This is a genomic window from Paenisporosarcina indica (genome assembly GCF_001939075.1).
Classification (GTDB): domain Bacteria; phylum Bacillota; class Bacilli; order Bacillales_A; family Planococcaceae; genus Paenisporosarcina; species Paenisporosarcina indica.
On record NZ_MPTA01000001.1, the window covers coordinates 1 to 115,343 of the forward strand.

The window sequence follows — 115,343 nt, forward strand, 5'->3', positions numbered from 1 at the left end:
TTTAAAGTGAGAGCTGATATAGATACAGCATCGGCTAAATTAGCGAGTGCAACCGCAGTCCTTAACAATGAAACAGCAGTCCTGATCACTAAAATGGCACAAGCAATGGAGTCAGCAAATTTAACAATTGCAAATGCTGATGTAGCCAAAACAGCATATTCAGCAGCTTACGGATTAACGACTGACACAAGCTACGTCGCAGTAAATGCCGCAATTTCAGAATTAGAAACAGCGGTGAACAAATCGTTTAAAGTGAGAGCTGATATAGATACAGCAACGGCTAAATTAGCGAGTGCAACCGCAGTTCTTAACAATGAAACAGCAGTCCTTATTACTAAAATGCAAGCAGCTATCGATTCAGCAAATACTGCGTTTGGCAAAGCAGTTCCAGCGAAAGCGGCTTATAAAGTAGCCTATGGTTTAACGACAGACGCCCCATATGTGGCAGTTAAAACGGCTGAAGCCAAATTGCAAGTTGCCTTGGATGCCTCATTTAAGGTAAGAGCAGATATTGATGCGGCAACCGCAAATTTAATTGACGCAATTACCACTTTAGAATTAGCAACCGCAACATTGATTACTGAAATGCAACAAGCGATTGAGTCTGCAAATGTAGCAATCGCAGATGCGGATTTATCGAAAACTGCATATAGTGCTGCTTACGGATTAACGACAGATGCTAGTTATGTCGCAGTAAAAACTGCTATTTCAGAATTGGAAACAGTGGTGAATGCTTCATTTAAAGTAAGAGCTGATATTGATGCAGCAACGGCTAATTTAGTGAGTGCAGTCTCCATATTGAAAGCAGAAACACAAGTCCTGATTACAAAAATGCAACAAGCGATTGTTTCCGCCAATATAGCAATTCATGAGGCGGATTTAGTGAAAACTGCGTATTTATCCGCATACGGATTTACAACAGATATGAGCTACGTTGCAGTTGAAACAGCTATCTCAGAATTGGAAACAGTGTTGAACGCATCGTTTAAAGTGAGAGCTGATATCGATTTAGCAACCACTAATTTAGTGAGTGCATTCACAGTCCTAAACGAAGAGACAGCAGTCCTGATTACTGAAATGCAAGCCGCACTTGCGAACGCGAATACTGCAATCAATAGTGCCGATATAGCGAAAACTGCGCATATCAAAGCCTATGGGTTTACAATCGACGAGAGCTATATTGCAGTTGAAACCGCTATTGCTGAGTTGAAAACTACGGTAAATGCATCGTTTAAAGTGAAGGCGGACATTGATGAGGCAACTGCTAATCTAGTTAGTGCCGTTACAGTGTTACAAAACGAAACCGCCGTTTTAATTACTGAAATGCAACAAGCAATTGAGTCTGCAAATGTTGCTATTGCAGATGCCGAAGCAGCGAAAACGGCTTACACGAATGCATTTGGCTTAACAACCGATAAAACTTATAAAGAAGTAGTATCAGCAATTGCAGATTTGAAAACAGCATTGAATGCAAGATTTAAAACGAAGACTTATATTGATCTAGCCACTGAAAATTTACTGGATACTATACCTGAGTTAAATAGGAAAACGGCAGTTTTGGTTGCTGAAATGGAAGTTGCAATCGCATCTGCAAATTCGGCAATCGCAGATGCCAATTTAGCTAAAGCTGCATATTCAGCTGCTTTCGGATACACGACAGACGCGAGCTACGTCGCGGTGGAAACGGCTCTTGCAAAATTGGAAACAGCGGTGAATGCTTCGTTTAAAGTGCGAACTGATATTGATACAGCGACAGCTTATTTAGTGAGTGTAATTCCAGCCCTTAATGATGAGACGGCCGTCCTGATCATCGAAATGCAACAAGCAATTGATTCTGCTAATCTAGCAGTAGCGGATGCAGATTTAGCAAAAGCGGCGTATTCAGCAGCTTACGGTTTAACGACAGATGCTAGCTACATTGCTGTAGAAACCGCTAGGTCAGAATTGGATAAAGCGGTGAATGCACCGTTTAAAGTAAGAGCTGATATTGAAACAGCAAGGGCAAATTTAGTGAGTGCAGTCACAATCCTTAAGAATGAGACAGCAATCCTAATCACCGAAATGCAACAAGCCATTGATTCTGCAAATATAGCTATTGATGAGTCAGATTTAGCAAAAGCGGCGTATTCAGCTGCTTATGGATTAACGACAGATGCTAGCTACGTTGCGGTAGAAACAGCAATATCAGAATTGGAAACAGCAGTGAATGCGCCATTTAAAGTAAGAACTGCTATAGATACAGCGACAGCTAATTTATTGAGTAAAGTTTCAGTCCTTAACAATGAGACAGCAGTCCTCATCGTCGAAATGCAACAAGCCATTGAGTCTGCAAATCTAGCAGTAGCAGATGCAGATTTAGCAAAAGCAGCCTATTCAGCTGCCTATGGATTAACGACAGATGCTAGCTACGTCGCGGTGGAAACAGCAATCGCAGAAGTGGAAACAGCGATTAATGCTACGTTTAAAATAAGAGCTGATATTGAAACAGCAATAGCGAATTTAGAGAGTGCGGTTACAGCCCTTACCGATGAAACAGCGGTTTTGAAAATCGAAATGCAACAAGCCATTGATTCTGCAAATCTAACAACTGCAGATGCCAACTTAGCAAAAGTTGCGTATTCAGCAGCTTACGGGTTAACGACTGACGCAAGCTACGCGACAGTGGAAACGGCAATTACAAATTTAGCAACAGCGATAAATGCACCGTTTAAAGTGAGAGCTGATATTGAAACAGCAACGGCTAATTTATCAAGAGCAGTCTCAGTCCTTAACGAGGAAACGGCAGTCCTGATCACTCAAATGGAAGCTGCGATTGCTTCAGCAAATACTGCGTTTGACAATGCAGTTCCAGCTAAAGCTGCTTTTAAAGTAGCCTATGGTTTAACGACAGACGCCCCTTATGTGGCAGTTGAAACGGCTGAAGCAGAGTTACGAGTTGCCTTGGATGCTTCATTTAAAGTAAGAGCAGATATTGATGCAGCAACCGCTAGTCTAACCGCTGCAATTGTAACATTAGAAGCTGCTACCGAAACAATGATCACCGAAATGGCAGCTGCCATCGCAACTGCAAATACTGTAATTGAAAATGCCGATACAGCGAAAACAGCTCATATCAAAGCATATGGGTATACGATAGACGCTAGCTATGTAGCGGTTGAAACCGCAATTGCAGAGTTGGAAACTGCTGTGAATGCTACTTTTAAAGTAAAGGCGGATATTGACTCCGCAACGGCCAATTTAGTTACTGCCGTTACTGTGTTGCAAAATGAAACCGCTGTATTGAAAGCTGATTTGCAACAAGCAATTGAGTCTGCAAATGCAGCAATTGCAGATGCCGAAGCAGCGAAAACGGCTTATACCAATGCATTTGGGTTAACCACCGACAAAACTTACGCTGGAGTAGTATCAGCAATTTCTAATTTAAAAACGGCTTTGAACACAACATTTAAAGTGACAACTTACATTGAGCTGGCTACCGACAATTTAATAGAAGCGATAGCAGACTTGAATGAAAAAACCACTGTTTTGGCTATAGAAAAGCAAGCAATAATTGAAGCAGCAAATATAGCAATCACAAATGCAGCTGCAGCGAAAACAGCCTATACAGTTGCTGGTGGTTTAACAACCGACGCAGCCTATACTACTTTTGAAGCTACTGTAACTGCATTGCAGACAGCACTGAATGCATCGCCAAAAGTAAAGGTTGATATTCAATCAAGAACCATCGCACTGATACAAGAGACACCGATTTTCTATAAGCAAGCATTGAACTTGGAAATTATAAGCGCTACGACATTGGTAAATAGTGCGCCTGTAGGGACTGGGGCAGGTCAAGTTCCTCAAGAAGTGGTAGATGCTTTTACATCCGCGATAACTGATGCTCAAGCTGTGCATGATTCCTCTACTGCTGAGGGAGTCGATGTGGAGATGGCGATTTCCGACTTGAATAACGCAGAAGAGATCTTTATGCAACATGTCGATACAACACCACCAACGATAACGAGCGTAACCTATTCACCATATCGTATAACGCTGACTATCAGTGAGGAAATCAAAACTGATATTAATATTAATCAGAATCCCTCTACTATATGGATGGTCACTCAAGTAATGGAGTCTTACACTATGTCACGGTATTTCTATGCAAATTGGGGAGAAATCGCTGTGAGTCAGCAGGGTGAAAATCAGATTATCATCGAGGTTCTGCAACCAGCCCGTCCTGAATTTGCGAATATGAATATCACACCTGGTACTACGTATACACTCACGATACCTGGCTTTAAAGATATGTGGGGTAATCCGTTGATCATAAAAGAGTTTAGTGTTGATGCTGACCATGAAATGCAGGAAGCCTTTGTAGCTGCGAGTACAGCCATTACACATGCAACAATTGCAAAAACAGCCCATACAGCTAATGGTGGTTCAGCTACTGATGCAGCTTACGTGGAAGTTGAAACAACTTTAGGCCGATTGCAAGCTGCGCTCAATAAGTATCCAAGAGTGAAGGTGGATATTATAAATGCTATAGCCAGCTTGACGCAGGCGGTAGCCGTATTGGAAGCTGAGACAAAGAATCTAGTCAATGCAGAAATGCAAGCTGCAGTTGACGCTGCAAATACAGCAATCACAAATGCAAATACAACCAAAACAGCCTACACGGATGCTGGAGGTATAATAACTGACGCTGCCTATGTTACGGCGGAAACGGCTGTAGCTGAATTGCAAGTTGCACTTAGTGCATCGCCAAAAGTGAAGGTTGACATTAAATCTAAAACAGACGCTTTGAACCAAGCAAAAACTGCTCTGGAAATTCAAGTCTCTAGAATGAACTTAAACCGAGAGATTACCAATGCTACATCTTTATTAGATGCAGCGGTGATTGGAACTGAGGATGGCCAATATTCTCAAGCAGCAGTAGACGCATTAAACGCATCAATTGAAGAGGCGCAAGCCGTGTATGATCTGCTTAAGGCAACAAACATTGAGCTAATTGATACCATCGCTGAAATAAATCAAGCAGTAAAAGTCTTTAAACAATCGGTTGTGAGTCCGTATACCTTTGAGATCATGCCTGCAGCCCAACTTTTTATTAATTCAATTGGAATATCAGATATGAGTGTAGAAATCACGACGGGATTTAATAACTATTACTCGAAAAGAAATATTAAAGATCTTGTTCAAGTTAAACGAGGAAATGAAGTCCAAACTTTATCCTATGATTCAACGACAAATGCATTCAATGTTTTAAACAACAAGAATGAAGTGACTGGAGAATTGACTTTATCATCCACAACGAGTTTAATACAAATCGGTCAAGGAGTTTTTGGGCTTAAGTTGACACCACATGCCGATTTAACTGAATCTACACCTGCTGGATTAATCTATCATCTAAAAATAGATGGGGTAGAAGTGGCTACGCAAACCATGGATTTAGTAGTTGATGAAACACCACCAGAATTTACTAGCGGATCCTATTCAGAAGGCCAAATTACATTGAATGCAAGTGAAAAATTATGGAATGGTGAAGTGCCAAATTATACTGTAGAATTCTCAAGCGATGGAACTTTTGAGGATACACAATATGTATCCAATACAGCGAGTGCACCAGTAGGAAACAAGATGACTATTCAAGTATTAGAAAGCTTAAATATTCAACCTGCAAGCAAATTCAGAATTGTTCCACATTGGGTAAGAGATTATGCAAATAATTATATGAAGCAAAGTTTTGAATTCGTTGTAAATCCAGGTTTACAACAATCAATCATTAACGCTAATGCAGCGATAGCCAATGCCGGCATTGCAAAAGGAGCTTTTGCAGTTGCTAATGGATTAACGACTGACGCGGCATATGTGGCTGTGGAGACTAAGATTACATCTTTGACATCAGCGCTAGCAGCAAAACCGAATGTAAAGGCAAATATTGATACAGCAACAGCTGAATTATCGAATGCAGTCAAAGCATTAGAAGCTGAAACCAAGGCATTGAATGCAAACCTGCAACAAGCCATTAGTAACGCTAATGCAGTCCTTTCTGATGCGGCAGTTGCAAAAGTGGCTTACACGGATGCTAATGGTTTAGCCTCTGAAGCGGTCTATGTGGCAGTGGATACGAAGCGTACTGCATTGGAATCAGCACTTGCTGCAACACCGAAAGTAAAGGCTGATATTGAAGCAGCAACAGTTGAATTATCAACTGCCATCGTAGCATTAGAAACGGAGACAGCTTTGCTTGCAAACCTGCAACAAGCGATTGGTATCGCTAATATGTTAATGATAGAAGCGGCAAATGCACAAGCTGCTTATACCGCTGCTGATGGTTTAACAACTGACCCGATCTATGTAGCTTTGGAAACTAAGTTAGCAACATTAGCATCAGTACTAGCAGAAACACCAAAATCATTAGCAGACATTGAAGCAGCAACAGTTGAATTATCAACTGCCATCGTGACATTAGAAGCTGAGACCGAGAGATTGATTGCAGCACTACAACAAGCAATCGATACCGCTAATACAGTGATCACAGAAGCAGGAGAGGCGATAAAAGACTACACAGCTAGCAAAGGTTTAACGACTGATTTGGCTTATATAGAAGTCGAGACCAAAGTTAATGCATTAGAATCAGCGCTTGCGGCAACCCCGAAAGTAAAGACCGACATTGAAGTGTCCGCTAAAAAGATAAAGCAAGCAGTAAATGACCTAGTCAAATCAGTTCTTACTTTGGAAATCACCCATGCTACAATTCTGAGAGATTTAGCAGTGGCTGGTACATCAACAGGAACCTATTTACAAGAATCAAGCGATGAGTTAACTGCAGCAATAGCAATTGCACAAAAACAAGTTACTAAAACGGATATTTCTATAGATGAAGTACGTGAATCCACTTTGGTTTTAGTGGAAGCGGTATCGGACTTCCAAAAATCATCAATCGTGCCAATCAACTAAACTTAAAAAGATATCAAAACCCCTCCTCAAAATTCAAACTTGAGGAGGGGTTTTTGCTATTACTTTCTACAGCAAAGCATTGGGGGTCATTGAACCAAGGAGTTTCATATACGTAATCTCCATCACCTACCGTTTTGCATGTCTAAATGTGTCGTGTGGTTCTAGTTGTAAACACAACGTTACGTAGTGAAATATATGTAAAAAGGTGTCTATTTGTCGTCTATTCAAATAGTGTAAAATGATTGGGAGGACGTGCAGTTCCTGAAATTATTTTCTGTAAGAGGAGTTTGGATTTTTATGACAGGTAAGACACACATTTTAGGTGGATTGGCCGCTAGTCTAGCGTTAGCGAATGTAACGAATTATGAACCCGTTCTATTGGTGGGAGCGGGTGTGGTTGGTGCATTGATCCCGGATATTTGCCATGGAGGAAGTACGATTGGCCGAACTTTACCTGTGATATCAAAGGTGATCAATATGCTTTTTGGCCATCGATCGTTTACTCACAGTTTGCTGTTTTTATTGCTTATTGGTTTTCTCTTGAAATCGTTTGTGGCGAATGAATCGTTAGGAACCGGGCTGTTGATAGGGATGGTTAGCCATATTGTATTGGACATGGCAACAAAGAATGGCGTTAAGTTGTTTTTTCCGTTTAAAGTTAGAATTCGTTTTCCACTCACCACGAGAACGGGTGGAGCGGTCGAATCTGTGGTATTTGCAGCTTTATCGCTACTTTCGGTCTATTTTGGCTATGGAGCGATTGAGTATTATTTATAACAAGAGGGAGATTAGAACATGACAAGTTTACCGGGAACTTTGGCACAGGGTCAGCTGGATGCCTATAATGCTCAAGATATAGAAGCTTTCCTCGAGGCATATTCAGATGAAGTGGTAGTACGAACATTTCCCGCGAATGAGGTGACATATAAGGGAATTGACAAAATGAGAGAGAGATACACCGCACTTTTCGAACAAAACCCGAATCAGCATGCAGCCCTTTTGTCTCGAGTAATCAAAGGAACGATTGTCATTGATCATGAACATGTGACGGGACGGGCAAATGGTGTGGAAACGGAAGCCATTGCGATGTACGAGGTATCGAATGGGAAAATCAGTAATGTATGGTTTGTTAGCAACTGACAAAATGGAATTTGCATGAATATCAAAAAAGTGACTGAATCCATTTCAGTCGCTATTTTTTTACAGTATTAACATATTATCTACAGTTTCCGACATAAGAAGACAATTCCCAACTGGATTCATGCTATAATGTGAACACTTATTGTAAATTTAGGGGGACTCACTGAACTATGGAAGAAACTATTAGCTTACAGGAATTATTTCAGACGTTAAAGAAACGTGTTGTTCTAATTCTATCTCTGACTATTCTAGCGACACTAATCAGCGGAATCGTTAGTTACTTTTTTATCACACCCATTTATCAAGCATCGACCCAACTTTTAGTCAATCAAGAACGATCTGAGACCCCGACTTTAAATGTTGGTGATATTCAAACGAATCTACAATTGATCAATACATATAATGTCATTATTAAAAGTCCGGCAATTTTGGATATTGTGCGTAATGAACTGGCACTTGATACGCTCACAACAGTAGCTTTAAATTCAAAGATTACAGTTTCGAGTGTGGGAGAATCACAAGTTGTCACAATTACTGCCCAGGATCCAGATCAATTTGTTGCACGTGATATTGCCAATACGACGGCATCAGTGTTCCAACGTGAAATTTCAAAAATCATGAATGTCGACAATGTAAGTATTTTATCGCAAGCAATTGCATCAGATGACCAGGCACCGATCAAACCGAATAAGATGCTAAATATGGCAATTGCCATGGTAGTCGGTCTAATGTTGGGTGTCGGAATAGCGTTCTTGCTTGAGTATTTGGATACGACAATAAAGACCGAAGAACAGATTGAGAAACTTCTTAACATTCCAGTGATTGGTGCAATTTCATCAATGGATCGAAAAGAGCAGGACAAGTTTGATAAGTTCCAACAAACACGCAAGGATGAAACAAATAGGGCATAAGAGAACTTGCTTCCATTGCCAAATCGTGAAAAAGACATCTCCAATCTGCTCGTCGGATTGAAGATGTCTTTTTTGTGAAGGAAATTGGGGAAAACGAAATAAAAAATATCCACGCTTATTTAACAGCAGCGTAGCCAAAACCCAACCAATTAGACCCCACACACCTACGTCTTGAGGGGTGTTTTTATGGGGGATATTGGGTGTGTGGAGATAAATCAAGTGTGAACGGGTAGAAACGGGGAGCGAACGGGTAGAAAGGGTTCATGAACAGGTAGAACTCCCCCCGAATGGGTAGAAATCAAATTGAACGGTTAGAAACAATAAGCCTCACTTATTTAACAGTAGCGTAGCGAAAACAACCAATTAGACTTCTCACACTTCGTTTGGAGAGGTGTTTTGTGGAAGAAATTGGACGGAGTAGTTAAATCAAGTGTGAACGGGTAGAAATGGTGTACGAACGATTAGAAAGTGTTCATGAATGGGTAGAAATCAAAATGAACAGGAGTAAACCGTGAAAACACAATAAGGCCGTTACCCAAGACCATATAATTATGGTTACAGGTAATGGCCATGAGTGGATAGGTTAGTTATTTCTTAGGTAGTTCATTGCGTTTTCTGTGTTCTTTTCACCAACAGAATATAGGATGTCAAAGCGAGGAAACTAGCTGTGAACATGGTGACCCCCATTGGAATTGCTGTATCTTCCCCAGCAATTCCGACTAGTGGTGCTGAGATTGATCCCATGATAAACGGTAGTAGTCCAAGCAACGCGGCTGCACTGCCTGCAATATGACCTTGTGCCTGCATGGCCAGCGAAAATGACGAAGTCGATATGATCCCGATAGATGCAACAAAAAAGAAAATTGGAATGACAACTGAAATGAGCGGTCCATGGAGTAGGACAGCAGTTAAAATAAAGACACTGGCTGTGCTCGAAATCGTCAAGCCTATTTGTAAAAAACGAGTTTCAGATATTCTGTCGGATAAGCGGCCCACCAGCTGAGTACCAATCATAATCCCAATTCCGTTCATCCCAAATAGCAGACTAAATGTTTGAGGTGTAGTCTCATAAATGTTTTGGTAAACGAAGGGTGTACCAGATACATAGGCAAAAATTCCGGCAACCATAAAACTTTGCGTAAGCGCGTAGCCTGCAAAGGTTCTGTTTACAATGAGTGAACGGAAGTTTCTAAAAGTCTGCCCAATATTATTTGGAACTCTTTTTTCTACAGACAATGTTTCCTTCAGTTTGAACGACACAATCAGCAATAGCAGAATGCCAGTGGCACTTAGTACAAAGAATACCCCTGACCAGTCGGTGAATCTAAGTATGCCACTCCCTGCAACGGGTGCCAGAATAGGTGCAAGGTTATTTATGAGCATAATCAATGCGAAAAACTTGGTCAATTCACGTCCACTATATAGATCTCGAACCATTGCTCGCGATAATACCAAACCGGCTGCGGCTGAAAAGCCTTGAATGAACCGAGTTGCGATGAAAATAGAGATGGTTGGGGCAAATGCACAAGCGAGTGATGCAAGGAAATACAGGATCAAAAATATCATGAGCGGTTTTCGTCTACCGATTACATCACTCATTGGACCAATCACTAGTTGTCCTAAGCCTATTCCTAAAAGAGAAGCCGTTAAGCTAATCTGAACGAGCGATGCCGTCGTGTTGTATTCATTTGCGATTGTAGGAAACGCAGGCAAATACATATCGATTGTAAGCGGTCCAAGAGCTGCAAGAGAACCGAGAAGAAGCGCTGTTCGCAAGCGTTTATTTTCACGCAATGTTGTCAAAGTGAGAACACACCTTTCCTTCGGTTTATGAAATATTATGAGTCTTAACGATTATAGGCATTCTTCCATATAAATGCGAGAGAAATTGGATGATTTAGCTGAGATTAATTTTATTAGTGATTGGTCTATTTCATCAAAATCGAATTGGACAATGAGACATTTAATCCATGTCATAGTGTGCATGTGAATAATTTAACGCTCAAAATCATTTCACACCCATGTACCCTTCTTATAATATTTTAATAATCTAAAAATTCATATTGACAAAAAACCTAGTTTTACTATAGGATTAATTTAATTGAATATTTTCTTATTAAGAGAGGTGGAGGGATTTGGCCCTTTGAAGCCCAGCAACCATTGACAATTGTCAGTAAGGTGCTAATTCCAGCAGAGCAATGTGCTCTGAGAGATGAGATGAAGGCTTGTGTAACTTCTTCTTATTGAAGAGGTTTTTTTGCGTTTTAAAAGAGATATGTATAGAGCTGGAGGGAATGTAGATGAAGTATGGATATTGGTTGCCTATTTTTGGTGGATGGTTGCGCAATGTAGAGGATGAAAACATGCCTCCTACTTTCGAATATGCAAAAAAAGTCACGCAAGCCGCTGAGAAGTTGGGCTTTGATACTACACTAATAGCGGAATTATATTTGAATGACATAAAAGGTCCCGAATCTGATTCACTGGAAGCATGGTCTACTGCGGCAGCACTTGCGGCGGTTACGGAGAAAATTGAAATTATGACGGCTGTACGACCTGGATTCCATAATCCTGCGGTTACAGCTAAAATGGCTGCGAATATTGATCAGATTAGCAATGGCCGATTTACATTAAATGTTGTATCTGCTTGGTGGGAAGAAGAAGCGAAACAATATGGCGGGATCTTTACTGAGCATGATGAACGTTACGATCGTACGGAAGAATTTCTGGATGTGTTGAAGGGGCTATGGACCGAAGATGTTTTCAGTTATTCCGGTAAGTATTATAACATTCAAAATGCCCATCTAGAGCCAAAACCAGTTCAGCGCCCGAACCCGATCTTATATGCAGGGGGCGAAAGCAAGCGTGGGAAAGAAGTAATTGCTAATTCCTGCGATGCCTACGTGATGCACGGAGGAACGGTTGAAGAAGTTAAGGAGAAAATCGACGGCATGAAACAGCAACGTCAGGAGGCAGGACGGGAACCGTTCCAATCATTTGGAATGGCTGCTTACATTGTTTGCCGTGATACGGAAGAAGAAGTGCAGGCTGAGCTTGCGAAAATTACCGATGTGAAAGAAAACAGTGGGTATTCGGGATATAACGACTTTGTCGGCAAATCCCAGCTAGAGCAACAAGTAAAGCTGTATGATTATTCCGTGTCCAATCGTGGGCTTCGTCCGAACTTAATCGGCACACCTGGACAGATTGCGAAACGTATTGTTGCATTTGAGGAAGCAGGCGTCGATTTATTACTCCTTCAGTTTTCGCCACAGCTTGAAGAGATGGAACAATTCTCTAAAAAAGTAATGCCTTTAGTAGAAAAGCAAAGGTTACTAGTGAAAAAATAAACGATAATGAGGGATTTTATATGAGTAAAGTGTATATCATACATGAAAATAGTGAATGGACGGTCCATTTGACGAACCGCCTTGAAGAATTGCAGGTACCATATGAAGAGTGGCATTTGGATGAAGGGACAGTCAATTTGTCTGAAGCACCGCCTGAAGGTATTTTTTATAGCCGAATGAGTGCTTCTTCCCATACACGTGATCATCGTTATGCTCCTGAATTGACCTCTGCTGTTTTGGCATGGCTTGAGCACCATGACCGTAAAGTATTTAATGGAAGCAATGCGTTAAGATTGGAACTTAGTAAAGTGCTGCAATATACGGCACTAGAAGCAGCGGGTATTAAAACGCCTAAAACTATTGCAGCGGTTGGGAAGGACCAGATTCTTAAAGCTGCAGCTGTGCTGGGCGAATCTTCGTTTATTACGAAACATAATCGTGCAGGTAAAGGACTTGGCGTACAACTTTTTCATTCCCTTGAAGGTCTTCGCAGTTATGTGGAAGGACCAGATTTTGAAGAACCGATTGATGGCATTACCCTAATTCAACAATATATCCAAGCGCCAGAGCCATATATTACACGCTGTGAGTTTGTGAATGGTAAATTTGTTTATGCAGTTAGAGTGGATACATCGGAAGGTTTCGAACTTTGCCCGGCGGATGCCTGTCAAATTGGCGACCTATTTTGCCCAGTAGGAGAAACTGAAACTGTGACAGCTCAACCGAAGTTCCAGATTCTCGATCATATCGAAGAATCGATTGTTGAGAAATTCGAGTCGTTTTTAACGGCGAATGAAATTAAAGTCGCAGGAATTGAATTTATTCGCAATGCACAAGGCGAAATTTTCACATACGATGTAAATACAAACACGAATTATAATGCCGATGCTGAAAAAATAGCCGGCAAATACGGTATGCTGGAATTGGCAAAAGTACTGAAGTATGCACTTGAAGAAACACAAACTGTGAAAAGTAAGTAATAAACATGTGATAGACCAATACTAATTAAGCCCTCAAACTTCTTTTTGAGGGTTTTTTTGTGGAATCTATTGAGTCGTTAGATTGTTAAATTGTATAGTGGAATTCATTATCGTATATTCGATCCTTATTAAATGTAACGATAGCAAAATAGTCTTTTTTCTCCTATTAAACAATCTTCTTTGCAATTCGGAAACCTATCTTGAATTGGATGATGTTATAGCACAGTATATTAGCTGGAAATATAAAAGGAAGATTTACCGATATGGTTTCCTTCCTAGTTTGAGCGGTAAATACTTTTTACTAATCAAGTAATTGCTAGTCCCGCGCTTGCATAACCAGCAATTGTAGTTGCAATATCTTGTCCTGTTGAGCTTACAGAAAACACCAATAATAAACGTGTTTGTGCCGTTACTGATATTGCTAATCCAGAAGATATACCACGGCTAATTTCTCCAATTGAAACTGTACCATTGAGAGTTGGAGATAAATTTACACTAGCACCCGGAATTGGACTGAAAATGTTATTTGGTGTTGTTGATCTGAATAATCTTGCAGTGATTGTTACATTTGATCCAGTAAGATTCAATCCTACTGTCGTACTGAAGTATGCAGATAACGATGTGATAATTCCACTACGAGGAACAGAGAAAGCAAAGTTGAGAAGTGTACCTCCAGCACCAGTTAGATCGATTGTTCCCCCAGGTAAACTAATCCCATTAGCAGAATTTCCAAAACCAATAAGACTTGACGTATTAAGGACACCACCTAAAACGGTAGTGAGTGTCGAAGGGAGACCAGAAGCAAACGGAATAATTGCACCTGTTCCAGGTATACCTGCAGGTCCAGTAGCGCCAGTAGCCCCAGCAGGTCCAACAGGTCCAATGCCGCCGGTAGCTCCAGTAGGTCCAACAGGTCCATTCGGTCCAATGCCGCCGGTAGCTCCAGTAGGTCCAACAGGTCCAATTGGTCCAGTAGCTCCAGTAGGTCCAACAGGTCCAATTGGTCCAGTAGCCCCAGTAGCTCCAGTAGGTCCAATCGGTCCTATGTCGCCGGTAGCTCCAGTAGGTCCAACAGGTCCAATTGGTCCAGTAGCGCCGGTAGCCCCAGCAGGTCCAATCGGTCCGATGTCGCCGGTAGCTCCAGTAGGTCCTACAGGCCCAATCGGTCCAGTAGCGCCGGTAGCTCCAGCAGGTCCAATCGGTCCAATGTTGCCGGTAGCTCCAGTAGCTCCAGTAGGTCCAATCGGTCCAGTAGCGCCGGTAGCCCCAGCAGGTCCAGTCGGTCCGATGTCGCCGGTAGCTCCAGTAGGTCCAACAGGTCCAATCGATCCAATCGGTCCAATGTCGCCGGTAGCGCCAGTAGGTCCAACAGGTCCAATCGATCCAACAGGTCCAATGTCGCCGGTAGCTCCAGTAGGTCCAACAGGTCCAGTAGCACCAGTAGCTCCAGTAGGTCCAATCGGTCCAGTAGCGCCGGTAGCCCCAGCAGGTCCAATGGATCCAATCGGTCCAGAAGAGCCAGTAGCCCCAGCAGGCCCAACAGGTCCAATGTCGCCAGTCGCGCCGGCAGGTCCAGGAGCTCCCATTGCCCCGTTGTTACCAGAAGGTCCCCTTGGTCCCATCGGTCCAGTGTTACCAGTAGCCCCCGTAGCTCCAGTTAACCCTCTAGATCCCTGATCTCCTTTTGGTCCTTTGCAACACTTACATTTGTGATTGTTGCAAGGTTTTAGTTCATGTTCATCGTTAGCATCATGACACTTATGGTCATAATTTGTGATAGAGTCATCACTTTTATTGATATATTTTTTGTGTTTAGAATGCTTACAATTTTCATTTCTATCTTTCATCTATTTTTTCACCTCCTTTATTTCAAGATTTAGTAGTATATGTGGCGGTATGAATAATAGATAGGCTGACTCTATTAATAAGAGTGATTAATATTTGAGCTTGATGTTAGAAAGATATTTCTTTAACGGGTTGTTACGATAACGGTGTCTTTGTGGAAGTTACTACTATAGTTATTAATATCAATGTTAGAGCTGCTGGACTTGTATTACCGAATTGCTTTTTCTTGCGTTTCCAAACGGGCTTTTTCCTTTCGGTGTAAAGGACCGTTATAATAGAGGGATAAAGTTTAACGATGGGTAATGGGAGAGGTGCTTCAGCATGATGGAGGAAGTTCAAGATCATGAAATGTTGGATGTGATAGGGGAGCTGTTTTCGGATGAGATTTCGATTGCGGTTTCGGATAGGACAAAGTATGTGTATTTTCGTCCAAGTGTGCGAGTGGATTTGAAGATAAAAACGGGTGATCTCGTGAAGGATGGCTCGCTTGCATATAAGGCACTTACTACTGGGCACAAGGTGTCGGAGTTTATTGATCGACATGTGTTTGGTGTAGCGTATCATGGAATGGCGGTTCCGTTTCATCGTGATGGGCAGGTTGTAGGGAGTGTGACGGCTATTTATCCAGCGTTTACTGAGGGTAAATCTGTGGTAACGGTGAAGACACAGGATGGGTGGAAGCCGGTGCCGTTTGCGGAAGTTAAGTATATGGAAGTGCGGGGACGAAAAACGCATGTTGAGGCCAATGGAGTTTCAGGAACGCACCGAAAGTCTTTACAGGAATTTGAATTTGTATTGCCGCATGATTTGTTTGTGCGATGTCATCGTTCGTTCATTGTGAATGTCCAACATATTAGCGAAGTTTATCCGGATTCTCATTCAACATTCTTGCTGTTGATGGATGATGGGGTGAAAATTCCAGTGAGTCAGTCGTATGCGAGCTATTTCCGTAAGTTGCTCGATTTCTGATGTGCTGGCTTATACATGTGGTTGTCTAATTCGCACGAAAAAATCTTGATTTCTACATATATTGTCTAAATTATGACTTTACTTGTTAGAATTATTTAAAATGTTATGAAGATGAGGTTTTACTATGGACTATACTATGGAAACTAAATTACAACGTATTAAACATCCAGCTCTCAAGGAGCGTGTTGTGACACCTGAAGTGGCGGCATCTTGGATTACAGACGGTATGACACTTGGTTTAAGTGGCTTTACGCGTGCAGGTGATGCGAAAGCGGTTCCATTTGCACTTGTGAAGCGAGCGGAAACTGAGACATTTAAGGTGAACATTTTCACAGGGGCTTCTTTAGGGTCCGATATTGACACGGCTTTTGCGGAAGCAGGTATTGTAGGAAAACGATTGCCGTTTCAAGCAGACCCTGTTATGCGAGGGAAAATAAATAATGGGGACATGTTATTTGTTGATCAACATTTGTCACATACGGCTGAACTTGTTCGTTCTGAAGTTATCGGTCCGATTGACTTTGCCGTTTTGGAAGCGGTTTCAATATCGGAAGATGGCATGATTATTCCGTCGACGTCTGTTGGGAATTCTTCTATTTTTGCGGAACACGCGAAGAATGTCATTGTGGAAATTAATATGGCACAATCTGAAATGCTTGAGGGTCTTCATGATATTTACGATACCGGCAAGCAAGGTGAACGCCAACCGATTCCAATGATGCATCCTGACGATCGCATTGGAACAACCGGTATTCGAATCAATCCAGAAAAAGTGAGAGGGATTGTCTTTACAAATCAACTTGACTCGCCGTCTACGATTGTGGCTCCAGATGCGGATACGCAATTGATGGCAGGACATTTACTAGAATTCTTGAGAGAAGAAATCCGTGAAGGACGTCTAACCGATAAGTTGGCTCCACTCCAATCGGGCATAGGCTCTGTGGCAAATGCCGTATTGCATGGAATGATTGATTCGGAATTCACGGACTTGGATGTTTACTCAGAAGTGTTACAGGACGCGGTTTTTGATTTAATTGATGCTGGGAAAGTAAAGTCGGCTTCATGTTGTTCTATCACTTTATCAGAAGAAAAGATGGCGCAGGTGTTTGGAGACTTCGAGAAGTACCGCGACAAATTGATTATGCGTCCGCAAGAAATTTCGAATCATCCAGAAATTATCCGTCGTCTCGGACTTATTTCGATTAATACAGCTCTTGAGTTCGACATTTATGGAAATGTTAACTCGACACATGTGTCTGGGACGAAAATGATGAATGGGATTGGTGGATCAGGAGACTTTGCACGCAATGCACGTCTTTCTATCTTTGTAACCAAATCGATTGCGAAAGATGGTAAGATCTCGAGCATTGTGCCATTCGCTTCACATATTGATCATACTGAACATGACGTGGATATTGTTGTAACGGAGCAAGGATATGCTGATTTACGTGGGCTTGCCCCACGCGAACGAGTGCCATTGATTATCGAAAACTGTGCTCATCCGATGTATCGCGAGCAGTTATGGGCGTATTACCAAGAGGCGTTGACTCGTGGCGGCCAAACTCCGCATATTCTGGAGAAAGCTTTTTCTTGGCATATTAACCTAAAACAGAACGGTACCATGACTCAAAAAGTCGACGAGTTAGTTTAATCTCTTGAGTCACATTTATTGATTTCTAATCATAATTTACATGTATTCACCTTCAATAGGACACTCTCCTGTTGGAGGTTTTTTGTGACTATTCTTGCCTTGTTTGAACCTTCAGAGAGTTTTGTTTTGTCTCTAATGGGTAAAAGATAAATAAACAAACAGTGGGAGATGGAATAATGATAGAAGAAAAAAGAACCTATTATGTTGACATAAACAGTGAAAGTATTTTGCCAGAGCCAGTGGAAAGCACGAGTTTTGTCATTCAAGCAACAGCAAAGGAAGTGCAGGCTTTAGAAGCAGTATTTGAGAAAAAATATGAACATGACTTAGAAACGTATGTACGGTCACATATTCCTTTCCTTGAATATCACCATGATCCCGAAAACGATCGTTATGATGCATCACAGAAAATGATTTATGCAATTCTTTACGTATTGGGTAATAAAGAAGCCAAAGAACATATCGAAGAAATGGGTATCATGACAGACAATAAATCGGAAGATCCTGAAGACATTCGACATCTTCGATAACCAATTAAAGAAGACGGCTGAATTAGCAACTTAAGCCGTCTTCTTTTTTAAAATTGGGTGTATTGTTTTTTTTCTCAAAAAAAGGTCTTCTCCTATTAGTTCTTGTCGAGACTTACCCGAATATGTCTATTTACCTATGAATATTGTAAGGGATAAGGTCAAGGAATAATCGGAAGGAGAGACGTGTTGATTTGTATACATTGCGGGTTGGAAAATGAGCCGGACTCGATGTTTTGTTCAGATTGTGGCACACAAATTAAAGAGAAACATGTAAAAATAAGAAAACCGACTCTGTTGCTGGTAATTGCGATAGTCACCTCCATTTTAGCCATAGGGGGCATTGGATTTGGACTATCGATTGCACTTCATCCGCCTGAAAAGATTGTAAAGGTCGAGACCATCATACAAAAAGAACATGTACCTGTTGTAAAGGAGAAGTCAGAAGAGGCAGCTCAATCAGTCGTGAAAAAAGAGGAAAAGGATAAGACTCAGATAATTAAGGATTCTCAGTCACGTGTTTACACGATTTTTACGGATTCTGGATTCGGATCTGGTTTTTTGTTTGAGGAAAAAGGGACGGTAATTACGAATGCACATGTTGTTGCAGGCTTTACGGAAGTGGTTTTGCGCAATGTGAATGGCCAGCAAACAACGGGTCGAGTGATTGGAATCTCGGATCAGTATGATGTGGCGTTGATCCAAGTGGATGATTATGCAGGGATGCAACCGCTTGAGTTAGAGTTAAGTGAGACGGCCATTGGTACGGAAGTGATTGCTTTGGGCAGTCCTCAAGGGTTAGAAAATTCGGCTTCTATTGGATACCTGACGGGTTTGGACCGATCATTTGAGTCGGATTTCCAATACGAAAATGTTTACCAAATTGATGCACAAATTTCCCCTGGCAGCAGTGGTGGTCCCCTCCTCGATGCGGAAACCGGGAAGGTAATTGGGATTAATTCGGCTATTTTGATTGCGGATCAGTCCATTGGTTTTTCCATTCCAATGTACACAATGGATAGCTTGTTACGATCGTGGTCTACTTCACCGATGGACGCTACTGAAGTGGCAAGTGTATTTTCGTTTTATGATGATGTTGCGTATGATCCAGATTCCTATTATAAAGACAATGAGGAAGGCGATACGTTCTACTTTGAAGAAACGGGTCTGTCTGATTTTATTATTTATTTTAGGGATACCTATGAAGCGGCACTTCTATATGAGGACTATTATTACATTGAAGATATGATTTTATATGATAGCCCAGTATACTGGGAAATGACGGATTATTTTGATGAAATTGCGGGTCAAGGATTTTTCTTTGATTTCATTTCCAATGAAGTCACAGATGTTGTGATTGAATCTGATTACGCAGTGGTCAGCACATTTGAGGTCTTCGATTTTATGGATGCTTCTGGGGGATGGTATAGTTATGAACGGTACAAAGATTATTTCATTGTCATTGATGAGGATGGATATTATCGAATAACAAACATCAATATTTATTAGAATGTTCAAATGGTTTTAATTCAATAGACTATTAATAACACCTTCCTTTCATTTGAATGGGGGGTGTTATTTTATTATGGTGAGGGCGCCTCTGTGTCCGTCACGAATTGGGAAACATTGGTGTATGGATACAAAGGCGTGGAAGGGGATTGAGCAAAGTCTCAGTAGTAAAAATCGAGGGTTACGTAGGAATAAACGACGATGACGTAGGAAATATGGGCGCTCACGTAGGAAAAATCTCGTTCCACGTAGGAATCACCCTTGAAATGGTTGATTTGTCAGTGCAACTGCCACGTTTTCTGTTTAAGGAGTCACTCGCTAGTGGAACACCTTAAAGTAATCGTCCATTTAAGGACAATCAGTTTGTTTGAAATATCGAATTGTCATGTTTTTATTCGGCTTATTTTCATATCGAGTTCAAAAATCAAACAAATTAAAGTGGGGTATTTAACAGATTGTCTGCATACCATTACGTATCAAATAATTTATTCAAAATTTAAACATTGTTTAAAAAATGCATTTACTTTTAGCAATGTCTATCTATACTTAAGAATAAAGAAAGAATTTTCTGATAACTAAACATAATCGACGAAATGGGGTTTCTTAGGATGAAAGTAGCTTTTATGACAGAAGAGCATGATTTGTTTCGTAAGTCTTTACGGAAAATGTTAGATAAAGAAGCGTATCCATATTTTAACCAGTGGGAAGAAGATCGAGAGATTCCGAGAGATTTCTGGCTCAAAATGGGACAGAATGGATTTCTATGTCCATGGGTGGATGAAGCGTATGGCGGATTGGGGCTCGATTTTTCTTATTCGATGATTTTAATTGAAGAGCTCGAACGTGTGGGACAAGGACTTGCTAGTGGTATGTGTTTGCATTCTGATATTGTAAGCCCTTATATTTCGATGTTCGGAACGGATGAACAAAAGCAAAAATGGTTGCCTGGCTGTATTAGTGGAGATTTGATAACTGCAATTGCGATGACTGAACCAGGTGCTGGATCGGATTTAGCTGGCGTCAAAACTACTGCACGTCGCGTGGGAGATTTCTATATTTTAAATGGCGAAAAGACCTTTATTACAAATGGTCTGACGGCTGATTTAGCAGTGGTCGTATGCAAGACAGATCCTCAAGCAAATCCTGCACACAGAGGGATGAGCCTACTTGTTGTGGAAAAAGGGACGGAAGGATTCTCACGTGGTAAAAAACTGGATAAGATCGGTATTCATAGTGGGGATACTGGTGAATTAATCTTTGAAGACGCCAGGGTGCCAGTCGCTAATTTACTCGGAGAAGAAGGAAAAGGGTTTTATTACTTAATGGAAAATCTCCAACAAGAACGTTTGATTGTTGCGATACAGTGCCAAATCGAAGCGGAAGAAATGCTACGCATCACAATGGATTATGTGAAGAACCGAAAAGCATTTGGTCAATCAATCAGCAAGTTTCAAAACACCCAATTCAAGATTGCCGAAATGGCTACCGAAATTGACCTTGGCAGAACCTATGTAAATCAGTTAACGGCTCGTCATTTAACGGAAGAAGACATTGTCAAAGAAGTTTCGATGGCCAAATGGTGGGTCAGTGAAATGGCGAAACGCGTAGCCGCTGAATGTTTGCAGCTTCACGGTGGATATGGCTACATGGAAGAATACGAGATTGCTAGAAGATACCGAGATATTCCGGTAGCAAGTATTTACGCTGGATCGACTGAAATTATGAAGACAATCATCGCCAAGAAACTCGGTTTATAAGAGTTGAGTCAAAGGAGGGGGTTAAGTGAAACTCTCGGAGAAGAAATTATTGAAGAAAAAGGAAGAAATTATCTTATCTGCTGTAAAGATTGTGAACCGCAAAGGCTACCGTAGGGCAACGATGGAAGAAATCGCTGGGGAACTCTTAATGACGAAAGGCTCACTTTACTACTACTTTAAAAATAAAGAAGATTTAGTTTTCCAGTGTCATGAAAAGGTATTATCACAAGCTACAGAAGAACTGGAAAGCCATTTAAATGAATGTATTTCATATGAGGAAAAGTTACGAAGAATGATTGCTACACATATTCAATATGCGATTGAAGAAAAAGAGACGTTTAACATGATTATTAAGCCGGATCAGACATTCTCGACGGAACAATTAAATCCAATCTTGGTGATACGCCACGAATATGCGGGACTGTTTGACCGAGTGATACGAGAAGGAATCGCTCATAGGGAATTCACCATTAAGGAACCAAAAATTGCACGGATGATTTTACTGGGGTCGATGAACTGGATTCAACAGTGGTATAGCCCACAAGGCGGCAAGTCCATGGAAGAGCTACAAGAAATCTATGCTGATTATTTAATAAAGGTCGTTAAGTAAGTGCCATCATTTCAATACAAAGGGGTTTTGAGAGATGTACGTAACTGAAAAATTAGCAGCTATTGCGTTACAACAACCAGATAAAATCATCACATCCTTTCAAGGGCGCGATACAAGCTATTCGGAGTTTTATGAGCAAGCGAAACGATTAGCCGGTTATCTTCAAGGAAAAGGATATCAAAAAGAAGACATTATCGCCGTGTATTTACCAAATTCGGATTATTTTTTAGTATGTTATTACGCATGTCAAATAGGTGGATTTACCGTCATGCCAGTAAACACTAAATTAACGGCAACGGAAGTGAATTATATTTTCACACATTCGGAAGCTAAATTCTTGATTTATGATGTTTGTTTCAATCCATTATTGAATGAAATACAGGACACATTTGAGAATTTCCACGATTATCTTCTGGTCGGTGGTGATGATAGTTTAGTAGCTGTCTTAGGCGATTCATCCATAAAATTTAAGGAAGTTGATGTGAAAGATGATGATACAACGGTTGTTTTCTATACATCAGGTACAACAGGAAAACCGAAAGGCGTTATGCTGACAGCTGGTGCTGTAAGAGCTACTGCTCAAATATGGGGAGAATCGATGAGTCTGACATCTTCAGATCGAATGCAAGTAGTCACCCCTTTATTCCATTGTGCAGCATGTCATGTTTTTTGCATTCCCGTTATTTACGCAGGTGGAACGATGGTAATAGAAGAGGCTTTCTCACCGGAACAAGCACTCAAGACGATGGTACAAGAAGAAATCACGATATTCTTTGGCGTCCCAGCGATGTATAGCATTCTATTAAATACACCTAAAATGGTTGGGTTAGAATTACCGCATCTACGACTCTTTACGTATGGAGCTGCACCAATGCCGTATGAACTGGTTCGAAAAGTGAAAGAGCTTTATCCTGATGTGCAGGTTCAAAATCTATATGGTCAAACAGAAAATTCTCCAGCTGCAACGTCGCTAAAAGACCATCATGCACTTGAGAAAGTAGGCTCAGTGGGTGAACCATTACCGATGACACAAGTACAAGTAGTGGATGAGTTTGGAGATCCACTTCCAATCGGGCAGGTTGGTGAAATCGTGGTGAAAGGTCCTCAAGTAATGAAAGGGTATTTGAAAAATGAAGAGGCGACAAGACAGGCACTTCGAAACGGATGGATGTATAGCGGTGATTTAGGTCGTTTTGATGAAGATGGTCTGCTCTATATCGTTGACCGTAAAAAAGATATGATTATCCGCGGTGGTGAAAATGTGTACCCGGTTGAAGTGGAAGAAGTGCTGTATCAAATTCCCGAACTTTTGGAAGCGGCAGTTGTGGGGGTGCCACATCAAGTTCTTGGCGAGGTACCAAAAGCTTTTGCGGTCTTAAAAGAAGGAAAACAGTTAAGCGAACAAGACATCATCACATTTTGCTCAAAAAAATTAGCCAATTATAAATTACCGGTAGAAGTCATGTTCACTGATAGTCTCCCACGAAATGCCAGTGGAAAAGTGCTGAAGAACTTACTTCGAGAAGCATAGGTGGCATCAATGTGGAAATCCATGCATTTTTATGAACGCCGCAAAGCTGTATTCATAGGGAGTGGAATTGATGAAAATAGGTATACTGGGATCAGGAACCATGGGAAATGGCATTGCTCAAGTAATGGCGTCCGCAGGCTATAAAGTCATCTTACGCGATTTAAGTAACGAAGTATTGGCACAAGCTGAACATAACATCAAAACAAATTTAGGTCGAATATATAAGAAGAAAAACAAGGACATATCAGGAATAGCTGATGTGGTATCAAAGATTACATTCACCACTGATCTAATTGAATTGCGAGAAGTGGATGTAGTAATAGAGGCGATTGTTGAGAATATGGATGTAAAAAAAGGGGTATTTGCCGAACTAGACAATTTATGTGTGGACAAGACGATTTTTGCTACAAACACGTCGGGTTTAAGTGTCACTGAACTTGGTGCGGCCACTCGTCGCTCGGATCGCGTTGTAGGCATGCATTTCTTTAATCCCGTACCTGTCATGAAACTTGTGGAAATCATACGAGGTGCAGATACATCAGATGAAACGTATGAAGTGATATCTCAGTTGACTGAATCAATTGGCAAAGAAGGAATCACCATTTTGGATGCACCGTTGTTTGTAGTGAATCGGATCTTAGTGCCAATGCTTAGTGAAGCCATATTTGTACTCGGCGAAGGCACGGCATCAGCTGAAGATATTGACAAAGGCATGATGCTCGGAGCTAATCATCCAATCGGTCCATTAGCGTTAGCGGACTTAATCGGGCTGGACACCTTAATGTTAGTCCAAGAAACGCTTTTACAAGAAACTGGGGATTCAAAATATCGCATTCCACCTTTGCTAAAAAAACTTGTGAGAGCGGGGCATCTTGGCAGAAAAAGCGGAAAAGGGTTTTATGATTATTGATAGGTAGGCAGGAGCAGCTGGGTTTATACTATCAGCTGTTTTTTGTTCGCCTACATATGTTTTCAGACGTGAAGCTCGAAAAGTCAGAATGAACCTTCTTTGAAAAATAATATGTGAGTGAATTGAAAAACTTTCTGGAATTCCGCATAAGTTTGGGACAAATAGGGTAAAAAATGGGGAGATACATATAAGACACATGGCGTTAATTGATAATTGGAGGGCGAAATAGATGAAAAATATGAATCGAGGAATTATCACGGCATTGGGCGCAATTGGGATTGCCCAAGGTTTGAAAGTATTAACACATAAAAAGTTGACAGGCAAATGGGATTGGAAACAAGCGTTTACGACGGGCGGAATGCCGAGTTCACATTCTGCAGGTGTGGCGGCACTTGCATCCTATGTAGCAGCGAATAAAGGGACACGTCATACGGAAACGGCGGTGGCTGTCGTGTTTGGAACGATTGTTATGTATGATGCGCAAGGAATTAGGCGTCATACGGGGGAAATTGCACAACTTGTAAATGATTTGGAAGATAGTTTTGTGGCCATATCGGGTGATTTCCCAAGTTTTGAATATGTCCAGAGAGAAGTGGAACTCAAGGAACTTCTCGGGCATCAACCCGTTGAAGTTCTTGGTGGGGCTATATTAGGTGTTTTCCTAGGATTGTTGTCTGCCAAAATCGAGAATAAAGAGCGGGAAGTTGAGAAAATCTCACCTACCATGGATTAGTGTATTGATTCTTTGCTTTATCAGTCATCCTGAAAATATTGGTTACAAGGGAATAAAGTGATTGCCAACAGGAATAAACCCAATATAGGAAGGAGCCAGCAACCATATTGTTGCTGGTTTTTAGTTTGACTAGTAATTAACTTAAAGGCTTCAGTAGCTTCAACTGAAAAGGCTTATGATAAAATGAATGAACAACATATATTACTAGCTAGAGAATCATATAAATGTAATTTCACGAAAAAAACAAATCGGCATTGGAGGAGAACTAGTGACCAAATTTGATGGAGAACCAACAAAAGTATTCGGCAATTTAATTAATGGTGAATGGGTCAATAGTGAGGAGACTTTTCTCGTTGAGAACAAATACACCCATGAACCATATGCATATGTTGCGAAAGCAGATGATGCGATTGTTACACAAGCCATTACGAATGCAGTAAAAGTATTTAAGACTGCAAAACTATCAACGACAGATCGCTATACTATTTTAATGAAAGCGGCAAAACTTTTCGAAGAAAGGAAGGAGGAACTTGCTCTAATTATTTGTAGAGAAGCAGGGAAAACGATCACAGATGCTCGAGGTGAAGTGGATCGTGGCATTCAAACATTCATTAACTCTGCAGAAGAAGCCAAACGAATTGCTGGACAAGGGTTACCGATACAAGGTCAGCCTGGAAATGAAGGGAAAATGGCTTTTTCAATCCGTGTTCCCGTCGGTGTTGTATGTGCGATTACACCGTTTAACTTTCCATTTAATTTGACTGCTCACAAAGTAGGCCCAGCTATTGCTGCGGGGAATACAATTGTGTTAAAACCTGCTGAAAAAACACCGGTTTCGGCAATTAAGATGGCAGAGATTTTACTTGAAGCAGGATTACCTGCTGGTTACTTAAATGTAGTAAATGGCTATGGTCATGAAATCGGACCTGTCCTCCTTAAAGACGAACGAATTGCTATGTACACTTTTACAGGGAGTCCGACAGTAGGGAAAGTGATTAAGAGCGAATCGGGTATCCGAAAAGTTACGTTAGAACTCGGAAGTAACTCTCCAAATATTATTCATCATGACGTGTCCGATTTGAAACGTGCAGTCAAACTATGTGTCACAAAAGGCTATGTTAACTCTGGTCAAGCATGTATTTCTGTGCAACGCGTGTATGTTCACTCATCCATTTATGATGAAGTCCTGCGTGATGCAAAAGAAATAGCAGATGCGATTGTAGTAGGAAATCCAGAAAATGATGCAACAGAAGTAGGACCAATGATCAGCATCCAAGAAGCACAACGCGTTGAAAAATGGGTTCAAGAAGCTGTTGAAGCAGGAGCTCGTGTCGTTACCGGTGGTATAAGGGAAGGATCAGTATTTAGACCAACGATTTTATCGGATGTTACTGAAGACATGAAAGTGATGTGTGAAGAAGTATTTGCACCTGTCATCAGCATTGTGCCTTACGATGACATTGACAGAGTCTTTGAATTAGTGAATGCCTCAAGATTTGGGCTGCAAGTTGGATTCTTCACATCAAACTTACATCTTGCCATGAGAGCGGCACAAGAGCTGGAGTTTGGCGGAGTTAATATTAATGATGTGTCAAGTTTCCGTGCAGATATTCTTCCTTACGGAGGGGTAAAGGATAGTGGGGTTGGTAAAGAAGGACCACGAAGCGCAGTCGAAGAAATGACCGATGAAAAAATCATTACGATGCATATTTAATAAGTAGATTAGCCCCCTCAAACTGTGTTTTGAGGGGTATTTTTATGGGGGGAAATAGGTGAACGGGAACAAATGAAGTATGAATGGGTATAAAGTTATTTTGAACGGTTAGAAAGGTTGGATGAACGGGTAAAAATCACACGCGAACGAGTAGAAATCGAAACTAACGGTAAAATAAACGGAAGAGCCAATAACTGGACCGTGTGATAGGTGCATTTTATAAATGTAGGAAAGGTGAAGATTCTAATGAAAGATGATTGGCGATTTGGTTTGTTGATGCCTTATTTTCGTGATGGGCTTTCACTATCATAAAAAAAGGGTGAGAGTATGCCGGTTTAGTTGAAGGGTAATCATAATCAAGTTAGCTGTCATTTTCCTAAGCATAAATTCATAGAGTGGTATGAGGACGTGTATTTTACTTTTTTCAAAATGCTAAGAAGGCTGGTGCAAAGTTATTTCGACAACAAGAATATTAAAATGGGTTAGTGGTGGTCTGGAAGCAATTTTAGGCGTTCCAATTCTTGGAGCAACAATTATTCTAGGTTTATTATGGATTCCGTTAGGTGTGATGTTGGCATTACATATCGTCACATTAGTTTTGACCAAAAAGGATGGTGGCGATACAACAGGCAGCATTTTAGGCATAATCACTTCTTGTGTAGCGTGGATACCTTTTGTCGGAATGGTTATGCATATCATTACTGCTATTTTCCTAATGATTGATGCTTCAAAAGCTGATGATTACGAATCTACTAATTATGTAAAAGCTACATAAGAAATAAAACATAAAGGAATGATTTCATCGGAGATTATTCCTTTTGCAGAAAGACTATTAACCGTTAACAGATCCCTCCTCACATTAAGTGAAGAGGGATCTGTTTTTTTAAGATGGAACTTTCTTTATAGTTCTGTAGTAGTGATAAGTTTATAAAACTTCCATTCTTCACCATCATTTACGAGTAAATGTTCAGTATTGAATGATTTTTGTGCATCTGATTTATCAGGATAAGATATCATGTAAGATTCGAATGTATGGAGAATGATGCCTTCATCAGTCACTTCATAGTCGACAACTTCGCTTTCAATAAGTTGTTCAGTAATGCCTTTTGAATCTAGATAGTCAATATAACTTGCAGATTCCGGACCTGATATACCTCCTGGATGGTAATAGTATTCGACAATCGAGAAATCACGCTCATTGATGGCAGCCACGGCTGCTTGTTGGAAAGCGGCGTATAAATCATCTAACTCCGCTTCTGTTGGCACCGCTACATCATCCACATATTCCGTGTATTCATCTTCCATTACATACTCTTCATCAAACCAAAGTTCGTATTCACCATCTGTGTAGATGTCTTCGGCATATGAAACACGATCATCTAATTCTGCGTGTATGGAGATACTGCCATCCGTTGGCAGGGGACCGATCTCCCCAATATCACGTACTGTTTTTTTAGTACTTTCCCCATTAATGAAGACTATCGCATCTTGTTCATTCGAAAATACGGAAATTGTCGCTGCTTCAATTGGTAGCTCAAGATATACTTCATTGGGTTCTTCTGTTGCACTTGTAAACCATATGGAATCTTCAATGTCACCATACTTACTTTTTACCGAATAGCTAATCTCCTGATCTGAATAAGAAGGGAGGAAACTTCCAATTTTCTGAAAGTCTTCTGAGTTTTTAAGAGCTTTTATTTTTTTGTTAAATGTTACTTTTGTATCTTCGACATATGATGCAACATGTAAGCTGTAGGGGTGAATGATCACTTCATATGTAGGATAAATCCCCAGAAATGATCCGGTTTCTTCAAGAGTGAAGAGACGGTCCCCATCTACACTTTCTATCGCGTCATATCTGTTTCTCTCACGTATTGCAGTTTTTTTCCAATCTTTTACCGTTGTCTCCCAATATGATTCATTTTCAACATAGTCAAGGAACTCTTTCATGACGGACTCTGATGATGACATATTTTGAAGCTGAGGTTTAAATAAGGCTAATGCCTTTCGTTCATCTTTTTGAGTCAGTATTTTTTCGAATTCATATATGGTCGAATACGCACCGGTTTTTTCTTTTATCTGTCCGTGTGTAATAAAGAGTGCAACGGCTAGTAAGGTACCAATGATGATCCATATTAAGCCTTTAGGTTTTTCTTTTGGATGTGATAATTAGATCCGCAATTAGGACAAAAACCACTTCTTTGTTTAACCTGATGATGACAGTTCGGACAAGCATTCATTATGCATTTTCTCCTACATATCGTTTTAAATATCCACCTATACTAATGAAGGCAAGTGCAAATAATGTTGAAATGATAAAGACTGGAATTAAATTTGGTTGGATTTGCATCATGAATTGACCAATGTCGAAAACCTCATCCCCACCAACCTCTGTAGAGATCTCAATACTTGAGAAAATTCTAGTAAATGTCATGACAATCCCATAAATAGCACTGAATTTAAGTAATTCAATCAAATGCAAGCCATGAGTTCTATATAGGAAGAATCCGGCAAGTATGAGAATTAAGACTGGAATAAGTATGCTAGCTTTTAATAATAATGGAAGACCATCTTCAATGAAAAATAAAGTACTGACCATTTCATAAATACTCAAATCTTCTAATTCACTTAAACTCTTAACTGAGCTAAATAAATGTAGTGAGAAATACTCATTCCCATTATCAAATGATGTGAAGTTCAATGGTATTAAATGACTTAAATTCCACCCCCACAAACCCATTGGACCTGCAAATAAAGTACCCAAGCTCGTTGTTTGCTCAGTCATTAGTTCTCCTTCAAAGTATTTTCCGGATATACTAAAATAAATGCCTGTAAAAATGGTAATACCAACCAAAGAAATCAACGTCGAATACACTAAATATTGCACATAAGTTGCTTTGGTTTGTACATAAGCGACTACGTCTTTACCGTAAACCATAACTAATGCTGCTAAACCTGCGATACTTGCAGCAAGAATGGCACCAACTATAAATGATTCAATAAGGGGGAAGGACCCTTTCATTTTAAGGTCCACTTCAGTGTAAAATACATCAATTTGCTTTTTAAATGTAAAACTTGCAATTAAAGATGAAATTAGTAAGAATATGCCATACAAAACACTGAATCCAAGGACAGACTCACCCAGTGATAGGCCATTTCTTTTAACTAAATAACCAAGGAATAATCCGCCAATGATTAAGATAATACCTATGATAAATAAGAATGATAGCGTAATATTTTGTACATTCAGTTCAGCATCTGCTTTATAAAATTCTCCATCTTCTTCAGCACTTACTTCACCGCTTAATTCAAAATCAACACCATGCAAGAGGGAAACATACGTAAACATGTTGTATATATTAGGGAAGTCAATTTCCATGCCAGTTGCATCATTGATCATCTCACTCAAGAATTCTACTTGCTTTATATCAGATTTTGATATTTCACCATCTGAATTTTCAATGATAAAATTCTCTGCTTGCGATTTGATGATAAACGCTGCTACCAAAGTCAAAAGAATCGATAATCCAACTGCCATCAAGATTGAAGTCAGTGATTTTTTTGAAGTCATGCCACTAGATAATGTAGGCATTTTGAAAGGTTGTTGTTGCACTTGTGCAATAGGACTTTTCTTAACATTCCCCAATTTCATCGTACTATGGGATTCACCGCAGTGACGACAGTACTGTGCAGCAATTTCAACTGTGTTACCACAACTTGCGCAAAATCCTGCAGTTCGATGTTCTACTGGAGAAGGAATGACTTGTTGCATATCCTGTCCATCGTTTGGACAATAGTTCGTGTATGTAGGATGTTTCATTCCGCATTCTTTACAAAACATAGTACCCCTCCTATAATGCAGCCGTTGCGTGGCCACAACAAGGGCAATACACAGCGGAACTTGGGATATTTTCTTCGCATGAATGACAAGGTGTTGTCGATTCTTCCATTTTTTCTGGAATGACTACTGGTGTACCACATGATCCACAAAACTTATCTGATGGTTTTACTTCCGTTCCACATGACGCACACATATATGCCTCTTGAGAAGATGATCTTAGCGCTTCCATCGTGATTGATTGATTGTAAATTTCTTTATCAATTGCTTCAATATCAGTAGTAATCCCTTGGAAATCCGAATCATTCATTTCATTGAGACGCAATTTTTTATACAACTTACTGCCCATTTGAACGATTAATTCTTGGCGTTTTTGTCGAAGTATGTAGACAGATTGCTGAATTTGACTTATCTCTTGTGCTACTTGCAGTTTTTGTTTCCCTTGTTGGATCGAACCTTGAATTTTGTTCAAGCCCCCACCGATTTTATTCTGGAAATCACTCATTATTTTATTCCTCCGTTAGTATATTTGATGTTGATAGTTAAATAATATCATAAGATTATCCACTTTATGAGTCATATTCACTAAATTTACAAGTATATTACATACAATTCCAATCTTGTTCATGGTATATTTACTACATTAAGGAAGATATTTGGAGGTTTAAGCCTATGAAAAATTGCTCGAATTGCGGTGTCGAAAAAAAAGGTTCAGAAAAATTTTGTATTAACTGCGGGAATAAATTTGAGGTAGTGGTAGAGCAACCCAAAGCTCGTGCGGCAGCACCAAATCAACCGAAAAGAAGTACAATAACCCCGAAACAACGAAAATTAAGAATCGCAGGAATCGTTTCAGTGACGGTCTTTCTACTGGGATTATTAGGGGGGCACCTCTTCTTAAAATCAAAATACGATGTATCGAAAACCATTAACGAAATGAATCAGGCATACATAAAGAATGAACAAGCACTGTTTTTATCGTTTTTTAGTGTGGCGGACAACGTAGTAAAAGATGAAGAAGGGTTTTATTCATTTGTAGAAGATCAAGATTGGGAAGATATTCGGGATCAAATGAAATCAGAAGTGAAACAACTGGAAACAGAAAGTTTGTCCAATATTATTAAAGATTCAGAGGGGAATAAATTTATCTCCGTAGTAAATGATCCTATTCTCTTTGGTCTGTATGATCGTATTTCTTTCTTGGTCCATCCAGTAAAAGTGGAAACTGAGATACCAATGGATAATGCAACCATAGTCATGAACGATAAAACTGTTACTGGGGCAACGGGAGAAAACGTCGTTGTCGGGAATTTCTTACCAGGTAGTTATTCATGGAGTGCATCTGTCCCAAGCGAATTTTCTCCAATAGAAGCAAAAGGGTCTATTGAGGTAAGTGGCGATGGACGTAATGTCTTTGTTTTTACGCCATCATTTGAAGCTGGCATGATCACAGTTACTTCTGACATATCAGATGCTGTTTTGTGGGTTAATGGGAAGTCTACAGGGAAAACAGTAAAAGAAATGAATTCAATTGGTCCTGTCCCTTTTAATGGCAAAGTCGAAATAACAGCTCAAGCAAAAAATGAAAATAACGCTGTTGTTAAAGGGGATATAGTAAAGGTTGAATCTGACACAGCTCATATTAAATTTGCCCATATTCAAGAAAAAGTTGCTACGGATCGTGCCAAACAGCAGGAAGCAGAGGAATTGCAACAATTGGAAGAAGAACATGAAATCCCTCTGACGGATTTCATTGATTCTTTCCGTTATGTATTTGAGGATGCATTGAATTATCAAGACTTCTCTTACATTGCAGATTATTTTCCAACTGGAAGTCAAATACAAACGGATTACTTTGACGATATAGAACGTCACGCCGCTTTAGAAGTGTCCTACTATTATGACTTTCAATCAAATACTATCACCAGTGTTAAAGCTATTGATACTAACACATTTGTCGTGAACACGGCCGAAATGTTCTTCTTCACTTCTAATGAACAAGAGTTTAAGTATGACAAAACAAAGGCTTATACCATTAAAGTTCAAGGCGATGAATACTTGATTCATAGTATCGAAGTTTTGAAAAGTGAATTTGTGGAAATTTAATGAAGAAATTCACTATAGTATTGGTTATCGTAGCTCCTGCGCAAGATCGTCGCTGAAAAGCTGTGCTAGGCGCAAATACATTCTTTCGTTTTGTATTCAAAATAACGGCATTATGTAACATAGTTAAATAATAAAAAGCGGCTGAGATATTAAATCTTCAGCCGCTTTTATTAATGATTTTCCTAGTGAATGACTTCTTCCAACTCTTCGATATCTACTTCTGATCGTTCTTCATTTGCATTTCTTAAATGCACCGTGGCCATTCTTCCGTTTTCGTGTACTTGGTCAATCCATACAGACACCCCGTTGTAGATGACTTCAGTTTCTGAAGGCGAATTCACAATTTGTTTGATTCGAGTTAATTCCAAATTTATACCTCCTTAAGGGTTAATGTTTCGGGTATCTCACTTTTGTGAGATATTGAGTAGATTTGTTTAATCCTTTTAAGGCTTTGTCACCAATTTCAGCAAATTCACTCGCCAATTCTTCCTTCACTCGACCTGGTTCAATTTTAAGGTTTTTCGGCGTTTGCGGTAATGTGTTTTTGCCATTGCTTTGCTTATTATGATCGTCTCTACCCAAGATCCATCATCCCTTTCTTTTATAAGGTTCGTTTTAGTTTGTCTTGTGACGGCCCTTTCATGTGAACTAAATTTATTTGTTTGTTTAACTGCTTTATATGTTTTTTGGATATGCTAATTGGGGCACATTTTAATTTTTATGTTATAACTGACCGTATTTTGTGCATTTGCACTAGTGCACATAGGCACAATCTCGTTTTTTGTTCAATATTCACAGCATTTTTTAAAGGGGTTATTTATTTTGGTTGTTTATCCACTGTTTACGTTTTTGTGGGCTGTGTTTATTTTTGTGGCGACGTGTACTTCGGACGCACATGCTTTTTTGTATGACCAGGAAATTCAGTTTACTTTTGAGTTTGCTCCGAATTTTATGGATTTATTAATCACCAGTGATGTTCATTTGATGAATGAGTTTTATTTGATTCAAAAAACAGGGCATGTGTTTACTTTTGGGATCTTGTATATTCTCCATTTATTATGGGTGAGAAATTTTGGAAAGGCTTTCGCATTGACGGGAATCTTTGCAGCATTTTCTGAAGTACTTCAATTGTATTTTAACCGTAATGGGAGACTCTTTGATGTCGGTGTTGATTTTGTTGGCATTTTTGTAGCATATTTATTCTGTAAGTCATTTATAGTGAATTTGATAAGCGCAAGGCATTCACATTCGTAACTAGTGGCCGTATAAAACGGCCATTTTTTTATTTAATGTTCATGCATTCAAGCATTTGAAATTGTAACTAAAAAACAATTCATGAAACGATGTGATTTGGAGAAAACTAAGTAACGTATCAATAAAGGAGGTATTTTGTTTGTTTTCATGGTTTCGATACCCGCTTTCCTTCGCTGTGATTTACATGGTTTTTACTACTGTGGGTTCTGCTGAAGCCGACCCGACAACAGAGGAACTTCTGAAGCAACGCATGGGTTACTATCAAAATTATTCAAACTTGGATTTACCATGGTATTATTTGGCAGCTGTGGACAAATTTGAACGAAATATTCAACAAGTGCGTAACGATCTTCCGACGCGGGAAGGTCCAATCGCGATTCAGTTTTCCGATGAGTTTTGGGCAGGTGATTTAAATCCGTATAAGGAAGATACGATTCCCGCAGCCATTGATTTTTTTGGGGGGAATGGCGAAGATGGCAATGGAGATGGGTTAGCAGATCCAGCTAATAATGACGATGTAATGTTGACGATGGCAAATTATTTGAGTAAATATGGGGCAACTGAAAAAGATTTTAAAAAGGCAATTATGGATTACTACAAAAAAGATGAAACGGTCAAACAAATACTGGTTATTGCAAGAATCTATGAGCATTTTGAGACCATTAATCTCGATCAGCATGCTTTTCCTCTTCCTGTAGGAAACAACTACAGTTATCGGAGTACATGGGGAGACACTAGAGGTTGGGGTGGTCGCCGTATGCACGAAGGTACGGATATATTTGCCTCATATGGTGTTCCTGTGAGATCGACGACATACGGTGTTATCGAGATTATGGGATGGAATGAATTTGGTGGATGGCGAGTAGGGATCCGTGATATTCATAATACGTATCATTATTATGCTCATCTATCCAGTTTCAATAAAGAGGTCAAAGAAGGAGACATTGTGAAGCCTGGGGTTATCGTTGGGTATGTAGGCAGTTCTGGTTATGGGAAAAAGGGAACTTCAGGAAGATTTCCTCCACATCTTCACTACGGTATGTATAAGTATAATGGGCGGATTGAATGGGCTTATGACCCGACTCCATCACTAAGACATTGGGAACAAGAAGACAAAAAAGCGCGTTAAACTATGATTTTCATCTCCATAAAACAAAATATTTAAACTGAGTGTATGGAATTCTTTGAATGACACATTCTATTCTCACAAGGAGGTGAGCAACATGGCAAACAACAATTCAAGTAACAAATTAGCTGTACCAGGTGCAAAACAAGCATTAGATCAAATGAAGTACGAAATTGCACAAGAATTTGGTGTACAACTAGGCGAAAATGCTACATCGCGTGCTAACGGTTCCGTTGGCGGGGAAATTACGAAGCGATTAGTAGCACAAGCCCAACAACAATTAAAAGGAAATCAAAATTCATAAAATATGGCCGGTAGCGATTGCTGCCGGCTTTTGTATGGGACCGTATTTTAACAACCGTACTTTTTCCTATTGCGTTGAATATCGTACATTGCAGCTAGCAAGGCGCAAAATTTCCGGAATCAATAGCACTCTTTAACATATCGCCCTAAAGAAAAAAGAAACGCCACTTGTTAGCGTTTCTTGAGGGTATTAGTAGTCGGCTTATCGTCGATGTGGTGTACATCTTTTTTCATTAAGAAGAAAGAAATAATGCCGGAAACAAGAGTACCACCAATTACGATGAGAATACGTGAGGAAAAGGGTACATCAGTGTACTCTTTGTTAAGATACCACATAGCCATTACTGCGACGATCACCATTATAGGAATGACAAATATAAAACGTTTCATTTAAAACTTCCTTTTTTTCTTTAGTTTATCATATGGATTCTTGATGTGGCTTAGTAGGTGTTACTTTCTTGTGTCCAAATTTGTCATTCTGACATTTTGAGGGATGGGTTTTTAACTTCTGGGTAAGCTATTTTTTGTGAGATTTTATTATAATGAAGGAGGAATCATGATGGCACGGAACACTCCAAATCCGGATGATCGATCTGATAATGTTGAAAAGCCGAAAGAAATGAAGAAGAATACGATGGGGAAAGTGGAAGTTGCAGAGGAGATGATGCTCTTTGCGGGGGGAACGGAACGTGATGCAATTAGACGCCGAAATGCTCATCGTCAAGAAGCGATTGATGGTTTTAGAAAAGAAATATTAGATGAAGCCGCAGCACGAAGAAAAGGGTTTATGGAAGAATAACTAATTATGTGTAGTTTTACCCTTCAAACATTGCGTTTGAAGGGTGTTTTTGTGCAGGGAAGTATGCGGGAACGTAGGGTTGAAATTGGAATTCCTACGTGGATCATGATTTTTACTACGTGACCTCGCTTTTTTCCTACGTGAATGTCTTTATTTCCTACGTTAAGCCCGCTTTTTACAACTGAGCAACTGCTCGGTTATGTTCAACTCGGATAAATAAAAAGAAACGACCTATGAAAGGTCGCTTCCTAAATGTACTACCAAATGATTTCCCATTTACGTTCTTCTGCCACCGCTTTAAGGCGTGATTCTGGGCGGACTGCTACGGGGTTTCCGACCAGCTCTAAGACGGTAATATCTGAAATGCTATCACCGTATGCAGAGCTATTTTCCCAGTCAATGTCAAGACCTTGGAGTGCTTTTTCGATCATTTCATTTTTGCGTTCACCTTGTATGTGATAAATCTCCGTGTTGGTATCAATTTTGCCGTTGCGGATTGGAATTTCTGTTCCAATCACCTCATGAATGGCAAAGTCACGCGTTACTTCGTTAAGCATTGGTGAAAATGCTCCAGAGACGAGTAGGACATGGTCCCCTTCTATTAAATGCTTTTCCAAACGATCGACGACTTTCGAGTTGAGGTCATTACGCATTCCTTGTGACATATCTTCAAAATACTGCTCGATTTCTCGTTGGTGCATGCCTTTAAAAACATTTAAATACAGTTGCATCGATTTTGCTTTCATTTTGTTTTCAGGATACATTTTCATTTTATAGGCTAAGTATGGTTTCATTAACGCTCGGTAAAATGATTGATATTTTGATGAATGGACAGGGTGCTTCTTCAAATAATTCATCATTAATGTGAATGTTTCTTGCGGATACAGTGTTCCGTCAAAGTCGAAAATGGCTACGCGCATGTGGTGATCACTCCTGTTCTGTTAGTACTAGTTTATCATGAAAGATTGTCAGGAGCGTTTTATAGTCAGTTTTCTATAAATTAAATCTTAACGGTTATTTATAGAGGATCACAAGAATTTCAACATGGAAATTAAGTAGTCAAACATTCCTGTATATAGTATTCTCTATAAGCACTTTTCTATTGACTAATTGCTCTGATTTAAGGTTAGATAGATTAAGCGTTTAAAAAGAGAGTAGGATTGTGAATGTTACCTGAACAAAGAAAGAAAATAATTGTCTTAATGATAAATATGTTTATCGCGATTGGGAGTTTTGGGATTATTATTCCAATTTTACCTGCTTATTTGGTATCAATCGGTGAAGGTGGGATGGCTGCGGGATTAATGATTGCGATATTTGCGGGAGCCCAGTTTGTAATGTCACCCATTGCAGGGAAGTGGGCGGATCAAATTGGTCGCCGCAAAATGATTATCGCTGGTCTTAGCGGGCTGACAATATCAATGTTTGTGTTTTACTTTTCTGATTCGATTTGGGTTCTCTACACGTCCCGAGTAATTGGTGGAGTGGGTGCTGCATTATTGATTCCCGCGATTTTTGCTTATGTGGCGGATATTACAACCATGGATCAACGCGCGAAAGGGAATAGTTATATTTCTGCAGCAATGTCTTTAGGAATTGTAATTGGACCAGGGATTGGTGGATTTTTAGCGGACTTTGACTTAAAACTTCCATTATTGGTATCGGCATTGGTATCGTTAGTATCGGTTATTTTCTCGGTGATTGTATTGAAGGAAAGCCGAGAGATAAGTAGTGCAGATATGGTAGTCGATCAAGAACCGATGATGAAGAAATTAGCGCAATCTGTTCATAAGCCTTATTTTATTCCACTTGTCATCACACTCGTCATGAGCTTCGGATTGATGGCATATGAATCGGTGTTGGGACTGTTTGTAGATAATCAATTTAATGCCACGCCAAAAGAAATTGCGTTAATGATTACGTCAACGGGAATCGTCAGTGTAGTGATGCAGTTGTTGGTTGTTGATCGCTTGGTTAGACGTTTCGGTGAAGGCGTTATCTTAAATGTTTTTATTGCTTTAACTGCCGTGTGTTTCTTCCTTTCATTATTTGCTTCAACGTATGTGTTTTTCTTTATGATCACCTTGGTCGTGTTCCTCGCAACATCGATTCTTCGACCGGTATTGAATACGTTAATTTCGAAACTTGCTGGTAACGAGCAAGGCTTTGCGATGGGGATGAATAATGCGTATATGAGTATCGGAAACGTAGTAGGACCACTGCTTGCAGGGGTATTATATGATGTGAATATCTTATATCCGTTCATGTTAGGTTTTGTTGTACTCGGTGTCACTATGTTGGTCAGTATTCTGTGGCAAAGAAAGAAAAAACTGCAATTTTAGCAGAAAGTTTAATTTAATCGTGAACTAAAAGGGCTGTCGTTTATCAAAAACGACAGCCCTTTTTTATCATATGAAGTATGAAATTTGGTCTTGAACCCAGTTGTTAAAGCTTTTCCTACCCTAGATAGATGTCACTGAAAAAGTACACCATAATAGATTGGACTCAGTATTCCTTTTAATACTCGCTTCTGCGCTTTGTGGATGATTCCTGCTTCACTCACGATAAAGGATCTGGTCTCCTTTTTTTAGGTCTTTCTTAATGAGGGAGAAGCTAATTATGTAAAAACCCTGCCATCACGATGATGGCAGGGAAATTGATTATGAAGCTTGTTCTACTTCGTTTGGTGTTGCACCCCAGATTGATTTTACCCATTCAGGGTGATCAATGTAAGGGTTTCGATTGCCTTGGATGTCATGGATGACATTGTTACGGTTCGCCTCAAATGCATCGACTGGGTCTTGTTCATGCCATTTTAGCAATACAGACAGTTTACCATGGTATGGATTTGTGCCGTTGTTAAGTTTTTCATTAAGTTCTAGGTCTACTCGATCGCCTTTTTCATAGCGTGTAGCCATGTAGAAAAGCATACGAGCAACGTCGCCTTTAACGCTGTCAGGTGGTTCGAATGAACTACCTGTTTTTAAGCAACCGTTACAGCCTGGTACTGGAGTGCCGCCGTTGTCAAAGTCTAGATTGCCACGGTAGCTATTTACTTGAACATTCGTTGGACGTAAGTGGTGAATGTCCGTTCCTGGACCATTTGACGTTCCAAAGTTACCGTGAGATTTTGCCCAAACATGTTCACGGTTCCAGTTAGTTACGCCTCCGCCGTTATTGCTTTTTGGACTAGATACTTTAGAGTAGAACAATATTACATTGTTCGAGTTGTTTGGATCCGCATCCGTTTGTTTTAGTGCATCCCATACTTGTGTGTAAGATAACACTTTTTGAGTGCTGATGATGTCATGCAATGCAGTTTTTAATGCTTGTCCTTGTTGGCCTTGAGCACCCTGGTAATAGTTACCATCTGATGGAGGGATTTCTGTATTAGAAACCTTTAATGAGAAGGTACCTGTAACTTCAAATTCTCCATCAGTTGCTGTCACAGCGACAATATAACTGCCTTCAGCTTCAGTTAGTGTTAATACGTCGTTTGTAATTTTGCCAAATGTTGACGTGTATGTTAACACATCTCCATCAGCATCAGTGAAGTGGTTTGCTAGGTTAATTGTGACAGTTTCACCGATTTTCACCGATTTGTTCGGGAATGATGCAGATAAGACTGGTGCTTTATTTGCATTCGGATCAACAGGGTAATCGATAGGTTGACCTGAAACATTCGTGTAGTCGATTGCTTCAGAATCTGCACCGTTGATAAAGTTGATTGCCTGGATGTTTTCTGCACCACGGATTTCTGAAACATTCGGTCCGTCTACAGTCACTTGCCCAGAAGTTGTTCCTTTAAAATCAAAAATTGCATCAGATGCTGCTGGTTTTAACGTTAGTTTGTTAGTCTTGAAGCCTTGTCCATGGAATTCAGCATATGAGCCTGTTACAAAGAAGCCTTCCGTAATTACAGAAGTATTGTCCACTGTAACAGATACACTTGGTTTTCCAATCGTGATTTTGTTTGTTTTTACATTTTTGAAATTCATTGCTTTTTCAGGTGTTATAGGTGTTACTTCAATTGGCGCTTCAGGAGTTGAGAAAGCGAATGAATTCGTATCTTTTAATCCGGGTTTAGTAAAGTAAGCTGTTAAATTACCGGAAACATCTACTTGTTTCCCAATATGAGTCGGGTTTGATTTTAATCCCCATGCATCGCGGAAACTTGCAGTTACTGCCACAAACAACATTTTATTAACATTTGTTTCGTTCGCATTATCCGCAATTGCAAAGTTGAAATCGTCTTTTAAATTAGTCTTAGAAACTGTAGTAGTATCATTAATATGTCCTACAATATATCCGCGAACCGTAGCTGTACCGCTGTTATTGGCAATGGCATCAGCAACAGTTTTGACTTCAGCGGCATTTGCAACATTCACTGAGTACGGAATGATGATACTAAGCAATAGGATGAAGACTAGCCCAATCAGGCCAGTCTTTTTTTGTTTTAGAAACGTCATATATTACTCTCCAATCATTTAGGTTTTGTTTTTTAGAATAAGATGTTTCCATCAACTTGAATGCCATCCAGGTTCACTTTATCCGAATCAATGTTTGATAAATCAAGATCGCCCTCAACATGAATGTTCAAGAATGAAATTTCAGTAGTTGCTGTTGTTCCTTCGAATACCAGATTGCCTTTAACAATTGCGTTTTGAAGTAATGCAGTGTTATCAAGTGTCACGATAACATCTCGATCATAAGTGATTGGAGTTGCTTCAGTTCCTGAGAAATTCACAGCATTCACTTCAATTGGGCCGGTTGGGTCAACAGGAGCTTTTGCGTCGTCAAGAATGCGTCCTTCAATTTGTGGATTTACTGTAACTAATTCTTGTACATAGTCCCGTAAGTTTTCCCAGTCCGCTGCACCAAGATCTGTTACACGACCTGCTTCATATGCTTTTTTGAAGATATCAAATCCATCTCCGCCTTTAGCAGTGAATGCATTTGTTGCGATTACATAATTTGTATTTAAATTGATTTCAGTGAAAGAACCGTCTTCATTTTCAACTTTCATAGATTTAACACGTCCTCCAGCAGGTAAACGGCTGTCGAATGTGAATTTCATGCCAGAGATGTGTAAGAATCCACCACTTTCTTTTGGTGATTGGCTTACACTGTGCTCTAGAGCAGTTTTAATTTCAGCACCTGAAAGTGTCATTGTTGCCAATGTGTTACCGAATGGCAATGTTGTTAACACGTCACCAAGTGTAATTGGACCAGCATCGATTGGAGCACGAATCCCGCCACCATTTTGCATGGCAATTACAACGTTTTCGTTAAACTGTTTCGCTTTCCATAGCATTCCATCAGCGATTAAGTTACCCAGTCTTGTTTCGTTTGCACGCACATTGTCAGTACTTGAACGTGGGTTGTCCAATGCTGTTACAGCTGTAGCACCAGTTTCAGTGTTTTTTACTGTTGCAATTTGTTCAGAATATGGAGCGAGTAAAGCTGCTGCTTCTGCGTCCGCTACTTTATCTGCCACTTTAATCAATGAACCTGCATTACCAGTTACTACACCATCCTTATTAAATGTAACGTCCAATGTACCTAGGAAATCACTGTATTGGTATCCTTGAACGATTATTGTTGGATCTTTCGCTACACCGTTTTCATCCTTGTTGCTTACAACTGGGGCGTTTAATTGTGTATGGCTGTGGCCACCAACAATGACGTCAATTCCATCAACATTTGCAGCAAGAAGTTGGTCGTTATCAAATGCTGGATTGTCGTCAAATCCAAGGTGGGTAATCGCAACGATTTTGTTGACACCTTGAGCTTCTAATGCGTCAACTGCTGCATTTGCTGAAGCGATGTAATCTTCAAAAGTTACATCATTCGCACTTGAAATTTCCGCAGTTTCTTCAGTAGTTAAACCGAAGAATCCGATACGCTGACCATCAACGTATTTAATCACTGTGTTATATATTTCACCGCCAGCTGGATTGATACCAGTTGAATCATTATAAAGACCGTTTAAGTTTGCATCGTCTGAGAAGTTCACGTTTGAGCTGACGATTGGGAAGTCGGCACCTTCGATGAATTCTGCAAGTGCTTGATGTCCTTCAGGAGTAGAACCAAGATCGAACTCATGGTTACCCAATGTCATCATGTCGTATTTTGCAAGGTTCATGAACTCTAGGTCAGCTTGTCCCTTGAATTCATTGAAATATAATGTTCCAGAGAATACGTCGCCGGCATCTAAAAGAAGTGCATCCGGTTTTGCTGCACGGACTTCTTTAATTGCCGTGATGCGTTTAGCTACATTGTCTAAATGCGCATGTGTATCATTTGTATGCATTAAAGATAGGGTAAATGGAGTTCCATTCACTTGAACGATACGTCCTTCGATTTGAGGATCCACTGTTCCCAATTCTTTCACATAGTCACGTAGATTTTCCCAGTCAGCTGCACCAAGATCCGTTACCCGACCTGCTTCATAAGCGTTTTTGAAAACATCGAAACCGTCTCCACCTTTAGCCGTGAAAGCATTTGTCGCGACTACATAGTTCGCATCTAATTTGATATCAGTGAATGATCCGTCCGTATTTTTGACTTTCATCGAAGTAACGCGTTTACCAGCTGCTAAGCTATTGTCATATTTAAATTTCATACCAGAGATGTGTAAGAAGCCACCGCTCTCCTTAGGTGATTGGCTTACACTGTGCTCTAGAGCAGCTTTAATTTCAGCACCTGAAAGTGTCATTGTTGCCAATGTGTTACCGAATGGCAATGTTGTTAACACGTCACCAAGTGTGATTGGACCAGCATCGATTGGAGCACGAATCCCACCGCCATTTTGCATGGCAATTACTGCATTTTCGTTAAACTGTTTCGCTTTCCATAGCATCCCGTCAGCGATTAAGTTACCCAGTCTTGTTTCGTTCGCACGCACATTGTCAGTAGTTGAACGAGGGTTGTCCAAAACTGTTACTGCAGTTGCACCAGTTTCAGTGTTTTTCACTGTAGCAATTTGTTCAGAATATGGAGCTAGTAAAGCTGCTGCTGCTTCGTCCTCTACTTTATCAGCAACTTTGATTAATGAACCTGCATTACCAGTTACTACACCGTCTTTATTAAAAGTAACATCCAATGTGCCAAGGAAATCACCATATTGGTATCCTTGAACGATGATTGTTGGATCTTTCGCTTTACCGTTTTCATCCTTGTTACTTATAACTGGAGCGTTTAATTGTGTATGGCTGTGACCACCAACAATTACGTCGATTCCATCAACATTAGCAGCAAGAAGTTGGTCGTTATCAAATGCTGGGTTGTCGTCAAATCCAAGGTGGGATAATGCTACGATTTTGTTAACACCTTGAGCTTCTAACGCATCAACTGCTGCATTTGCAGAATCGATGTAATTTTTAAATGTAACATCATTTGCGCTAGAGATTTCAGCTGTTTCTTCAGTCGTCAAACCAATAAATCCAACTTTTTGACCGCCTACGTTTTTAATCACCGCGTTGTGAATTGCTCCACCTTTAGGGTCTACAGCTACACCGCTTTTATATAAATCTTTTAAATTGTCATCAGCTGAAAAGTTCACGTTAGAGCTGACGATAGGGAAGTCGGCACCTTCGATGAATTCAGCAAGTGCTTGATGTCCTTCAGGAGTAGATCCTAGATCAAACTCATGGTTACCAAGAGTCATCAAGTCGTATTTTGCAAGGTTCATGAACTCTAGATCAGCTTGTCCCTTGAATTCATTGAAATACAATGTTCCAGAGAATACATCGCCGGCATCTAAAAGAAGTGCATCCGGTTTTACTGCACGGACTTCTTTAATCGCAGTGATCCGTTTTGCCACGTTATCCAAATGGGCATGTGTATCATTTGTGTGCATTAAAGAAAGTGTGAATGGTTTCGGATCAACCGGCGGATTAACAGGAGGATCAACAGGTGGAACAACAACCTGAGATGCTACAGTTACTGTGATTACTAGATTAGTAGCTTTATTTCCAGCCTTATCTTGCGCACTATATGTAATAGTGTATTTTCCTGATTTTGTTGTATCGATTTCGGTAATTACTACACCGTTGCTGTTGCGAATGGTTGTTGTTACTGCCACGTTGGCATCTTTATTATCTTTTGCAGTTACGACTGGCAGTGTAAATTTGGAACTATATGCGACTTCAATGTTAGTTGAACCTGTATACGTAAGTGTTGGAGCTTCTTTGTCAGAAGTGACAAGATCTTTTGCACGGTAGATGAATAACGCCATATCGCCACGTGTCAATTCAACATTTGCTCCGAATGTCGTAGCTGTTTTCCCTTTAGTTAAACCTGATTTGAGAAGTGCATTAACATAAGAGTCCCAATGATCATTCACGTCTGTGAATGTGTTTTTAACACCCGCTCCGTCTAATTTGTAAGCGTTTGCTAAAATCTTCGCCATCTCTGCACGTGTAATCAATTCATCAGGTGCAAAAGTAGTCTTTGTTTTCCCATTAATAATTCCTGCTGCGTATAACGCGTTAACTGCTCCTTCGACACGTGAATTTAAATCTTTGAAAGGAGATTTTGGTGCAGTTGAACTATTCAAACCAACTGCAGTTGCAATCATTTTCGCAGCATCGCCACGTTTGATTGAATCGCTGACACCGAAGGTTGAATCGTTATACCCTTGTGCAATTCCTTGTGCTGTTAAATAATCTACAGCTTTTTTCAAACTACTTGGAACATCGCTATATGCTGCAGAAGCAGCAATTGGCATAGCAGATGCAACTAGAGTTGCAGCAGCTGCTGTTGCGACGAACTTTTGATACCTTTTTGATTGATTAGACATGCGTCAATCCTCCATTTTTTAGGTTATGGTATTAGAAATATATGAATATTCATATATAACTAATAGTTTACCATTAGTATGTGGGTAATATCTACGTTTAATAGATAGGTATTTTGACTTAATGTATGACCTCGAACTTATTTGTAAATTTACTAATGTTCTTAAAAATGTTGATTTAACAACATTTAAAGACTAATTATCATCTAGTAAATTTGGAATATACGGATTTGTAAAGTTTCTGTAAAACTCATATTAATAAAAGAGAGAAGTAGATGATTAAGAATGTGAATATGTATGTTAGAAATATTACTTTTAGGGAAAAATGAATATGAGTAGCAAAATGAGGGAGGTGAATGTGATGAAAAACGAGTCGAAAGATGAAAAAGAATCATTAAACTTAAAAGATCAACCGGAACAGGGAGAGTTAAATAAGTTAAGTGAGCAAGAGAAGGAAAAACTTAAAGTGAAAGATGGTCAAAACAATCATCATGTAAATGAGAGTGGTGGGAGATAAGTTACTAACGGCAACCGTGATTCCATTTGGATTCACGGTTTTTTACTGAAAACATAAATGAGTGCTTTTAGGAAATAGTAAAGTCATTGCATCACAAAAATAGTAAAGGAGGTCTTTTTCAAATGAAGGAAAGCTCTTCGACGGAAAGATTTATTCCATTGACTACAGTTGAAAGTGGGATCGGGAAAGAAGTCGTTCATGACATTTATAGTTTGACTGTTCAATTTGCCAATATATGTTTTATCGGTTCCCCTCAAACGGCAGAAGGCTGGGTATTAGTCGACGCAGGTACACCCAAATCGGCTGATATGATTATTAAAGCGGCAACTTCTAGATTTGGAGAAGCCAAACCTAAGGCCATCATATTGACGCATGGCCATTTTGACCATATAGGTGCACTGATTGAACTGTTAAAAGTTTGGGATGTCCCGGTTTATGCTCATTCATTGGAACTTCCTTATTTGACGGGTAAAAAGGATTATCCTGACCCAGATCCGACCGTAGATGGGGGAATACTTGCGAAAATATCTTCTATGTATCCAATTGAAGCAATTGATTTAGGAGACCGAGTGCAGGCTCTTCCTGGTGATGGACAAATTCCATATTTACCGAAATGGAGATGGATTCATACACCTGGACATACAGAAGGCCATATTGCGCTTTTTCGTGAAGACGACAGGGCTTTAATCGCTGGAGATGCTTTCATAACAGTGAAACAAGAATCACTTTTCAATGTAATGACTCAACATTTGGAAATCCATGGTCCTCCACGATATTTAACTCCAGATTGGCAAGCAGCATGGGAGTCTGTTCGAAAGCTGGCACAATTAAAACCGAGTTGTGCTGTTACAGGGCATGGTGTTCCTGTTCAAGAAGAGTGGTTAAATGAAAATTTGCCTAAACTTGCGAAAGATTTTGATACAATCGCGATTCCTAAGACCGGGAAGTATGTAAACTAACAACTTACCTTGGCAACTCAGAAAAAACCCTTCTATAGAAAAATCTAATAGAAGGGTTTTCGTGTTGTCATAAAATCACATTTATTTAGTTTGGGGAATTTCGATCCGTGTTTTCCTGTTTAGCAGGTGAATCCTTATTGTCTTCATACAATGATTCATCGGTTTTCGGCATTTTCTGTTTTTGAGATTTTGGAAAAGCCTGTTTTGCACCAGACTGCGGAGTTTTGTTTTGTACAGCATCATTATAATACTGAACACTATACATGGAACCTTCTTCCACCATGCGGTTGTCATCCGGGTCATTTGGATCCGAGTGTCCGGCTTTGGTTTCCATTGTTGGTTTGACATTTCTTGAATCCAAAAATGAAGATACTTTGGTTTTTGTGTTTTTTATCGACGTTTTTGCTTTGTCTCTGTTTGCGGATTTTGTGAAGTACACATAAGCTAGGGTGGCAAGACCTCCGATAAGTAATGAACGACCACTTCCTTTTAACATCTTCATCCCTCCATGTAGGTAGCAATTTTGTTTATATAGTAGTGATACCCACTTTAAACAAGTATCACACATCTTCAAATTGAATATGTTACATATGACTAAATGGTAAATTAGTAAATAGTGCTTTTTGCTAGAAAGAAAGGGTTACTCAATCAAGAAAAAAGGAGCTTCCCTAAATGAGAGGCTCCAGGTTCTATGCTCTATTTCTTCTCCATGCAATGTAAAGGAGAGAAATGAATTGAGATTGGGAAGATTGCAAGATGCAGGTTCGTGATTTTAGAGTCCTTCTTCCGTAAAAATGAGATGCTTTTAATGGAAGCATGAAAATTAATTCTCCTTGCGAAAATAGTCGTGAATGCTCACAAGGAGAAATTATAAGGGGAATTAGGCTTATTGGTCAATAAAAAACCGCTAAATACAATAAAATTATGTTATCTAAATAGTGCTTGTAGCATAAATATTTAGATAATTATATTCTCGGAAATTGTTCAGTTAGATTGGACGATCTATAAAATTGGTTTCTATTTCGATTAATATTTTTATCTAAGTTACAATAAAGTAACCATGGGGAGGTTAATCAATTGAAGACTTTATTGCTAACAGGTTTTGAACCATTTTTATCTTTTACGCTCAATCCAACAATGAAGATTGTGGAAGAATTAAACGGACAACATATTGGGGATTTTCAAATTGTCGGGAAGACGATGACTGTCGATTTCAAATCTTCGGGTGAACAATTGATATCATTCATTAAAGAGGTGAAACCCGATGCAATCATTTCATTAGGTCTCGCAGGGGGACGTTCTAAAATCACGCTCGAGCGAATTGCGATAAATATTAAAGATGGTGCGGCAGATAATGAAGGGAATATTCCTGTAGACGAAATGATTCAACTGGACGGTCCAGCGGGATATATGTCAACATTACCCATTCGATTGATGGTAGAGAAACTACGGGAGTTAGGATATCCTGCATCGATTTCAAACACTGCCGGAACTTATCTATGCAACAACGTAATGTATGAGGGACTTCATTACGTGCAAACGAATGACATGGATATCCCATCCGGTTTTATCCACATTCCTGCTTCACACGCACTGGCAATTGAACATGGAGATGTCCCGAGTTGGTCTCATGACGACTTGAAATCAAGTATTTCAGGATGTATATCGGTTTTATCCGATTCTCTTTAAAACAATGAAATAGAGATCGAAGGACTACCACTATCAAAATTGGTGGTAGATTCGGTTTTGTTCAAAGTTTTTATCCCACATCTGCAATTTGTCAATTCGCTCCGTTAAACACACCAATTCTCGTAGTTCTTGCATTAATTCTATCTTGATTGTTCACTAGTACTAGTCTATTTTTTTCGGAGATTATTAATTGAATATTCCGAATGGAGCAATAAATATGTATAATAGAATGTATGTAATAGATTGCTGTTGATATTGAATGGAAAATGAGTGAGTGCATTTGCGCCTAGCGCAATTGTACGATCAACAACAGGTTAGTTTAGCAATGCTAATAGAAAAATAACTTAAAGGAAGTGGCACCCATTACAACTAAGACCGTTTCTGTGAAGGATTATCTTAAAAGCAATAAAGAGCGTTTTGAAGAGATTAGCAAGTTTATCTGGAACCATCCGGAAACCAGGTTTGAAGAATTTGAGTCAGCGCAATATATGGCGGATGTCTTGGAACAAGAAGGGTTTCAAGTTGAGAGAAATGTTGCAGGAATTGAAACGGCATTTGTTGCAACATTTGGGAAAGGAAACCCGACGATTGGATTTTTAGGTGAATTCGATGCGTTATCCGGATTAAGTCAAGAGGCAAATGTAGCCAAGGCAATCCCGCTTGTTCCAAACGGCATCGGTCACGGTTGTGGTCATAATTTACTCGGAACGGGTGCGTTGGCCGCAGCTTTTGCAGTAAAAGCTTATATGCAAGACCAACTAATCAAAGGAACTGTTAAATTCTATGGATGCCCAGGTGAAGAAGGCGGATCTGGTAAGACATTCATGGTTCGTGAAGGTGTTTTCAATGGACTAGATGCTGCATTTTCTTGGCATCCTTCACCGGTAAACAGCATTATGAGTTTGTCATCACTTGCTAACTATCAAGTATTTTTCCGTTTTAAAGGCATCTCATCCCATGCTGCGAACTCTCCACATTTAGGCCGAAGTGCTCTGGATGCAGTCGAGTTAATGAATGTTGGGGTCAATTACTTGCGAGAGCATGTGATTCCTGAAGCGCGTATGCACTATGCGGTTACAAATACGGGAGGCTTTTCACCGAATGTGGTGCAAGCAGATGCTGAAGTTTTGTATCTGATCCGTGCACCTAAAGTAAATCAAGTGGATGAAATATATAAGAGGGTATGCAAGATTGCTGAAGGAGCGGCACTAATGACAGGGACGGAGATGACAATCGAGTTTGATAAAGCCTGTTCAAATTATCGACCGAACCGTTCACTCGAACAAGTTCTTGATCGACAATTACATCTAGTAGGAACGGAACCTGAAACTGCCGAAGAGCAGTCCTTTGCCAAATGCATCTGGGAATCTTTAAATGAAGGGGAAAAGAAGAATTCTTACGACTTGAATAAAGGATTCGGGTATAGAGGTGACGGAAGTGAATTCGAAGGAAAATATTTAGCTGATTCCATTTCGGAATATGTCGCTTCAGACGAAATCATGGCAGGTTCAACAGATGTATCTGATGTTAGCTGGATTGTGCCAACTGCTCAACTTTCAGCGGCAACTTCAGCATTGGGAACACCACTGCATACATGGCAAATGACCGCTCAAGGAATCAGCACATTTGCACACAAGGGGATGTTGCGTGCAGCCGAAGCTATGGCAGGGGCTGCAATCGAACTTTATCAAAACTCCTCTGCTCTTGAAGCGGTTCAAAAAGAGCATCAACAGTTAATTGCAAAAGAGCCCTATGTTTGTCCGATCCCTGCGAATGTTAGACCTGGGTCCTTGAAGTAAAAACAAAAGAGACGGGAATTACTAACTACAGGTACTCTTCTGAGGTGCAAAAACTAAAATCATAACACAAAAGGACTATCAATTCGCACTCAAATTGGTAGTTCTTTTGTTTATTGATATTTCTGCTTTCTTACTTTAAAAGTTTCATTACTAGGTGTATAGTTTTTGGTCAAATTGGTCGTTTTACAATAAAAGTTGTAAGGCGGCCAAAATTCCTGTTAATTAATAGCTATTTGGAGTACTAATAATGTACTAAAACAAGCAGAAGAACTAAAAAAACTAAGAGAAGATTTGCATAAAAATAATAATGAAAATTAGTTATTCTTGTTTCACTCACCAGTACTTTAGGTGAAGATAACATGGCTGCTTAGGCAAAGTTAGTTTTATTGAACTAACGCAGCAGGTTAGTAATAAGGAAAAAATTACATATATGTTGAGAAGTCAAGTATTCTGGGGAAAAAATAGTTTTAAGAAACGTGAGGTATAAGGATGCTTTGGAAAATTTATTTTTGGATAATGTTCGTTTTGTTGATAGTGTCAATGTTTTTAGAAAATGAATATGGTTGGGTAGAAACTGTATTAAGAATTGCGAGCACGATTATTGCTTTTATTAACACAGTTGGATTTTATGGTTATGTATATAAAAAACAATTCTTTTCGCAATCTTTTTGGAAAATCATATTCATAATTACTGTAATAGATGTAATTGTATCTACACTTTACTATGGGTTTCAAGATGCTGAACTAGGAAAAGGAGGAATTATTTTTGTTTCTGTTTTTACAATTATTATCATGTTTCCTCTTTTGCTTGGTTTATATAGGTATGGATTCCAAAAACAAAATTAGTAATTTCTTACCACTGATTTCGCGTTAAGTGTAAATGGTCAAAGCAATTACGTGAGTTAGAGTTGGAATTTCTTATTCAACTAACGGAGTGCTTTACTTCATGAAGGAGTAAAGCCTTTTTTCTTATTTAACTAACGGGGCAGTTTAGTTGAGTATGTACATAAGCAGTCATGGAGCTATCGGAATAATTCCTGTAATAAAAAAAGCACCTAAAAAGGTGCATCAGTTAAAAATCTTCTTAAAGTAATGGATGAACAACAGGTTATAAACAAACTCAACTACAATTGAAATACTTAAATCCATTAAATTTGTTTCTTCTAGAGAATAATAAGGTAAGAACGGAAAAATAAAAGTATATCCAATTACTGTTAAAATGATAAAAAGTAATATGTATCTTAGGAAAATAGGGATAGTTAAACTAATAAACGGGAGAAAAAACTCTTTTTTATTTCCATTTTTATAGATACGAAATAGTACAAATAAACCGATAGCATTGATGACAACAAAACAAATCAAATCAATAATATCATATTTATTCATTGAAAAAGGATTATTAACTATCGGTGAAGATAATACAGTAATAGCTAGTATGAACCAAAAGGTTACTCGATAACTTTTCTTCTTTTTTTCAGTAAAGGAATCTTCCTTTAAAGCTGTAACAAGTGCATTAATATCCCAAATATACATAATTGACTCCTTTTATGGATTTAAATATAAGTATAGAGATAAAATATTTTCCTAGCTATTATTATTTTTGGGGAAAACTAAATTCATTCTACATATTGTTTGTTTTACAATTCGGTTAAACTGACTGATCCTGAGATATGAAGAAATAATTAGAAAGGTTTTAAATTAATTTACACATCAAGGCCTGCTAATGGAGGTGATTTTTAAACTTTATGAGATTGTGAAGGATTACACTTAAACTAATGCGGCAGTTTAGTTCAATAAAGGAAATTCGTCAAGGACAAAAAGAAGGAGAGGTTATATGAAAAGAAAAGTAAAACTGTTTAGTATTACATTAGTTTTTGGCATAAGCGCTATTGTTTCGATAATTTTTGATTTAGTTTGGGTTGAATTTGTTAATCCGTTATTAATGTTTAATCCCGTATTAGATATACTGTTTCATAACGGCTTTAGCTCTATTATCGACATTGAATTACAACGTCAAGAAACAAATAGTGCTATATTTCATTATACAAAATGGGCGTTTTTTATTCATTTAGTAAGTTATATTTTAGTAGGAAGACTTATAGATTTAATCAAAAATAAGTTTTTTTTCGGAAAAGTTTCGGAGTTAAACTGAAATTTCTTATTGAACTAACGGAGCAGGTTAGTTGAAGAAGGAATTGTTTAATAAATATAGAATATTGTCAAATAGAGAAAAAAGTTTGATTAAGATTGAAAATAGGTGAAGATTATGACTGAAACAATAAACGAATTGAGACAAAGAGAGTCTCGCGACCTTGAAACAATTAATGCATTAAAAAAGGAAGGTTCAAATTTTGAAAAAGAACATTATTTGGAACATTATTTTTTCTTAAAATCTGAGTCCTCAATTAATAAAATTGCCAGAAGACTTAGTAATAAGGGATATGATTTGTATGAACCACAATTGGTTGAAGACGAAGAAAATCAACAAGAACTGTTTCTGTTTAAAGTAGGGAAAAAATGTTATATCCTGCCTGATAAAATTTTCGAAACAACTAAGTATCTAACAGAGTTAGCAATTAAATTTGGGGGAAATTCCTCCTGTTATGATGGTTGGGAGACACAAGTAATAGAATAAAGTATTTGTTTTCATTGTCATTCAATATGAATGTCCTTCTTGTTCAACTAACGGGTGCTTTACTTCAAGAAGGAGTAAAGCCTTTTTTCTTATTGAACTAAAGGTGCAGATTAGTTTATAAGTACGAATTAGTAACCTAAAGGTGTTTATTAACAAAGGAGGAAGATTTATTGGGAATTTTACTCGAACTGATAGGTTCAATTGGAACACTTATTTTTTCTTCTATGAAAGATGTTACAGAAGAAGAAATTAACAAAAACATTGAGTTTCTTAAACAATACAAATGGTTTCAAGCATATATTGATGATGTACAACGCAATAAGTTAATCAACGAAAATGACAAAGTGCGACATATCATTAGTAAAATAAATATTGAAAAAATGTGGAGAAATACCTATCAGAATAAGTATAGAAAAAAATTAGAATTGATGTTACAAAAACAGACAAATAATCTTTGGTAACTTCTCAAGCTAACGGGTGCTTTAGTTGAAAATCAGTGAGTTGCTATGGTAGCTCATTTTTCTTATTGAACTAACAAATTGGAGGAATTTAGATGGATGCATTAACTTGGTTACAAAAATGGTTTGTTAATCAATGTGATGGTGATTGGGAACATTATAATAATATAAAGATTGAAACACTTGATAACCCCGGTTGGATGGTATGGATCAGAGTAGAAAATACGGATGTCGAGGGAAAAAAATTTGAAAAAGTGTTTATTGATCGAAATGAAACGGACTGGATTCATGGTGAAATTAAAGATGACGAAGAAGGGCGCTATGGATTACACTTTGCGGGTTATGGTGGACCAGAAAACTAGGTGAAATTTTAGATATATTTAAAGCATGGGTTGATAGTTAATAACAAAGTGCTTCTTCACTAACGGGTGGTTTAATTGAAGAACATCGAGCTGCTAAATTTGCTCTTTTCTTATTCAACTAACGGAGCAGTTTAGTTGAAGAAGAAAACTATTAAAATGAATGGTGGTTTGTACAAATGGGTGTATTTATTGAAAAATTGCATGTTACAGACGCAGAAGATTTATTTAATTTTGAACTTGAAAACAGAACTTTTTTCGAGGAAACGGTACCGACGCGTGGAGATGAATACTATAACCCTGAGACTTTTAAAAAAAGACATGAAACTTTACTTGAAGAACAAGTTCTTGGAGGTTCATGTTTCTATTTAATTAAAGATAAAGAAAGCTCAATTCTAGGAAGAATAAATTTAGTGGATATTGATGAATCGGATAAAATCGGTTACCTCGGTTATAGGGTGGGACAAGCACATACTGGCAAAGGAATTGCTAATAAAGCATTGAAAATATTAGTAGAAACAGTAACTGACGAAAACCTAAAACAAATTAAAGCCAAAACAACAACTAATAACATAGCATCCCAAAGAGTTTTAGAGAAAAATGGATTTGAGAGAATAGGAACTAGTAGTGAAGAATTCGAAATGAATGGTCAGAGGGTAAGTTTCGTTTATTATGCTTTGAATATTTCGTCTTGTTGAACTAACGGGTGCTTTAGTTAAAGATCATCTAGCTGATTGCAGCCATATTCTTATGGAACTAAAAGGGCAGGTTAGTTCCATAAGAATATGTAATTTGGAAAGATTATCAGCAGTCAAATAAATTGAAAGGGGACGTATAAGTTTGATTGATTATTTTGAACGTAAATTTAGATTAAGGGACTTTGAAGTGTGGGATGTTCGAGTTAGTGACCAACATTATACTTTAGCCATTTTAGATGAATTTCGACCTGCCACATTTGATGATTTTGAAATTCCATATTTAATTTATAAGAAGATGACCAGCGTGCAAACTATGTCTCTGCTACATATTTCTCTGATGAATCTGTTAAAGATGAACATAGAGAAATACTCGGTGAATTTGCACGAATGCTTACAGAACACTTAGCATTGGCACATTGTGAAGTGATTTTAAAGTTTTATCAAGAAAACCCTGAAAAAGCGATAGAACTAATAATGTTAACGAAATATGGTTTCAAAGAATCAGATATACCATTAGATAAGTTATTGCACTTTAATCAAGAGTAGAGACCATTAGTTCTTCTTCAACTAACGGGTGCTTTACTTGAAGATCGTTGAGCTGCTTAGATGGCTCTTTTTCTGTTCAACTAAAGCAGCAGTTTAGTTGAAGAAACATGTTCTAGCTTTGTTCAACAATTGGAACATTTAACGGAAGAAAGCTGGAGAATTCAAAAGAGCACCGTAAAAGAAAAGATATAATTAAAAGGGAGTGTGACTAATATGTCCCATGCTAAAGATGTTTTGGTCGATCAGTTGTTAGCAAATGCGAACGACCCTAGCTTTTACGCTCCGTTTTCGGAATCGGTAGCAAACTTGTCAGAGGAAGAAGCGTTTTGGAAACCCAACGATGAAAGTAACAGTATCGCTGAAATTGTACAACATCTACTTTACTGGAATGAGACATGGCAAAAGAGGTACGAAAAATCTCATGTGAATGCTGTTGGGCCAATAGATGATAATAATAAAAGCTTTATTGTTCCGGAAAATAAAAGATTTGCTGACTTAAAAGAGTGCCTCCTAAAGGTTCTGCTTCAGTGGCAATATCTACTAACTGAAGAAAAGGTAGAAAGTGAAGTGAATGGTTTCCCAGAGACTGCAAAGTGGTGGGGGTTACTAGGAAATATGTCCACGCATAACGCTTACCATATTGGACAAATTGTTTACATCCGAAAACAACTACAAAAAGGCTGGAAAACTAATATTAAATGAGAAAGTGAGAAATCTTACATTTTTTGTTCGACAATCGGGCGCGATTGTTGTATAAGCGTCTCTGACCCAATTTTCATACTCTGTGGTGGTTTTTTGCTGCATGGATGGCTAACGGGGCAGGTTAGTGCAATATCAGTTCGTGTTAAATTGAGACAAAATAAAAAAATCTAAGCTATATTGCTGTTTAGCAAACAGCAGTGATGATTATTGATTATTGAAATAGACGGTTATTTTCATCAAGCTTTACTCACAGGTAAAAAATGTTCTAAAAAGCAATTAAGACAAAAGTATCTTCAAGCAAAAGTACTAACTTATGAAACAAGAGACTTTCTTGATGTGTTTTGTAGGATTCATAATTTTGATCAAGTTATTTATGATAACGAAATAGAAGTTGAATTTGTTATAGACACTGACACCGATAGAATTTATACACCCTCTTATTAAACTAACGAGGCAGGTTAGTTGAACAAGGCTAGATGCGAAATTATGATAAGAATAGAAATAAAATAGGGGGATTTCTAATGCATACAGACAATAAAACAGTATTAGCATTAGTGGAATTTGATAAAAATGATGTCTTAGGTTTAATAGAACTTTCTGCATCAGTTGGCTGGGATTATGATGAACATGAAATTAGAACTGTTATGTCATCTGGTAAAATAGCGGACATAAAAATGCTGTGGGCAAAGTTGTTTCAAGTGCTGCAATAATTCCTTATGACACTGATTTAGCTTCAATTGGAATGTTTATTGTTAATGAAGAATATAGAGGTTTAGGCTTAGGAAAAATGGCTACTCAGAAATGTATAGACAGTGTTTCTCAAGATACCTCAATAATGTTAATTTCAACTGAAGATGGGAAACCCTTATATGAAAACTTGGGTTTTAATACTGTAGACTATGTACATAAGTATTTAAATGATAATTATATTTCAACTAAATTATTTAATAATCGAGAAATTACTATAGAGAAGTACAGTGAGAATGATATTAATGAAATTATTGAATTAGATTCGGCTGCTTTTGGTGATAAGAGAAGAAAATTACTTCTTAACAGGATAAATCAATCAAAACATTGTTTAGTTGTTAGAAATCTGAAGGGGAGGATTATTGGATTTGGATTATCCATATTAGGACCAGTAAATCTATTAATAGGACCTATTGTAGCACCAGATTCACATACAGCAGCTTTAATAATCGATAGGTTAGTTCTTAATCATCAAGGAAAGTTAAGAATTGATGTGCCATCCAATAAAGACGAGTTAATGTTATTATTGGAGAAAAGCGGATTTGTAAAAGTTAGTAATCCCCCGATAATGATAAAGAACTCTATTAATATGCCATATAGGAATAAAGAGTTATGTGCTATTACTGCACAAATCTTTGGTTAAGGATAATAATATCCTAATTCAACTAACGGGTGCTTTAGTTAAAGATCATGGGGCTGCGTAGACAGCTCTTTTTCTTATTGAACGAACGGGGGAGTTTAGTTGAAAATAAAATCCATATAAGTTTTGTTAAATTAAACATCAATAAAGTTATCAAATCGAGGTGATACTATTGGGCAGGAAAAGAAAGGACAATTATCTAGGCAGTTGGACAGAATCAAAATTTATTAAAATTGATTTAGCGTTTAGTGAAGAAAACCTAATTGAACTGATAAAGTCTGATCGCTGAGCTGCTTAGACGGCTCTTTTTTCTTGTTCAACTAAAGGGGCAGTTTAGTTGAACACGGAATTATTTGAAACCTTGATAATAAAATAAAAGTCTATGTGGTTGAGGGGGAAAAATGAAGAAAATAGTTTCTAGTATGATTGTCTTACTGATTTTTATTGTAAGTGGTTGTAATAGTGCAGAATTAAAAGTATCAGAAGAACAGGCGAAATCCAGTGTTATCGAACAACACACTGGACACATCGGCAGGGTCAAAATACTTTCAATAGAACTTTAAAAAAATAACTATATAGTTGAGTGGAAAAATGAAGAAAATTGTGAACAGGGTACTGATTCTGTTGACGGAGAAAATGGGGAAATTGAAATGATTAAGGCTTCAATCTGTTAATGATTGGCGTCGGGAATTTTATGCTTATCCAACTAACGCGTGCTTTAGTTAAAGAAGGGAATAGAAAACACAGCTGACTAAAAATTATAACGAAAAAAACACTGAGTATATAATCTCAGTGCTTTTTTATATCTTTTTCTATCAGAAAATGACAAAAATGCAAAGCTACAGCTTATTGCGATGCTAATCCCATTTCTTTTTAAATAGCTATTTACAGGGATATTTGAAATTTTGCACCTCTCAAGAGAACCTGTTAAATTACTAACCCGTCTCTTTTTAATCATGCAGTATAGATATTTGAGCAGTTATTTGGGAGATATTTGTGTTCTCATGCTGCCAGCCGCTTACTTTTGCGGGGATTTCCAGGTGTTCCGCTAGAGTGTTATGTATCAGTGACTTGGGACACAATTTGGGGAACAATTGTGGCTCTGAACCTGAAAGAATCATACCCGCAGGAGATTGGCAAGGACTTGCTTTATGAATTCAGTTCAACAGCAACACGATATAAGGCATCTACACCAATTCGTAATGATGATTCATCGATATCGAAGCGTTCGTTGTGATGACCTGCAGCAATGTCACATCCAACAACACAATAGGTTGCCTGACCACCTAGCTCCATGACGCGGTTCATGAAGTATGTTGCGTCTTCTGATCCAGCAGCTCCTCTTGACCAATCGATTACTTCCGTAAATGCCGGATTGGATTTGGCGCAAGTTGCTACGCGTTCCACAAGCTCTTCACTCGGCACGCTGTTTAATGCTCCGCCGACAACATCCACGTTAACTTCTACTTGATACATCTTAGCAGCGCCTTCCAAAACTGCGAGTGCTTGGCCCTGGATAAATTCATTAATTTCTGTCGTTTCACCACGAGTTTCTAGTTTCAGGAAAGCTGATGAGGCGATAATGTTTCGACCACTGCCAGCTTGCAGGACACCAACATTGATGCGTGACGCACCGGCTGAGTGGCGGGGAATACCATAAATTCCGAGTACCGCAGCAGCTGCCGCAGCCAAGGCATTTCGACCTGCCTCTGGTTTGCCACCTGCATGGGAAGCAAATCCTTTGAATGTCACATCCATTTTCGTTGTTGCTAAATATCCTGCCTTGCCGGCAACAAAACTACCTGAAGGGATCCCGGTTCCCAGATGGGTGGCGATAAAGTAATCGACATCGTCGACTACGCCTGCTTCAACCATTGATTTTGCTCCGCGAGTGCCTTCTTCTGCAGGTTGGAAAATCAGTTTGATTGTACCGACTAACGATTCTTTATTTTCCATAATTAAAGTTGCCAAACCTAAACCAATGGCTGTATGTCCATCATGTCCGCAAGCATGCATCATATTGGCATTTACGGAAGCGTATCCGTCTTTAAAAGGAATGTGTTCTACAGATAGGTCTTCCTGGATATCTAGCGCATCCATATCAACGCGGAATGCAGTGGTAGGACCCGGCTTCCCGGTTTCGAGAGTCGCCACGATGCCAGTCATCCCACCTGCAAACTTCGGTAACCAATCCAAGTTTGCCCCGTTTTCCTGCGCCCACTTATAGTGATTATCCAAAACTTCTTTTGAAGGTACGCCCATTCGAGCGTCTTCTTTCATTACTTCCGAAGCCACCTTTAATGGATAGCCAAGTTGAGTCAAATAGGCAGCCACAATGGAAGCTGTGCGCATCTCCAAAAAACCTGATTCAGCATGTTGGTGGAAATCACGACGCCACAGAATGAGTTGTTTATCTAAATTCGTTTCGGTGAGAGTGCTTGTCATATTTTCTAAACTCCTTTTCCGATTTTGAATGTGAAACTTTACGATGTTTGAGGGGTCTTCTTTTCCAATTGTTCAACGGATAGATTTTGTGCATAGGTGATACATAGTTCTGCAACCAAAGCACAACGTTGCGCAAATAAATCAAAACGGATATGTTCATGTCTCGCATGGGGACCATCCCCTGGAATGCCCAAGCCATCAATAGTAGGGATACCAAGAGCAGACGTGAAGTTCCCGTCACTTCCTCCACCGACACTGGATTCCTTGAGATCAATATTCAACTTTTTACCTGCTATTTTGGCAAGTTCGTATAATTTTCGGTTTGCTTCGTTTCTTTCGAGAGGCGGTCGATTTAGTTCGCCCGTAATCGTCAATTGGGCAAGCGGATTCTTCGGATTCAATTGATCAATTGTTTGCATGAGCCGACTCGCTTCTTCAAGGGATGTCATGCGGAAGTCTACTTCGATAGACGCATGTTCAGGAACCACATTGCTAGTTGTTCCACCTTTAATGGTTCCAACGCTAACAGTAGTTCCTTTTGAATAATCGGTCAGTTCGTGCAGTTGCTGAATGAGATAAGTCATTTCCAAGATGGCATTAACTCCATCTTCATGATTATTCCCGGCATGGGCGCTGACACCTTGTACATCCAACTGATACATGCCAATTCCTTTACGTGCCGTTTTCAGTGCGTGCGTATGGGCTTCTGCAGGTTCCATGACAAAAACGGCATCACATGTTTTCGCCACTTGTTCAATTAAGTCGCGGGAAGACAAACTACCAGTCTCTTCATCGGAGGTAAATAGGAATACGGGTGAAATAGGTAAAGTATCGAGCGTTTTTTCCAATGAAGTAACTGCCCAAATAGATGAGAGTAACCCAGCTTTCATGTCAAATACACCAGGTCCATACAATAATTGTTCATCGAAGCGGATAGGGAGTTCACCTTCTTGCCATACCGTATCAAAATGACTAAGGAATAATACACGCGGTTTGGAGGATTCCGATTCTTTTTTTTCAAACTGCAGATGATCGCCATAGTATTCCTGTGGATGTACGGTACAAATGTAATTGCTACCAAGTCTATTTTGGACAATATCCTTTAACAAATTTCCTGTTTTATCTACCAGTTCTTTCTGTAGGCTGGGTGACTCCGCTTTTACAATGGAAATCAAATCTTCTTGAATTTGTTGTATATGCGCGGATAAAAATTCATACGTTTCTGACATTACCTATTCATCTCCCTATTTTCATTTAATAGTAATAAGATAACCACAATAAGTCTGATAAATCAATATGTTTAAAATAGTAAAATAATACATTGACAAAATATTTAGAATTAAGTAGTGTTAAAGAAATTAATTAAGGTATTTTTCCTAAAAGGAGGACTAAGTTATTGGACAAACAAATTTTTGCATTTATTGAAGAACAACGTGGCGAATATATCAAATGGTTAACTGATTTTTGCCGGATTCCAAGTGTAGCTGCACAAAATCGCGGGATGAAGGAAAGTACAGATTTCATTGAAGACCTGTTTGACAAAGCACTTCAAACTAAACCGGAATTATTACCTACAAGAGGATATCCAGTTGTTTACTCACATTTAAAGGGTACGAAGCCAACTACTTTAAGTTTCTATAATCATTACGATGTACAACCAGAAGATCCCATTGAACTGTGGGATACTCCTCCTTTTGAACCAACATTCAAGGATGGAAAAATTTATGCCCGTGGAGTCGCGGACAATAAAGGAAACCTTATCGCTCGCGTGGCTGCAATCCATGCCATCAAGCAAGTAACTGGTGGACTTCCAATTGATATCAAGTTTATTTTTGAAGGCGAAGAAGAGATTGGAAGTATTCATTTAGCTGATTTTGCAGATAAGCATCAAGATAAAATTCAATCGGATGGATGCGTTTGGGAATTTGGGTATCGTGATGCGGATGATCGCTTGCAAGTATCACTTGGCGTAAAAGGCATGTTATATGTAGAACTTTTCATCAAAGGAGCAAACACCGATCTACATTCAGCGCAAGCTTCAATTATTGAAAGTCCCATTTGGAGATTGATTTGGGCATTGAATTTATTGAAAGATCCGAATGATCGAGTTCTCATCCCAGGTTTCTATGATTCCATCACTCCCATTACGGAAGAAGAACAAGAGTTGCTTTCTCACTATCTTTTGGAAGAAAAATCAACATTGGATCACTTGGGAATCGAAAAATTTGTAAATGGGTTGACCGGTGAAGAATTGAAAGCGAAACACATATACGAACCGACATGTAATATTTGTGGCATTCAATCGGGTTATACAGGAGAAGGGTCTAAGACGGTATTGCCATCTGAAGCATTTGCCAAGATTGATTTCCGATTAGTTCCTGGTCAAAACCCTCATCAATTATTGGAGGATTTACGCACTTATCTAAATACTCACGGTTATGATGACATCGGAATCCGTGTTTTTGGATCGGAAGAAGCTGCACGTACCCATCCTTCCGAAAAACTGGCTCAAGCGGTTATTGAAACGATTGGCACCTATTGCGACCTGCCTCCCAATGTAATTCCAAATACACCAGGGACAGGACCCATGTTTGATTTATGCCAACGATTCGGTATACCTTCTGTATCCTTCGGCGTTGGACATTTTGCTTCTTATACACACGCACCAAATGAAAATATACGGGTTGATGATTTTATCGAAAACATCAAACTGATGGCTGCGCTAGTATTTAAATTTGAAGAAAAGATGAATGAGAATGGAGCTGACCTGAGTGAACCTGTTACAAACGCAACAACCGTTTGACCGAGTGAAAGAGTTGCATCCTGCTTTAGTCGAAGCGGTTGACGCTGTATTTGATGAAATGGTCGTCATACGACGGGATTTGCGACAAAATCCAGAGCTTGCTTTTCAGGAAACACGTACGGCTTCTATCGTCGCAGCGTATTTGCGTGAATGGGGTTACGAGGTAACAGAGGGTGTTGGTGGAACGGGAGTCATCGGAGTGCTGAAAGGGACAATTCCTGGTCCGGTCATTGGATTACGTGCTGATATGGATGCATTGCCAATGCCTGACGAAATTAATGAAGACTACAAAAGTATCAATGCCAATGTAGCGCATACATGTGGTCATGATGTCCATACGACCAATTTACTCGGAGTTGCAAAAGTCTACTCGATGATCGGACTTAAGCGAGGGACATTGAAATTGATTTTCCAACCAGCTGAAGAAGTCGGTGCCGGGGCAAAAGCGATGATTGATGCTGGTGCACTGCAAAACCCACCGATGGACCTAATGGCAGGACTTCATGTCGCTCCAGCCCTGAAAGTTGGTGAGTTCGGTACATCCAATGCGGTATTCAGTGGCGCGGCGGTTGATATTTTCGAACTTGAAGTGACAGGGAAAGGTGGTCATGCCGCTCATCCACATTTAGCGATTGATGCCGTTATGATTACGGCACAAGTGCTTGTTGCACTTCAACAAATCGTGAGTCGCCAAATTGATCCACTCGATTCTGTTGTATTAAGTGTTGGACAAATCCAAGGTGGAACGAAAGCTACAATCTTACCAAATACGGTGACGGTAAACGGGACGGTACGAACTTTACTTCCCGCTACACGAGAGGAAATGCCAAAACGAATTGAGCAAATTGCCTCCAATGTAGCAGCCGCTTTTGGTGCAACGGTTCGATTAACTTATGACCGTGTTACTCCTTCTGTTCAAAATGATGAATCTGCTAAAGTCCTTCTTCATGAAGTGATATCCGAGTTATTTGGCGAAGAGGCATTGATATATAGAAACCCATCCATGGGTGGGGAAGATTTTGCTTACTTTTCACAAGAAGTGCCATCGGTGTTCTTCAATCTTGGAACGAAAACCGGGGAATCGACATCATTAGGACTTCATACAACCAAATTCAATGTCGATGAAGAAGCAATGCGTTATGGGATGACGGTTTTAAGCTATTTAACTCATAAATATTTACAAGGGGAAGAGGGGGAACGTACATGAAGAAAAAATTAAGTGCATTGTTTTTAATTCTTACGCTGTTGGTAGCGGGTTGTTCAGATGGCGAAAAAGAAGGAGCTAAGGGTGATAAACCTGTTGAATCAAGTGAATCAAAAACATTGGTCATCGCAAATGGAACAGATCTTTCTTCTTTTGATATCCATAACCACAACACAACAAGCACAGAAGCTGTTCACGTCAATATGTTCAATTACTTAGTGAAAAATGGCGGGGAAGAAGGATTCTTGCCTGACTTAGCGGAAAGCTGGGAAAACGTAGATGAAAAAACATGGTCTTTCAAATTGAAAGAAGGCGTTAAATTCCACAACGGTGAAGAGTTGACTGCTGATGATGTTAAATTCACGCTTGAACGCGTTGCAAAAGATGATACTTTATTGGAACACGGTTCTTACAAGCAAATTCAGGAAGTTGTTGTGAAAGGCGATTACGAATTTGATATTGTGACTGAAAATTCCGAACCTGCTCTTTTAAACCGATTATCTCGAATTGGTTCTGGTATCCTACCAAAAGATTATATCGAAAGTGAAGGTTGGGAAGTGTTCATGGAAGCACCAATTGGATCTGGCCCTTATAAATTTAAAGAGTGGAAGAAAGATGATCGTTTGACTCTTGAAGCTTATGCGGACTATTTTGGCGAGCCAGCTAAATGGGAAGAAGTTGTGTTCCGAAGCATTCCTGAGGATTCAACACGTGTTTCCGAGTTATTGACTGGCGGTGTTGATATTGCCGTAAACATCCCACCAACTGACTTGGAACGGATTGATGCCACGGATGGAGTATCCATCATGAAATCCCCAACTCAACGAGTCATGATGCTTGTTGCCCGTACTGGAGGAGAAGGTCCAACTGCCGATCCACTTGTTCGTGAAGCGATTGATTTAGCGATTGATAAGCAAGCAATTGTAGATTCATTGCTTGAAGGAGCAGGCAAAGTAACACGTACACGAGTAACACCAGGTAACGTAGGTGCAAATGAAGACTTATTTGGTAAAACTTTATATGACCCTGAAAAAGCAAAAGAATTGCTGGCACAAGCAGGTTATGCAGATGGTCTTGAACTTTCATTAAGTTCACCGAATGGTCGTTATTTAAAAGATAAAGAAACTGCTGAGTTAATGGCAGCAATGTTACAGGAAGTCGGGATTAAGGTTAACCTTGAATTCCTAGAATGGAGTTCATTCAATGCAAAATACCAGGAAAAAGGATTCGGAGATTTATTCTTTATCGGTTACGGAAACTCAATGTTTGATGCTTCTTTGGCACTTGATCGTTTGAAGAAGGATAAAGCAGTTGGTGAAACAGACTACGATAACCCAGAAACTGAAGTGTTGTTGCAAACTGCTGAATCAAACATGAATTTGGAAGAACGTAATGAGCAATACAAACAAGCGCAGGAATTAATTGCTGAGGATCGACCACAGATTTATCTATACCAATTGGAGTCCATTTATGGTGTTAACGATAGAGTTTCATTTGAGCCCCGTTTGGATGAAATGTTCTACGTGGACAATATTACATTGAAATAACTAGAGGGGACTAATCCCCTCTTTTTTTATCATATCCGGAACCTGAGAAGAGGAGGCGCAAACGTATGAAATATTTATTTCAAAACCTGTTAAAAACCATACCCGTATTACTCCTCATTACACTGATTGTATTCTTGTTGGTAAGAGTAACCGGGGATCCCGTTTCTTTGATGCTTCCTGAAACAGCAACAGAAGAAGAACGTGAATCATTAAGAGAAGCACTAGGATTCAATGAGCCCTTGCCTGTTCAATATTTTACATATTTAGGGGATTTAGTAAGAGGTGATTTTGGAGACTCCTTCCGATACAATACGGATGCCATGGCACTTGTGTTGGAACGATTACCTGCAACGTTTGAATTGGCATTTGCCTCGATGATTGTAGCCATCCTCATATCTGTGCCACTAGGAATATTATCCGCAGTAAAGCGAAATAGCTTTTTTGATTTATTTATTACAGGTGGTGCGGTTTTAGGGAAAGCGATGCCAAGCTTCTGGCTGGGAATCATGCTCATATTATTCCTGGCCGTCAATGTTCAGATTTTCCCGGTTTCCGGGAGAGATGGATTTCAGCATCTCATCCTGCCGGCACTTACTCTGGGAACTGGTATTGCAGCTGAGATGACGCGTCTTATTCGCTCGAGCATGCTTGAAATTTTAGGCCAGGACTTTATTAGAACCGCTCGCAGTAAAGGATTGAAAGAAGGCATTGTCGTCAACAAGCATGCATTTCGAAATGCCTTGATACCAGTTGTGACGATAATGGCATTGCAAACTTCCACATTGATCGGTGGAACCCTTATTACAGAAACCGTTTTTGCATGGCCAGGATTGGGTCAGCTTCTGGTTCAAGCCGTAAATTTACGCGATATGTCAGTTGTCCAGGCAGCGACATTCCTCATTGCTATATTTGTTATTATGAGTAACCTAATTGCAGATTTAATGTATCGAATGTTAGATCCGCGAATCAAATACGATTAAGGAGGCTATGAAATGACTTCGATTTCAGAACAGACAGTTGTTATTACAAATGCCAGTTACGGCAAGCGAATGAGAAAACTGGGAATCCGATTATTGAAAAGTAAAACAGGTCTTGTGGGACTGTTGATCGTTCTTGCAGTCAGTCTTATGGCTATTTTGGCACCATTCATAGCCATGTACGACCCAGCCAAAACAGATGTTGTTCACCGTTTGCTCCCTCCATTCTGGGTTGATGGAGGAAGCATGGATTATCCACTTGGGACTGATAACTTAGGTCGTGACGTGTTGAGCCGCATTATCTATGGTTCCCGCATTTCCTTGTTGGTTGGAATCAGCTCAGTCATTCTGGCAGGCATTATCGGAATGTTTTTTGGATTGGTAGCGGGATTCTACGGGAAAGTATGGGATTTCATTATCATGAGAACGGTCGATTCCTTCCTGGCCATTCCAAATATTTTATTCATGTTAATTATCCTTGCCGTTTTGGGACCAAGTCTAAGCACTTTGATATTAGTCCTTGGGGGAACATCATGGGTGGTTTATGCGCGCATGGTGAGAAGTGAGACACTCAGCGTCAAAGAAAGAGATTTTGTGAGATCAGCGAGAGCTATTGGAGCTAAAGATTATCGAATCATTACAAAATATATATTACCGAATGTCATATCGTCATTTATCGTCATTGCTACATTGAATGTGGCATCGACCATCATCCTGGAAGCAAGTTTGAGCTTTTTGGGATTAGGCATTCAGTCACCAGATGTTTCATGGGGTCTAATGTTGAGTGATGGTAGACAATACATTGCGACTAGCTGGTGGGTAGCCACTTTCCCTGGTGTAGCGATAACGATTACAGTGCTTGGCGTTATTTTCCTTGGTGACTGGTTAAGAGACATACTGGATCCGAAAATTAAAGACTAATCGGGAGGTGATATCATGGCTGAGAAATTGATGGACATTAAAGATTTAAAAGTCCGCTTTAAAACTGAAGATGGCTTTATTTCAACTGTAAATGGTGTGACCTTCAATATGAACGAAGGCGAAACATTGGCGATTGTAGGGGAGTCCGGTAGTGGTAAAAGTGTTACATCTCTAGCTTTGATGGGGATTTTACCACCAAATGGTGAAGTATATGAAGGGGAAATGTCATTCCGAGACAAAAACTTGCGCACATTAAGCAAAAAAGATTATCGGGCATTACGTGGAAATGAAATCTCGATGATATTCCAGGAACCAATGACAGCACTTAACCCTGTATTTACAGTTGGTTATCAACTACGGGAAACACTGATTGTTCACTTTAAAATGACAAAGCAACAAGCAAATATTCGTGGAATTCAAATGCTGGAACTGGTTGGAATTCCGGATGCAGAAAAAGCAATGGGGCGTTTCCCACACCAATTATCAGGTGGGATGCGACAACGGGTTATGATTGCAATGGCATTGTCTTGTAACCCTCGGCTATTGATTGCGGATGAGCCAACCACCGCATTGGATGTAACCATTCAAGCGCAAATCCTGACGTTAATGCGCAACCTGAAAGAAAAATCCAATACGAGTATCATGATCATTACACATGACTTAGGTGTGGTGGCAGAACTTGCGGATCGAGTAATTGTTATGTATGCAGGAGAAGTGGTTGAAGAAGCACCGATTTATGAACTTTTCGAGAATCCTCTTCATCCCTATACAAAAGGACTGATGGCATCGATTCCAAAAGTACACGACGTGGTGGATGATTTGTATTCAATAGAAGGTACTGTCCCGAATCCGGCAAATATGCCGTCTGGTTGTAAGTTCCATCCGCGATGCCCCCTAGCTGATATTGAATGTACCAAAATTCATCCAGCTCTTGAATACGTAAATGAAGGACACGCAAAACGCTGCATCAAAGTTTAGGAGGTGAAATGACATGCTGATTATGAACGAAAAGGAAGTTGCTGAAAGTAAAGCTGTAGAAGATAAAGTAATATTGAAAGTTCAAAACTTAAAAAAACACTTTGATATGACGAAAGGTCTCATAAAAAAGACGACTTCAAAAGTCCGTGCCGTCGATGGACTGAATTTTCAAGTATATGAAGGAGAAACACTCGGTATTGTTGGGGAATCAGGTTGTGGGAAATCCACTACAGGACAACTGATTCTAGGTTTACTCGATGCTACGGAAGGTCATATCTATTTTAGAGACCAAGATATCGCAGGGATGTCCCAGCAAGAATTAAGAAAAGCCAGACGTGACTTACAAGTAATCTTCCAAGATCCGTATTCTTCATTAAATCCAAGAATGACTGTCGAAGAAATTATTGGTGAGCCCCTTGTGGTTCATGGATTGGCCAAGGGTAAGTCATTACGACAAGAAGTCGTGAATTTAATGAAACTTGTAGGATTGGGTGAACATCAATTAAAACGATATCCTCATGAGTTCAGTGGTGGACAACGTCAACGAATAGGCATCGCACGAGCGCTAGCCTTAAAGCCGAAAGTAATCGTCTGTGATGAAGCTGTATCCGCTCTGGACGTCTCGATTCAAGCACAGATTTTAAATTTATTGAAGAAACTTCAGAGAGAACTAGGTTTGACTTATATTTTTATTGCTCATGGGTTACCGGCTGTCCGTCACATCAGCAACCGTATAGGGGTTATGTACTTGGGGCGAATGGTGGAACTTGCTGGGCGCGATGAAATTTTCGAGAGACCATTGCATCCATATACACATGCACTGCTTGATTCGGTCCCGATACCCGATCCGCGTTTTCGGAAAGAGCATCTGTTGATCGAAGGGGAAATTCCGAATCCAAGCAATCCTCCTTCTGGCTGCCATTTCCATCCGCGTTGCCCATATGCAACTGATTTGTGTAAACAAAAAGATCCAGCATACGAAGAAATTTTACCGAATCATTTTGTTGCGTGCCATTATCCATTACTCAATAAAAATACGAATGTCTTGCCTAGTTAGAAGATGTAGGAAAGGAAAGCATTTGTATGAAAGTGAAAATAGGTGCTATAGGACCCAATGACTCATTACAGCAGATGAGAAAAGTAGCGGAAAAAGATTCACGCATTGAATTGATCGAGTTTGAATACTCACATCCCGATCAGCTTCAATCCATATTGAACAAAAATCGATACGACGTGACGCAATGGATATTTTCTGGCCAAAATCCTTATTATTATGCACTCAATCATGGCTGGATTACCGAAGAAGAGGCAAGTTATCCACCACTACATGGCATAAGCCTGCTCGGCACTTGTATGCAGGTAGTGCATGATAAAGGAAAATTGGTTAAACGAATGAGTCTGGATACCGTGGATATAAAAACGGTCGAGCTCATAATGAATGAATTTTCACTGCAAGATTTATCGCTCGAATTATGTCCATATAAACATTACAAACCTTACGATGAATTAATTGATTTTCATGTGAAGCACTTTGAAAGTGGAAATACTGAAGTCGCATTGACCTGTTTATTGAATGTGTACAACGCATTGGTTGAGTTAGGTGTCCCTTGTTACCGTCTTGTTCCTTCCCAGCTGGCGATTCAGACGATTCTCAATTTTTTGGTTTCCCGTGCAAATACCCAAATATATGAAAAGCTAAAAGTCGCCATTATTGGCATTGAATTAAAAGGTTCAGAAGCTAGTATTGGGACATTGCATAAATATGACGAGCGAAGAAGAAATCTTCAATTGGGATTGCATCTCGTCCATGTCTCCGAACTGCTAAACGGCAACTTAATCGATCAACAGGATGGACGTTTTCATATTTATACGACGTATGGGGATATAGAATTGCTTCAATCAACACAATCATTTGTTGATGTAGTAAAAGAGGTTGAATTACAAATGTCACAGAAATTAATGGTTGGAATTGGTTCGGGCTATACCGTATACGAGGCTGGGAGGCATGTTGATATTGCTTTCTTACAAGATTCAGCCGAAAATGACACAAGCATCATTTTTGTCGACGAAGACAAGAAAGTCCTCGACTATTCCAAAGAGCATACGAGTTATTATACCGTAGAAAATCTACCTGACCATTGGAAGCAAACACTTCAGGAGAATGACTACACACCGATCATTCCAGCAAAAATCTATCATTTTCTGAACTTAAAACGCATTACCCAATTCAGTAGTGAACTGATAACCAGCCTTTTGAAAAACACAGATCGCAACACTCGCCGAATCTTGAACGAACTTGAACAAATGGGCTTACTCGAGGTCGTTGGAGAAGAATCATCCGGCCGTCCAGGAAGACCCAAAAAGACTTACGTAATCGTCAACGATGCATTTGTCTTATAAAGAAAAGGCGATCATTCGTTCAATTTTGAACGAATGGCCGCCTTTAAATATATTACTACATTTACAAATTTAAAAACGTACGTTTATCATAAAGGGTTCTCTTCAGAGGTGTGTAACGTAACTAATTGACCTGTGAATAGCGATACTATGCGAAGTTCACAATATAAATTGCATAAAAAGCGCTTGGAACTCAAGCGTTTTTTGTTTATATATTTAACTGTTCACTTCGTACAAGAAAAAGCTAGTACGACCGGAATTCTTAGTCTTCTTTCGAACTCTTCGTCATTGGTGAAATGTTCACGTTTTGGTGTTCCTTCACGTAAATCAACTACTGAAAAACCAGATTTAGTAAGGGCTTTAAAGTAAAGTTCAATTGTTCGATGGTATTTTATAACTATTTTTTCAATCCAAGGTTCTTTTCTTTCTCCTTCGAGAAAATAGTCATCAACTATCCAGTTACTACGTATATCCCCTGTTTGTTTGCTTAAAAAGGAAGAAGTAGTGAGAGGATGTTGAACACTAAACACAAACTGACCATTATCTTTTAAGGTTTTATACACATTATGAAACAGTAAATGAATATCTGAAACATAGTGTATTGCGAAACGAGAAGTTACGAGTTCAAATTTATCTGTTGGGTAATTATAAGATTCCATTGTATCGTTACGAATTGTCCCATTTGCTCCAGACAAATTCATATTTGCGGAGGCAACCATTTGTTCAGAACCTTCTATTCCAGTATAAGACCCTGCACCTAGATTCAGTAATTCCTTGCCAAATGAGGCATCTCCACAACCTAAGTCTAAAATATTTTTATTTTTGAAATTACCAATGAGTTCATATATGATTGGGCTTTCGATAGCATTGTTTGGACTATTCTCTCTTTCTCTTCTCTTCATATAATTTTTTAAAAAATCTTCTTGGTCGTAAACACTTGCACCTCTAAACTCCATCTGCCCATTTCCCCTTTTATACTTTTTTTATATTTTTTGTAATATTCATTAAATATCTTGCCTTTGATATATTAACATATAAATTGTAAAATATTAGAACTATTTCATTACCAGCTTCACTTTTATTTTGTTCATCTACAAAATTTAAATAATCACACAAAAATTAGCACCGCTAAATGCGATGCATATTTGCTTTCTTTTTTAATTACTGTTAGTGGCTCGCTTTCGAGTTTTGCACTTCAGAAGAGTTTATCATTGACCTCTTTGGTAGGGTGGATTTTATCCTGACATAACACGAGATTCTGATATATTTCCACTTCATATACATAAATTAGGAATGAAATGGCTTACAAAAATTTAATAGTAAGAAATGTCTAATATCTTATTTACAAACAATTAAATTAGTGAGTATTCTAGTAAATAATCAGATAGAGGAAGGGGAATGAAATTTTGACACAGTCATTTGATTTGGCATATACATTGCTTGCGGATTATGATTCTACATGGTCTAGAGATGGGATATCAGGGGAACGGATTGCACAAAGGCTAGGAAAGTTATCGACTATCGGACTAACTGCTCAAAACGGTGTGACTCGAGTTGGGTTCTCACCATTGGAGCAAAGAGCAAAAGAACTTGTGATGGAATGGATGAAGGAAGCAGGAATGACGGTTATGCAAGACGGTGCTGGAAACGTGGTGGGTCGTATCGAGGGACAGAATCATGATGTGGCTGCAATTGCATCTGGTTCACACGTAGACAGTGTACCTGAAGGAGGCCATTTTGACGGACCGCTTGGTGTCATCGCTGCTCTTGAAGTCGTGGAAGCGTGGAAAGTGCAGGGAATTACTCCGGTAAAACCATATGAAGTATACATATTTACGGATGAAGAAGGAACTAGGTTTGACGGTGGAATGACAGGCAGTCGCATGATCACCGGCATCTTGGATATGGACAATCAAGTAACCTTAAAAGATGCGAACGGATTATCATTCGAAGAAGTCCTGGCGACAACAGGGAAAACGTTGGAAGGATTTTCGACGGCTACACGAGATAAATTAGGGATCGAGCGATTTATCGAAGTACATATTGAGCAAGGGAAAAAGTTGGAAAAAGCTAACTTGCCAGTTGGAATTGTAAAGGGAATAGCAGGTCCTTCCTGGACAGAAATTATCTTTGAAGGGAAAGCTGGACATGCAGGAAATACACCAATGGACGATCGACAAGATGCATTGACAGCTGCATCCGAATTGTTCTTGTATATTGAAAAAGCACCGACACTGGTTAATCGTACCAGCGTTGCAACGGTTGGGAAAATCCTCGTCGAACCGAATGGCTCAAACGTAATTCCAGGTAAAGTCACCTTGATAACGGATATTCGAGATATAGAAGCACATTCACGTGATCAAATCGTTTCAAATGTTGTGAACAAAGCCCACGAAATTGGCAAGTCGCGAAATGTTCTAGTAACAACTTCTGAAAAAATGCGAACCCCACCAGTACCGATTGGTGAAGAGATGACGGGAATCTTAAATCATGTATTTGATGAAATGAACATGGATAAAGAATATTTGGTGAGCGGTGCAGGGCATGACGCAATGATTTTTGGTGCACAAATCCCAGTAGCAATGATTTTTGCAAGAAGTAAAGACGGAGTCAGTCATAATCCTGCCGAATGGACAAGCCTAAATGACTGCACCATTAGTGCACACGTTTTGAAAAAAGCCATTGAACAGTGCATGAAGCTATAAGGAAGTGTTTTGAGGCCCTTTTGCCACTTTATCGTGAAGTGCCTGGCATTATCCAATTTATAAAACCGTCCGGTGCATTTGCTCCGGGCGGTTTTGATGGTTTAATATGCCATATTTCAAAAAGTACAAGTCATGTTGCATTTGATATTCAGCATGTAAAAATCACCCACGTTCTATCGGCATGGTGCAACATCTAAATGAACCCCCAGATTTAATAATCTCCGAGAAATCCACTTCAATAATCTCATACCCTTCAGCTCGCATTTTTTCATTAATATTTTTATTCATCGGTAAACTAAACACTTTTTTATTTCCTATAGAAAGGACATTTGTGCCCATCGTAAATTGTTCTTCTGGACTCACTTCAATTAAGTGATAACGTGTAGCCAGCATTTTTACCGTTTCGGCACTAAGGGCTTGCGGGAAAATCAGGGCATCTGTGGGGGAAAGAATATTAAAGATACAATCTAAATGTAAATATTTTGGGTCAAATGGAATCTGAATAAGTTCATAGTCTGGCAAATCAGTTTGTAGATGTGAAATGGCATGTTTACTTGTCCGATCACCTAATCCAACAAAGATGGTGTTTCCATCGATAATAACGTCGCCACCCTCAATATAATGTTCCGATAATTTTTCGAAAGGTAAGTGGTGCGTGTCTAACCATTTCTCTAAGATTGTTTCTTCCCCTCGGCGAATTGAACTGGCCATTTCAGCCACAAATGTTTGATTGCCTAGAGTAAAGCCAATGTCCCTTGTGAAAACTTGTTCAGGATACGTTTCATTCGCAGATAAAGAAATAACCTCGATCCCTTGTGAACGCATTTTTTCAACAAATTCCTGATGTTGATTTAAAGCACGATCAACATTGATATTTTGATCAATAAATTGTTTTTGACAATCATTAATAACTTCATCAATCGACATAAATTGTGGTTCACATACGATTACTTTACGTAAGATATCATATTCACTGTGACAACTTGTTTCAAATACATCTATACTTTCTTGGTTCATCGTTTTTCCTCCATGGGATATGTATTGTTTCTCATGTTATTCCCGATTTCTCAAATATTTAACATGAAAAGTAAATATTTAAATGTGACAACGTTTGTTTTGAAAGACTTTGTAATGGGTAGTTCGTTAGTACATGTGAAAAAAAATGTTCGGTGGAGGAGATTTCATGTTAACGAAACAACAAGCATTATTAACGAAAGACGATTTTTCAACTAGAACGGATTTACCCGAATGGTTACTTCATGAATATCAAACATTTCATCAAACAGTGACCGATAAAACATTTCCTTGTTATTTCGGAATGAGTGGAGAGTTAAAAGGGGAATTACGTTACGGCTATATCCTGCAAGATGACTGGACTAATCTACCGAAAATCATCGAAGGGTTTCTCGACTTATTTAAAGAACCAAAACATAAACGACATGGATTATTTGTTTTTGTTGAACCATTTGAAGTTGAAGGGAATTTAGAACAATATCGCAAACAGTTTTGGGATATCTTACAGTATTTACACGAAGTAGATCCGATTGAATGGCCAACTGAAGCACCTCGTGATCCAAATCACCATCTTTGGGACTTCCGTTTTAAAGGGGAACCCATTTTCGTATTTGGCAATGCCCCAGCTTATAAGCAAAGGAAGACACGTCATTTAGGAAATTCAATGGTTCTTGGATTCCAACCTAGAAAAATATTTCAAGGACTTGAAGGCACGGAAAAGGGAGGAATAATGTCACGCGATAAAGTGCGCGAACGAGTAGAAGCTTGGGATCAATTGCCGAAACATCCAGATATAAGCCATTTTGGTGATCCAAATCATAATGAGTGGAAACAATTCTTTATTGGTGATGATATTGAGCCAATAAAAGGGAAGTGTCCATTTAGTCATAAATCAATGTAAAAAGCAGACCACAATTCATTGAGTTGTGGTTTTTATGCGGGATTGTAATGGAAAATATTGGGCGAAACCGAATGAGTAACAGTTATTGCCAATTAAAATTAGAATAATGCCGATTAAAATTCAATCCATGCCGATTAAATCACGGTTGATGCCGATTTAAAAAATTTTAAAGAGGAATAGCCCACTCACACAAGATATACCTTCCACATTGTCCTGCAACGACAAAATGTCTGTTGTTTCTCTTACGTTTGTCCCACGTCCTTCGCCCCCTATAAACGAGACTCAATGCATGTTACACTAGAGTGTAGACTTTTTAAATATAAGGACGTGTTTTAAATGGTAGGACGAAATGACCCGTGTCCATGTGGCAGCGGAAAGAAATATAAGAAATGTTGCGAGCGAAAAGAAGCGGTCTCTGTCGAAGATGTTCGTTCAGAAGAGTTAGATCGTTTATTGCAATCATTTTATGATGAATATCCAGAACGAAAAGATTACTCTGCACTATTAAGTGTAATGGATGATTGGAAATTCAAGTTACAACAATTCTTGGACGAAGAAATGATAGAAGCAATTGCAATAGATGAATTCTTCTTCCATCAAAAACCTGACATTTGGTTGAAATATATCGAAAAGCAACAGAAAAAAACAGTTCGCCCAGCAGTGGTCAAGGTATTGGAACAATGGAAAACACCTACTGTCCTACTTGGTGAAGTAATGGAAATCGAACAGGATTATATGTTGGTCAAAGATATCCTAACGAACGAACTACTTCATTTGAAACGGGAAAGTGAAAAGCCAGTACCTGTTGGCGTTCATCTCTTCTGCTTCATCTTGCCAGATATCAGCCTAAAAGATCTACACTATTTGGCTGTTTCAAGTTTGATCTTTATTCCATTAGATCATCGTGACGTGATGAAGACTTATGCAAAAAACAACGCTGTCGCTAATAAAGAAGAAGCAGCGGATTTCTTGAAAAACCATTTTATAGAGTTCTGGGAACTTCTCGGATCGAATGGCTATGGTGGGGGGGAATTTACAGATTTTGAAGCGGGGATTTTGCTCGAAATCATGGACCGTCTGGAAAAACAAAATCGTAATCCGAAACGACTAGTAAACATTGTTGAAGACTACTTGGTCGTTAACCAGCCTAATGCACGAAAAGAAGCAGCTGTTGCTGCGGGTGCCATTCGATTTGGTCAAGAACACCAGTTATTTGATGGACCATACTGGAGTTTCAAAGAAATCGCGGAATGGTACGGAGTGTCCACTCATTCATTGAATAAGTATTACAAAGACATTAATGAGTTTTATTTAACAGCAGCTGTAAAATAAACTATTTAGCCCGTCGGAGATGTAATTCCGTCGGGTTTTTCATTTTTATAAAGTAATCTCTTACGATTTTGTATTGCTACTTCTATAGACAAGTAATAGTAATTTAATGTATGATATTGGAAATTACTGTTGATGGAGGAATTATTTGATGAAAAAGGGAATTGCAATGCTTCTAATAATAAGTCTGGTATGTGGATATGTTGGGTCAACACAAGTGGAAGCGACGCCTAAAGTAAACCTGAAGACTTATAAAAATTGTACTGAAATAAACAAGGTTTATCCTGGCGGGATTTCTCGTGCTTCAAATGTAAAAAATGTAGGTGGAGCTACAAAGCATAAACCATTTGTGAATTTGAAGTTGTACGATTTAAACAAGAAAAGTGATCGTGACAAAGATTTCATCGCTTGTGAACGATAAGAAAGAAAAAACAGAGAAAGCCCATCGACTCAAAATCGATGGGCTTTCCTGATTTACGAAGTAATGAAATCTCCACCATTCACATGAAGGGTCTGTCCGATCATGTAACTTGAATCCGTGGAGGCTAAAAATACATAGGCTGGGGCGTTCTCAGCTGGTTGTCCACGTCTCTTCATAGGTGTGTCATCCCCGGCTTTTGCCACCTCTTCTTTATCAAATGTAGCCGGAATAAGTGGCGTCCAGATTGGACCAGGTGCAACGGCATTGACGCGAATGCCTTTTTCAACTAAGTTCAATGCTAAAGATCGTGTGAATGTCGTGATGGCACCTTTGGTTGCAGAGTAATCGATTAAATGTGGCGATCCTCTATAAGCAGTAACAGACGACGTATTGATAATTGCATCTTCTTTGGATAAATGAGGGAGGGCAGCTTGCGTTAAGTAAAACATTGAGAAAATATTAGTTGAAAAAGTTTCCTGTAATTGATCCGGTGTAATCTTCAAAAAATCCTCCGTAGGAAATTGTTTACCCGCATTATTCACCAATATATTTAATTGACCAAACTCCGTAATTACTTGGTCTATCACATCGTGACAGTTTTCATCATCGCTTAGATCCGTTGCGATATGTAAGGCTTTCCCTCCATATGCTTCAATTAACTTTACTGTTTTTTCAGCGTCACTGTGTTCGTCTAAGTAGGCAATGGCAATATTTGCACCCTCCTTAGCATATGCGATAGCAACTGCACGACCAATTCCGCTGTCGCCACCCGTGATCAGTGCAACTTTTCCTGCTAATTTACCAGAACCTTTGTAGTTTTCATCATCATAAATAGGTTCCGGGTCCATCTTCGATTCAATACCGGGTTGTTGTTCCTGTGTTTGTCCTTTGATTTCTTGATGAATTTTTTCATATTTATCTTTTGTCATAATCTAAATCTACCTCCTAATATTCTTCATACATCAGTTATTCCCTTCATTAGTCGATTCAAACGAAAAAGAAAAGTTACCACGAGGGTAACTTTTCTTTTTAATCTAATTTTTTTATTGTAATAGCAGCATTTACGATTGTGTGTTTACAACAATCAGAGGAGGGTAAGATGAGGTGTTCAGGGCCGTACGCCTCGATTCTAAGCGTTAAATCGGTATATGCTTGGATGCGAATAATCATATTCCCTACGTTTGGTGAATTTCCGCATGATTGACTATATGTGGTTCCTGCCAATTCATGATCATTATTTGCAAAAAGTGTAAGCCTGTTCGCTTGATCACTGGTTATTTGATAATAGATTTCGTAATCCCCTTCGTCTCGAATTGAGATAATCGAATCGCCCGGGGTGTGTTTGATTCCATCGGTCAGAATGCCATGATGGTCGAATGAAATATCTCCTTCTTCATCAAAACATTGTTCTTCCGTATTGTAAATATATGCATACTGGGAAATACCACCTGCATCCCCCTTGGATCCTTTGAATCCCATATGACCACGAGGACCCCGCTCACCACGGAGACCTGGAAATCCTTTAGGTCCTTGAGGGCCAGTATCGCCAGTATCCCCTTTAAAACCTTGGAATCCCATATATCCTCGAGGACCACGTTCACCCGGGATTCCTTGGGGACCCGTATTGCCAGAATCCCCTTTATCACCCGGGATTCCTTGAGGACCCGTATCCCCCTTGCAACCAGGTGGTCCTTCAGGTCCAGTTTGTCCTTCAGGTCCAGTTTGTCCTTTAGGACCCGTATCCCCCTTGCAACCAGGTGGTCCTTCAGGTCCAGGTGGTCCCTTAGGTCCAGTATCCCCCTTGCAACCGGGTGGTCCTTCAGGTCCAGGTGGTCCCTTAGGTCCAGTATCCCCCTTGCAACCGGGTGGTCCTTCAGGTCCAGGCGGTCCCTTAGGTCCACCAGTATCTCCCTTACATCCAGGTGGTCCCTTAGGTCCAGGTAGTCCTTGAGGTCCAGTATCCCCCTTACACCCAGGCGGCCCTTGTTCACCAGTTTCTCCAGGAATCCCTTGAGCACCTCTAGGTCCAGGTATTCCTCTAGCTCCTCGTGGACCAGCAGGACCTTTATCTCCAGGAGGACCCGAATCACCTTGAGGTCCAGGAAATCCCCTAAGTCCTCTTGAACAACGACAACCGTGATTATTTCCACATTTACTGCAATTATTTTTCTTATCCATTTTATCACCTCTCTTGACTATTAGCGTATTCACTAAGAATTAAGAGAGGTGGACATTTGTTTAGGGAGATGAAGTTAAGTTATGTGAAAGTAACAACGCTTGGGGGTAGGGGCATCGTTGAATTTCATGAGATTTAGTGCTTTATTTTTAGAACCTCACTTATCTGATTAGCGATTTTAAAAATTTCACTTCACCGTCTGCACGAAATTGTTCAATATAGCCTAGTTTGGTATGAGCAAAAAAGCTTCCTACATTAAAATCTTCCACATCTGAAGCGATTTGTTCGCATCCTAGTGCGATTGACCACTGCTCAACAGCTTGAACTAATTGCTTTCCATGACCATTCAGTCGGAATTCTTCTTTAATAAACCAACCTTCAATATATCCAGCCCGTCCATAAGTGTTATGTGCATTTTGATGGATGGCTGCTTCAATAAATCCGACAGGTTGATAATTTTTGAGCAAAATAAATCCTTGAAGCGTTTGGGGGGAGTTCAGTTGCTCATTAATTTCTTCAGTATGTTTCTGTAAGGGACAATCCGGCCATAAATCTGCTCTCATTTCTATCCAACTAGGAATGTCATGTTTTGTCATTTTACGAATAATCAATGTGATAGCATCCTTTCAATCGAATCTCTTGTTTGATTTATTCTATCAAATTAATGGAAGAAATTAATAGTCGATAAAGATAGGATAATATTGGAAAGTTTAAAACGTTTTAAGTAGTTTCTTTAGGGTATATATTATGATGGATAAATGAAAAAAGAAGGACTGATATAGATGAAGCCGCTAATTGGTATTACAGCAGAAGTAAGAGAGGATGGCAATTATTTTATGCCTCCAGTATATGCAAATACTATAACACAAGCAGGAGGAATCCCGGTTTTAATTCCAGTTTTACCTGACGAGGATTTAGACTCATTATGTGAACAAATTGATGCTTTATTTGTAACCGGTGGGGAAGACATTGATCCTTCCTACTATGGTCAAGACCCTCATATTCATTTGGGGAAGATTACTCCAAGTTTAGATGCCATGGAACATGCGCTTGTACAGAAAATTTTGGAATTAGATAAACCATATATTGGCGTTTGCCGTGGATTGCATATGTTAAACGTAGTCACAGGGGGATCTCTTTATCAAAGTATTCACTCTCAACGTGAAGAACCTGTGATGCAGCATAAACAAAAATCAGAGCGAACTCATCGTTCGCATCCTGTGAAATTGGATAAAGATAGTATGATGTACGACATGCTAAAAGTTGAAGAGTTCAAAGTGAATTCGTATCACCATCAAGCATGCAATGAAGTTGGAAGTCCACTTAAAGTCGTTGCACGTGCTTTGGATGGAATTATTGAAGGCATGGAAAGTACGGAGCATACCTTTGTTTTTGGCTTTCAATGGCATCCAGAGGAATTCGCACTTGTTGGAGATGAGCCGTCAAAACGTATTTTTAAAGCATATATCGACGCTGCAAAGAAACGTAAACAACGTGATAACTAAATTAAAACTATTGGCTATATGCCAATAACTTTATTGAATTTAAAAACTAAATAATTCAAACTGCCCCGAACCCAGTGCAGGATAATCAGAAATAGGAGGTGAGTGCTAAGTGAGGAAATCACATAGCGCCCACCTCTTTATTCTTTAGATTATTGTTCAGCATTGAGGCATCCATATCCATAGCTAACTGAGAACCTGAATGTGAAAGTGACCTGACACTATTCGTCATAACACTATACGCTTAACGTTGTTTTACTGAAGAAATCATTTATGATCTGTTCGTCAGAGTGAGGGATATGTTCGCCACGAACAATTTGACAACCATTTATACAGCCACTTGTGAGTAAGACGATATCACCAGGTTGACTAACTTCCAAGGCTTTAATAACTGCTTCTTTTCGAGAAGGTGCTGTATGGACTTCTTGTAAAAAAGGTTCCTCGAAGCCGCTAAGTACAGCATCCACCACTACCCATGGATTATTATTTCCAGGATGATCGACTGTTACGACTATAACTTCAGCTTTACCTTCTGCTGTTTTTGCCATTTTTGGCATTTTGGCAAAATCTCGAATCCCAATTCCAGCTATTAATGTAATTAAGCGGTTGTGCGGTAGTTTTCTAACAGCCTTCATAATCGCATCTAGTGCAACGGGTGTATGAGCGTAGTCGAGAACAATTTTTCTACTTTCAGGCCCATGAATCACTTGAAAACGACCGTCAACTTGTTGCATTTTTGGTAAAGCAAACAGAATGTCCTCTAGGGATACGCCAATTAATAAAGCAGCCCCAATTGCAGATACTAAATTTGCTACGTTATATTCCCCGAAAATTGGAACGCTGATCCGATGTGATTCGCCTTTGTAAAGAAGGTCAAACGACATGCCGTCTGATTGGTGTTGAATGTTTGTCCAAATTAAGTGAGCTGAGGAGTCGACATTCTTTGAGTACGTTAAAAATGGTTTTTGGACGACTTGTAAAATGTCTTGCCCCATTCCAAAATCGTCCAAATTAATGACGCTTGCTTTTGATTGCTTAAACAATTTTAGTTTGGACATTTTGTAATGATCTAAAGTTTTATGATATTCCATATGTTCTTCCGAAAAATTTGTATGAATGGCAACATCAAATTCAAACCCACTTACCCGATGTTGATCAAGAGCGATGGACGATACTTCCATCGAAGCGGCTTTATCGCCAGATGTAACAAGTAGATTAAAGACTGTTTGCAAATCTGAGGACATCGGTGTAGTTGGTGTACTTTTTTTAATCGAAAGTTTTTCAGTTGAGGTATAAATACCATTCGTTCCAAGCATTCCACATGGGATTCCCACTAAATTAAACAAATCACGGACATAAGTAGCAACGGTTGTCTTTCCGTTTGTACCAGTAACGCCTATTTTGATTAATTCATCGCACGCGTGAAAATTAAATTCAACAGCTACATGAGCAAGTGCTTCCCGTGAATCGTGGACAAGCAAAAAGGTAACATAAGGGTATGCATGTACATAAGATTCAATTTGTGCTTTGTCTGAACCGACAACGGTTGAAGCACCATTCTGGATTGCTTCTTCTATGTAGATGTGGCCGTCGGTTTCTTCTCCAATAATACAAAAAAATGCAGACTGATACTGTACTTCCCGTGAATCGTATTCGATTCCTGATGTGTGCTGAGTAGATGGTCCATAAATTTGGAGCATATTTATAAGGGGGAGGTGAGTCCAATGAATATCCATGACATGCTCCTTTTTTATTCAAGTTAGTTCTTTCAGTGTACCTGAGATGCCATTCGACAAGATGCAAGGTATTCCCCGCGATTCTTCCATACCCGTTTTCAAGTTATTTAAAACAAACAACCTAACGTATACGTATATTTAGTATGCTTAATAATCTTGATGTAATGCTTTCCAAAATTTATTTCCGAATTTTATAGATTGAAACTAAAAAAGCCGTCTCACCAATAAGTGTGAGAACGGCTTCTGAAATTCTGTTGGTTAATGTACATTTGCGCTGGCAGATGGTTCAGAATGAGTAAAAAAATGAAAACTGCACACTTGTAGGTCCTATTCTTCACGATCTTACGGCATGCAATGCGTAAATGCACTCTTTGTTAATGAAAATTAATAGCTGACTTTAGCCAAGTTTAAACTTACATGTTATTTCCAAGTAAAGCCACGCGACGCTAAGAAACCCTTTATATGTGTTCGTCTAGGTACTTTTAAGAAATCAGCCATCGATTTGGTCCAGTTGGTTGATTTTTGGTTGGATCCACGAGTTTCATAATACTCTTCCATGGTTTTATCGTAAGCGGATAATAAAGAGTGGTATTTCTCCGAATCATAGCCATTCTCATGTAAAATGGCTTCGACAGGTAACCGAGGTTTCACTTCATGTTGTTCATCAGGTACACCCACTGTCATGGCGAATACTGGGAAAACACGTTCTGGAAGATCTAATAATTCGCTAATTTCCGTAGGTTTATTGCGAACACCTCCTATATAGCAAATACCATATCCTTTTGACTCTGCTGCAATAGCTAAATTTTGTGCGAAAATGGCAACATCTGCAGTACCTACTAGTACATTTTCAGCACTATCCGTTACAATGGTAGTATCGTTCATCAATCCAGCAACGTGAAGTCTTTGGAAGTCAACGCAGCACACTAAAACGGCTCCTGCTGTTTCCATTTGAATCATGTTCTTGGATAATTCCCCTATTTTTTTCTTGATTTGTTCATCAGTTACCCAAACCACACTGTAAGCTTGGACAAAATGAGAACTTGCCGCATGTTGTGCAACAGAGATGAGTTCACTTATTTGTTCTTTAGAAAGTTGTGAATTTTTATATTTACGAATAGAGGTATGTGACGACAATAAATCGAATATCAATTGTATCAGCTCCTTTCCACGTATCTTATCAGAAAGGGACATAATATGAGAAGGAGAATCACCCGCATGCATCAAAACAGAGACCTATACGATTATTTATATAAAAGAACTCGACAATTAACAAATGACTGGTATGACTCGATTGACAAAACTACAGTAACTGGAGTTTATGCATCGAATGATCCCGACGTAATAACTCGCTTGAAAGAACAAAATTTCAGCTTTCACGTACATTTAATTCAAATATTTAAGGAGAGTGAAGAAAGCTTCTTTGATAGTTTTGAAGAATGGGTGAATGAAATCGCTTCTGATTCAGGACATCAATCAACACCCGTACATACGATTTTAAACGAATTTTTAAATGTGCAAGTTCAATATATTCACATGATCGAAGAGTTTGCTAAAATACAAAATCGAAACATTACAAATGAAGCCGCATATTCCTGGATTCACGTCATATTAAAAGTTTTTGGAAAAGTGATGATAAGATTTGTTGAAGTCCATGAGAAAATCGCAACACAAAGACTAATTAGCCAACAAGAAATAATTAACGAATTAAGTGCACCTGTCATAAAATTAAAACCTGGCATTGGTTTGCTTCCATTAGTAGGAGTAATCGATACAAATCGAGCAAAATATATCCTTGAAAATACACTGATGGAATGTAGCAAACAAAGTATTAGTCATTTGTATATAGATATATCCGGTGTGAATGTACTTGATACAATGGTTGCGATGCAAATTTTCCATTTAATTGATACTTTAAAAATAACAGGTGTTAAAACATCATTATCCGGTGTTCGCCCCGAAATCGCACTGACGGCTGTGCATCTTGGATTGGATTTCAAAGATATTCATATCACTGGAAATCTTTCGCAAGCATTGAATTTTAAATGATGATAATGAAACCTACATTCATGTAGGTTTTTTTGTTTGTCTATATTACAAACCGATTAAATACTATCAAAAGAGTTTAACTTGATTTCATGGTGGGGTAGATAGAGTGTAAACCATTATGAGGAGGCACTCACATGAATGCAGAGTCAAATCGTAGAATTGAAGTAGCTCGAACGGAAGACGAAATGTATGAGAGATTAGAACAGATGAAACTCCAAGGTTACGCGGAAAGTGATATTCATGTCATCTCAAGTGACCGTAATCAAATGCATACGCTTAATCGATATTCTGATGTATCTACCCATGAAGCAGGTACATTTATAGACAAGTTTAAATCTTGGTTTACAGGTGATGACGCAATAAAAGAAGGATTGAAAAAGTTGGATTTAACTGATTCAGAAACTAATCGTTACGCTCAAGATGTGGCGAGTGGTGGATTTGTATTATTCACAGATCAGTCACCCACTTTAAATGAAGTCGTGGGATCCAATCAAAATGAGTTTGAAGAAGAGTATGACACCATTGGCACTTCAGGTAATAGTTATGAATCTTATCATGGAGAAGAACGACCAGTCCTAGCAGTAGAACCTGGATTCGAGGATCGAAAACAAGATGGGACAAATACTTTTGTAAACAATAACGAAGAATACACGACTACTACAGGTACAGAATTTGTAGAATCACGTTTTAATGAAACAGAACCGCTCGTTAGTGAAGAAGCACGAGCAAACATAAATGATACCACTACTTTTGGTGCTGACGAGCCAAGAAGTGACATGACTTCTAAGAGTAATAGAGAAGAACCACAAAGTGATTATGCAAAAGAGCAAGGATTTACAGCATCCACTAATCAATTTGTAAATGAACCAGAAACACGTTTGGATGAACCGCAAGATCGATTTGCACGTGGAGAGACTTTCTCCACAGATCCATACCTGACACGAGAGAAAGACCATATCGGTCACTCCATGCAAGAGGACAGTTGGGTGCAAAAAAATCGCCCAACACTAAATGAATCCATTACAAATGAACAACAAACGGATGGTTTTCAATCTCCGGGGGCGGATCCGAATTTAGGACCTGCGCCATTTGGTAGCGTTGTAGAATCGGACCCTTCATTTGACGATAAGAAACATGACTTTGAAAAAGATCCCCGCACGTTTAACAATCGTGGAGATGGGGAAGAATATACACTGAGTGAGAGTGAAGAAAATGTTCTTACTAACGAATATGAAGAAAAACTTGATCATGATAAGTATCGAGCAAATGTACCGCAAAACAACAAGTTGTTTTAGGTACCAATAACTTGGCTATAAGATGACCTCCTTATAGATAAACCCCTTGCAGAATTCAGCGGCTGCAGGGGGTTTTGTGCGAAAACTATTAATTGTGGTTATTAACAAAAATGAGAACTCCAATTAAGGGATTCTCATTTTTTGATTTTATATATTGTTAATAATAACGATAAATAAAACAATTCGTGCACGTTTAAATGAATTGTAAAAGAAAGACCATACCCTCAAAAGAATAGAAAACTGACTGGAGCGCTGACACGAAATTACCCAAAATCTAGAAATGAGAGAATTCGTTATCTGAAAGAGAATCATGGTATTGATTAATATATTGTCATTAAAAAGAGGGTGAATTAGATAATTTGATGGAAAAAGCATGATAAATATCATATTTCGACTTACAAATGACAGTACACTCCAAATATTTCCCGGGTAATAAGTATATGCGGAAATTTGGTTATAAAGAAGAATAAAGAAGTCATTATAAAGATAAAGATTCTGCAAGCTCTACAGATAAATTTACGGCCTCTTGCTCGTTAGCAATTGAGTATTTAATAAGTTGATAAATTCAAACACCCGCATCCATTAACCTCTTTAGCAGCATATTCATCTCTTTTTTTATGCATGTAAATAAAAGTGAAGAAGTTGAACATTAAGGCAGGATTGGCTCTTACTAATTTTAAAGGGATGGATTCTTCTAAATATCAAAAGAAACACCATCTACCCACAAAGGATTTTTCCTTAATGGGTAGATGGACGACATTCTTTCAATATTCTATGCGATGCTGGCTGGTAGTAATTTTGCAGAAGATAAGCGTTTACGTACTAGAATGCCTATAAATGCAGCTAATACGGCTTTGACAACACCGATGATAAGAAATGGAGTGACTCCACCGGTTAATGCTGCCATCCAACTAAGCTCTGCACTGAATTTTAACCAGACAGCACCGCAAGTTAATGTGATGATCATACCGATGATGTTTGCGATGACTGCATGAGTCATAGTCAAACCAAGACGTTCAATATACCAACCGATAATAAATGCAGCTGGAATAAATCCTAGAATATAACCGCCTCGTGGACCAAAAACAACCCCAAGTCCTGACTCCATCATACTAAACACAGGAACTCCAACTACACCTAACAAGATATAAACCAAAACTGAAAGTGTCCCGTAACGTTTTCCTAAAATTGTTGCGGCTAATCCAATCGCAAGTGTTTGACCGGTAATTGGGACTAGGGGAAGCGGAATTGTTATTTGTGCCATAATCCCGATTATCGCTGCGAATAAAGCAGTGACAATTAACATTTTTAAATTTTCATTTCTCATTTTACATCCTCCAATGGTTTAGTAAACTAAAAATATTATTTGGTTAACACAAATTATCGTAAGTAAATTTAATTGATTAGTCAATAGTCTATTAACAATTTATGAAAAAGGGTATATAGTTTCTATAAAGAGAGTTTATAAGTACGGAGGACATGATATGAACAATCAAAATAAAACAGGGCTAGACTTATTAACAGAAAAGTCGCGTCAGCAATATTGGGCAACTAAAAAAACACCGACTCCTAAAAAATATAATCCTTCTGTAAAAAAAGTGAAAGATTATGTAGTACTTGATTTTGAGACTACCGGATTACGCGCAGGGACTGACCAAATCATCCAAGTAGGTGCTGTGAAATTTCGAAATCATGAAAAAGTGGGTGTGATTAATCAATTAGTCAATCCTTCACGCCCTATTTCGACACGCATTACTTCATTAACTGGGATATCAAATGACATGGTGAAAAATGAACCAAAAGTCGAGCGGGTCATTCTTCAGTTAATTGATTTCATGGAGGATCTTCCGATTGTCGCACATAACGCATCATTTGATATGGGGTTTTTATATGGACTTGATGACAGACTGGATATTCCGCGATATACAGTCATTGACACATTAAAACTGGCTCGAAAAGTAATAAAAGCATCACCGAATCATAAATTAACAACATTAGCACAATATTTACAACTGGAGCATCATGCACATGATGCCTTGGGCGATTGCCTTGTCACAGCACAAATTTATCAATATTGTCTAGCACAATCTACTTAACTAACTCTCGTTAAGTAGATTTTTTTAGGTTAAACCAGTATAAAATCTTGTGTTTTTTCAAAAAGAAAATATCAGATTCATATGTCTAGCTCCAAGCCCCAGCTGTCACCTAATCTTCTTCTCCACATACGAAAGCAAGCTTTTGATACGGTTCTGCAAGCATCAGGTGTCGAGCTAGAGTGGCGTTTTGCGTTTTTCTTGTTGACAATTCATTTCGTGTGGCGTAATATTTGCGTCTGATTATGCTATTCAACTATTTTAATTTGAAGGAGTTTCGAAATGGAAAATCGTAAAGAATTAATACTTGAATTCACACGTTCGTTCCGATATTTAGTACGTGCAGTTCGACAGGATTTTGCTGTCGAATTTGAAGGATATATCCCATTTAGTGAATTCACAGTACTTCGTGCATTAGAAGACGACCGCACACTCAGGGTGTCAGATGTTGCACGAAGAATGAATACTACAAATAGCTATGTCACGTTAACGAGTGAAAAACTTGTTCAAAAAGGATTCATTATACGAGAGCGAAATGATATGGATCGCAGAAGTGTCTATTTAACTTTGACAGATGAAGGGTTAGCACTTGTTAAGCAAATGGATGAAATTGTATACGCTTATTACAATGAAACATTTGGTGACATTACAAATGAAGATATGAATCAGGTCATCAACATTCTTCAAAAGATCAAACCATATGATAAAAAGGATTAATCAGATCAAGTACTTAAAATTAATTACCTAATGATTTTTTGAATCCGAAATAAATGGTGAGGTGAAAGCCAGTGAAACAATGGAAAATCTATGGCATCTTGGTCTTCGTCATGTTTTTGTGGGGCTTTAACTTACCAGCAGTCAAGTTTTTAGTAAGTGAAGTTGGTCCTGTTACAACGAGTGCCTTTCGTATATTCTTAGCTAGCGTAGTCGTGTTTTCAATATTAGCCGTGCTTAAAATGGTCAGAAAACCGACAAAGCAAGAGTGGAAATATATTGTGTTGGGTGCCTTTTTAAATGTGGTTTGTCATCATTATTTCTTATCACTAGGATTAACTATGACAACGAGTTCCAATGCAGGATTAATTCTCGGAACTGGCCCAGTATTGACAGCCGTTTTAGTTTCATTATTTATGAAAAATTATCCTACTCGTTTGCAATGGTTCGGTGCAGTTTTAGGTTTGATTGGAGTAAGTGCAACTGTACTTGCTGCTGGAGATGGAACGTCGGGGATATCTCTCGGTGATGTGTTGGTATTCTTGTCGATTTTCACCCAAGTATTTAGTTACCTCGTAATTAGTAAAGCTGCTTCAGCAATAGATCCCAGATTACTCACCGCTTATATGTTCTTGGTCGGATCAGCAATATTATTTGTAATCAGTTTGATACAAGAACCTGGGGAAATCAAGGTCCTTATTAATGTGCCCCCAATTTTTTGGATTGCATTCATTGGTAGTGCCGTGTTCGGTACTGCAGTAGGGCACATGCTTTATAATTATTCAATTGGAAAAGCTGGCCCATCAAAGGCTGCGATCTTTATGAATTTAAATACTCTGTTTACATTGATTGGATCATCTATATTTTTAAATGAAAAAATCACTCAGCAACATATCCTCGGTCTTGTACTTATTGTTACAGGCGTTCTTTTCGGCTCAGGGGCTGTAGAAGACATATGGAATAAATACAAAACAAAGAAATCCGTCTCAGAATGAGACGGATTTTGTCATCGTATAATCAAAATGAAAGTACTTAATATGACCCTCTATTCATTCGATCAGCAACTTTGTAAGCATCATAGATTCCCCATATCCACACAAGCGGGAAAGTAATGAAACCAATTAATACAAACATTAATGCAGAATTGAGTATTTGCAAGCCAATTAATAGTAAACCTTTTATGATTTGCCCATTATAGATTTGCCCAACTCCGGTCCAAAAGAAACTTAATACAGCTGCGATTCCAGGATTTTTTAACAATATAATCCTCCTCAATATTCTCTACTTATTATACGGATAAACTGCAAAAAAGATTCATAATTTATGGCAGTTGTCAAAATAGCAGGATTTCACACGAATAATAACCCTATTACATGCTACCATTAAGCATCCGAAAAAGTTACTAAAATACAGAATTATATAAAGAATATTTCTATACACGACAAGTTTTGTAGGCTATACTCCACATAAACTAGTATGGAGAAATTAATGCAAGATAAGTAACTTACCAGCATATGCTTTATAATGAAAGAAGATTTTTTTATTATAATGAGAAAGGTTCGTGAATCATGCCCCTTACAATAAATGAACGAATTACCCAAATCGCAGTTTCTGGCATTCGTCAATTTTCTAATCAACTCGTCGATTATCCTGATGCAGTAAATTTAACCATCGGCCAACCTGATTTTCCAACACCCGAAAGCGTCAAACAAGCTGGAATTCATGCAATCACTAATAATTTGACAGGATATTCCCATAACGCGGGTCTTATTGAACTGCGTCATGCAGTTAGTCGTTTTTTTAACGAGAAATATCATTTTTCCTATAAAGCTGAAACTGAAATTATCATAACCATTGGAGCAAGCGAAGCAATCGATGCCGTCTTTCGCACAATCTTGGAAGAAGGAGACGAAGTGATTCTTCCAGCACCTTGTTATACAGGCTATGCACCGATTATTACAATGTGCGGTGCAAAGGTAAAGTATCTAGATACTTCCGATACAGGATTTCAACCTTCTCCCGAGCGATTAAAAGGTTTGATAACAGAGAAAACTAAGGCTGTTTTGTTCAATTTCCCGTCGAACCCAACTGGCGTTACCATTGACCATGATCAAATGGATCAATTAGCAGCAGTATTGAAGGAACAAGAAATCTTTATATTATCCGATGAAATATACAGTGAAAATACATTTGTCGGGGAGCATCGTTCATTTGCTGGCTATCCTGAACTAAGAGATCGTTTATTTGTCATTCATGGGTTATCAAAATCGCATTCGATGACTGGTTGGCGTATTGGCTTTTTATTAGGACCAGAAGCACTCATGCAACATTGCATTAAAATTCACCAATACAATTCAATATGTGCGCCACTCCCAAGCCAATACGCAGCAATTGAAGCACTTGGAAATAGTAGGCATGTACCTGCTGAAATGAATAAAGAATACATCGTTCGCCGTGATTATGTCTATGGTCGTCTAAGGGCGATGGGACTTGATGTCGTTAAACCGAATGGTGCGTTTTACATTTTTCCTTCTATTAAAGACTTCGGCTTGACCTCGTTTAGTTTTGCGACGCATTTATTAAAGTCAGGCGGAGTTGCTTGTGTTCCAGGAAGTGCTTTTAGTGAATATGGTGAAGGGTATATCCGGATTTCATATGCGTATGCCATGCCAGTATTAGAAAAAGGAATGGATCGTATGGAATCTTTCATTGCCACGTTAAGGGAAGAACGTACGATTGTTCCTGACAAAAAGTTGATATAGTTCGTAATACCAGTAGATCTAGAAATTTCACACTAGGGGGATATATTTTATGAAGGAACTTTTGTGGTATACACCCGAAGCCCTAAGGTCGCTACTATGCGAAGTAGTCAGCTGGAAAAGTATGACTTCTTCTGATGGTGAGCGTGAATTCCCATTCAAGGTTCAATCGAAATTACAGGACATTCCTTACTTCCAAGACCATCCTGATTTAATCGAATTAACTGACGCAGACCATGGACGGAGGTTTTTGACAGCACTGTATAAACATCCGGAAGCAACCGAAACCGTTGTTCTGATTAGTCATTTTGATACTGTTAATACCGAGGAATATGGAGACCTTGAAGCATTGGCTTTTGAACCGGAAATGTTGACGAAAGCTTTGCATGAAAGGAAAGACGAATTGCCAGAGGACGCAAGGATTGACTTGGAATCAGGTGCTTATTTGTTCGGCCGAGGTACGATGGATATGAAAATGGGCCTTGTGTTGCATATGGGCTTGATGGAAAAAGCGTCAACAGAAAATTGGCCTATCAATTTGATGCTACTGAGCGTCCCAGATGAAGAAGTGAACAGCTCAGGAATGAGAGCGGCTGTTTCCAAACTAATTGATCTGCGCGAACTACATCATCTTTCATATAAATTATTTTTGAACAGCGAGCCTGTATTTTCTCAACAACCTGGTGATGAGCAATACTATATTTATTCAGGAAGTATTGGGAAAATTATGCCATCCGCTTTATTTTATGGGATGGAAACGCATGTAGGGGAACCGTTAAGCGGAATTAATGCAAACTATATTGCCTCCTATTTAACACAACGTATGGAATTCAATCCATTATTTCAAGAGACCGTTCTCGGAGAAAAAACGCCATTGCCCGTCTCTCTCCAACAGAAGGATTTGAAAATGGAGTATTCAGCCCAAACACCATACCGGGCCACCGCACTATACAATGTGTTCTTGCTGGAACAAAACGCTGCTGACGTCATGGACATTTTTGAAAAAGTGGCAACGGAAGCGGCAACTGCCTGTAATCAAGATTATCAGGTCATTTGCACACGTGAAGGCGTGGAACCAATCGGTAATATTACTGTCCTGCGTTACGAAGAATTATTAAAACATGCCGTTCGGAAATTTGGGCAAGCTTATGTGGATAGCGTGAAAACAACGGTCCGTGATCATATGGAGTGGGATGACCGTGAAAAATCCTTTCGAATCGTCGACACACTGATGATTCAATGTCAGGAACTCGCACCGGCAATGGTGTTATTGTTTGCACCTCCATATTACCCAGCAGTTAATTCGAGTGAAAATCCACTCGTGGAGGAATGTGTAAACTACATCAAAGAACTTGGAATATCTGAGTTCAATCTTGCCGTTGAAAGAATGCATTACTTTAATGGCATCTCAGATTTAAGTTATGTAAACTACACTGATGACACAGGTGGATGGCAAGTTTTTGAAAAAAACACACCAGTTTATGGAGATACGTACTCCATTCCTTTTGACGAAATGGGCCAACTCAGTGCACCGGTTCTTAACGTCGGACCTTTCGGTAAAGACGCACACAAACGGACAGAACGACTTCATATTCAAAGTGCTTTTGTCGAATTACCCCAAATACTCAGTGGATTAGTAAAAAATGTGCTTATTAATAAAGTGGAAATATAAAAAGGAAGTCCCTTCAAATTGAAGGGGCTTTCTTTTTGGACAGTTTTCTAGCATTCGCGAGTGTGTATCGTGAAGACTCATGGTGATATCAATATAACTCCCGCAATCATGGAAAATGCAACGACATATTGAGAGAAGTGGGGATCTACAAAATATAAACTGCTTGAAATGACGCGTATAGGTAGAGATTTCATTCTCTAGCGCATCGCACGGTGATATCTGAATAACTCAAGTTGATATCTGTACAAGAATACGAGATATCTGTATAAGGCGGACATATTTCTGAACAAGCACCCTTTATATCTGGACAAAGCAAAAACTAGCCCGATACATGTGCTTGAATTGGTGCCATTTGACTGGCAAATGGCAGGTATAGTTATAGATTTCATTTTCTAGCGCCTCGCAACTGGATATCTGTTAATCCCCAATAGTGCCATCTTCCTGCCTCTTTTTACTCATTCGAAATTATCAGATTTTTGATAGAGTAGTAAAAAATAGAGAGGAAGTGAGAGAATGAAACGACTAAAAATTCTAGTTGGTTTTTTATTGATATTCATGTTGTTCATTCCTACAAGTACACTGGCTACTGGTTTTTCTGATGTATCAACATCACATTGGGCATATGAATCAATTAATAAGTTGTCAAATGCAAAAATAATAAATGGCTATAGTAACGGAGTTTTTGACCCGGAAAACCGTGTTACTCGTGCACAAGCCGCGAAAATTATTGCGGGTGCCCTTGAGATTCCACTTAATTCAACTTATAAAGTAAGTTATCAAGATGTTCCTTCAACGCACTGGGCGTATCAAGAAATTCGAGCATTATCGGAGAAAGGCATTTTTTCTGATGCCACGAAGTTTAATCCGGATGCATCCTTAACAAGGGCACAAATGGCGAAAGTATTAGTCAATAGTTATCAAATCAAAATGGATGATAATCATCAAGCAAGTTTCAAGGATGTCTCGAAAAACCATTGGCATCCGTACATTACAACACTGGCAGAAGTACGGATTTCCGAAGGGGTGACAAGGAATACCTTTAACCCGGACGGTAAAGTTAGCCGAGCACAAATGTCCGTCTTTGTCGATCGAGCCATGACGTGGGATCAAAAACGAGACTCGGGTGTCATTAAGTATGACACCGCGAAGAAAATGTATGTGGATTCTTCACCCGTTGTTTCTGATAGCGCAACAGAAACTGCGAAGTTAGTGAATATTGAAAGGGCAAAAGCGGGTCTTCCGTTACTTACGATTGATGCACCGTTATCGAAGATTGCTAAAGTTAAAGCCGAGGACATGGTTAACAACAATTATTTCGCTCATACATCTCCAACTTACGGTGAACCGTGGGATATGGCAAAACGATTTGGATACAGCTATCGAAGCTTCGGAGAAAACATTGCTTATGGTCAACCTACACCAGAAGACGTGGTAAAAGCATGGATGAATTCTCCGGGTCATAAAGCCAATATATTAAACAATAGCTACACAAATATCGGAGCTGGCATCGCTAAGAAAACGAACGGTCAGATCTATTGGGTACACATGTTTTCTAGTAAATAAATATAATTTACTAGGTGGTAACCATATGGTTGACTGTCGCTTATATTATGAAAAATAAGGATGAAAAAAATCCGTATAAATGGAAAAAATATGTTAAACTAAAAACATGAAAAAATACATTCTTTTAATTCTTATTTTACTAGCTCTCTTTTATTCTTCGGGCCAAACTTACGAAGAGCAATCACTTATTCCAGATTTAAAACGTTATCTACCAAATGAACCATTGAAAGGAATTCTCTCTACTTTGCAAGTTCCTTACTGGGGGACTACCGTATCAATAGAGGAAAGAGGTTATCATGCGTTCGTTGAATTTCTAATTAGAAAAGGTGCTCATGTCTTCATTTTTGGAGCATTAGCAGCAGCCATTTATTATGCGATTCGAAAGTTCTTCCTTGCTTTTGCTGTCACGGTCATCTTCGCAATCATTGATGAATATCACCAATCTTTAACTGGCGGTCGAACTCCAACGATTCATGATGTATTGCTAGATTCCTTTGGTGCAGCATTGGTGTTACTAGTGATTTTTTTAATAAAAAAGTATAGATCTAAGCGAAAAAAGTCCACTTAAATTAGTGGGCTTTTTTACTTCAATTCGATAAAAATATCCTGACCACATGATGTCGGCCAGGATTTCTTTTATCTATTCATTGCTTTATCAAGTAGGGAACTTCGTCTTGCTTCTTTTTCGGCTTCATACTTGGTCACAAAGCTTTGTGCGTGGGTCTTGCCATACCCATTGGCTACAAGCTCTTTTTCAACTACTGCGAGTACTTGGTAAAATACCTTATCCGTACGTGCTTCTAGTTCCGCAGCGGCAGAAGTATATTTACTATAGAAGTAAGCATAGTTTATTGAATCGCCAGTTTCTTTTTTCCCTTGGTACTCGGAATAAGCTCGTCCAACTAGGGCATCAATGCGACCGTTTGCTTGTGCTTGTAGATCGGCCATAACTGGTTCGTACTTCGATTTAATGGATGCAACCGTCGCACCAGATCCTGTGTTGTTGCCAGTGCCAGTGCCGGTTCCAGTTCCAGTTCCATTGTTACTGCCTGTTGTTCCGCCAGATGAACCGTTCCCGTTCCCAGTTGAACCGGAATTTCCAGTTGTAGAGCCGTTTGAACCCGAAGTGCCTGTGTTACCAGAATTTCCATTTGTAACAGTGCCCGAATTTGATGAAGAACCATCGTTTGTTGTTCCGTCTGTAGAACCGGTATCTGATGAACCATTTCCACTCGTTTCAATAATATTGCCATTCTCATCCATTTCTATTGCGGAACCGTCAGGAAGTTCAATTTTATAAGTTTCTCTCGTAATCTCAGTTACTTCTGAGTCCACTGTATCGTACTCTTTAAACTGGAACAGATAGAGTATATAAGCTGCAACTGCTAACAAAATCACTATCAGACCTAAAAGGATTTTTTTCCAAATTTTCATCTTCTTCTTATGCTTCTTCAAGATGAGCACCTCCATTAACTTATCTTTAGATGTTAACATGGATTGCAAAAATATTACATTAGATTATCTATTAATAGTTAATAGGGTATATATTCCCAATCTTTTAATTGTAATTAACAGGGATTAGATTATAATAAAATCAATGATGAAAATAATATATGAGGTGATTCGATGAAGAAAGATTCACGTACAATGAAAACAATCAAGGGACTAATGGTCGGAACAATAGCATTAACGCCAGTATTGGCTGTTGGAGTAAACGCCGAAAAAACAAGTGCAGCTACGATTGATGAGGTGGCTGGTAAATTAGCAAGTGGATATGCTAGTTTAAATGCAGATCAAAAAATAGTGTTCAATATTGTTCTAGCAAATCTTCATCAATATATGGGTGATTTCATCCAAACTGATTACAAGGCTTCACTAACACCGAATATGCAAGCATTGGTAGCTCCATTCAAGTACACAAGTGAAACTCAATTGAAGTCGGAGTTAACTGCTAGATTTAATACTTTTATTAAAGATGCTCCTGATGGTTTATCTGATAAAGGAACAGTAGCCGAACTATTAGTGTATATTCAAAATGTTACAGGTGAATTGGTACAAAAAGCAGACACTGTGAATCGTACAAATTTAAATGCTTTCTATGAAAGTTTGCTAAGTATATTGAAAAACGGAATAAATAGTGCTCCACAAGGAGTTCTTGATATTTTACAAGTTCCTGCAAATTCGGGAGCAATCATTTCTAAAATTCAAAAAGATGTAGATGATATATTCGCACCACCAGGACCTGGACCGGGACCAACACCACCAGGACCAACACCACCAATAACGATTGAACCTGATACTATCGAAAATAATCCTCAAGCTGTAATTGATTTGATTAATGGCTCAAAACCTATTGATGAACTGAAAGTTAACCTTCCTGTAGGTACAACAAATGTAGCGGTTCCTGGAACGATTTTCAATGCTTTGGATAAGAACAATCCAGATGCAGTGTTGGTTATTAGTTCTGCTGTAGGTTCGTACTCATTGCCAGTATCAGCTGTAAATCTTCAAAATCTAGCAGCACAATTAAATGTTACTTCAGCGGAATTATTTATTAACGTTACGGTTCTTGCAGTGACTACACCAACACAAGTTGCTAATGGATTTGATACACTTTCATCTTCCATTGAGTTTGAAGTGAGTGTTACTGGTAATGGAAAAACAATCGTCTTGGATGTTTTCCCACAACCGGTGCAACGTTCGATTACTGGAACGAATCCATTGGATGCTTTGACAACAGTTGGTGTAACAGTTGTTGATGGTATAGTTCGCTCGGTACCGACATTCGTTGAAGCGAATAAAAAATCGGCCAATTTGTACCGTGCAGGAAACTCTACTTATACATTAGTGAAGTACTCCAAAACATTTAAAGATGTCGATAAAGGCGCCAACTGGTCAGAAGCAAACATTGAAAAACTAGCTTCTCGTATGATCGTTAACGGTACTACTGCAACAACATTTGATCCGAATCGTGCCATTACACGTGGTGAGTTTGCTGCGATATTAGCACGTGGCTTAGGATTGGTTTCTACTGATTCTGACGTTAAGTTCAAAGATGTTTCACCTAAACAAGCATTTAACAAAAATGGAGAAATTGCAGCAGTAGTAAATGCTGGTATCGCCACTGGATATAATCATGGGGAATTCCGTCCATATCAAGAAATTAACCGTGGGGAAGCGGCAATCATGATCAGCAAGGCGATTAATTATATCGGTCAAGATAAAGTAACGAAAGATGGCTCTAAACATATTTCTAGCTTTAAAGATTACAGTAAAATCGGTGCTACAATGCGTCCACATGTTGAGAAAGTATTACAAGCTGGTTACATCAATGGCTACAGTGACAATACGTACAAATCTTTAAATCAAGCAAATCGCGCAGAAGTTGCTAAAATTCTATATAGTTTCTTGAAAGATATTGAATTTATCAACTAAGTATTAAATTCAGTAGGGGAACAAAGGACTATTAACTAGCCTTTTGTTCCTTTTTTTTACATAGAATACCAACTAAAGACACGATTTCTAATAAACTTACAAAATATCTTATATTTTTTAGACCAATAGCATTATAGGAACTTACCAAATTTTATGTTACGATGCGATTACAACAAAGAAGAGGAGTATGTACTAGTGAAAAAAATCGGGTTATTATTTGTGCTCAGTATTTTGAGCATAACTGCACTTTCTATTTCTTCTGCATCTGCTGCCACTGTGTTTACTGACATCACGACCACTCATCGAGCATATGAGGAAATCTATTATTTAGCTGAAGGAGATATTCCAACTTCGGATAAAGCATATATTTTCTCTCCAGATGCACCAATGACAAGAGCTCATGCAGCTGCCATGATTGGCCGCTCTATCCAATTATCGAGCAAAAGTAACTCCAACAAGTTTTCCGATGTCCCTACTTCTAATTTTGCCTACGGATATATCAATGAAGCCGTTTCACGAGGTATTATTTTCGGATACAATAACAACACGTTTAAACCAAATCAAACATTGACACGTGGAGAAATGGCTTTACTTATTTCACGCGCATTTGGCTATCAATCAGCAACGACAAATGATGCAGCCAATGAGTTAATGTCAAAAGGAATTTCTTCAGGAGTCGGGAAAGGCAATTTTGGTACTACTCAACAAATGAAGCGTGGCGATTTTGCGGTTTTCCTTGCACGAGCGATCAATGCCGAATTCCGAGCGGGTGGCATTAAAGAAACTTCTTCCAAAATGTACGTAAATGTTAGTGCAAGTGACAGTTTGAATTTCCGTAAAGGTCCAGGTTCGGGATACAATTCGACAAAAAAATTCTTTACGGGGTATCCAGTCGATGTTTATTACTCTGTAGGTGAATGGGTGTATGCAAAAGGGGATAATCAAGTTGGTTTCTTCCATAAGAGCTATTTATCCACTGATCAACCTTCAATCGGATCTACAGATCAATATCCAAAAGAACCAATTGATTTAGAACTACCACCTGTAAAAGAACCATTGAACGATATATTGGTAATTGTCGATCCAGGTCATGGTGCACATGATCCTGGAGCGAGAGGATACGGATTCCAGGAAAAAAATATAGTCTTGGACGTCAGTCTTCGCGTGAAAAAGTATTTCCAGCAAACACCTATTCAAGTTAAACTGACACGTGAAACAGATGTCTTTCTTAGTTTGGATACTCGTGCTGCTTTTGCAAGCAAGTATAAAGCGAACAGCTTCATCAGTGTACATGCCAATGCATTGAATGGTTCGGCTAATGGAACAGAAACATTCTATTATGCAGCAAATAATAAGAATGTAGATCAATCAAAAGCACTCGCTACTTATGTACATGAACGTATGTTAGAGGCATGGGGTTTGAGAGATCGTGGAGTAAAGCCTGGTAACTACGCCGTGTTGAGAGAAAATACGGTTCCTTCTGCATTAGCTGAAATCGGATTTATTGATAACCGTACGGATAATGCCTATATTGCATCAGCCACTCGACGAGAACAAATTGCTAAAGCTATTTTCCTAGGTACACTTGATTATTACTATCATTATGAAAAGCGTCCAGAAGTTGCGGCACTTTACACTAAATTCAATACAAAACCATCTATCAAACATTATTAAGTTGATAATTAGATATTTGTCCTGATGAGATTATCTCATTGGGACATTTTTTGATATAGTTAGAGAATAAGGGGGTTTAATATATGGGGATAGGTTTGAAGGGATTTCTTGCAATTTTGCTAATATCTACTACATTTTTACCTACTTACACAGCAGCAAATGTTGAACAAGGGGAGTATTTCATTTCAAGTAAACATATGCAACAGCTCAATTTGGTGATGAATCAATACCAAATTGAAGTTATCGAGGAATTCGAAACCCTAAACATTATACGAGCTTCACTGACAACGGACGAACTGCATTTATTGAAACAAGCAATTCCAGATTTGGTTGTTGAACAAAACCAAACATATCGGACCGCATCCGATACCGTTCTCCCGTCACTTGCAAAATTAAACGTATCGCCTAGTTCTACCATGCCTTTCACAGGGAAAAATGTAAAAGTAGGCGTATTGGATACGGGGATTGATACAGAGCATCGAGATCTACATGTCAAAGGTGGGATCTGTTCAATTGCTCCGGATTGTACTACTGGCATTCCTTATGACGATAATAATGGTCATGGCACACATGTAGCAGGTGTCATTGCAGCTCTTTCTAATCATACAGGAGTTCAAGGAATTGCCCCTCAAGTGGATTTATACAGTATTAAGGTGTTAAATGACTTGGGTGTCGGAACCACTAATAGCATTATTCAGGGAATTGAGTGGGCGATCGCCCAAAAAATTGATATTTTAAATATAAGTATTACGACTACTACTGATGATCAGATTATGAAGATTGCTCTCGATAAGGCATATAATCAAGGGATACTATTGGTAGGTGCTGCAGGGAATCGAGGAGTGAAATCTTCAGATACGGTTACCTTTCCAGCAAAATATGAGAGTGTTATTGCCGTCAGTGCGGTAAATCCCGACTTGACGAAATTAATTGAGAGTTCAGTAGGACCCAAAGTGGAAGTGGCTGCACCAGGTGGAGCGATCTTTAGTACGTATCCGATTGAATGGGATTTTATCGACGGTAAACAAGATGGCTATACCGAAATGTCTGGTACCTCCATGTCTGCACCACATGTAACTGGAGTTCTAGCGTTATATAAAGAACGTTTTCCAACGATGACCAATGATGAATTACGCACATTACTTAGGTATTTAGCAAAAGATCTAGGTGAAAGTGGAAGGGATGATATTTTTGGATACGGATTAGTCCAATATGAAAAAGTGATTCCTGGAGCGCCTACATTTGCAACTAAGAAAGAAACCGGTAAAGTAACACTGGATTTACAAAGTTCGCGTACCGATGTAACCGTTGAAAATAACGGGAAACGCGTCCGATTAGTTGATGGTGTATATCCGATTTACCATACAAAAGGTACATATCCAGTAACAATCACGTATTTGTCGGAAGACAAGCAAGTAATAAAAGAGCGACAATTTGTAACAATTGATAATCCATCTTTCACTGATATTAAAAGTACACAATGGTTTAACGAGCATATCGGTTATCTGTCAAATAAAAAACAGATAAATGGTTTCGATGATGGGAGTTTCAAACCTTATAATGAAATTACAAGAGGAGAAGCGGCAGCGTTAATCGGCCGTGCACTCGGATATGATGAAGCAAAAACTGCTACTTCATTCAAAGATGTTTCAGCTCAATCATTTGCTTCTGGGTATATACAAGAGGCTGTCAAACAAAACATTATAACAGGTTATAAGGATGGTACATTTAGACCGGAGAAGAAAGTTACTCGAGCAGAAATGGCCATATTAATTTCAAAAGCATTTAAGTTGGAACATCAACAAAATGCAAAATCCAGTTTTACTGACATTTCTACTCAAATGGCTGCCTACCCATATATTTTATCGATTATTGAATCTGGTATCACAAAAGGGTATACAGATCACACGTTTAGACCGTATGAATATATGACAAGGTCTGAATTTGCAGCATTTTTATCAAGAGTTCAAACAGATCAAGTTCAATAATGAAACGCCTGACAAGGGAAAAACTTGTCAGGCGTTTTTATTTTCACGAAATATGTCAAATAGTGAGTGTTGTTACACAACTGTAATGAAACCGTAACGTCTATTTAAAGAGAAATTTGTTAGAATACTAATTAGATTGTTAAAACTATTAGAGAAAGATTCAAATGTGAGATATACATTTAGAATCTATAAAATTTATTGAGGTGGAAAATGAAGAAACGTATTATTCAGATGATTATTGCTGTGTTACTGTTCTCAGTGGCGCCCTTTATGACGACTCAAGCCAGTGCATCAACAGGAAACGAAATCGTGAACTACGCCAAATCATTAAGTGGAATCGCATATAAGTATGGTGGATCAACACCATCAGGTTTCGATTGCTCTGGTTTCACATCATATGTATATAAAAAATTCGATGTAAATCTACCTCGTACTGCAGCTTCACAATATGGAGCAGGTACAGCAGTTTCAAAATCAAACCTACAACAAGGTGACTTAGTTTTTTTCAATAACTTAGGTGCTGGAATTTCTCATGTAGGAATCTATGTTGGAAACAGTAATTTTATTTCAGCTACATCATCTAAAGGAATTGCAACAGTAAGCATTAATGATTCATATTGGGGCAAGTATTATGTTGGAGCAAAACGTGTTGTGAATGAAGAAACAACACCAGTTGCAACATCAGAACCAATGAGTGATGTGTATTCAGATGTTCCGTTATCCCATCCCGCATTAAATGCAATCCTGACGTTAAGTCAAGATGGCGTAATTAATGGATATAAAAATTCAACATTCAAACCTGAAAACTCGATCACACGTGGGCAAACAGCAGCTATGTTGAATCGAGTATTAAATCTAAACGCAAATCATCCAGTCCAGTTTACCGACGTTGCCAAATCTAATGATTTTGCAGCTGATATCGCGGCAATGAATGAAGTGGGCATATTAAAAGGATATTCTAATGGTACGTTTGGTATATATGAAACATTAACAAGAGCTCAATTGGCGGTCATCGTTGATCGTGCATTTGAATTGCAAGAAAAAGCAGATGCTCAAGTAAGAGCTGCATCCATTTATCATGATGTTCCTTCTAGCTATTGGGCACATGATGCTATTATTGCTCTGAAATCAATCGATCAAACTAAGGTTTTCCAAACAGCAAACTTTAAACTAAATGAAGATGCATCTCGTGCAGAATTTTCTGCTGCAATCTATAGTGCAACTAAATAATTCTTAACTTAAGCAGGTTCTCACAAAATGAGTGCCTGCTTTTATATTACCCAATTTTACATTTATAAAACATGAAACTCTAAAATATTTATGCTATTTTCGCATTTTTTTGATAGAATAGAATCAACAAAAGGGGAGAGGACAGAAACAATGAAAAAACATCTACGAATAATTTTGATTATGTTGTTATTATGCCTGGTAGGACTGCCAACAGCGTCTGCTAACGATGGGCTAACTGGATTGACTTTAGAAAAAGAAATGAGAGCCATGATTGAAAAAGGAATTCTACAGGGATACGGAGAAAATGATTACCGTCCTAAAGGGGAAGTGACACGCGATCAGTTTGCTGCATTTATCGCACGTACATTGCAACTTCCTGATGCAACTTCTACCTTTATCGATGTCGTGCCTGGTTCCGCGCTGGCTCCTAAAATTGGTGCTATACAAGCTACTGGAATTATGAAAGGTACATTAAATTCAGAGTTTATGCCTTCCAAACCCATTACACGTGAAGAAATGGCATTGACCATGTCACGTGTAATTGCATATAAGAATTTAACTGTAAATCGTCAAAATCTGACGATAGCAGACAGTGATAAGTTTACTTTAGAGGGTGGAATTGAGGCCGCGATCCTAAATGCTTCGGCAAACATAATGAAAGGGCAATCATCTTCAAGTACGATTGTCTTCAATCCAAAAGGAATCTCCCTACGTGACCAAGTAGCCGCTGTTCTCTATCGTTATTTGGAATTGGTAGAATCTCAGTCTTCACCTGAACCAGAGCCAAATCCTAATCCAAACCCAGTACCTATTGACCCGACAAAATACTATAATGCCATTATCAAAGATGGCAAATTAGAAAAAGGGTTATCAGAATATACAAGCTACGCTTCAGCTTTAACTGCATTTACGAATAATTCAGCTGCAAAAGGATTGTATAAAGGAAATGAACTTATTAAAATAAAAAGTGGTCTTGCTTATGCGAAACATAAGACAGTAGACTCGCCAACAGTTATATACTCGGACAGTTCTTTTACCAGTTCAAAACAAGTAACCTATGTTCAATATGGTAGAGAATTAGTATTGCTGGAATCGACAGATCAATATGTTAAAGTTCAAGCGGGGGGAACTATCGGTTTTGCCAAACAAAGCGAGATTGAATATATTCCTGAAGAACTAATTACCTCAAAAGATTACTATACGCCATCATCTACAGGTGTATTAACTCATTTCACATTTAATCATGCGAAAAATTCGTTTGGTTTTGGTGGCTATCAAGTAGGTCCAGCACCATCATTTATGACGAATTTACAAAAGTACTATTCACAAGATGGTGTTAATTTCTACAAAGAAAATGGGTCTCTAGCAGGAAAGCATTATCCATACTTCCAGTATTTATCTGCACGTGCAAAAACAAATTACACTGCTAGTGAACTAGATACATATATTATGGATCGTTTACAAACAGTTTCTACCAAATATCCTACGGCTCTAACTAAATCTAAATTAATTGGTTTAGGTACATTTTTAAAAGAGGTTGAAAATACTTACAATGTAAATGCATTATTTATTTTAAGTGCGGCTATGCATGAAAGTGATTCGGGTATGAGTGGTAATGCTCAGACAAAGAATAACCTTTTTGGGATTAAAGTATTTGATTCATCACCAGAGGATGGGGAACGATATGCAAAACCGCAAGATAGTATTATTGCATTCGTTACTCGTTACGTAAATCTAAATTATGGACCGCCTACTGGACTATACGCTAAAGGACTGGCACCTGGGAATAAAACGTCTGGAATGAATGTCCATTATGCCTCTGATCCAAACTGGGGTTCGAAAATTGCCCAGTATATGTGGCGAGGAGATGTTTTGTTAGGAAATAAAGATACAGGGCTCAATACGAAGAAAATTGCCATGACATCTCATAATGGCACAATTAATGTGCGATCTACTCCTGAAGTGGTTTCTGGGAATACAGTATTCACGTATAAAGCAAAAGACTTAGGTGTTAACAATAGTTTCGGATATCCTCTGGTAATTGTAGAGGAGAAATTGGGTTCAGATGGTTTTGTTTGGTATAAAGTACTATCTGATCAAGCTCCACCTGCTGATTTCGGATGGATTCGTTCTGACCTAGTCAATAAACTGAACTAATCCTCCATTCGATGTCACTGAAAATGACGACGATAATAAGACTGGACTATTATTCCATATAATTCACGTTTTGGTGCTTGTGGATGCCTCCCGCGAGAAGCTAGGCAGCAAATCCCTGCCAGACTTCTCACTCCAGCTACCGCTTGAAAGGCGCATACGCTCGTTCTGCTTTGGCATTTGGTTGACATCCAAATCAATATAGCTTAATCAAAAAAGAAGCAAGCCTATTCTCGATATATTGAGGATAGGCTTGCTTCTTTATTACGTGACTTTTTCTCTGAAACTCATCGATTATTTAGATCTTCGCACCATACTTAACATTCTATTAAATCCAGTAGGGTAAGTAACTCTTAAAGCCCCTGCATAAATGATTATCCCAATAGGTACTAGAACGGCTAACTGAATCAATGAATACCATTCTTCTGCATGTAGCAGCTCTTTCGCTCCCCATACAACTACTCCCATAAGGATAGCAGGAATGATGACACGAATGCTCATGCGAGCAAAGCGTCCAAATTCATTCCTTCCTAAATCTTTATAAACGACAATCATGGATACGGTGAAGTAGTAGATACTAACTATAGATGCTGCGAAAGCTAATGCAGGATACCCGTAATCATCTACTAACCACCAGTTCAATATGAAGTTAATTAAAATTGTAGTGACACTTATGCGAAATACGATAGCAGTCTTCCCACGTGCATACATAGATTTCGATAAGATTAGCTGCATCCCTTGGAAGACAATAATCGGTAAATACCATAAGAGAGCAACATACGTATTTTCAGTATCCGTAGAAGTGAATTTCCCACGTTCATAGACAAACGAAATGGCTGCATCACCTACGACGAGCAAACCAATTGCAATGGGTAGCAGAGTGACCAATGAAATTTCCATGCCTCTAAAGAACGTATCTTTAAATTTAGCGAAATCATCAGTTTGTTCACTCATCAACGTAAAGATGATCGCTGCTAGTGTCGTAGCGTAAATGGCATTTGGGATACTGACAAGTAAGGATGAATAGTTTAAATAGGATACTGCACCATCACTTACGCCAGAAGCAAAAGCTTTATTCACGAATAAATTTACTTGCCCAACTACGGAATTGAGAAGGGAAGGGATGATTAATATGACAAAGGCCTTTTTGAAGTCACTTTCCATCGCAAAATCAGGTCGCCACTTGTAATCAGATTTTCCTAAGAAGAATAACTGAATCAAAACACCCAATATCGTTCCGAATATAAAACCATAGACAAGGGAATAAATCCCCCATGTACCGCTAAATAAAAGGGCAAAGACCGCCGCCATTAAAGTGGCTAGTAACTTGGCCAGTTGAGAGGGAACAAAAATGCGTCGGGACTGTAAATACGAATCGAGTAACCCCGTTAACGCAATCATAGTCATAAATGCAAAGAAAATTTGTGTCATTCGAACGGCATATGGTTCTATTTCTGGTTTCATATTGCCATAAAGGAATGGAACAAATGCATAGGCAAATACCCAACCTAAAATACTCACGGCAATAAAAATCAGCATTGTCCAGTTTAATAATGCATTCGCATTTTGATCCGTCATGTCACTCTTAGCTTTACGAGACTTTACGTACATTGGTAAAAACACATTGTTAAAACCTGTTGAAATCATCGCAACAACTAAGGTAATGAATCCGAATGCTAAAAAGTATCCATCCGTTTCGGCACTTGCACCGAACTCACGCGAAACAATGGCTTCGCGAACAAATCCAGATAACTTTAATAATAGCGCAAGCCCTGTCGTCCACAATGCGGCTTTTTTCAAACTACTCATCGATCGATACACCTACTTAGAAAAGCTCCCTGCCTAGTAGCAAGGAGCTTTATATTATTTAGAGATTGCTTGTTTGTAAATCGCTTCATACTTTTCAGAAGCCGCGAAATGTGAATATTCATCAATTACTTTTTGACGTGCCGCAATGGCTAATTGAGAGCCCTCTTGTTTATTACTTAACAGACGAATCATAGCATTCGATAGGTCTTCTTCGTTACGTTCTTCAACGAGTAGTCCATCTTTTTCGTGATCGACGATTTCTTTTAAACCGCCAACTGCACAAGCAATCAGTGGAACACCAGAACCCATCGCTTCTAATGCTGAAATTGAAGTGGCTTCTTCCACGCCTGCACTATAAATAGAAGGAACTAAAACAACATCACTTAACGCAAAATACTCGACCATATCTTTATGGGCAACTGCACCCAATAATGTCACCTGATCAGCTACTCCCAGTTCAGCAGCTTTTGCTTTGATTTCTTCAAACATTTCACCAGTTCCTGCATACACAATACGCGCATTAGGGAACTTTTCTAAAACTGGAGGGAATGAAAGCACCGGGTAAATTACTCCGTTTTTACGAGTTAATCGGCGTGGCACAAAGAAAATCAGCTCATCTTGGCTGAAGTTGTACTTATCACGGAATTCACGACGTCGCTCGATTTCAGGTTTAAATGACTCAACATCGATAAAGTTCTTAATCATCGTTCCATCAACATCAGCTTCACGTTTGATGTAGTCTTTGATTCGTGTATCTACTGTAATCACTGCTTTTGTTGATTTATAGGCATTACGCTCTTCAGACATCAATGTTTGTGCTTGCTCAGAACCCTCAACAATCGAACCTTTGGAAATACCCTCATATGTCAAATATCCATGAACCGTACTTACGGTTGGGATTCCAGTAGTCAATGAAGCCATCGTAGCAAAAACATCTTGCGCATTAATGATGTCATAATCCCCTGAAATGCGTTTGGTAACAAGGTTTTTAAGAAAATCTTTTCTGCGTTTCAACGACCATACATAGCCAGAACCTTTTTTCACTTTGTTTAGGATGAAGGCAGGCCCGCGAGCGATTAAATTTCTTTTCCAGCTAGGTACATCACTAAAGGATACGATATCAACTGTATGTCCTCGATGTTCTAGACCTGCTTGCAATGTAGCCAAATGAGTAGATAATCCACCCAGGTGAGGGTAGTCATATGAAGTGACTAGTAAAATTTTCATTTAGTTTCCTCCAAATTTTTCTTGTAATAGCGTGACATTTCGTTTAGCTTCTTGACGTAGCACGTCTACGTTTGGTTTCATCATGTCTTGTAGTTCGCTCTTCGAATCCAATGCATATAGTGCTTGTCCCAATAAATCTTCTTTCGAAAAGTTCTCTAATGGAAACGAATGCTTCCACATGCCGGATCTTTTTAGGAAACTTTCCACTTTGCGATCGTAGCTCAAACCGATATGTGGAACATTGGATAGTGCTGCAAAGATTAGTGCATGCAACCGCAAGGCAAGAGTCATTTCGGTTTGCCCAATGAAGTTATAAAATTGGTTTGGTGTAAAATTCTCGCCCAATAACTTTGTGGACTGAGCATGGTTCATTTTCGCTTGAATCTTAATTGAAACGTTCGTATCGTATGGAGGTTCCATTGGTACGAAAACGGGCGTCACATTGCGTTGCTCGATTAAATGATCCAATACCCATGCCATTTTCGCTATATATTCGTCCTCATGCTCAAACCAAGGTCGAGGTGCGACTGCAATTAATTTTTCATTCCCAGTCAAATCAAGTGAATCATAAGCCGTTGTATCTTCTGTTCCTTGAAAAGCAAAGACAATATCTGCGGTTACCACTGTTTCGGGACGTTTTACACCAAGTGAATGTAGGTACTCTTTTGAATACTGATCGCGCACCGTTACAAAATCAGCCATATTTGCAAATACCTTCATAAGAATCTTTCCCCAAGTTGATGTGACGGGGCCAATTCCTTGTGAGAAAAACATAACTTTTGCTCCGCAGAGTTTAGCCAAGAACACAATTAGTAAATAATAAGGAAGTGGTCCAAATAAAAACTTCGTTGGATAGGTGTCTTGGAGTAAACCACCGCCTCCGGAAATCAGAAGGTCTGCATCTCGCAATGCTTTGACTTTTTCTTTATTTTGAAGTCTCCAACCACGATAAACGGATTTCACTCCATGTTCTTTTGCCGTTTGATCGGGCGACAAAGAAAACACCGTGATTTCGGGATCATTTAATTCGCTACGTAAATTATCTACGATTGCTTTTAATATCGCTTCGTCACCTGTATTTCCAAGACCATAAAAGCCGGATAGTACAATTTTCAATAGTAGTCCTCCTCATTAGAAAAGCGAAAACGCCACTGTACTCGTATCGGTGCTAAAAATCGAGCTGACGCTTTGGAGCTAAACCTAATAACTTATCTTTTTTATTTCCATAATAAATGCTTTCACGCAGAGTGAAAGCATTTCTGTCCAAATTTTATCACTGATGACTGACCCTATGCAACTAATCAAAGAATCTGCTATACTATATCAATTGAAAGTGAACGAATTGAGGGTGTTAATAGTGAAAGAGACCTATTTAGGCGTGGATGTATCGCCATTATCATATGAAGGAATTATAAATGAAGTAAAGTCCCGTATGGCTCGAAAAGAGCAGTCGACAATCATTGCCGTGAATCCCGAAAAAGTAATTACTGCGAATCGTGATCCACAAGTGAAAACATTAATTAATGAGTCGACATTCCAAATACCTGATGGAGTTGGTGTGTTATTAGCGTCAAAATTAAAAGGTGGTAAAATTACTTCTCGCGTCACTGGGGTTGATATGATGGGCAGGTTGCTCGACTTTGCAGCATCTAATGGTCATCCCGTTTATTTTTATGGGGCAAAGGAAGAAGTGGTGACCAAGGCCATTTCTGAAATACAAAAAGACAGACCTTCAATAAAAGTAGCTGGATACACGAATGGCTATGAAAAAGATGAAGTAGCTTTAGTTAACCGTATTTATGCGAGTGGTGCGGAAATTATATTTGTGGCTCTCGGCAGTCCTAAGCAAGAATTATGGATAAAAAGAAACATGATAAACCTGCCAAACGTTCTTGTTTTCCAAGGTGTTGGTGGTAGTTTTGATGTGTTTTCAGGAATGGTAAAACGAGCACCCGCATTTTTCCGTAAATTTGGGTTAGAATGGTTGTACAGGCTAGCTAGTAATCCATCTCGAATCAAACGTCAGCTAAACTTGCCAATATTCTTATGGCGTGTGTTAGTGGGAAAAAAATAGCAAGAAATAGTCTAGTGCTTCCCACGTTTTGAACATTAACTAAATAGAAGTAATCTATTTTTCAACAAAAGGAGAAACTCATGAAAAAATCCATATGCGTAGTCGGACTTGGCTACATCGGCTTACCGACTGCTGTTATGTTTGCAAACCACGGACATCAAGTTCACGGTGTAGACGTTAACGAAAAAACAGTTACCATGATTCAACAAAAGAAATTACATATAGAAGAGTACGGTCTACAAGAGCGTTTAGACAAAGCGATTGATTCTGGTTCATTAACGGTATCGACAAAACCGATCAAAGCGGATGTTTTTATTATTGCAGTACCTTCACCAATCAAAGCGGATAAAACGGCTGATTTGGAATATGTACGAATGGCAACAGCATCGACCGTCCCGTATCTTGAGAAAGGCAACTTGGTCGTTTTAGAATCAACGGTTCCTCCAAGAACAGTTGAGGATGTCATGATGCCTGAACTAATCAAAGCCAACTTAGAATTCGGAATGGAACTTTTTGTCTCGCATTCACCTGAACGAGTCATTCCTGGCCGAGTCTTTGAGGAGCTTGTATCAAATGATCGTATTATCGGTGGTATTAATGAAGAGTCAGCCAAACAAACAACTGAACTCTATAAGTCGTTTGTTAAAGGTACCATGCACGAAACGAATGCTACGACTGCTGAGCTTGTAAAAGTAATGGAAAATACGTATCGTGACGTTAATATTGCCTTTGCCAATGAATTAGCAAAAATAGCTCAAAACATCGGTGTCAATGTGTGGGAAGCCATCAAGCTTGCAAATTTCCACCCACGAGTAAACATTCACTTCCCAGGACCTGGCGTAGGTGGACACTGTATAGCGGTCGATCCATGGTTCTTGGTTGAAATTGATCCGGAACAAGCAAAATTAATACATTTAGCACGTAAAACAAATGATGGAATGCCATCATATACAGCTCAATTAACAGCAGATATTTTGAATGCTAAAGGTGTGAAACATCCTAAAGTTGCTGTATTTGGATTAGCTTTTAAAGGAAATATTGACGATATGCGTGAAAGTCCTTCAGTGGATGTGGTGGAACAACTACGTGAGCGTCAAATGAACTTGACTGCTTTTGATCCTCATATTAAAAACAACAATTTACCTGAACAAACACAAGATCAACATGAGGCTTTGGAAAAAGCATCTGCAATTTTAATCTTGACTGATCACCAAGCCTTTAGAGACATTGATCCTGAAGAAATTAAATCACACATGTCAAACCACATCATTATTGATACGAAGAATTGTATTGACCGTGAGAAATGGGAGAGTGCAGGATTTGATGTTTATCTTCTAGGAGACTCAAAAAATTAATGAAAATCGAATTTCTTCCTTGGGCAAGATCCAAAGAAGAAATTCGATTTTTTTTGTGAAATGAAGGAATATTTAATCGGGTAGAGTAATATACTCTGAAAGTGTGCATTTTCAATGAATCTATAAATGTCTGACTTAATAGTTGATGATGCATAGATAGTAAAATCTTGCATTTCTACCAAGGTAATAATAGAACCAATATTTTGTAGTTATAAGACAAAAACTCATTTTTATGTAATCTATTTGTCTCATTTATCTAATAACAGGAACTAAAACGCAAAAATAGTTGAAATTTGTGTAATTTTTGGTAGAATGGAATAAGAGTTGAATTGTCATCTGCACTAATATGTCAATTTAACTTGTAATATTCGTAATTAGCACGATATTTCCGAATATTTTAAGATATTAGTGGCATATTTTTTAATATGCTGATACAATTTAAGCTGAATCTATGAATCTCATAGAGTGATTAAAATGATATCCAAATCAGGGAGGAATTCTACACATGGCTTACCAACCAAAGTCGTACAAAAAATTCGTTGCAACTGCAGCGACCGCTACTTTAGTAGCATCAGTATTAGTACCAACTGCATCTGCAGCATTCAATGACGTTAACAAAAACTACACAGAGGCTGTTAACTACTTAGTAGAAAACGGAATCGCAAAAGGTAAAACAGATACATCTTTCGGTACTGATTTAAGCATTACTCGTGGAGACGCAGCAGTAATGATCGCTAACGCACTTAAATTAGACACTACAAAAGCTCCTGCATCAGCTTTCACTGATTTGAACGATCGTGTTAAAGGTGCAGTAAACGCACTTAACGCTAAAGGAATCATCAATGGTAAGAGTGCAACACAATTTGCTCCAGCAGCAAACATTACACGTGCTGAAATGGCAAAAGTTATTGCTCTAGCTTACAAATTAGATGGCGCTGGCGTTAATAACAAATTCAACGATGTAAACAGCACATTTGATGAGTATGTTGATGCATTAGTTAAAAACGAAATTACACTTGGTAAAACACCACAAGCATTCGGTGCAACTCTTGATGTAACACGTGGAGAATTTGCATTATTTGTTTTCCGTGCAGAAGGTGCTCCAGTTAAATCTGAAGTAACTTCAGTTGTTGAAGCTAAAGGAGTAAATGCAAAAACTATTACTCTTACTTTCAACAATGCATTAGATGCAAAAACTCTTAAAAATGCAAACAAAGATGATTTGATCACAGTTGTAACTGGAGATAAAGCTAACGCTCCTGGTGCTGTTACTCAATCATTAAGTGCAGATGGTAAAACTCTTACTTTAACAGCTACTACATTCTTCAAAGGTGACTACACAGTTAAAGTTCCTTTCGAATTAGTTAAAGATGTTAAAGGTAAATTTGTGACACCTGCTAACCAAAAAGTATCAGTAAACGATACTGCAGCTCCAGTTTTAGAGTCAGCTAAAGCTACAGTTGCTGATACTAAAAACAACATCAAAACAATTACATTATCATTCAATGAAGATGTGAAAACTATTGATACAGTTAAAATCAATGGTGCTAACTACAGCCCATCAGTTTCAGGTAACACTGCAACAGTTGCTGTAGATCTAGATGCAACTAAATCATATGATGTAACAGTTGTTAACGCTACTGACGTTGTTGGTAACCTTGAAGCTGTTCAAGCTGTTAAACTTGCTTTAACTGTTGACAACATCGCTCCTTCAGTAACAAATGTTGTTGCTACTGGTGAAAACACTGCTACTGTAACTGTTGACAAAGCATTGAAAGGCGACACACTATCAGTAACTGGTAAAGTTGGCGTATTCAATACTAATATCGTGAGCAAAGTAACAGTTAACCCTAAAAACAATAAAGAGTTCTTTGTAACATTCAACGATGCTTACCTATTCAAGAGCGGTAACTCTGATGTTGTAACATTAACTGTTGCTAAAGAAGCATTAGAAGATACTCTAGGTAACAAAAACACTGCTGAAATTACAAAAACTGTATCTCTTACAAAAGATGCATTAGCTCCAACTGTATCTAAAGTAGCAACTGTAACTGCAGATAACAAAGTTACTGGATTCACAGTAGAATTCAACGAAGATGTTCAATCTGTTGTTGCTTCTAATATTGCAGTAGTAAACTCTAAAGGTGAAATCTTACCATACAACACTGTAATCGCAAGCGCATCAATTGACAGCGAAGACGAATCAGTAGTTAACTTCGTTTTCCAATCTGGTCTTAAAGCTGACAAATACAGCTTTGAATTAGCTACAGGATTTGTAACTGATAAATCATTAGCTGCTAACAAAAACGCTAAACATTCATTCACATTGGATCTAGGTAGTGTAACAGCTCCAATCGAAACTTCATTTGTAATCGCAAATACAACAGTTACTACACCAAACGTACTTACTGTTGACTTTGGTACAAAAGTGAAATCTATCGGTACTGGTTCTGCTCTTAACCCGGCAGCTTACCAAGTAAACGGTTCTACATTACCAGCTGATACAAAAATTGCTTTCGCAGGTAACGTTGGCGATGCAAATTATCAATCAGTTGTAAACATCACATTGCCAGCTGGCTTTGTAACTGCTAATGATGCAAAAGCAATCTTCCGTGTTACTGGTGTTCAATCTTTAGATAATAAAGTAAACAGTGCATACACTGCATTGGTACCTGTTGTTGATAATGCTGCACCAGAAGCAAAATCATTTGTAGCAACTGACTTAACTAAACTTACAATTTCTTATTCTGAAGCTGTTTCAGTAGATTCTGCTGCAACTATCTCAGATGAAATTCAATTGTTCGATACTAAAGGTGCTTATGTGCCAATTACATCACATGTTGTAACTACTGATGGTAAATTAGTTCTTACAGTTGCTGATGCAACTACAGTAGCTAAATTAACTACTGTTAAAGTTGATGCTGCAAATGCAGATATTACTGACGTTCAAGGAAATGCTCAAAAAGCAGCAGTAACTTTAACTAAGTAATAATTTAAAGAGTAATGATGTTTTCATAACAGCATTCACTCAACATAAGAACTCCTATGATGGTGTAAACCATCATAGGAGTTTTTTTGTACTTTCATATATTTATGAGTTTGCTACTAAATTTAATGGCATTTTAATAGAGAAGGTCGATTTTCTTTTGAGAAATCGGTCTTTTCTCATTTTCTCTCTCATAGTACTCAAGAAGATTGTAGGAATTTGTAGAATATTTAGAGAAAAGGGTATTTAGCTGTATTCCCCTTATAGGAATCTCGCAAGTATACTTAAAAGAAAAGTAATTGGAGGATAACTAATTGCGTAAATTAGCACTTTTAGTAGTTTTGAGTATCTTTTTTTTCCCCAGTTTTGTTTTGGCAGAAGAAGTGGTAAATGTGGGACAAATCATCGCAGAAGAAGTTCCATTTTACAATGTAGACGGTGAACAAGTTGGTCTTCTAAAAATGAATGGGCGAAACCTTCCGTTCCAAGATAGTACAACCTCTCAACGTGCAATGATCAGTGTGGGGGGAGTAAACGCATTTATCGATCGACAGTTCATTCAACAAGTGTCAATAGAAGTTCCATCAGTAAATACTAATTCAATTGGAACGATAAAGACGGTGAGTCCGTTTTCTGTATTCACTGCAACTTCTAGAGACAGTACTGTTTTAGTTACAGCCAACAGTCCATTAACTTTAAATGTACAATCCCTTAAAAATGGGTATTACGAAGTCGATATTGCCGGACAAATAGGATATATTCCTCCTGAGATGGCTAACCCGGTATTTTCTTCAAATGATCTTTATTTTACAGTAATGAGCGATTCGGTTCCGTATTATGAAATGAAAAATAACCAATTAGTTAAAAAAGGGACATTTGCTAGTGGTACTAGTTGGACACGGATTAAATCATCAAATGGAAAACATGTAGTAAAGTTTGGTGAGCGCATCGTTTATGTACCTGAATTTGGCACTTTTTCTACTGCGAAAAAACCAGTTGTAAAAGGACCAGCTAAAGCAAAATTTCCGATTAAAGTTCTACCTGAAAAAGAAATAGATGTTTTAGGTGTCGATGGCGTGAAAATCGGTTCCATCTCAAGAGGGTCTTTTGTCGATATTTATGGTTTGGTAAAAGAAAAGGCAGTAATTAACTTTTT

The 115,343-nt window shown here is 38.8% G+C and carries 98 protein-coding genes, 2 pseudogenes and 1 riboswitch (1 of these 101 running past the window's edge); of the genes and pseudogenes, 70 read left to right on the forward strand and 30 right to left on the reverse strand.

Annotated features, from left to right (window positions below):
- The first annotated feature begins 93 nt into the window (after positions 1 to 93).
- From GY23_RS18115 to GY23_RS00020, 4 genes are all read left to right on the forward strand, one after another.
- On the forward strand, positions 94 to 6,942 hold the full coding sequence (locus GY23_RS18115; protein ID WP_211270628.1) for a coiled-coil domain-containing protein: 6,849 nt from the start codon (positions 94 to 96) through the stop codon (positions 6,940 to 6,942).
- A gap of 297 nt (positions 6,943 to 7,239) precedes the next feature.
- Positions 7,240 to 7,719: a metal-dependent hydrolase gene (locus GY23_RS00010; RefSeq protein ID WP_075617172.1), complete on the forward strand. Its 480-nt coding sequence runs from the start codon at positions 7,240 to 7,242 to the stop codon at positions 7,717 to 7,719.
- Between the two features lie 18 nt (positions 7,720 to 7,737).
- Complete coding sequence (locus GY23_RS00015) at positions 7,738 to 8,082, forward strand: nuclear transport factor 2 family protein (protein ID WP_075617173.1); 345 nt, start codon at positions 7,738 to 7,740, stop codon at positions 8,080 to 8,082.
- Positions 8,083 to 8,252: 170 nt separating this feature from the next.
- Positions 8,253 to 8,993 carry a YveK family protein gene (locus tag GY23_RS00020; protein ID WP_075617174.1) on the forward strand — a complete coding sequence of 247 codons (741 nt, stop codon included), beginning with the start codon at positions 8,253 to 8,255 and terminating at the stop codon, positions 8,991 to 8,993.
- Between the two features lie 603 nt (positions 8,994 to 9,596).
- Here the strand turns inward: GY23_RS00020 and GY23_RS00025 are convergent.
- On the reverse strand, positions 9,597 to 10,796 hold the full coding sequence (locus tag GY23_RS00025) for a Bcr/CflA family multidrug efflux MFS transporter (protein ID WP_075617175.1): 1,200 nt from the start codon (positions 10,794 to 10,796) through the stop codon (positions 9,597 to 9,599).
- A 307-nt stretch (positions 10,797 to 11,103) separates the two neighbouring features.
- Positions 11,104 to 11,212: riboswitch (SAM riboswitch) on the forward strand.
- Positions 11,213 to 11,293: 81 nt separating this feature from the next.
- Between GY23_RS00025 and GY23_RS00030 the strand changes: the two genes are divergently transcribed.
- A complete protein-coding gene (locus GY23_RS00030; RefSeq protein ID WP_075617176.1) occupies positions 11,294 to 12,343 on the forward strand; it encodes an LLM class flavin-dependent oxidoreductase in 1,050 nt (349 codons plus the stop codon).
- A gap of 20 nt (positions 12,344 to 12,363) precedes the next feature.
- Entirely contained in the window at positions 12,364 to 13,323 is a 960-nt protein-coding gene (locus GY23_RS00035) for an ATP-grasp domain-containing protein (protein WP_075617177.1), read from the forward strand.
- Between the two features lie 305 nt (positions 13,324 to 13,628).
- On the opposite strand, the gene GY23_RS18895 is transcribed toward GY23_RS00035, so the two are convergent.
- The gene (locus GY23_RS18895; protein WP_084543908.1) at positions 13,629 to 15,170 is read right to left on the reverse strand and encodes an exosporium glycoprotein BclB-related protein; all 1,542 of its coding nucleotides are present in this window, start codon (positions 15,168 to 15,170) and stop codon (positions 13,629 to 13,631) included.
- Positions 15,171 to 15,492: 322 nt separating this feature from the next.
- On the opposite strand from GY23_RS18895, the gene GY23_RS00045 reads away from it, so the two are divergent.
- From GY23_RS00045 to GY23_RS00100, 12 genes are all read left to right on the forward strand, one after another.
- Positions 15,493 to 16,137 carry a LytTR family DNA-binding domain-containing protein gene (locus GY23_RS00045; protein ID WP_075618188.1) on the forward strand — a complete coding sequence of 215 codons (645 nt, stop codon included), beginning with the start codon at positions 15,493 to 15,495 and terminating at the stop codon, positions 16,135 to 16,137.
- A gap of 136 nt (positions 16,138 to 16,273) precedes the next feature.
- Positions 16,274 to 17,788, forward strand: a complete 1,515-nt coding sequence (scpC, locus tag GY23_RS00050; RefSeq protein WP_075618189.1) for a succinyl-CoA:acetate CoA-transferase ScpC — start codon at positions 16,274 to 16,276, stop codon at positions 17,786 to 17,788.
- A 176-nt stretch (positions 17,789 to 17,964) separates the two neighbouring features.
- Complete coding sequence (locus GY23_RS00055) at positions 17,965 to 18,318, forward strand: hypothetical protein (RefSeq protein ID WP_075617178.1); 354 nt, start codon at positions 17,965 to 17,967, stop codon at positions 18,316 to 18,318.
- 186 nt (positions 18,319 to 18,504) lie between these two features.
- Positions 18,505 to 19,824: a trypsin-like peptidase domain-containing protein gene (locus GY23_RS00060; protein WP_075617179.1), complete on the forward strand. Its 1,320-nt coding sequence runs from the start codon at positions 18,505 to 18,507 to the stop codon at positions 19,822 to 19,824.
- 149 nt (positions 19,825 to 19,973) lie between these two features.
- Positions 19,974 to 20,159, forward strand: a complete 186-nt coding sequence (locus tag GY23_RS00065; RefSeq protein ID WP_139311053.1) for a hypothetical protein — start codon at positions 19,974 to 19,976, stop codon at positions 20,157 to 20,159.
- 273 nt (positions 20,160 to 20,432) lie between these two features.
- Positions 20,433 to 21,581 (forward strand): acyl-CoA dehydrogenase family protein, encoded by a 1,149-nt coding sequence (locus GY23_RS00070; RefSeq protein WP_075617181.1) that lies wholly within the window; start codon positions 20,433 to 20,435, stop codon positions 21,579 to 21,581.
- Positions 21,582 to 21,606: 25 nt separating this feature from the next.
- Complete coding sequence (locus GY23_RS00075; protein WP_075617182.1) at positions 21,607 to 22,191, forward strand: TetR/AcrR family transcriptional regulator; 585 nt, start codon at positions 21,607 to 21,609, stop codon at positions 22,189 to 22,191.
- Between the two features lie 34 nt (positions 22,192 to 22,225).
- Positions 22,226 to 23,722: a class I adenylate-forming enzyme family protein gene (locus GY23_RS00080; protein WP_075617183.1), complete on the forward strand. Its 1,497-nt coding sequence runs from the start codon at positions 22,226 to 22,228 to the stop codon at positions 23,720 to 23,722.
- A gap of 61 nt (positions 23,723 to 23,783) precedes the next feature.
- Positions 23,784 to 24,632: a 3-hydroxyacyl-CoA dehydrogenase NAD-binding domain-containing protein gene (locus GY23_RS00085; RefSeq protein WP_211270629.1), complete on the forward strand. Its 849-nt coding sequence runs from the start codon at positions 23,784 to 23,786 to the stop codon at positions 24,630 to 24,632.
- Between the two features lie 229 nt (positions 24,633 to 24,861).
- Entirely contained in the window at positions 24,862 to 25,365 is a 504-nt protein-coding gene (locus tag GY23_RS00090) for a divergent PAP2 family protein (RefSeq protein ID WP_075617185.1), read from the forward strand.
- A gap of 268 nt (positions 25,366 to 25,633) precedes the next feature.
- Positions 25,634 to 27,079: an aldehyde dehydrogenase family protein gene (locus GY23_RS00095; protein WP_075617186.1), complete on the forward strand. Its 1,446-nt coding sequence runs from the start codon at positions 25,634 to 25,636 to the stop codon at positions 27,077 to 27,079.
- Between the two features lie 454 nt (positions 27,080 to 27,533).
- On the forward strand, positions 27,534 to 27,854 hold the full coding sequence (locus tag GY23_RS00100) for a hypothetical protein (RefSeq protein ID WP_075617187.1): 321 nt from the start codon (positions 27,534 to 27,536) through the stop codon (positions 27,852 to 27,854).
- A 125-nt stretch (positions 27,855 to 27,979) separates the two neighbouring features.
- Here GY23_RS00100 and GY23_RS00105 read toward each other — a convergent pair whose 3' ends face one another.
- Genes GY23_RS00105 through GY23_RS00120 form a run of 4 tightly spaced genes read right to left on the reverse strand, consistent with a single transcriptional unit; the run spans position 27,980 to position 31,422 of the window.
- Positions 27,980 to 29,215: a TcaA NTF2-like domain-containing protein gene (locus GY23_RS00105; RefSeq protein WP_425434958.1), complete on the reverse strand. Its 1,236-nt coding sequence runs from the start codon at positions 29,213 to 29,215 to the stop codon at positions 27,980 to 27,982.
- A complete protein-coding gene (locus tag GY23_RS18980; RefSeq protein WP_139311054.1) occupies positions 29,215 to 29,319 on the reverse strand; it encodes a zinc-ribbon domain-containing protein in 105 nt (34 codons plus the stop codon). Before GY23_RS18980 ends, GY23_RS00105 begins: the two co-directional genes overlap by 1 nt.
- Positions 29,319 to 30,920: a zinc ribbon domain-containing protein gene (locus tag GY23_RS00115; protein WP_075617189.1), complete on the reverse strand. Its 1,602-nt coding sequence runs from the start codon at positions 30,918 to 30,920 to the stop codon at positions 29,319 to 29,321. The genes GY23_RS18980 and GY23_RS00115 overlap by 1 nt, the downstream gene beginning before the upstream one ends.
- Before the next feature lie 10 nt (positions 30,921 to 30,930).
- A complete protein-coding gene (locus GY23_RS00120) occupies positions 30,931 to 31,422 on the reverse strand; it encodes a zinc ribbon domain-containing protein (RefSeq protein WP_075617190.1) in 492 nt (163 codons plus the stop codon).
- Positions 31,423 to 31,589: 167 nt separating this feature from the next.
- On the opposite strand from GY23_RS00120, the gene GY23_RS00125 reads away from it, so the two are divergent.
- Entirely contained in the window at positions 31,590 to 33,023 is a 1,434-nt protein-coding gene (locus GY23_RS00125; RefSeq protein WP_075617191.1) for a TcaA 3rd/4th domain-containing protein, read from the forward strand.
- Between the two features lie 182 nt (positions 33,024 to 33,205).
- Here GY23_RS00125 and GY23_RS00130 read toward each other — a convergent pair whose 3' ends face one another.
- Positions 33,206 to 33,391, reverse strand: coding sequence for an H-type small acid-soluble spore protein (locus GY23_RS00130; protein ID WP_075617192.1), 186 nt, complete (start codon positions 33,389 to 33,391; stop codon positions 33,206 to 33,208).
- A 19-nt stretch (positions 33,392 to 33,410) separates the two neighbouring features.
- Entirely contained in the window at positions 33,411 to 33,605 is a 195-nt protein-coding gene (locus GY23_RS00135) for a YfhD family protein (protein WP_075617193.1), read from the reverse strand.
- 240 nt (positions 33,606 to 33,845) lie between these two features.
- On the opposite strand from GY23_RS00135, the gene GY23_RS00140 reads away from it, so the two are divergent.
- The 3 genes from GY23_RS00140 (at position 33,846) to GY23_RS00150 (ending at position 35,707) form a co-directional block, all read left to right on the forward strand.
- Positions 33,846 to 34,277, forward strand: coding sequence for a VanZ family protein (locus GY23_RS00140; protein WP_075617194.1), 432 nt, complete (start codon positions 33,846 to 33,848; stop codon positions 34,275 to 34,277).
- A gap of 184 nt (positions 34,278 to 34,461) precedes the next feature.
- A complete protein-coding gene (locus GY23_RS00145) occupies positions 34,462 to 35,406 on the forward strand; it encodes a M23 family metallopeptidase (RefSeq protein WP_075618190.1) in 945 nt (314 codons plus the stop codon).
- 94 nt (positions 35,407 to 35,500) lie between these two features.
- The gene (locus tag GY23_RS00150) at positions 35,501 to 35,707 is read left to right on the forward strand and encodes an alpha/beta-type small acid-soluble spore protein (RefSeq protein WP_075617195.1); all 207 of its coding nucleotides are present in this window, start codon (positions 35,501 to 35,503) and stop codon (positions 35,705 to 35,707) included.
- Positions 35,708 to 35,877: 170 nt separating this feature from the next.
- Here GY23_RS00150 and GY23_RS00155 read toward each other — a convergent pair whose 3' ends face one another.
- Positions 35,878 to 36,066, reverse strand: coding sequence for a hypothetical protein (locus tag GY23_RS00155; protein WP_245827508.1), 189 nt, complete (start codon positions 36,064 to 36,066; stop codon positions 35,878 to 35,880).
- 199 nt (positions 36,067 to 36,265) lie between these two features.
- Between GY23_RS00155 and GY23_RS00160 the strand changes: the two genes are divergently transcribed.
- Positions 36,266 to 36,505 carry a small acid-soluble spore protein Tlp gene (locus GY23_RS00160; RefSeq protein WP_075617197.1) on the forward strand — a complete coding sequence of 80 codons (240 nt, stop codon included), beginning with the start codon at positions 36,266 to 36,268 and terminating at the stop codon, positions 36,503 to 36,505.
- Between the two features lie 257 nt (positions 36,506 to 36,762).
- On the opposite strand, the gene GY23_RS00165 is transcribed toward GY23_RS00160, so the two are convergent.
- The gene (locus tag GY23_RS00165) at positions 36,763 to 37,425 is read right to left on the reverse strand and encodes an HAD family hydrolase (RefSeq protein WP_075617198.1); all 663 of its coding nucleotides are present in this window, start codon (positions 37,423 to 37,425) and stop codon (positions 36,763 to 36,765) included.
- Between the two features lie 246 nt (positions 37,426 to 37,671).
- On the opposite strand from GY23_RS00165, the gene GY23_RS00170 reads away from it, so the two are divergent.
- Positions 37,672 to 38,847, forward strand: coding sequence for an MFS transporter (locus GY23_RS00170; protein ID WP_075617199.1), 1,176 nt, complete (start codon positions 37,672 to 37,674; stop codon positions 38,845 to 38,847).
- 318 nt (positions 38,848 to 39,165) lie between these two features.
- On the opposite strand, the pseudogene GY23_RS18955 reads toward GY23_RS00170, so the two are convergent.
- The 3 genes and pseudogenes from GY23_RS18955 to GY23_RS17735 form a co-directional block, all read right to left on the reverse strand.
- A pseudogene (locus GY23_RS18955) lies at positions 39,166 to 39,870 on the reverse strand (endonuclease I family protein); the annotation flags it as partial.
- 696 nt (positions 39,871 to 40,566) lie between these two features.
- Positions 40,567 to 40,974: pseudogene (locus tag GY23_RS18960) on the reverse strand (DUF6359 domain-containing protein); the annotation flags it as partial.
- Positions 40,975 to 41,006: 32 nt separating this feature from the next.
- A complete protein-coding gene (locus tag GY23_RS17735; RefSeq protein ID WP_084543911.1) occupies positions 41,007 to 45,308 on the reverse strand; it encodes a 5'-nucleotidase C-terminal domain-containing protein in 4,302 nt (1,433 codons plus the stop codon).
- A 358-nt stretch (positions 45,309 to 45,666) separates the two neighbouring features.
- Here GY23_RS17735 and GY23_RS18395 point away from each other — a divergent pair, with 358 nt between their 5' ends.
- Together GY23_RS18395 and GY23_RS00215 are read left to right on the forward strand one after the other, a co-directional pair.
- Positions 45,667 to 45,822, forward strand: a complete 156-nt coding sequence (locus GY23_RS18395; protein ID WP_169834543.1) for a hypothetical protein — start codon at positions 45,667 to 45,669, stop codon at positions 45,820 to 45,822.
- A gap of 122 nt (positions 45,823 to 45,944) precedes the next feature.
- Entirely contained in the window at positions 45,945 to 46,781 is an 837-nt protein-coding gene (locus GY23_RS00215) for an MBL fold metallo-hydrolase (RefSeq protein WP_075617201.1), read from the forward strand.
- A gap of 85 nt (positions 46,782 to 46,866) precedes the next feature.
- Here GY23_RS00215 and GY23_RS00220 read toward each other — a convergent pair whose 3' ends face one another.
- Positions 46,867 to 47,277 carry a hypothetical protein gene (locus tag GY23_RS00220; protein WP_075617202.1) on the reverse strand — a complete coding sequence of 137 codons (411 nt, stop codon included), beginning with the start codon at positions 47,275 to 47,277 and terminating at the stop codon, positions 46,867 to 46,869.
- 581 nt (positions 47,278 to 47,858) lie between these two features.
- Between GY23_RS00220 and pcp the strand changes: the two genes are divergently transcribed.
- From pcp to GY23_RS00235, 3 genes are all read left to right on the forward strand, one after another.
- A complete protein-coding gene (gene pcp, locus GY23_RS00225; protein WP_075617203.1) occupies positions 47,859 to 48,470 on the forward strand; it encodes a pyroglutamyl-peptidase I in 612 nt (203 codons plus the stop codon).
- A gap of 383 nt (positions 48,471 to 48,853) precedes the next feature.
- The gene (locus GY23_RS00230) at positions 48,854 to 50,269 is read left to right on the forward strand and encodes a M20 family metallopeptidase (RefSeq protein ID WP_245827511.1); all 1,416 of its coding nucleotides are present in this window, start codon (positions 48,854 to 48,856) and stop codon (positions 50,267 to 50,269) included.
- A 489-nt stretch (positions 50,270 to 50,758) separates the two neighbouring features.
- Positions 50,759 to 51,115 carry a hypothetical protein gene (locus tag GY23_RS00235; protein ID WP_075617204.1) on the forward strand — a complete coding sequence of 119 codons (357 nt, stop codon included), beginning with the start codon at positions 50,759 to 50,761 and terminating at the stop codon, positions 51,113 to 51,115.
- Positions 51,116 to 51,337: 222 nt separating this feature from the next.
- On the opposite strand, the gene GY23_RS00240 is transcribed toward GY23_RS00235, so the two are convergent.
- A complete protein-coding gene (locus GY23_RS00240) occupies positions 51,338 to 51,802 on the reverse strand; it encodes a hypothetical protein (protein ID WP_075617205.1) in 465 nt (154 codons plus the stop codon).
- Positions 51,803 to 52,103: 301 nt separating this feature from the next.
- On the opposite strand from GY23_RS00240, the gene GY23_RS00245 reads away from it, so the two are divergent.
- The 10 genes from GY23_RS00245 to GY23_RS18120 all read left to right on the forward strand — a co-directional run bounded on the left by GY23_RS00245 (position 52,104) and on the right by GY23_RS18120 (position 57,617).
- Positions 52,104 to 52,421, forward strand: coding sequence for a hypothetical protein (locus tag GY23_RS00245; protein ID WP_075617206.1), 318 nt, complete (start codon positions 52,104 to 52,106; stop codon positions 52,419 to 52,421).
- Between the two features lie 114 nt (positions 52,422 to 52,535).
- Entirely contained in the window at positions 52,536 to 52,904 is a 369-nt protein-coding gene (locus tag GY23_RS00250) for a ribonuclease E inhibitor RraB (protein ID WP_075617207.1), read from the forward strand.
- A 170-nt stretch (positions 52,905 to 53,074) separates the two neighbouring features.
- The gene (locus GY23_RS00255) at positions 53,075 to 53,365 is read left to right on the forward strand and encodes a hypothetical protein (RefSeq protein WP_075617208.1); all 291 of its coding nucleotides are present in this window, start codon (positions 53,075 to 53,077) and stop codon (positions 53,363 to 53,365) included.
- 92 nt (positions 53,366 to 53,457) lie between these two features.
- Positions 53,458 to 53,724 carry an Imm53 family immunity protein gene (locus GY23_RS00260; RefSeq protein WP_211270630.1) on the forward strand — a complete coding sequence of 89 codons (267 nt, stop codon included), beginning with the start codon at positions 53,458 to 53,460 and terminating at the stop codon, positions 53,722 to 53,724.
- Between the two features lie 176 nt (positions 53,725 to 53,900).
- Complete coding sequence (locus tag GY23_RS00265) at positions 53,901 to 54,419, forward strand: GNAT family N-acetyltransferase (RefSeq protein WP_075617209.1); 519 nt, start codon at positions 53,901 to 53,903, stop codon at positions 54,417 to 54,419.
- A gap of 759 nt (positions 54,420 to 55,178) precedes the next feature.
- Entirely contained in the window at positions 55,179 to 55,667 is a 489-nt protein-coding gene (locus GY23_RS00275; RefSeq protein WP_075617211.1) for a DinB family protein, read from the forward strand.
- 207 nt (positions 55,668 to 55,874) lie between these two features.
- Positions 55,875 to 56,111 (forward strand): hypothetical protein, encoded by a 237-nt coding sequence (locus GY23_RS00280; RefSeq protein WP_075617212.1) that lies wholly within the window; start codon positions 55,875 to 55,877, stop codon positions 56,109 to 56,111.
- Between the two features lie 77 nt (positions 56,112 to 56,188).
- Positions 56,189 to 56,377 carry a hypothetical protein gene (locus GY23_RS18610; RefSeq protein WP_245827514.1) on the forward strand — a complete coding sequence of 63 codons (189 nt, stop codon included), beginning with the start codon at positions 56,189 to 56,191 and terminating at the stop codon, positions 56,375 to 56,377.
- On the forward strand, positions 56,347 to 57,057 hold the full coding sequence (locus GY23_RS00285; protein WP_245827516.1) for a GNAT family N-acetyltransferase: 711 nt from the start codon (positions 56,347 to 56,349) through the stop codon (positions 57,055 to 57,057). The genes GY23_RS18610 and GY23_RS00285 overlap by 31 nt, the downstream gene beginning before the upstream one ends.
- A gap of 398 nt (positions 57,058 to 57,455) precedes the next feature.
- Complete coding sequence (locus tag GY23_RS18120; RefSeq protein WP_161487547.1) at positions 57,456 to 57,617, forward strand: hypothetical protein; 162 nt, start codon at positions 57,456 to 57,458, stop codon at positions 57,615 to 57,617.
- A 586-nt stretch (positions 57,618 to 58,203) separates the two neighbouring features.
- On the opposite strand, the gene GY23_RS00295 is transcribed toward GY23_RS18120, so the two are convergent.
- Together GY23_RS00295 and GY23_RS00300 are read right to left on the reverse strand one after the other, a co-directional pair.
- Positions 58,204 to 59,499, reverse strand: a complete 1,296-nt coding sequence (locus GY23_RS00295) for an amidohydrolase (RefSeq protein WP_075617213.1) — start codon at positions 59,497 to 59,499, stop codon at positions 58,204 to 58,206.
- 38 nt (positions 59,500 to 59,537) lie between these two features.
- Positions 59,538 to 60,728, reverse strand: a complete 1,191-nt coding sequence (locus GY23_RS00300; RefSeq protein ID WP_075617214.1) for a M20 family metallopeptidase — start codon at positions 60,726 to 60,728, stop codon at positions 59,538 to 59,540.
- A 167-nt stretch (positions 60,729 to 60,895) separates the two neighbouring features.
- Here GY23_RS00300 and GY23_RS00305 point away from each other — a divergent pair, with 167 nt between their 5' ends.
- The 8 genes from GY23_RS00305 to GY23_RS00340 all read left to right on the forward strand — a co-directional run bounded on the left by GY23_RS00305 (position 60,896) and on the right by GY23_RS00340 (position 70,329).
- On the forward strand, positions 60,896 to 62,302 hold the full coding sequence (locus GY23_RS00305) for a M20/M25/M40 family metallo-hydrolase (protein WP_075617215.1): 1,407 nt from the start codon (positions 60,896 to 60,898) through the stop codon (positions 62,300 to 62,302).
- Positions 62,271 to 63,509: a M20 metallopeptidase family protein gene (locus tag GY23_RS00310; RefSeq protein WP_245827519.1), complete on the forward strand. Its 1,239-nt coding sequence runs from the start codon at positions 62,271 to 62,273 to the stop codon at positions 63,507 to 63,509. The genes GY23_RS00305 and GY23_RS00310 overlap by 32 nt, the downstream gene beginning before the upstream one ends.
- Positions 63,506 to 65,053 carry an ABC transporter substrate-binding protein gene (locus GY23_RS00315; RefSeq protein WP_075617216.1) on the forward strand — a complete coding sequence of 516 codons (1,548 nt, stop codon included), beginning with the start codon at positions 63,506 to 63,508 and terminating at the stop codon, positions 65,051 to 65,053. Before GY23_RS00310 ends, GY23_RS00315 begins: the two co-directional genes overlap by 4 nt.
- 65 nt (positions 65,054 to 65,118) lie before the next feature.
- Complete coding sequence (locus GY23_RS00320; protein WP_075617217.1) at positions 65,119 to 66,033, forward strand: ABC transporter permease; 915 nt, start codon at positions 65,119 to 65,121, stop codon at positions 66,031 to 66,033.
- A gap of 12 nt (positions 66,034 to 66,045) precedes the next feature.
- Positions 66,046 to 66,951: an ABC transporter permease gene (locus tag GY23_RS00325; RefSeq protein ID WP_075617218.1), complete on the forward strand. Its 906-nt coding sequence runs from the start codon at positions 66,046 to 66,048 to the stop codon at positions 66,949 to 66,951.
- Between the two features lie 15 nt (positions 66,952 to 66,966).
- Positions 66,967 to 67,929, forward strand: a complete 963-nt coding sequence (locus GY23_RS00330; protein ID WP_075617219.1) for an ABC transporter ATP-binding protein — start codon at positions 66,967 to 66,969, stop codon at positions 67,927 to 67,929.
- A 13-nt stretch (positions 67,930 to 67,942) separates the two neighbouring features.
- Entirely contained in the window at positions 67,943 to 68,986 is a 1,044-nt protein-coding gene (locus tag GY23_RS00335) for an ABC transporter ATP-binding protein (protein ID WP_139311055.1), read from the forward strand.
- 26 nt (positions 68,987 to 69,012) lie between these two features.
- Positions 69,013 to 70,329, forward strand: coding sequence for a hypothetical protein (locus GY23_RS00340; RefSeq protein ID WP_075617220.1), 1,317 nt, complete (start codon positions 69,013 to 69,015; stop codon positions 70,327 to 70,329).
- Between the two features lie 221 nt (positions 70,330 to 70,550).
- Here the strand turns inward: GY23_RS00340 and GY23_RS00345 are convergent, their stop codons facing one another.
- A complete protein-coding gene (locus GY23_RS00345) occupies positions 70,551 to 71,282 on the reverse strand; it encodes a class I SAM-dependent methyltransferase (RefSeq protein ID WP_075617221.1) in 732 nt (243 codons plus the stop codon).
- A gap of 450 nt (positions 71,283 to 71,732) precedes the next feature.
- On the opposite strand from GY23_RS00345, the gene GY23_RS00350 reads away from it, so the two are divergent.
- Positions 71,733 to 73,031: a Zn-dependent hydrolase gene (locus tag GY23_RS00350; RefSeq protein ID WP_075617222.1), complete on the forward strand. Its 1,299-nt coding sequence runs from the start codon at positions 71,733 to 71,735 to the stop codon at positions 73,029 to 73,031.
- A gap of 162 nt (positions 73,032 to 73,193) precedes the next feature.
- On the opposite strand, the gene GY23_RS00355 is transcribed toward GY23_RS00350, so the two are convergent.
- Complete coding sequence (locus GY23_RS00355) at positions 73,194 to 74,048, reverse strand: dimethylarginine dimethylaminohydrolase family protein (RefSeq protein ID WP_075617223.1); 855 nt, start codon at positions 74,046 to 74,048, stop codon at positions 73,194 to 73,196.
- A 166-nt stretch (positions 74,049 to 74,214) separates the two neighbouring features.
- Between GY23_RS00355 and GY23_RS00360 the strand changes: the two genes are divergently transcribed.
- From GY23_RS00360 to GY23_RS00370, 3 genes are all read left to right on the forward strand, one after another.
- Entirely contained in the window at positions 74,215 to 74,946 is a 732-nt protein-coding gene (locus GY23_RS00360; protein ID WP_075617224.1) for a YqcI/YcgG family protein, read from the forward strand.
- Positions 74,947 to 75,282: 336 nt separating this feature from the next.
- Positions 75,283 to 76,278, forward strand: coding sequence for a YecA family protein (locus GY23_RS00365; protein WP_075617225.1), 996 nt, complete (start codon positions 75,283 to 75,285; stop codon positions 76,276 to 76,278).
- Positions 76,279 to 76,426: 148 nt separating this feature from the next.
- Positions 76,427 to 76,696, forward strand: a complete 270-nt coding sequence (locus GY23_RS00370) for an excalibur calcium-binding domain-containing protein (protein ID WP_075617226.1) — start codon at positions 76,427 to 76,429, stop codon at positions 76,694 to 76,696.
- 53 nt (positions 76,697 to 76,749) lie between these two features.
- On the opposite strand, the gene GY23_RS00375 is transcribed toward GY23_RS00370, so the two are convergent.
- The 3 genes from GY23_RS00375 to GY23_RS00385 form a co-directional block, all read right to left on the reverse strand.
- Positions 76,750 to 77,625 carry an SDR family oxidoreductase gene (locus tag GY23_RS00375; protein ID WP_075617227.1) on the reverse strand — a complete coding sequence of 292 codons (876 nt, stop codon included), beginning with the start codon at positions 77,623 to 77,625 and terminating at the stop codon, positions 76,750 to 76,752.
- Between the two features lie 426 nt (positions 77,626 to 78,051).
- A complete protein-coding gene (locus GY23_RS00380) occupies positions 78,052 to 78,882 on the reverse strand; it encodes a hypothetical protein (RefSeq protein ID WP_245827522.1) in 831 nt (276 codons plus the stop codon).
- Positions 78,883 to 79,033: 151 nt separating this feature from the next.
- Complete coding sequence (locus GY23_RS00385) at positions 79,034 to 79,483, reverse strand: GNAT family N-acetyltransferase (protein ID WP_075617229.1); 450 nt, start codon at positions 79,481 to 79,483, stop codon at positions 79,034 to 79,036.
- A gap of 171 nt (positions 79,484 to 79,654) precedes the next feature.
- On the opposite strand from GY23_RS00385, the gene GY23_RS00390 reads away from it, so the two are divergent.
- Entirely contained in the window at positions 79,655 to 80,377 is a 723-nt protein-coding gene (locus GY23_RS00390) for a gamma-glutamyl-gamma-aminobutyrate hydrolase family protein (RefSeq protein ID WP_075617230.1), read from the forward strand.
- 233 nt (positions 80,378 to 80,610) lie between these two features.
- On the opposite strand, the gene GY23_RS00395 is transcribed toward GY23_RS00390, so the two are convergent.
- Positions 80,611 to 82,110 carry a UDP-N-acetylmuramoyl-L-alanyl-D-glutamate--2,6-diaminopimelate ligase gene (locus GY23_RS00395; protein ID WP_075617231.1) on the reverse strand — a complete coding sequence of 500 codons (1,500 nt, stop codon included), beginning with the start codon at positions 82,108 to 82,110 and terminating at the stop codon, positions 80,611 to 80,613.
- A 420-nt stretch (positions 82,111 to 82,530) separates the two neighbouring features.
- Positions 82,531 to 83,304 (reverse strand): oxygen-insensitive NADPH nitroreductase, encoded by a 774-nt coding sequence (gene nfsA / locus GY23_RS00400; protein WP_075618195.1) that lies wholly within the window; start codon positions 83,302 to 83,304, stop codon positions 82,531 to 82,533.
- Between the two features lie 24 nt (positions 83,305 to 83,328).
- Between nfsA and GY23_RS00405 the strand changes: the two genes are divergently transcribed.
- Positions 83,329 to 84,159 carry an STAS domain-containing protein gene (locus GY23_RS00405; protein ID WP_075617232.1) on the forward strand — a complete coding sequence of 277 codons (831 nt, stop codon included), beginning with the start codon at positions 83,329 to 83,331 and terminating at the stop codon, positions 84,157 to 84,159.
- A 134-nt stretch (positions 84,160 to 84,293) separates the two neighbouring features.
- Positions 84,294 to 85,454, forward strand: a complete 1,161-nt coding sequence (locus GY23_RS00410; protein ID WP_075617233.1) for a YflT domain-containing protein — start codon at positions 84,294 to 84,296, stop codon at positions 85,452 to 85,454.
- A gap of 772 nt (positions 85,455 to 86,226) precedes the next feature.
- On the opposite strand, the gene GY23_RS00415 is transcribed toward GY23_RS00410, so the two are convergent.
- Positions 86,227 to 86,781 (reverse strand): biotin transporter BioY, encoded by a 555-nt coding sequence (locus GY23_RS00415; RefSeq protein ID WP_075617234.1) that lies wholly within the window; start codon positions 86,779 to 86,781, stop codon positions 86,227 to 86,229.
- Between the two features lie 157 nt (positions 86,782 to 86,938).
- Between GY23_RS00415 and GY23_RS00420 the strand changes: the two genes are divergently transcribed.
- The 3 genes from GY23_RS00420 (at position 86,939) to GY23_RS00430 (ending at position 89,256) form a co-directional block, all read left to right on the forward strand.
- The gene (locus GY23_RS00420; protein WP_075617235.1) at positions 86,939 to 87,550 is read left to right on the forward strand and encodes a 3'-5' exonuclease; all 612 of its coding nucleotides are present in this window, start codon (positions 86,939 to 86,941) and stop codon (positions 87,548 to 87,550) included.
- A 279-nt stretch (positions 87,551 to 87,829) separates the two neighbouring features.
- Positions 87,830 to 88,264: a MarR family winged helix-turn-helix transcriptional regulator gene (locus tag GY23_RS00425; protein WP_075617236.1), complete on the forward strand. Its 435-nt coding sequence runs from the start codon at positions 87,830 to 87,832 to the stop codon at positions 88,262 to 88,264.
- Between the two features lie 71 nt (positions 88,265 to 88,335).
- On the forward strand, positions 88,336 to 89,256 hold the full coding sequence (locus GY23_RS00430) for a DMT family transporter (RefSeq protein ID WP_075617237.1): 921 nt from the start codon (positions 88,336 to 88,338) through the stop codon (positions 89,254 to 89,256).
- A gap of 37 nt (positions 89,257 to 89,293) precedes the next feature.
- Here GY23_RS00430 and GY23_RS00435 read toward each other — a convergent pair whose 3' ends face one another.
- Positions 89,294 to 89,521 (reverse strand): hypothetical protein, encoded by a 228-nt coding sequence (locus tag GY23_RS00435; protein ID WP_075617238.1) that lies wholly within the window; start codon positions 89,519 to 89,521, stop codon positions 89,294 to 89,296.
- A gap of 308 nt (positions 89,522 to 89,829) precedes the next feature.
- On the opposite strand from GY23_RS00435, the gene GY23_RS00440 reads away from it, so the two are divergent.
- From GY23_RS00440 to GY23_RS00455, 4 genes are all read left to right on the forward strand, one after another.
- Entirely contained in the window at positions 89,830 to 91,023 is a 1,194-nt protein-coding gene (locus GY23_RS00440) for an aminotransferase class I/II-fold pyridoxal phosphate-dependent enzyme (RefSeq protein ID WP_075617239.1), read from the forward strand.
- 49 nt (positions 91,024 to 91,072) lie between these two features.
- Complete coding sequence (locus tag GY23_RS00445) at positions 91,073 to 92,692, forward strand: M20/M25/M40 family metallo-hydrolase (RefSeq protein WP_075617240.1); 1,620 nt, start codon at positions 91,073 to 91,075, stop codon at positions 92,690 to 92,692.
- A gap of 513 nt (positions 92,693 to 93,205) precedes the next feature.
- On the forward strand, positions 93,206 to 94,255 hold the full coding sequence (locus GY23_RS00450; protein ID WP_075617241.1) for an S-layer homology domain-containing protein: 1,050 nt from the start codon (positions 93,206 to 93,208) through the stop codon (positions 94,253 to 94,255).
- 106 nt (positions 94,256 to 94,361) lie between these two features.
- Complete coding sequence (locus tag GY23_RS00455; protein WP_075617242.1) at positions 94,362 to 94,823, forward strand: VanZ family protein; 462 nt, start codon at positions 94,362 to 94,364, stop codon at positions 94,821 to 94,823.
- A 68-nt stretch (positions 94,824 to 94,891) separates the two neighbouring features.
- Here GY23_RS00455 and GY23_RS17890 read toward each other — a convergent pair whose 3' ends face one another.
- Positions 94,892 to 95,710 (reverse strand): hypothetical protein, encoded by an 819-nt coding sequence (locus GY23_RS17890; RefSeq protein ID WP_075617243.1) that lies wholly within the window; start codon positions 95,708 to 95,710, stop codon positions 94,892 to 94,894.
- A gap of 171 nt (positions 95,711 to 95,881) precedes the next feature.
- Here GY23_RS17890 and GY23_RS00465 point away from each other — a divergent pair, with 171 nt between their 5' ends.
- From GY23_RS00465 to GY23_RS00485, 5 genes are all read left to right on the forward strand, one after another.
- Positions 95,882 to 97,690 (forward strand): S-layer homology domain-containing protein, encoded by a 1,809-nt coding sequence (locus GY23_RS00465; protein WP_075617244.1) that lies wholly within the window; start codon positions 95,882 to 95,884, stop codon positions 97,688 to 97,690.
- Between the two features lie 195 nt (positions 97,691 to 97,885).
- Positions 97,886 to 99,364 carry an N-acetylmuramoyl-L-alanine amidase gene (locus GY23_RS00470; protein ID WP_084543917.1) on the forward strand — a complete coding sequence of 493 codons (1,479 nt, stop codon included), beginning with the start codon at positions 97,886 to 97,888 and terminating at the stop codon, positions 99,362 to 99,364.
- A gap of 83 nt (positions 99,365 to 99,447) precedes the next feature.
- Positions 99,448 to 101,352 carry a S8 family peptidase gene (locus GY23_RS00475; protein WP_075617246.1) on the forward strand — a complete coding sequence of 635 codons (1,905 nt, stop codon included), beginning with the start codon at positions 99,448 to 99,450 and terminating at the stop codon, positions 101,350 to 101,352.
- A gap of 210 nt (positions 101,353 to 101,562) precedes the next feature.
- Positions 101,563 to 102,582, forward strand: a complete 1,020-nt coding sequence (locus GY23_RS00480) for a C40 family peptidase (protein WP_075617247.1) — start codon at positions 101,563 to 101,565, stop codon at positions 102,580 to 102,582.
- A gap of 150 nt (positions 102,583 to 102,732) precedes the next feature.
- Entirely contained in the window at positions 102,733 to 104,739 is a 2,007-nt protein-coding gene (locus GY23_RS00485; RefSeq protein WP_161487548.1) for a glucosaminidase domain-containing protein, read from the forward strand.
- Between the two features lie 291 nt (positions 104,740 to 105,030).
- On the opposite strand, the gene murJ is transcribed toward GY23_RS00485, so the two are convergent.
- From murJ to csaB, 3 genes are read right to left on the reverse strand one after another with little or no spacing between them, the layout of a single operon-like run.
- Positions 105,031 to 106,545 (reverse strand): murein biosynthesis integral membrane protein MurJ, encoded by a 1,515-nt coding sequence (murJ, locus tag GY23_RS00490; protein WP_075617249.1) that lies wholly within the window; start codon positions 106,543 to 106,545, stop codon positions 105,031 to 105,033.
- 54 nt (positions 106,546 to 106,599) lie between these two features.
- The gene (locus GY23_RS00495; RefSeq protein ID WP_075617250.1) at positions 106,600 to 107,772 is read right to left on the reverse strand and encodes a glycosyltransferase family 4 protein; all 1,173 of its coding nucleotides are present in this window, start codon (positions 107,770 to 107,772) and stop codon (positions 106,600 to 106,602) included.
- Entirely contained in the window at positions 107,773 to 108,888 is a 1,116-nt protein-coding gene (csaB, locus tag GY23_RS00500; RefSeq protein ID WP_075617251.1) for a polysaccharide pyruvyl transferase CsaB, read from the reverse strand.
- A gap of 238 nt (positions 108,889 to 109,126) precedes the next feature.
- Between csaB and GY23_RS00505 the strand changes: the two genes are divergently transcribed.
- The 4 genes from GY23_RS00505 to GY23_RS00520 form a co-directional block, all read left to right on the forward strand.
- Positions 109,127 to 109,846: a WecB/TagA/CpsF family glycosyltransferase gene (locus GY23_RS00505; RefSeq protein WP_075618196.1), complete on the forward strand. Its 720-nt coding sequence runs from the start codon at positions 109,127 to 109,129 to the stop codon at positions 109,844 to 109,846.
- 80 nt (positions 109,847 to 109,926) lie between these two features.
- Positions 109,927 to 111,201, forward strand: a complete 1,275-nt coding sequence (locus GY23_RS00510; protein ID WP_075617252.1) for a nucleotide sugar dehydrogenase — start codon at positions 109,927 to 109,929, stop codon at positions 111,199 to 111,201.
- Positions 111,202 to 111,706: 505 nt separating this feature from the next.
- Positions 111,707 to 114,190 (forward strand): S-layer homology domain-containing protein, encoded by a 2,484-nt coding sequence (locus tag GY23_RS00515; protein WP_075617253.1) that lies wholly within the window; start codon positions 111,707 to 111,709, stop codon positions 114,188 to 114,190.
- Positions 114,191 to 114,501: 311 nt separating this feature from the next.
- Positions 114,502 to 115,343, forward strand: partial view of a M14 family zinc carboxypeptidase gene (locus GY23_RS00520; RefSeq protein ID WP_075617254.1) — the start only. Its footprint extends 955 nt past the window's final position; only the first 842 of its 1,797 coding nucleotides appear in the window; the start codon lies at positions 114,502 to 114,504; its stop codon lies off the right edge, out of view.

What these genes read in the sequence shown, in the direction of transcription:
- GY23_RS18115 (WP_211270628.1), top strand. Translation starts at nt 94, where the DNA reads ATGGCACAAGCAATGGAGTCAGCAAATTTAACAATTGCAAATGCTGAT.
- GY23_RS00010 (WP_075617172.1), top strand. Translation starts at nt 7,240, where the DNA reads ATGACAGGTAAGACACACATTTTAGGTGGATTGGCCGCTAGTCTAGCG.
- GY23_RS00015 (WP_075617173.1), top strand. Translation starts at nt 7,738, where the DNA reads ATGACAAGTTTACCGGGAACTTTGGCACAGGGTCAGCTGGATGCCTAT.
- GY23_RS00020 (WP_075617174.1), top strand. Translation starts at nt 8,253, where the DNA reads ATGGAAGAAACTATTAGCTTACAGGAATTATTTCAGACGTTAAAGAAA.
- GY23_RS00030 (WP_075617176.1), top strand. Translation starts at nt 11,294, where the DNA reads ATGAAGTATGGATATTGGTTGCCTATTTTTGGTGGATGGTTGCGCAAT.
- GY23_RS00035 (WP_075617177.1), top strand. Translation starts at nt 12,364, where the DNA reads ATGAGTAAAGTGTATATCATACATGAAAATAGTGAATGGACGGTCCAT.
- GY23_RS18895 (WP_084543908.1), bottom strand. Translation starts at nt 15,170, where the DNA reads ATGAAAGATAGAAATGAAAATTGTAAGCATTCTAAACACAAAAAATAT.
- GY23_RS00045 (WP_075618188.1), top strand. Translation starts at nt 15,493, where the DNA reads ATGGAGGAAGTTCAAGATCATGAAATGTTGGATGTGATAGGGGAGCTG.
- scpC (WP_075618189.1), top strand. Translation starts at nt 16,274, where the DNA reads ATGGAAACTAAATTACAACGTATTAAACATCCAGCTCTCAAGGAGCGT.
- GY23_RS00055 (WP_075617178.1), top strand. Translation starts at nt 17,965, where the DNA reads ATGATAGAAGAAAAAAGAACCTATTATGTTGACATAAACAGTGAAAGT.
- GY23_RS00070 (WP_075617181.1), top strand. Translation starts at nt 20,433, where the DNA reads ATGAAAGTAGCTTTTATGACAGAAGAGCATGATTTGTTTCGTAAGTCT.
- GY23_RS00080 (WP_075617183.1), top strand. Translation starts at nt 22,226, where the DNA reads ATGTACGTAACTGAAAAATTAGCAGCTATTGCGTTACAACAACCAGAT.
- GY23_RS00090 (WP_075617185.1), top strand. Translation starts at nt 24,862, where the DNA reads ATGAAAAATATGAATCGAGGAATTATCACGGCATTGGGCGCAATTGGG.
- GY23_RS18980 (WP_139311054.1), bottom strand. Translation starts at nt 29,319, where the DNA reads ATGAATGCTTGTCCGAACTGTCATCATCAGGTTAAACAAAGAAGTGGT.
- GY23_RS00115 (WP_075617189.1), bottom strand. Translation starts at nt 30,920, where the DNA reads ATGTTTTGTAAAGAATGCGGAATGAAACATCCTACATACACGAACTAT.
- GY23_RS00120 (WP_075617190.1), bottom strand. Translation starts at nt 31,422, where the DNA reads ATGAGTGATTTCCAGAATAAAATCGGTGGGGGCTTGAACAAAATTCAA.
- GY23_RS00125 (WP_075617191.1), top strand. Translation starts at nt 31,590, where the DNA reads ATGAAAAATTGCTCGAATTGCGGTGTCGAAAAAAAAGGTTCAGAAAAA.
- GY23_RS00145 (WP_075618190.1), top strand. Translation starts at nt 34,462, where the DNA reads ATGGTTTTTACTACTGTGGGTTCTGCTGAAGCCGACCCGACAACAGAG.
- GY23_RS00150 (WP_075617195.1), top strand. Translation starts at nt 35,501, where the DNA reads ATGGCAAACAACAATTCAAGTAACAAATTAGCTGTACCAGGTGCAAAA.
- GY23_RS00155 (WP_245827508.1), bottom strand. Translation starts at nt 36,066, where the DNA reads ATGGTGATCGTCGCAGTAATGGCTATGTGGTATCTTAACAAAGAGTAC.
- GY23_RS00160 (WP_075617197.1), top strand. Translation starts at nt 36,266, where the DNA reads ATGGCACGGAACACTCCAAATCCGGATGATCGATCTGATAATGTTGAA.
- GY23_RS00165 (WP_075617198.1), bottom strand. Translation starts at nt 37,425, where the DNA reads ATGCGCGTAGCCATTTTCGACTTTGACGGAACACTGTATCCGCAAGAA.
- GY23_RS00170 (WP_075617199.1), top strand. Translation starts at nt 37,672, where the DNA reads ATGTTACCTGAACAAAGAAAGAAAATAATTGTCTTAATGATAAATATG.
- GY23_RS17735 (WP_084543911.1), bottom strand. Translation starts at nt 45,308, where the DNA reads ATGTCTAATCAATCAAAAAGGTATCAAAAGTTCGTCGCAACAGCAGCT.
- GY23_RS18395 (WP_169834543.1), top strand. Translation starts at nt 45,667, where the DNA reads ATGAAAAACGAGTCGAAAGATGAAAAAGAATCATTAAACTTAAAAGAT.
- GY23_RS00215 (WP_075617201.1), top strand. Translation starts at nt 45,945, where the DNA reads ATGAAGGAAAGCTCTTCGACGGAAAGATTTATTCCATTGACTACAGTT.
- GY23_RS00220 (WP_075617202.1), bottom strand. Translation starts at nt 47,277, where the DNA reads ATGTTAAAAGGAAGTGGTCGTTCATTACTTATCGGAGGTCTTGCCACC.
- GY23_RS00235 (WP_075617204.1), top strand. Translation starts at nt 50,759, where the DNA reads ATGCTTTGGAAAATTTATTTTTGGATAATGTTCGTTTTGTTGATAGTG.
- GY23_RS00240 (WP_075617205.1), bottom strand. Translation starts at nt 51,802, where the DNA reads ATGTATATTTGGGATATTAATGCACTTGTTACAGCTTTAAAGGAAGAT.
- GY23_RS00245 (WP_075617206.1), top strand. Translation starts at nt 52,104, where the DNA reads ATGAAAAGAAAAGTAAAACTGTTTAGTATTACATTAGTTTTTGGCATA.
- GY23_RS00250 (WP_075617207.1), top strand. Translation starts at nt 52,536, where the DNA reads ATGACTGAAACAATAAACGAATTGAGACAAAGAGAGTCTCGCGACCTT.
- GY23_RS00260 (WP_211270630.1), top strand. Translation starts at nt 53,458, where the DNA reads ATGGATGCATTAACTTGGTTACAAAAATGGTTTGTTAATCAATGTGAT.
- GY23_RS00265 (WP_075617209.1), top strand. Translation starts at nt 53,901, where the DNA reads ATGGGTGTATTTATTGAAAAATTGCATGTTACAGACGCAGAAGATTTA.
- GY23_RS00275 (WP_075617211.1), top strand. Translation starts at nt 55,179, where the DNA reads ATGTCCCATGCTAAAGATGTTTTGGTCGATCAGTTGTTAGCAAATGCG.
- GY23_RS18610 (WP_245827514.1), top strand. Translation starts at nt 56,189, where the DNA reads ATGCATACAGACAATAAAACAGTATTAGCATTAGTGGAATTTGATAAA.
- GY23_RS18120 (WP_161487547.1), top strand. Translation starts at nt 57,456, where the DNA reads ATGAAGAAAATAGTTTCTAGTATGATTGTCTTACTGATTTTTATTGTA.
- GY23_RS00295 (WP_075617213.1), bottom strand. Translation starts at nt 59,499, where the DNA reads ATGACAAGCACTCTCACCGAAACGAATTTAGATAAACAACTCATTCTG.
- GY23_RS00300 (WP_075617214.1), bottom strand. Translation starts at nt 60,728, where the DNA reads ATGTCAGAAACGTATGAATTTTTATCCGCGCATATACAACAAATTCAA.
- GY23_RS00315 (WP_075617216.1), top strand. Translation starts at nt 63,506, where the DNA reads ATGAAGAAAAAATTAAGTGCATTGTTTTTAATTCTTACGCTGTTGGTA.
- GY23_RS00320 (WP_075617217.1), top strand. Translation starts at nt 65,119, where the DNA reads ATGAAATATTTATTTCAAAACCTGTTAAAAACCATACCCGTATTACTC.
- GY23_RS00325 (WP_075617218.1), top strand. Translation starts at nt 66,046, where the DNA reads ATGACTTCGATTTCAGAACAGACAGTTGTTATTACAAATGCCAGTTAC.
- GY23_RS00330 (WP_075617219.1), top strand. Translation starts at nt 66,967, where the DNA reads ATGGCTGAGAAATTGATGGACATTAAAGATTTAAAAGTCCGCTTTAAA.
- GY23_RS00335 (WP_139311055.1), top strand. Translation starts at nt 67,943, where the DNA reads ATGCTGATTATGAACGAAAAGGAAGTTGCTGAAAGTAAAGCTGTAGAA.
- GY23_RS00340 (WP_075617220.1), top strand. Translation starts at nt 69,013, where the DNA reads ATGAAAGTGAAAATAGGTGCTATAGGACCCAATGACTCATTACAGCAG.
- GY23_RS00345 (WP_075617221.1), bottom strand. Translation starts at nt 71,282, where the DNA reads ATGGAGTTTAGAGGTGCAAGTGTTTACGACCAAGAAGATTTTTTAAAA.
- GY23_RS00355 (WP_075617223.1), bottom strand. Translation starts at nt 74,048, where the DNA reads ATGAACCAAGAAAGTATAGATGTATTTGAAACAAGTTGTCACAGTGAA.
- GY23_RS00360 (WP_075617224.1), top strand. Translation starts at nt 74,215, where the DNA reads ATGTTAACGAAACAACAAGCATTATTAACGAAAGACGATTTTTCAACT.
- GY23_RS00365 (WP_075617225.1), top strand. Translation starts at nt 75,283, where the DNA reads ATGGTAGGACGAAATGACCCGTGTCCATGTGGCAGCGGAAAGAAATAT.
- GY23_RS00370 (WP_075617226.1), top strand. Translation starts at nt 76,427, where the DNA reads ATGAAAAAGGGAATTGCAATGCTTCTAATAATAAGTCTGGTATGTGGA.
- GY23_RS00375 (WP_075617227.1), bottom strand. Translation starts at nt 77,625, where the DNA reads ATGACAAAAGATAAATATGAAAAAATTCATCAAGAAATCAAAGGACAA.
- GY23_RS00390 (WP_075617230.1), top strand. Translation starts at nt 79,655, where the DNA reads ATGAAGCCGCTAATTGGTATTACAGCAGAAGTAAGAGAGGATGGCAAT.
- GY23_RS00395 (WP_075617231.1), bottom strand. Translation starts at nt 82,110, where the DNA reads ATGGATATTCATTGGACTCACCTCCCCCTTATAAATATGCTCCAAATT.
- nfsA (WP_075618195.1), bottom strand. Translation starts at nt 83,304, where the DNA reads ATGTCCCTTTCTGATAAGATACGTGGAAAGGAGCTGATACAATTGATA.
- GY23_RS00405 (WP_075617232.1), top strand. Translation starts at nt 83,329, where the DNA reads ATGCATCAAAACAGAGACCTATACGATTATTTATATAAAAGAACTCGA.
- GY23_RS00410 (WP_075617233.1), top strand. Translation starts at nt 84,294, where the DNA reads ATGAATGCAGAGTCAAATCGTAGAATTGAAGTAGCTCGAACGGAAGAC.
- GY23_RS00415 (WP_075617234.1), bottom strand. Translation starts at nt 86,781, where the DNA reads ATGAGAAATGAAAATTTAAAAATGTTAATTGTCACTGCTTTATTCGCA.
- GY23_RS00420 (WP_075617235.1), top strand. Translation starts at nt 86,939, where the DNA reads ATGAACAATCAAAATAAAACAGGGCTAGACTTATTAACAGAAAAGTCG.
- GY23_RS00425 (WP_075617236.1), top strand. Translation starts at nt 87,830, where the DNA reads ATGGAAAATCGTAAAGAATTAATACTTGAATTCACACGTTCGTTCCGA.
- GY23_RS00440 (WP_075617239.1), top strand. Translation starts at nt 89,830, where the DNA reads ATGCCCCTTACAATAAATGAACGAATTACCCAAATCGCAGTTTCTGGC.
- GY23_RS00445 (WP_075617240.1), top strand. Translation starts at nt 91,073, where the DNA reads ATGAAGGAACTTTTGTGGTATACACCCGAAGCCCTAAGGTCGCTACTA.
- GY23_RS00450 (WP_075617241.1), top strand. Translation starts at nt 93,206, where the DNA reads ATGAAACGACTAAAAATTCTAGTTGGTTTTTTATTGATATTCATGTTG.
- GY23_RS00455 (WP_075617242.1), top strand. Translation starts at nt 94,362, where the DNA reads ATGAAAAAATACATTCTTTTAATTCTTATTTTACTAGCTCTCTTTTAT.
- GY23_RS00465 (WP_075617244.1), top strand. Translation starts at nt 95,882, where the DNA reads ATGAAGAAAGATTCACGTACAATGAAAACAATCAAGGGACTAATGGTC.
- GY23_RS00475 (WP_075617246.1), top strand. Translation starts at nt 99,448, where the DNA reads ATGGGGATAGGTTTGAAGGGATTTCTTGCAATTTTGCTAATATCTACT.
- GY23_RS00480 (WP_075617247.1), top strand. Translation starts at nt 101,563, where the DNA reads ATGAAGAAACGTATTATTCAGATGATTATTGCTGTGTTACTGTTCTCA.
- GY23_RS00485 (WP_161487548.1), top strand. Translation starts at nt 102,733, where the DNA reads ATGAAAAAACATCTACGAATAATTTTGATTATGTTGTTATTATGCCTG.
- murJ (WP_075617249.1), bottom strand. Translation starts at nt 106,545, where the DNA reads ATGAGTAGTTTGAAAAAAGCCGCATTGTGGACGACAGGGCTTGCGCTA.
- GY23_RS00495 (WP_075617250.1), bottom strand. Translation starts at nt 107,772, where the DNA reads ATGAAAATTTTACTAGTCACTTCATATGACTACCCTCACCTGGGTGGA.
- GY23_RS00510 (WP_075617252.1), top strand. Translation starts at nt 109,927, where the DNA reads ATGAAAAAATCCATATGCGTAGTCGGACTTGGCTACATCGGCTTACCG.
- GY23_RS00515 (WP_075617253.1), top strand. Translation starts at nt 111,707, where the DNA reads ATGGCTTACCAACCAAAGTCGTACAAAAAATTCGTTGCAACTGCAGCG.